The following is a 115,343-nucleotide window of genomic DNA, read 5'->3' as shown; positions in this document are numbered from 1 at the left end:
CCTTCTTTCAGAGTCGTTTGGAAACATCCGTTATCATCTGTCGTAAATCCCCATTTCAATTCCTTCAGATAGAGAGCTGCATAGGGTATCGGAATTCCATTTTCACCCGTCACCTTCCCTTTAAAAGTTTGCGCAAAGGAGACCACAGTCCAAAGACATAGTGCAATCAGCCAGAAGTATCGTTTCATCTTTCCTTATTTAGTCATTTCATTCTATTTTATTAGACGATAAAAACTTAAAAAGATTGCAAGTGTTTCTACAAAATATTATTTTTGATCCCATAAAAGTATAAATGACATGAAAAATAATGACTGGAAGGAACGTCTGAATGTGGTTTATTCCACCAATCCGAACTTTAATTACGAAATGGAAGATGACGAGGAGCAAGTCACATTAGAACCTGCACTACAAAACCTGCGAGTACAGTTGGATCGCAAAAATCGGGGTGGAAAAGTCGTAACACTTATTACCGGCTTTGTAGGCACAGATAATGACTTGAAAGAATTGGGTAAATTGCTGAAATCAAAGTGCGGAGTCGGAGGTTCAGCCAAAGATGGAGAAATCATTGTACAAGGTGATTTCAAACAAAAGGTATTGGATTTACTAAAAAAGGAAGGATATACAAAATCCAAACCTGTAGGTTGAAATCTTATTTAAACTTTATTCGGTTTTCCTCTCACTAATTCTATATAAAGATATTTTCCACCTTTATAAAGTACTGTTACCAAATGAAACGAGGCATGGAACCAAAAAAGAATCATAAGAAGTGGAATAAACAGTATTGTAATCAGACGTATAACAAGCCTTCAAAAAAGAAGATTATATTTATCACAATTTAAAAACGGTAAAAGTCATTCCACAAAAGCCATCTAAAGCCCAAAAATCACCCTTACTATATTCGAACTGTACTCCTAAGTTTTCTATCCAACTCTCGAGGTTCAGGTCAATTTTATAGTAAGGGTGATTTTGCAAAGATCAAGACATTTCAAAACCCCATGTCTTTCCTATCTCTATCTATTATTCAGCTCTTAAAGTAAAACGTTTGAAAGCTGTTACAGTCAAATCTTTATCCACTGATTTCAAGTAATCAGCAACTGTCTTCTTAGCATCCTGAATATATTCCTGATTCAGCAGACATACTTCTTTGTAGAACTTACCGATACGACCCATAGCGATTTTTTCAATCATGTTCTCAGGTTTACCTTCTTGACGAGCCTTGTCAGCAGCAATTTCTTTTTCCTTTTCCAATACGTCAGCCGGCACACCTGCTTCGTTTACAGCAATTGGATTCATAGCAGCAATCTGCATTGCAACTTCGTGGCCTACTTTCGGATCAACTTCCTTATTCAAAGCAACCATTGTACACAGGAAGTTCTTTCCTTGATGATTATAAGTGGCAATAGAAGCACCTTCCAAAGTCATGTAGCCATCCAATTCCATTTTCTCACCAGTGATACCGCTTCTGTCAGTTACGGCTTGCTCAATAGTAGCATCTCCCATTGAAAGAGCTTTCACTTCCTCCAAAGTTTTGCATTTGTTAGCCACAGCAGCATCCAAAATAGCCTGGGTCAGTTTGATGAAATCTTCATTCTTTGCAACAAAATCCGTCTCACACTTTAAAGCAATGATAGCACCAAAACCATCAGCAACTTTTACAAGAACACATCCCTCAGAAGCTTCACGATCAGAACGTTTTGCAGCAACTGCCTGTCCCTTTTCACGAATAATCTTCATTGCACCGTCGAAATCACCGTTTGCTTCAGTCAACGCATTTTTGCAATCCATCATACCAGCTCCTGTCATTTTGCGAAGCTTGGTTATATCAGCCATTGTTACAGCCATAATATCTTTATATTTTTATAGTTAATAATTCCTCATAAAGCAGTTAAGAGTTGAGATTTGAGAGAAGGGAACCACCCTAAAAGGTAATTCTCAACTTTCAACTCTCAACTCTCAACTATATAAAATTAAGCCTCTTCGTCTTCCTTGATGAACGCAGCAGCCTTAGCAGCATTTATTGCCTCTTCATCAGACTTATCGAGTCTTGCTTTTGCAGATTTTTTCTTGCCTTTAGTGGCAGATGCCTCACCGGCTGCTTCCATATCGATTTTTTCGGCTTTTCTTTCTTCCAAACCTTCCTGCACTGCTGCGCAGCAAGCATCAAGGATAACCTCTACTGACTTAGTAGCATCATCATTAGCCGGAATTACGAAGTCAATATTCGTGGGATCTGAATTAGTATCAACGATACCGAATACAGGAATTCCCAAACGGTTAGCTTCGCGAACAGCGATGTTTTCTTTCATTACGTCGATAACGAACAAAGCAGAAGGCAGGCGAGTCAGATCAGCAATAGAGCCTAAAGTCTTCTCCAACTTAGCACGTTGACGAGAAATCTGAAGAATTTCTCTCTTAGAGAGGTTAGAATATGTACCATCGTTAGTTAACTTATCGATAGTAGCCATCTTTTTCACAGCCTTACGGATAGTAGGGAAGTTTGTCAACATACCACCCGGCCAACGCTCGATTACATAAGGCATGTTTACAGATGCAGCTTTATCAGCAACAACTTGTTTTGCCTGTTTTTTAGTAGCAACAAAAAGGATTTTCTTGCCAGATTTTGCAATTTGTTTTAAAGCTTCGGCAGCTTCATCTACTTTTGCAACTGTTTTGTGGAGGTCAATGATATGAATACCATTGCGTTCCATGAAAATATAAGGAGCCATTGCAGGATTCCACTTTCTTTTAAGGTGTCCGAAGTGGCAACCGGCCTCCAATAATGTATCAAAATTTGTTCTTGACATCTTGTTTCTTCTTTAATTTGTTTACTTTCTTTTTTGTTTTTTCTAAACCAACCGCCGGGTAGCCTATCTGAGAGTCCCGGTAGTTTAGATACTAAACCTATTCCTTCAGGCAGCCCATTAACGCTTGCTGAACTGGAATCTTCTACGAGCTTTCGGCTGACCCGGTTTCTTACGTTCAACAGAACGCGGATCGCGTGTCATGAAGCCTTCTGCACGCAGGGCAGCTTTATCTTCAGCATTCATTTTAACCAGCGCACGGGCGATAGCTAAACGCAGAGCCTGAGACTGGCCAGTGAAACCACCACCACACAAATTTACTTTGATATCGTACTTTTCAGCAACGCCCAATTTGTTTAATGGCTGTTTAACTACATACTGAAGTATAGTTGATGGAAAGTACTCTGCAAGGTCTCTCTTGTTAATAGTAATCTTTCCTGTACCTTCGCTTACGAATATGCGTGCAATAGCACGTTTACGTCTGCCTAATGCATTTACTACTTCCATTCTCTCTTATTTAAGTAAGTTTATATCAATTGATTTCGGGTTCTGTGCATCCTGTTTGTGTTCGCTACCAGCGTAAACATACAAGTTCTTCAACAGTTTAGCTCCCAGTCTGTTTTTCGGGAGCATACCCTTTACTACTTTTCTCAGCAATCGGTCTTCACCGTTAGGTTTTGTAATCAAACGAGCAGGAGTCATTTCTCTCTGACCGCCCGGATAACCGGTGTATGACAAATAAACTCTGTCATTCCATTTGTTACCTGTTAATTTTACTTTGTCTGCGTTGATGATGATAACATTATCACCGCAATCTACATGAGGAGTAAAGTTTGGTTTATACTTTCCTCTCAACAGTTTCGCAACTTTCGCACCCAGACGACCCAGCGTTTGGTCTGTTGCGTCAACAATAACCCATTCTTTGGTTACAGTTGCTTCGTTTGCAGAAATGGTCTTGTAACTTAAAGTATCCACTCTTAATTTGTTTTTTAAATGTTACTACTAAAATTTGCTTCACCACTCATTAATCTTCCCCGGACAAAGGAAGATTAACTTGCTATGAATTAATCTCTTATCCTTTTATGATAATAATCGGCTTGCAAAAATACGGCTTTTCTTCGAATTGGCAAACTATTTCTTCCTTTTTTTGGATTTATCAGATTGAAATACAGGCATACAGAAGCAGGAGAAATAACAAGAAAGAAAGCGAAAAGCCCCGCACAAAGTTAGATGTATTTGTACGGAGCTTCCAATTAGTTCAGCTTTCCAAGCTTCTTAAAATTATATTCTTTCTTATAATGCTATCTTCTTTACATAAATATGATTGCCAGCCACTATCCTTACTAGATAGACACCCGAATTAAGTTGAGAATTAAGAATCTCAACACCTTCTGTGGTATATACCTGTAAGGTATCATAATCTCCGCTTACTCTAATTTCTCCAGCTTCAGCATAAACATTTATACTGGAATGTTCCTGCACCTGATCAATCCCAGTAGCCTCTACTTTTAACTCCACTTTATCCGCATTTACAATTTCTTTAGTAGTAGAGTTGATTAATAATGCAACAATCTCAAGATTGTTTTTATTTTGGATAGTAGTAGGCAATGTCAATTCATATGAATAGGCATAAGTCTCTCCCTTAACGACTGTAGTCGGCACGCTGCTTAATGTACCATTATACGATTTATAAATCCCCCGCGCTACATCATCAAAATCTATCTTAGCCGAACCTGATAAGCTTTCAAAGCCTCCCATTTCCCCGTTACGACCTCCAGCATAGTTATTTGTCTGCTTGTAACCCGTAACTCCATTTTCAAGCACGACAAATGCTATACGAAATGCTGCATTTTCCATAGAATACCCAAACACTGTTTGAGTGCTTATTTCAACAACCTTTTGATCTTCAGAAGCAAATTGAGCTGCTACAGTAATTCCCACATCGGCTCCCTTCTTTATTTCATCCAAGTATGCTTTTTCTAAATTCGCAAATGCCGGATCAAAAACAAGGTCTTTATTTCGATTAACAATGCAACCGGGATAGCCTTTTAAATTGCTTAAAAGAGCTGTATAGCTGCTGGTTTTCATGGGATCGTCAGCGTGGACGGCAATTCCGATAAATGAATCCGGATATTTCTTTTTCATTTCCCGCATTCCTACAATTCCACGAGGACACCAACCACACCAAGTACCGGTACCTTCTTCTACCACTATTTTATAAGGGAATACATATTCTTTGCACCTTACAATACACTCCTTTGTGCTATTCCCCTCATAGTCATCAGGATTTCCGTTAATTTTTGATACAGCAACATGCAATGTGTATTCCCCTATTTCAGTTATAGCCGGAACCTCTATTCGGAATGAATCCAACATATTTGCACTTAATGCTTTTTCAATTGTTTGTGAAGCATACGCTCCGTCACCTATGGCATATTTTATTTCATAATTTGTTACTGGGATGGTAGTCATACTCTTTACCACTCCTGACAAAATAAAACTTTCACCAACTTTCGATATGCAATCTTCAACGTTAATCAGATTAAAGTCATTGGGCATATTATCACCTGCCACATTCGCACGAATACACAGTGCAGGAAATTGATCGGCATTATCATCCCATTTTCCATCGAGTTCGACAAACACACTATTTTCCGATTGTGTATTCGATAAGCCGATTTGTCCATCTCCGGTACATGTATATCCGACATAAAATCCCTCACCGGTAATTGTATATGGATTATTCAATTTAACATCTTTCCATCCGAAAGAAGCATTTCCGACATTCTGTTCCGCTAATTTCGTTCCACCCAATTCTTTTACAATGAACACAGAACACTTTGTTACATTGCTCGATAATCCGATACTGATACTTTCTATTTGATCGTTTTCATATAGCTTTGCTTGCTCCGGTGTGATATAAATGGCACCGGACAACGAATACGTCCGTCCTATTCCGAGGCCACCAACAATTCCATCATCGCAATAGCCTAACTCAACCGACGATTCAGCACTACGGCTCTGTACTTGTTTCACATCCATTTGTACAGGACTTTTCATTAATCGACTCCCATTCTGCGCAAACGCCACACCTTGAAGTAGCATCAAGCAACCGACCACTAACAACGAATAAAATTTCTTCATGTTTAAAAAGTAAAAAATTAATCAATTTGGGGAACGCTAAATGCTACCTCACAATATCTTCCGGAAATACAGCCGGCATTTCAACCCGCTTCCATGTTTCGTGAAACCAACAATTCAGTTCATTCCCGTTTAAATCCTTAGCTATGTAATATTTTAAATGCAATAGGTCATCGTCTTCAAGCTCGAATTGTAGAATATTATCCTTATTGTCAAGCATGGGGAGGTGAATGTTCTTTTCTATGCTCTCCTTATAAGCATCGGCAGAAATCTGTTCATAAGTGCCATACCCGGTAATAATGGCATCTTGACCAGGGATTATGGTAAAATTCACAATCCTCCCGTCATTGCTCAACACTTTAAATGTATTACTCGGTTTTAACACGCCCGGAACATCGGGAAGCTCCGACACGTAATGACACAATTGCCAGATACCCTTCAAGTTGGCAGGTTCAAACTTTGCTTTTTTCTGAGCCATAACACCTGATACCACAAGCAGCATAGCTGCAAGCATGGTAAAGAAGTTGAGTTTTTTCATCGCCGTATTTTTTAGTTAACATTCTAATCGTCTGTCGCTCACAAATATAAATATATATTTCGAGATTATAACAATATAATACAATAAAAAAACCCGAAACTTAAAAAAAGATTCGGGCTTCTTTATATTTATTCTGTTTAACGACTACTTAGAAATCGGCATTACGCGGAGTACGCGGGAAAGGAATTACATCACGGATATTGGTCATACCTGTTACAAACAGCAATAAACGTTCAAATCCCAGACCAAAACCAGAGTGTGGACATGTACCGAATTTACGTGTATCCAGATACCACCACATATCTTTCATCGGTATGTTAAGCTCTTCAATACGGGTTATAAGCTTGCCGTAATCGGATTCGCGTTCGGAGCCGCCAATTATTTCGCCAATTTTCGGGAACAATACGTCCATGGCACGAACTGTCTTTCCATCCTCGTTCTGCTTCATGTAGAAAGCTTTAATCTCTTTCGGATAGTCAGTAAGAATAACCGGACGTTTAAAATGCTCTTCGACTAAATAACGTTCATGTTCCGAAGCCAGATCGACTCCCCAATAAACGGGGAATTCAAACTTATGCCCCTTCGCCACTGCTTCTTCCAGGATCTTAATTCCTTCGGTATAAGGCAAGCGAACAAAATCTTCTTTCAGGACACTCTGCAAGCGTTCAATCAATCCTTTATCGAACATATCGTTTAGGAACTTCACATCATCGGCACAATTGTCCAAAGCCCACTGCACACAATACTTAATGAACTCTTCAGCCAGATCCATATTGTCCGCAATATCGTTGAAAGCAACCTCCGGTTCTATCATCCAAAATTCGGCAAGATGACGAGGGGTATTTGAGTTCTCCGCACGAAACGTAGGGCCAAATGTGTAGATAGCACCTAAGGCGGTTGCAGCCAATTCACCTTCCAACTGACCGGAAACAGTCAAACTGGCTTGCTTTCCGAAAAAGTCGTCATCGTAAATAATGGAACCGTTTTCATCTTTCTTCAGATCGTACAAGTTCTTCGTAGTAACTTGGAACATCTGCCCTGCACCCTCACAGTCCGAAGCTGTGATAATCGGAGTATGGAAATAGAAAAATCCTTTTTCATGGAAAAACTTATGGATAGCTATTGCCATATTGTGACGGATACGGAAAACCGCGCCGAATGTATTTGTCCGAGGACGTAAATGTGCTATTTCACGAAGAAATTCCATAGAATGTCCTTTCTTCTGCAACGGATAAGTATTGTCACAAGCACCCAGCACTTCTATCTCACGTGCTTGAACTTCTACTTTCTGACCGGAGCCGACTGATTCGACCATCACACCGTTTACGCTCAAACAAGCACCGGTCGTGATAAGTTTCAGCATCTCTTCATCGAAGTTAGCCAGATCGACAACGATTTGCACATTATTTATTGTAGAACCATCATTCAGTGCGATAAAGTTAACTTGTTTACTACCTCTGCGGGTACGTACCCATCCTTTCACATTGACCATCGTGCCGAAATCCTCGCGCTTCATCAGGTCAACAATTTTTGTTCTACTAATCTTCTCCATAATTACTATATATAATGTGTATTATTCAAAAGACCCCATGCGGAGGAAGTTTACTTCCTGCTCCGTCAAATAACGCCATTCACCACGGCGAAGGCCTTTCTTCGTCAGACCGGCAAAGAATACTCGATCCAATTTCATGACTTTATATCCCAATGATTCAAAAATACGACGGACGATACGGTTTTTGCCGGAATGTATTTCAATTCCTACCTGATCTCGTTTGACTTCATCAGAGTAGCTGATGGCATCCGCATGGATTTCACCATCTTCAAGCTGGATACCTGCAGCAATCTGCTCCATATCCGCCTTCGTCAGGTTCTTATCCAAATATACATGATAGATCTTCTTCTTCAGGAACTTCGGATGAGTTAGCTTGGAAGCCAAATCGCCATCGTTAGTCAGCAAAAGAACACCTGTCGTGTTGCGGTCAAGACGTCCTACAGGATAGATACGTTCACTACAAGCCCCTTTTACCAAATCCATCACGGTCTTGCGCGCTTGCGGATCATCGGAAGTAGTCACGCAATCTTTGGGTTTATTCAGCAGAACATATACTTTACGTTCAATGCTCACCGGCTGGTCATGAAACTTCACAATGTCAGAACGTTTGATCTTCGTACCCAATTCTGTCACCACTTCACCGTTTACGGAAACGACTCCTGCCGTAATGAATTCATCAGCCTCGCGACGGGAGCAAACTCCGGCATTGGCAAGGAATTTATTCAAACGGATCGGTTCATTCGGATCTACGAACTGCTCTTTATACTCTATCTGTTTCTTCTTGCTATATTTAGCATTGGGGTTATAATCCGCGGTGCGACGTTGCTGTGGACGCGCAAACCCTTGCGGACGACCTTCTCCACCATTATTAAAACGCGGACGATACGGGCGATCTCCTCCTTCGCGATTATAATTAGGACGTTGCGGACGGTCGCCATAAGAGCGTTCGCCACCTTCATCGTTATTATTATAGCGTGGGCGATACGGGCGATTGCCACCTCCCTGATTATAATTAGAACGCTGCGGACGGTCACCATAAGAGCGATCACCGTAGGAGCGCTGCGGGCGGTCACCTCCTTCATTGTTAGAATTAAATCTGGGACGGTACGGACGATCCCCACCTTCACTATTTGAGTTAAATCTGGGGCGATACGGACGGTCACCTCCCTCACGATTATAATTTGGACGTTGCGGACGGTCACCATAGGAACGATCTCCATAAGGACGTTGCGGACGGTCACCCCCTTCACGATTAGGATTAAATCTCGGACGATACGGGCGATCGCCACCCTCACGATTGTAAGAAGGACGATTATATCCACCCTCCCTGTTGTAAGATCTGTTACCGTCACGGCCTCCTTCGGCGTTCTCTTCATTAAAGTTATCACGCCATTCTTCGTTTTCTGTGCTCATTGCTTTATTCGAATAAAAATTAAACTTTGGCCTCACGGCCGATTATTCAGAGATTTATCAAAGCCCCGTATAAGTATGCGGGGTAATCACTCTTAATTCTTTTTTAATATCTTCATTGACATCCAAGCCTTCAATAAACTCTTTAATAGAGCTTTCTGTTATCGCTTGGTTGGTTCTCGTCAATGCCTTCAGTGCCTCATAAGGATGCGGGTATGCTTCTCTGCGCAAAATTGTCTGAATGGCTTCGGCCACTACGCTCCAGCAATTATCCAGATCGCGGCAAATAGCCGGTTCATTCAACAGCAGTTTACGAAGTCCTTTCAACGAACTCTGGATAGCAATAACGATGTGTCCGAAAGGCATACCGACATTGCGCAGCACTGTAGAGTCTGTAAGATCCCGCTGCAGACGGGATACGGGCAGCTTCACCGCCAGATGCTCGAGAAGCGCATTAGCTACTCCAAGATTGCCTTCCGCATTTTCAAAGTCAATCGGGTTTACCTTATGGGGCATTGCGCTCGATCCCACTTCACCGGCCTTAATTTTCTGCTTAAAATATTCCATTGATATATATTGCCAGAAATCCCGGTTCATATCGATCATGATCGTATTGATGCGCTTCATCGCGTCAAAAACAGCAGAAAGATTGTCATAATTGGAAATCTGGGTGGTATATTCCTCCCGTTCCAATCCAAGCTTTTCAGCCACAAAACGATTGCCGAATTCCTTCCAGTCATATTCGGGATAAGCCACATGGTGCGCATTGTAATTACCCGTCGCCCCGCCAAACTTAGCTGTCAAAGGACAAGCTTTCAATGACGCCAACTGGCGTTCGAGGCGATAAACAAACACCATCACCTCTTTTCCCAAACGAGTCGGAGATGCAGGTTGCCCGTGAGTTTTTGCAAGCATCGGGATTGCTTCCCACTCCTTCGAGTACGCCTTCAATTGGGCGATCAGTTCTTCAATTTGCGGATAATAGACCTGTTCCAATGCATCTTTTATAGAAAGAGGAACGGATGTATTATTTATATCCTGAGAAGTGAGTCCGAAATGGATAAACTCTTTGTATGCATCCAATCCGCCCAGTTTGTCAAATTCTTCTTTAAGGAAATATTCTACAGCCTTTACATCATGGTTGGTTACGCTCTCTATCTCCTTGATACGCTGAGCGTCCGTTTCTGAAAAGTTACGATAAATAGAACGCAGCGTTTCGAAGATGCTCTTGTCCACACCCTTCAATTGCGGCAAAGGAAGTTCACATAAAGTAATAAAGTACTCCACTTCCACCTGCACACGGTATTTAATCAGCGCAAATTCAGAGAAATAAGCTGCCAAAGCTTTAGTTTTGCCTCTATAACGGCCATCAATAGGAGATATAGCCGTAAGTAAATCAAGTTCCATAAAATGTTCAGATAATTATCAGGTTGCAAAATTAGCTCTTTTTCCTGATTAATAATGCATAAAGTCGATGGAAAGTTTAGAAGAAGGGCTTAAGATTTACTTTTATTAAGTTCCTCTCATACAGAATAAGGCAGTCCGCAGCAAAGAGCAGGGGCAAAAAATGAAAAAGACTGAGCAGAAACCACTCAGTCTTCTTTAATGTGGGCGTTGACGGATTCGAACCGCCGACCCTCTGCTTGTAAGGCAGATGCTCTGAACCAGCTGAGCTAAACGCCCTTTTGCAGTGGAAGTGTATCGGTTATCTTTGTGGGCGTTGACGGATTCGAACCGCCGACCCTCTGCTTGTAAGGCAGATGCTCTGAACCAGCTGAGCTAAACGCCCGTACACTTCCGTTTCAAAAGCGATGCAAAGGTATAGCTTATTTTGAAAATACCAAAACATTCGACTATTATTTTTTCATCTTTTTATTCATACGCAGGAAAACTTTCTGATAATCAGCCATAAATTAAAATAAAAAAAATGACTACAAGGTTCTTTAAATAACACCGATTGTCTTTCAAACTTAAAATTCCCTTTCTCATTTAAATTGCCCGATGGAAATAAACGATCGAAAGAGATCCGGACATTAGGTAATTTTCAAGCAAGGTCTCACTTTATTCGACCGGTAATTATCTTATAATATTTGGCGGAAGACTACCCGAAATATCCATGAACGAAATGATTAAAACAGGATTCTTATATCCTCAAGCAGCGAGCAGAATCCAAGGAAAAGATATTACATGGGCAAACGACCGGAACTGACAATATTGCCTGCCACCGAGGTACACCTTGGAGGTCGGTGATGAAGACATCCTTCATCGGTGAGGAACGCCCCCTTCATCGGTGAGGAAGAGGGTGTTCATCACCGAGGAAAAAACGGCCTCAACAAATATTGATTATCAGACACTTAGAAGCAACCATTTCCCAAAGAAAAGAAATTATCACTTAGTAGTCAAGCGGCAACAAAGAGAAACAAGCAATAAAATAATCACACAAAGAATACCGATACAAATTGCCACGAAGCCTATCTTAACCAAGAATCTAATTCCTTTTTATAACTCGTGCCGGATTGCCCACCGCCACGGAATCATTTGGAATATCTTTTGTGACGACACTACCCGCACCAATCACGCACCGGTCTCCAATGGTCACTCCGGGACAAATAACCGCACCGCCACCAATCCAACAATCTTCACCGATAGTCACCGGATAAGCGTATTCCAAAGGTCGACGTCGCTCCACATAATCCAACGGATGGTGCGGAGTGTAAATCTGCACGCAGGGACCAATCAACGTATGCGCCCCAATAGTAATATAGCCACCATCCAGGAAAGTGCAATTCGCATTGACAAAAACATTCTCCCCCAAACGGATACCATCTCCATGATCGCAATGGAATGGAGGACAAACTACAGAACTGGCAGGTATACCTGGTATCAACTCTTCAAGCAACGGCCGGTATCCGGCATCATAAGTACTCAAACAACGCATCTTAGCCAACAGTCTTTTTGCTTTCTCAAATTTCACCTGTATCTCAGGCGCAGACATATCAGCCAGTTGGCTGCTACGCATCTTTTCTACTTCCGTCATATCTTCAACCGGTTATTCCATTCGTAAATATTAATTTCCTATCATCCGATAACTGCTCATTAAACTCGAAACCTTCCCAAGTAAATCCTTTCAAGTCTTCCGGTGCCTTAATCTGGTTTTTCAATATGTAACGCGCCATCTCCCCCCGCGACATTTTGGTGTAGACGACAACGGTAGACAGTTTCCCTCCTTTCCAAACATGGAATTCAGGAACAACCACTTTCACCTCACGTTCCACACGCTTCCAGTCAAAAAGATTCCGCATTTCATCACTCGCCAAATAACATAATATTCCGCCATTCGCTCTTATTTCTTCAATAAACAGATCGGTCAAGCGGCTTTGCCAAAAGGCAAACATTGTTTTCCCTCCTTCCTCCGGGAGCTGTACATCACCTTCAAGGCGATAAGGACGAATAACGTCTAACGGACGCAACATACCGTAGCAGAAGGAAGTGAGTCGGAGGTGATCCTGGGCGTAACGAAACTCCTCATCAGAGAAATCTTTAGGATTCAGGCGTTTAAAAACGATCCCGGTATAAGCCAGTAGCGCTGGCAATTCACGTACCTCCTCCGAATGGAATGCCTGATAACGCTTATAATTCTCAACAGCTATTTTCGGATTGACATGCAACAAACGCTCAAGCTCCTCAACCGTGAACTGCGACATTTGCAAGGCTACTTCAGCGGCTTCTTTCTGAAACCGGGGAACAGTCGTAAAAGGAACTTTCACCTTTGAAACGTCACTCATGGTTTTAGCACAAGATAAAAGTATATTCATGTGAACATTAGCAATTTGTAATTGAATTTATTTACCTACGGACAAAGTTAAACTTTTTAGTCTTATCTTTGTTCTTGACACAATAAAAATAACAATTAGTATGAAAAAGATGTTCTATTTGACCGGTACCGTACTGATGTGTACATTCTCGATCATGAGCTGCACGAACAGTAAAAAGACTAGCGTGAATGAAAACCATGAAGTTGATTCCACCCAAGTGATGGATATGCACAATGCTGAAACGTCATTGGATTACTTTGGAATATACAAAGGAACAATCCCGGCTGCCGACTGCCCGGGAATCAGGGTAACAATCGTCTTGAACAAAGACAAAACATTCACCCAGCAATATATTTATATTGATCGTAAAGATAACGAATTCAACGATTCGGGAACATTTGAGATAAGCCGGAACTTGCTGACAACCACCGATAAAGAGGGAGAAAAGTCGTACTATAAAGTAGAGGAAGGGAGAATTGTGATGCTCGATAATGACAAACAGGTCATCAAAGGAGACCTTGCGGACATGTACGTGTTGAAACAAGAGAAAGTATTTTAAAATATTAAGAATCCCAAACTCTGATATTCCTCCAAACACCTTCTTCATCTCTATAATTAAGGAGGCGTTTGAACTTCTTTTATCATCTATCATATAGAGGAACATCTTGACTAAAAAGTCAAACACTTTATTATCTTTATTCGAAGTAGTGAAGACATTTATACAAAACTCATTCCATATTATTCAGTTCTGGAAAAAACAAAGCCATCGCATGCTAACTGTTATCAACATTCTTTTTCATGTTTTTTAATTATCAAAGACAATATTATTGCCACAAACCACAAGATTAAAAGAAAAAAATGTATTTTTGTAAAAAACACATAAGATCATGAAAAACAAGATTTTGTTAGCCTCAGTATTTAATCTCTTTTTAATTCTTTTCATTGTACATGGATGCTCCTTAGAAGAAGCTTCATTTACATGCGAGATAAAAGGGACGGTTTATAAAACCGATGGCCTGCCCTTGGAAGGAGCCAAATTAGAATTAAGACTTGCAGATTCTAAACTAGAAACTCAAACGGAGAGTGACGGAAGCTTTATCTTTAAAAACGTTGAGCCAGGACTGGGCGTATTAATTTCTAAAAAAGAAGAGTATATTTCTCAAAAAACAAATTTATTTTTAAAGGGGAAACATACCGAACACTATGACATTACATTATATTCCATAGCAGAGCAATCTTTCTTAAAACTTAATGAAGGCGAACGCATTATTGAGAATCAAGATACCATAATAAACATATCTGTTGAAAGTAATGTCGATTATTACTTATCAGCAAATACCGATTGGATAACAATCCCCTCTAATTCATTTTCCGGTTCCAATATAGTGACCCTAAAAATAAAAGAAAATGATACTTACTTAGAACGTACTGCAGAAATTATTTTTAAAGGAGAATATGACGTGAACTCCAAATTCATCGTAACACAAAAAGCCGGTCCCGCGCTTAAATTAGTTTACTCTGAAAATACCGATAATCCCGTTTTAGCTCAGAAAGAAGGAGTCTTTTTTCATTTCAACCGTTCCGTGAAAATAGTAAAACTAACAAGTACGTCACAGCCTTCTTCCGAACTAACAGTAAATCTCCTAAATCAAGGAGAGACAGTCCATATCATAGGAATAAAAGTACCACCATTTAAAGAATCTTCTTTCAAACTTGTCGTTCAAGCCACAGACTGCACTCAAAGAAGTATTCCTTTAGACCTGAAAGGATATATCGCTCGAACAACATCAATCGACTGTCCAACTTATATGCTATTCACCGACAATACTCACTGTTTGGCATATAGCTCCAGTACATGGCAAATAATCGATTTACCCCAAATGACTCCTATCATAACCATTCCCAACAGCTATTTATATAGTATGCCTTCCTATAATACTAATAATAAAATGATATATGCAATACGGATGAAAGGTTATACAAATTATTATGCGGATTTATATCATGCAATATCAGGTAACTTCGTAGAAGAAGTTCCACTAAACTTTAACAGTAGCAATGGTTTAAGAGCTATGATTTTCGGGGACAACGGAATCGGACTCTGTTTAACCAATAATCGTATTTATAGCATCAATTCACATCAGAACCACCAGATAGAGTTAATTCCCGGATATGATATAACTAAAAATCCACACCAAATTGAATCTCTTTTGGTCAGTAATGTAGAAACCTGCGATAACGGAAACGGATTCATTTTATATGGTAACAATCCCATTAACATGGTAGCATATGTCGACGCAGCCACATTAGAAATCAAAAAAGTTTGTAATGCGACTTCAGAAAACTATTGCGGAGTCAGCCCACGGACTCCATTTGTAGCCATAAGCAATCCAAACTCTTTGCAATTAATAAATATAATAAGTGGAACAAAAACAAACTTTAAAACTCCTTCCACAGATTATAACACCATCAAACTATTGGACAACGGCACTGAAGTAACTCATATCCTGTTTATAGCCTATGAGAAGATATATATATTACAATGTTCTAATAATCAAACACAGGAAATTGATATGCGGGGAGGAGTATGGATGTCCTCATCTCTCGATTCTCAAAATGCTATATTCATGTTTGAAGTCGGGCAAAATTGTGAGTATTATCTAATCGACACCAATCTTTTAAAACTGGCACAATGAAGAAATTTATTATAACTTCCATCTGGTTGTGTTTAACCATATTCACAATCAAAGGACAAATTAATTTACGTCCCGGATATATAATCACAAACTTAAATGACACCATTCAGGGCATGATTGATTTCAGAACAGCCGAACGAAATGCCCGCATATGCAGTTTTCGGCCAGACTCTTCCGAAAACATCAAAAATTATTTGCCGGGAGAAATCTATGCGTACAGGTTTACTGGCGATGGGAAATTTTATGTTACACGCCAAGTTACAATTGATAAAACTCCTACATTGCTATTCCTCGAGTATATTATCAAAGGTAGCGTTAGTCTCTATTACTATAGATCAACAAAATGTGATTATTACTTTTTCGAGGATGAAGAAGGACATATGTTTAAAATGTCCAATGAGACAAAAGAGGTTGAAATTGAGGGAAGGCATAAAATCATGTACGATCCACGTTATGTTGGTATAATGACATGGTTGTTCAAAAAAAGTGAAAAGACTAAGAAAAAACTAAAGTTTCTTCGTATCAACCGAGACTTTCTTAGCAGAATCACTAAACAATATCATTATGAAACTTGTCAAACGGGAGAAGATTGCATTGAGTTTGAAACAAAGCCCGACAAACATTTCGTAAAAGTAAAATATAATATTGGAATAGGTTGGCAATTCCATAAACTTTACCTTAAAGATGCAAACATACTTTGGAATATAGATAACATGAAGTCAATGGCTCCTTCACTTACTGCCGGAATAGACTTATCCATACCGCGTCTAACTCAGATGATAGGTTTGAATTTAGAAGGTGAACTTAGTGGAGTGAAAGGAGAAAAAGACAATTTCTCTAAAATGAATATATATAATAAGTTCCATATCAATGCCTTTACAACAGATATCCGAACAGGCTTAGTGATAAAACTCAACCAAATTTCTGTTTGTCCACATATTGAAGGAGGTTTATGTAATACATTTCTATGGGGAATAAATGCTTATCATTCATACTCTTATTTCTTATTTCCAGATGGTATACAGCAAGACAAAAAAGACAATAGCAATGCCATATATCATAATTATATAGGTTATTATGTAAATGCAGGAATCCAGATACCAATTGAGAAAGGAGCATTCACCCTAAAAGCAATATACGAACAACGGAAACATATCACTGATAAAATAACCACTTGGGGAATTAATGTAGGATATATATTTTAAAACAATTATCACATGAGAAGTATACACAAAGGACTATATATACTTATTATATCAATACTTATAATAAGCTGCCAAAGAGAAAGTACATTGTACAGTTCTGACATAACCGGAAAAGTAACTGAAGAAAATGGTACACCTATCCAAGAAGCAACTGTAACAGTTGGCAAACAAGCTACTCAAACTGATTCAGAAGGTATTTTTTACCTCAAAGATATTAAGTATGACATCTTATCAATCAATAAAGAAGGATATTACTCGGAAGATATTATCTTAAACATTATACCTGGAACCATAAAAAAAATGGGGACAATAACTCTTATAGCCGACCAAAAACAAAAGAAACCTATAACAATCACTCCATCTATTTTGGAAGTCAATGTCTTTGAAGGGAGCAGTCAAGTTTACTTTGATGCCGGAAATCTACAAACAGAATTAATCTGTAAGGAGAAATGGCTACAAACTAGAATATGGGAAAATACATTGTACGTCTGGTTTGAGGAAAATCCGACGACAGAGAAAAGAATTGCACATGTTATCTTAAAAGCAATAAAAGAAGATATACAAGATACACTTACTGTTATTCAAGATGCAGGTCCTATACTTAATATTATTGATTATAGTGGCAGAAATGAAACATATACATTTCCACAGGAAATGCCATTTATCAAATTCAATCGTCCCGTCAAGTTGCTCGATTTAGAAAACGTAAAAGTTAGCTCTGTCATTTATGAAGAGGATAGTACAATTATTCGATTCCCCGACATACAGCCCTATCTCCTAAAAACTATTTCATATTATTACAGTGTCCAAAGTCAAGATGGCCAAACTTATAATGGAAATTTCACCGTTATCCCTCCATACAAATATCAAACTCAAACTAAAGATATGATATTTACAAAAGACAACCAATATTGCTGGCTTTTGGCACAAGAAAATTGGGAACCACAACTCATTCAATTAGAAACCAAGAATTACAGTACTGTTCAAAAAATACCACTTGAAGATAAAGATTCAAAGTTATGTTATAATCCTTACAATAACTGTATTTACATCTATGATGAAAATATATGTATAATTGATGCAGAAACAGGAATATTAAGAGCTACCTTATCTAAACCGATAGAGATGAACTATGATGATATTCATTCCATGGATTTTTGTTACAATGGCTTTGGACTACTTCAAGGTAACAGTAAATTGTTCACCATAAATTCCGCACAAAACCACCAAATGGAACTCTATCCAGTCGATAACGATTTGTATCAGTCCAACCAAACAAAGTTCACAACTATTAAGTCAGGAAATAATAGACGCCAGTTCATACTATTCGACTCAAATACAATAAAGGAAGTATTTTGTTTGGATGTAGACACAAAAAAACATTGGATTTGCTTTAATGATAATCCCAATTATGCTAACTACCGGAATTTTTGTCAACCACATAAAAGGGAACCTTATATAATAGTAGCTGGACAATCATCAGATAAAATATACTCCATAAACACAATCACAGGGGAAAAAATAAAATATAATAACTATTACAATGACTATTCTATACATATTGACCCATTACCTTTAGAGACTACTATACCTTGGAATCATTACGCTCTTATTCAAAACGGAACACTAATCGTCATAGAACGTAATAGCGGTAAAGAAGTACACTGGGAACAACTTAATGAAAACACACAGTGGACTAATTATTCATCTGAAGATGGCTCTATCATGGCTTTTACAAACAGAACCGATGTATATTTTATTAAAGCGGGAAGCCTATTACCTTAAAGGTCTCCTTCAAAGCAAAGGAAAAATCGGGTAGCATAAAGAGAATAAATGTTTCTCCCCATTTGCTACCCGATTATTTATCTAATTCCTGTCAACCGTTTCAGGTTGTTACTACAGCCTTATTTATATTCCTGCCAACTCTTTATCTGAATATCTTCCAGCTTCAATTCACAGAAAGCTTCAATAAACGCACCGGCCAAACGTGCATTCGTGATCAAAGGAATGTTATGGTCGATCGCCCCGCGGCGAATACGATAACCATTGGTCAACTCACGCTTACTATGATTCTTAGGAATATTGACGATCAGGTCAAACTTGTGGTCGGCAATCATTTTCATCACATTATTATCAGCACCCGGCTTTTCGTCAGGCCAATACACAGGAACTGTATCCACTCCATGAGCATTCAGGAAAGCAGCAGTCCCTGCCGTAGCATATATTTTATACCCACAAGCAAACAATGCACGGCTTGCATCCAGCAAATCCACCTTCGACTTCATTGCACCGGAAGAGAACATAACGCCTTTATCTTTTGCAGGAATCTTGAAACCGGTAGCAATCATGGCACTCATCAGAGCTTCTGAGAAATCATCACCGATACAGCCTACTTCTCCCGTAGACGACATGTCTACACCCAAAACCGGATCGGCTTTATGCAAACGCGAGAAGGAGAACTGTGAAGCTTTCACTCCGATCCAATCGATGTCGAAGGCCGACTTATCCGGACGGCTATAAGGGGCATCGAGCATAATACGAGTAGCCGTCTCAATGAAATTGCGTTTCAACACCTTGGAAACAAACGGGAAGCTACGTGATGCACGCAAATTACATTCGATAACCTTCACTTCATTGTTACGGGCAAGGAATTGAATGTTGAACGGACCGGAGATATTGAGCTCTTTTGCAATCTGGCGGCTGATCTTCTTGATACGGCGTGCCGTAGCAAAATAAATCTTTTGAGCAGGGAACACAAGAGTTGCATCACCGGAATGGACACCGGCAAACTCTACATGTTCGGAAATAGCATATTCTACCACTTCACCATTCTGGGCTACGGCATCGAATTCTATTTCTTTTGTATTTTCAAGGAACTGGGAGATAACTACCGGATACTCCTTAGAGACCTCGGCTGCCATCTTCAAGAAGTTTTCCAGCTCCTCATCATCATAGCAGACATTCATGGCAGCCCCCGAAAGCACATAAGACGGACGAACCAACACCGGATAACCTACTTTAGCCACAAAGCCTTTTACATCATCCAAACTGGTAAGTTCCTGCCATGCCGGTTGGTCGATACCCAACTGATCGAGCATCGCTGAGAATTTATTGCGATTCTCGGCACGGTCGATAGAAACCGGAGAAGTACCTAAAACCGGAACAGACTGCCGATAAAGCTTCATTGCCAAGTTATTCGGAATCTGACCACCCACGGAGACGATAACGCCACGCGGCTGCTCAAGATCGATCACATCGAGTACGCGCTCAAATGAAAGTTCATCAAAATAGAGACGGTCGCACATATCGTAATCGGTAGATACCGTTTCGGGGTTATAATTGATCATTATTGACTTGTAACCGAGTTTACGCGCTGTCTGAACTGCATTTACCGAACACCAGTCAAATTCCACCGAACTACCGATGCGGTATGCACCGGAACCGAGAACAACGACTGATTTCTCATTCTTGTAATAATTGACGTCATATCCTTCAACGGCATAAGTCATGTAAAGATAGTTTGTCAATTCCGGATGTTCCGAAGCAACAGTATTGATACGTTTCACGGCCGGAAGAATGCCTAAAGCTTTACGATGAGCGCGAACCATAAGGTTCTCTTTCTCCATATTGCCGGTCGGATTCAATATGAAACGAGCTATCTGGAAGTCTGAGAATCCAAGAATTTTCGCTTCACGCATCACATCTGCAGGAACATCTTCTACCTTATCATAAGTAGACAGTTTTGCCTTGTAATCGACAATGTTTTTCAATTTGCCCAAGAACCAGGGATCGATCTTTGTCAATTCATGGATACGTTCGATGGTATAACCCTCTTCCAATGCCTGAGCCAATGCAAAAACGCGCAAATCCGTCGGATGGGACAACTCCTTGTCAAGGTCATCAAAATGCACCCCGTCATTCCCCACAAAACCATGCATACCCTGACCGATCATGCGAAGGCCTTTCTGGATGATTTCTTCAAAAGATCGTCCGATCGACATAATCTCACCTACCGACTTCATGCTCGAACCGATTTCACGAGAAACACCGGCAAACTTTGTCAAGTCCCAACGAGGTATTTTGCAAATATAATAATCGAGTTCCGGTGCCACATATGCAGAATTCGGAGTCCCCATTTCACCAATCTGATCAAGAGTATATCCCAAGGCAACTTTTGCAGCGACAAATGCCAAAGGATATCCGGTTGCCTTGGAAGCAAGGGCGGATGAACGGCTCAGACGTGCATTTACTTCAATTACCCGATAATCATCGGTTTCTGAATTGAAAGCATATTGAATGTTACATTCACCGACAATTCCCAGATGGCGGATACATTTGGTGGAAAGTTCTTTCAATAAAGCCAACTCTTTATCATCGAGCGAACAAGTAGGAGCTACTACGATAGACTCACCCGTATGAATGCCCAGCGGATCGAAATTCTCCATGCTTGCAACAGTGAAACAATGATCATTAGCGTCACGAATCACTTCAAACTCGATCTCTTTCCAGCCTTTCAAGGATTCTTCTACCAAAATCTGCTTAGAGAAGGCAAAAGAACTTTCAGCCAATTTCAGGAATTCTTCTTCATCAGCACAAATGCCGCTACCAAGACCACCCAATGCATAAGCCGAACGTACCATAACCGGGTAACCGATCCGGCGTGCTGCTGCCAAAGCATCTTCCATGTTTTCCACAGCTTGGCTGACAGGAGTCTTCATATTTATTTCATCGAGCTTTTTCACAAATAGGTCACGGTCCTCGGTATACATAATTGCATCGACCGAAGTTCCTAAAACTTTCACACCATATTTGTCAAGAATACCCTTTGTATAAAGTTCGGCACCGCAGTTCAATGCAGTTTGTCCTCCAAATGCCAGCAATATGCCGTCGGGACGTTCTTTCTTAATGATCTCCTCTACAAAATAAGTAGTTACGGGAAGGAAATATACCTTATCAGCAATTCCCTCAGAAGTCTGGATAGTTGCTATATTAGGATTGACCAATACTGAACTGATACCTTCTTCTTTCAAAGCTTTCAGTGCTTGCGAACCAGAGTAGTCAAATTCTCCGGCTTGTCCGATCTTGAGCGCTCCTGAACCCAAGACAAGGACTTTCTTCATTTCCTTTTCCATTTCTTTTATCGTTATTATAAATTGTTGTTTCTAAAGTTGCCGCACAAAAAAAATGCGTTACCCTTAAAAAAGGACTAACGCATTACCAAAGAACTAAATATCGTTTCTGGAAAAATAGAAAGGAAGCATGTTGACTCCGGATGGAAGACATCCGAATGGAGGTAATGCTTACTTCTGATTTCCCGTTGATTCATTGCTGTTCTTAAAATTTGTGCAAAGTAACTACTTATTTCGTTAATTACAAAAAATAACGGAAAAGAATTTCACTCCCAAATAGTAGTAATCATTGCCTGCAAGGTCTATACAACAGGTTTTCTTCCAATCAGCCTACCTTCGCCATCGAATAGATATTCGTAATTAAAATTAGTATTATGTATGCGGTATAACCATCGCACCGATTCCTCAAACCGATAATTATCATCCAGCACTGTCACATGCGGTTCCTCTTTCAATGTCCGCAAAAACGCTTCACCTGGAGGAGTCTGAAAGCATGTGGTCACTATCACCAATCGTATGGCAGGGTATTTAGTTTTCAGACATTCTATCTCATTTCTGAGAGGCATTAATTCCCGGTCTTTCATCCAGAAAAGCAAAGCTACCGGATCACCTTTTCCGGCAATATCAGCAAAACAAACAAAACTTCCTTCTAAATTCTTTTGCTTAAAATCAATAAACAGATCACCCTCATTTAACAAATGAGTGGCGTCCAATTGCCTACCGAGAACTTTCAACACCGAAGTATTGTGCCGCATTTCTTCATTACTCCGATTATATAGCAATTCCAGTTCATCCGGATAAACAACTGCACGATCGTCCAGCAAGTAACAACCAATTGCATTCCGGATATTAGCAAACAACACGTTTCTGACCTGTTCCACTGAAGGATCCCCCTTATGATATAAATTCCAAAGCTGCATATTCAGTGAATTGGGATTACTGCTTTGATGGGCTACAACAGAATCTCCAGGTGCTGTATAGGTCACAGTCAAATCTCCACGTTCCGGATAAAAAAACGCACCTTCTCCTCCTATTTCTATGCGGTACATGTGAGTGGTATCCTCTGGTCCGGCAAAGCCTACTTGTCCATCTACAACCATAGATTTCCCAATAGGTCCCTTATTATAATCCGAGTCATTTACTGTCAGATCACCACTATATCTCCATAAATATGCAACAGAGCCGTTAACTATATCCAACCCTTTATATCGAACATAGAAATATGCTTCCTTTCTTTGATTGCACGAAATGCAGCAAAGGAAGCATCCCAAGACAAAAACGATGTATATAAATGATCTATGAGCCATATGAATCTGAATTTAGCAATGCCTTATTATAAACTTCCTCCAGCCACTTTTCGTATAGTTCTGATATGAAAAGTTGCTAGAGCAATCACTATAAATATAAAAAGGTTATAATGAATGAATAAACTCCAAAGCATTATAACCTTTTCTATTGACTAAAAACCAGTTGTTATTTCTTGCTACCGGAATTAGTTATTACTTAAATAATCCGGATTCTGGGTCAACTTCGGATTGGATGTCAATGCAGCTTCAGGTATAGGGAATACTGTTCTATAATCTCCTTCACCTGCAGCATCGTGAGATAACCAATTCTTCTTCGTAAAGATTCCAAAACGAATCATATCCCTTCTGCGATGCATTTCCCATACAAATTCCCAACCCAGTTCATCCAACAAACGACCAAACTGAATCGGACTTTGGTCACCATCATGCTTATTGACATAGTTCTCAACAGTTCCATATTGGTAACTACTATTCTGTTTCAATTCATCATCCGTAACAGTAGCTCTCTCAGGATTTCCTTTGAAGTTACGCTTACGTACTTCAGTTACCAAAGCACCTGCACCAGGTTGTCCGAGTCTCAAAAGGCATTCAGCTTTCATTAATAGAATTTCCGAATAACGGTGCAAAGGAAAGTCTGTGTTTGAAGAACCCGGAGTTCCCGGTTCTACTTCAAATTTATACATACGGTAACCATCGGTCTCGTTAGTATAATGACCGTCTTTTACTTCCTTAATATATGAAAGAGGTTCACCCTTTTTATCATAAGTACATAGCAAAAGCTCTCCTTCAGGAGTTATTTGATCCCCCATCAACCAGGTATCTCCTAAACGGGTATCTTTCTCATCATAAGTATCGATAAACTGAGTCAGAGCCATAGACGATCCACTACCCCAAGGAGTAGCTTCCAACTTAAACTTCTTTTGAAGTTCACCATGCCATGAGAACATATGAATGGATTGTCCGCCTGCCAAAGTTTTGTCGAACGGAATCGTAAACAGGATCTCTTTAGAGTTTTCAGTTCCGGAAGCAAGGAAAGAATCGCGATAATTATCGGATAAGTCGCAAGGGCTATCTTTAATGATTTCGTTGCAAACATTCAGACAGTCTTGCCAATGCTCTTCACCTATATATACTTTAGCATTCAGATAGACATTGGCCAATAAGGTCATACCGGCCCATTTATTCATACGGCCGTACATCTTGCCTCCTTGTTCTTCGTCCAGGTCTGGAATAATTGCGGTCAGTTCATCAACAATAAACTGGTATATTTCTCTTCTCGAACTTTTCTCCGGAAGCTCCGAAGTCCTCGTTTTAATCAATGGCGCATCACCGAAATTATCGCATATCAGCCAGTTATAATAAGCTCTGACAGCTCTAAGTTCAGCCAGGCCTGCCTTCTTTTCAGCATCTGAAGGAGCTGGCAATAGCCCTGATTCGATTTGATCGATCACCGTGTTACATAATATCACCCCTTGATAGAATTTATCCCACATTACTCTCACATGATTCTGCTCAGATGTCCATTTGTGATAATGCAACATACGATAAGTACCACCATCATCCCAACCTGATGAGTTAGGCGGATTCACGATTCCATCCGTCGTCAATTCCTGGGTTCCCCAATAATTATCGTGACCGATAAAACGGAAATAACTATATACGCTGGCTACTGTCGGATGAAAATCTTCCGTAGTAAAATTATAAGTACCTTCCGTTACAAGAGAATAAACTTTCTCGTCCAGATCATTGCTGCAGCTTATGGTTGAACCCATCAAAAATGCAGCGACAGCTATTTTAATATATGCTTTCATAAATCGTTCGTATTAAAATTTAACAGATACTCCTAATGTATACGTTCTGGCTGCCGGATAACGGCTCTTATCGTCAATACCAGGTGTCAAACCACCGATACCTACTTCAGGATCGATACCGGAATAGCCTGTAATAGTAGCCAGGTTCGAAATCGTTCCGTAAACTCGCAGACTCTTCAACCATTTGTTGAAATTGAAAGTATAACCCAATGTAAGGTTATCTATCTTCCAATAATCGCCTTTCTCTACATAATAACTAACATACTGCAAACCTTGATCGTCAGCCAAAGGTACCTTACCATATACTTTATCATAGGCAGTATTGAAGATATTACCGCGAGTCAACATGATCGGAGAACCAAACTGCAATTTTGCAGAATTCAAGATATCAAAGCCGAATGCTCCACGCATAGTGACAGTAAAATCAAAGTTTTTATAACGAACCGTATTATTCCAGTTTAAGAAATGTTTAGGCAGACCGTTACCTATTATTTTTTTATCTTCGGGCACCTGTTCTTCGATTGGTTTTGGTTTACCATCCGCGCCTTCGATAATCCAGTGACCATTCTCATCAATATCTATACTCTTATATCCATAGAAGTTACCGATAGGCTCACCGACTTGAATACGGTGGCTGGCCATCTGCATCGGCTCCGGCAACCATCCTTGATCCGAATAATCGTTTGATACGTACTGATCGCTTGACAAAGACAACAATTTGCTCTTATTGGTTGAGTAGTTCATGGAAGTGATCCACTGCCAGTCTCTTGTTTGTACAGGAACAACTGTTACAGAAACTTCAACACCGGTATTACGTATAGAGCCACCATTGGCAGTCATGCTATTATACAAGAACGGAGGTGTCGGTACGCTATAGTTCCACAGAAGATCTTCCGTTTTACGATTGTAGTAATCTACCGAACCAGTGATACGATCTTGAAGGAATCCGAAATCCAAACCAACGTTCGTCTCTTTTTTCTTCTCCCATCGTAAATCTGGATTCGGATTAGAGCCGGGACGTGTAGTCTTGATAAATCCTCCATTATAATATACATAAGTACCAAAATCCAACGTATTCAGTGACATATAAGGATCACCCGGTTCCGTACCCGTAATACCGTAACCAGCACGTACTTTCAATTGGCTAATCAACTTAGAATCCTCCAAGAAAGACTCATCCTTAATACTCCAAGCACCCGATACAGAAGGGAAGTTACCCCATTTATGATTAGCACCGAATTTGGAAGAGCCTTCGTGACGGATACTTGCCGCAAACATGTACTTTCCTTTATAGCTATAGTTAAAACGGCCGAAGTAACCAATCAACTTGTTTTCTTTCTGTTCGGAGAATTCATTGGCACGGCCATCTTTCAGTGCTTGTCCGGTGCCCATTCCATTGAAAGTATAATCATCTGACGGGAAGTTGAAATTCTGCATCCAATAAAATTGCCAGTTTGTACGCATCCAGCTATAACCAGCCAAGATATTGAATGTATGATCTTTCAATGTCTTCCTGTACGATGCCGTCAACTCAGACATATCATCGACTTTGCGTTTCGTACCTCTCGAAGCAAAACCCGTTCTACCGTTTTTATAGGAAGCGATGTGTTTGGTTGTTTCGTAATAGCCGCGAGTCTGGTAGTAATTATTAGAAGAAACCAAGTATTTAATTTCTAATCCTTCAATTGGAGTAAAAGACGCAGAAGCATGCATACGAAGATTCATGGCTTGATTTTCACCTTCTACTTCTTCTACTAATGCAACCGGATTCAAATAATCTGTTTTAGCAGGACTTTCAGACCAGTTACCTTCAGCATCTCTTACGGGCGTAGTCGGATTATAGGTAATTGCATTCCGATATACTTCTTTATTGAAACCATTATCGTCATCTGAACCGGCAAAATAAGTTTGCTTATATCCGCTCAGGTTAGCGTTCAGCTTCAATTTATCATTAAACATACGGTGAGTAATCTCTACACGTGGATAGTACATCTGATTCTTTGTACGTTTCATGATACCTTCTATTCCACGATATTCAAAGCTAGCAACATAATTAGTATTTTTGCTACCACCACGCAATGTTATATTATATATCTGGGTTAACGGTGTTTGCATTACTTCGTCCAACCAGTCTGTACTTGCACCTTCATCCTGTGCCCCAGCTTTACCTTGCTCCACCAACTGACGGTATCCAGCCGCATCAAAGAAAGGCAATTTTTTAGTGATCTGTTGTGTGGCTACATAAGCGTTTACATCTACCTCAGTCGGCATTTCACCTCTTGCGCTTTTTGTAGTAATCAAAATCACACCATTCGTACCGCGGGTACCATAAATAGCAGCGGCAGAACCATCTTTCAAAATATCGATTTGTTCGATAGCATCCGGAGAAACTGTATTCAAATCGCCAGGAACACCATCAATCAATACCAATGGAGTAGCGGAAGAGATCAATGTTCCGGCACCACGTAAAGTAATTTGTGATCCACCAACCGGATTAGCATCAGGAGTAACGACATTTAAGCCGGCCACCTGACCACGAATCAATTGTGCAGCATCTGTTGTAGGTACTTTTACGAAATTATCAGACTTAACACTGGAAATTGCACTGGCAACTTCACCTTTTTTCTGCGTACCATAACCAACAACTACTACCTCATCCAAACTTTGTGTATCTTCAATCAAATGAATTTTGATTGAATTCTGACCTTTTACAGGTATTTCCTGACTCAGATAACCAATATATGAAATCTGAATAACAGCATTGTCGGGTACTTCAAGGGTATATGCACCATTTATATCTGTAATAGTACCATTAGATGTACCTTTTACAATAATATTGGCGCCAATAATCGGTTCACCATCCTTATCAACTACCGTACCTGTGATTGTACGAGATTTCTGTTGGGTAATAGTTGTGTTTGTTGCATTTAGCCCATTGCTATCTATTGCATATGCACTTGTACCAAAAAGGAAGGGAGCAATTAAAATAAGTTTTGCTAATTGTTTCTTTTCATTATGTATCCTCCTAAGAACGGAAGAACTACTTGTACAAAATATTTCCATATATAAATGTTTTTTGTTTAATACTAGGATTTAAGGAGGAGAGTCCTGCTATGTTTTCATAGTAAAGTCACACAGACTCTTTTCCTGCACGTGTGTGTGTTAATCTAATCTTCTTAAATTTCGTCATAGGCAATTTTCTTTTTTAAAATTCATATTATATAAAGGTAAGTTCACTATCATTCCAGTATTTCTTTTGAACTATGATTAATACATGTATCGCCAATAAAAGGCAACAACTTTAAGGTCATTTCTTGTTTTTCTATATGAATTATTAAAACGCTGCAAATATAAATATAAAAAAGAAATAACTGGTACGATCTGATACGATTTTTTCAGATGTTATATAACATAGAATAATACATACCAGTTCGTACCAGTTTTTCCTTTTTTTGTTTATACATTTGCAGCGTCAATCTATAATATTATGGATATAATAACTAACATACAAGAAGGGATTATCTTCAGCATTGAAGAGTTTGCAGTCAACGACGGTCCTGGAATCCGAACTACCATATTTCTAAAAGGATGTCCCCTAAGATGTGCATGGTGTCATAATCCGGAAGGTCTTTCACCGCAACCTCAATATATGATAAAGAAGAATGAGCGGGTACTATGCGGTTATAAGATATCTGCTGATAAGCTTGCAGATCAGGTACTAAGGAATAAAGAAATATACACTTTAAATAAAGGAGGAATAACTTTAACAGGAGGAGAACCGCTATTCCAAGCCAACTTTGTAATCGATTTTCTACGCAGAATAAAACCAAGTATTCATACAGCAATTGAAACAAGCGGCTATGCTTCACCCGATACTTTTCAAAAAGTATTACCATGGCTTGACTTAGTACTTTTCGACATAAAACACATGGATTCGGAAGAACATAGAAAGTACGTTGGAGTCGACAATAAAACAATACAAAAAAATCTGAGACATCTATGCTCATCTGGAAAAGATTTTATCATCCGAATCCCGTTAATTCCAGGAGTAAACGATTCTAAAGAAAACATGTTGGCTATCCTGAACGTGATAAAAGACTCCAAATCCTTACAAAGAGTAGAAATATTACGTTACAATAAAATTGCAGGAGCAAAATATCCAATGATCGGACAGGAATACCAACCACCATTTGATCAGACGGCTATACCCAATGTATATGACGTCTTTACAGAGAATAATATTAAAACAATAGTCTTATAAAAAGAGGCGACACTGCTACGTAAATACAAATTAATATAACATAGAAAACAGAAAAAGAGTATGAAAAAGAATGGATTAATGTTACCCGTATTATTAATGGGACTAGTCTCTTGTTCGTCAACAGATCAAAAGTCTACAGATACAGGTATCCACTTTATGGAAGTGAACCAAGTAAAAATTGAAGATTCTTTTTGGAAACCTAAATTCGAACAGTGGAGAACCACAACAGCCAACGATGTATTTAATAAGTTTGAAGGCAAACATGTACAGAATCAAGATCCAAACAACATTTATGACACGTTTGAAAACTTCGACCGGGTTGCAAAAGGCGAACGTAATATTGGCAAACATGCCGGTTTCCCTTGGTTTGACGGATTGGTATACGAAACAATCAGAGGTATATCCGATTTGATGGCACAAACACCCGACCCTGCCATGGAAAAACGAATAGACAACTATATCGACCGAATTGCAGCCGCGCAAGCTTCAGAAGAAAATGGTTTCATCAACACATACACACAAATGATGGAAGACAATCATCGTTGGGGTGAAAACGGAGGTATGCTTCGTTGGCAACATGATGTATACAATGCTGGTATGTTGGTTGAAGCAGGCGTACATTATTATAAAGCTACCGGAAAGACAAAACTATTGGAAGTTGCCACCCGTTTGGCTAACTTAATGAGTACATACATGGGTCCTGAACCTAAACATAATGTAGTACCCGCCCATTCAGGCTCAGAAGAACCGTTGATTAAATTGTACCAGCTTTATAAAGAGAATCCTGAATTAAAGAACAAAGTAAATGTTCCGGTGAATGAGAAAGCTTATTTTGAACTTGCCGAGTTTTGGATTAATAACAGAGGCCATCATTGCGGATTCCCATTATGGGGGACATGGGGCAACGAAGCTGCCGAACAATGGATAAAAGACAACAAATATAGTGATCCCAAATACGGTAATCATTCAAGGCCTTCTTTCGGTAATTATGCACAAGACTCAATTCCAATGGTTGAACAGCAAACGATCGAAGGGCATGCCGTACGCGCTACTTTATTCATGACAGGTGCTACAACTGCTGCATTGGAAAACAAGAATCCCGAATACATCGCATCCGTAAAACGTCTTTGGGATAATATGGTCGGCAAACGTCTGTTCATCACAGGAGGAGTAGGAGCTGTTCATTTTGATGAGAAATTCGGACCGGATTACTTCTTACCAACAGACGCTTATCTCGAAACTTGTGCTGCCGTTGGTGCCGGTTTCTATAGTCAAAGATTAAATGAACTTACAGGAGACGGAAAATACATGGACGAATTCGAGCGTTCTCTGTATAATAACATTCTGACAGGTATCTCATTATCAGGTGATCATTATACTTACCAAAATCCGCTAAATGCCGATAAACACGCAAGATGGGAATGGCACGAATGCCCTTGCTGCCCTCCGATGTTCTTAAAACTGGTATCGGCTGTACCGGGCTATATCTATTCACATGAAGGCAATGATATTTTTGTAAATCTGTTTATCGGCAGCAATACAAAGATCGATTTAGGAAACAATTCTGTTCAACTGAAGCAAGAAACCCGTTATCCATGGGATGGAACTGTTGTTCTTACTGTTGATCCGGCAAAAGAAGGAGATTTTACACTAAAAGTCCGTATTCCGGGTTGGGCACAATCCATAGAGAATCCTTATGGATTGTACAAATCAAATGTTACGGAACCTGTTGAGTTAAAAGTAAACGGGGAGCCTGTACAAATGAATATTGTAAACGGTTATGCCGGCATTTCCAGAAAATGGGCGAAAGGCGACAAAGTGGAATTGTCTTTGCCGATGCAACCGCGTCTGATTACGGCCAATGAAGCCGTTAATGATTTAAAGGGCTTGGCCACATTAGCTTCCGGTCCACTGGTATACTGCCTGGAAGGTGCAGACAATAATGGCTTGACCGATCTGAAACTGGATGCCCAGGCTCCGATGTCCTTGCAATACCAAAGCGATCTGTTGAACGGAATAAACGTGATTGCAGGAAAGGCCGTGAACAAAGACAACAAAGAAGTTTCCTTTACAGCAATTCCATACTATGCAGTAGGCAACCGTACAACAGGTGATTCTTATAAAGTTTGGATTCCGCTGAAGAACTAGATCGCATCTCACAAGATATCATAGATGCAACAAGATAAAAGTCAATATTAAATTAAGACCTTTATAAACACAAATTCCACGGGTTGCACGGTTCTCACTTTACTAAAGCCGTGTAATCCGTGGTAAAAAGAAAAGAAATGAGCGCATGAAAATGTACTTAAAAGAATAGACTCAAACCTATAATCTAAAATGTCACTATAATGAGAAAAGTTTGGATATACCGTTTATTAGCCATCCTTTTACCTTTTCTGTTACTGGCAGGAATAGAAGGTGTACTGCGAATTGCTAATTACGGTTACGATACACACCTGTTTATTACCGATCCAGATAATCCTAATTATCTGGTAATGAACCGGGACATCTCTAAGAAATACTTTTCTCTCTCCCAAAATGCAACTATCGGAAACCAAGACCCCTTTCGCAAAGAAAAGCCATCCAACACCATTCGCTTTTTCGTATTAGGAGCATCTTCTTCCCTCGGATTTCCATACATGCACAACGGCTCCTTCAGCCGGATGCTGAAATATAAGCTGCAATTCGAATATCCTCAATACCGGATCGAACTTATCAATCTATCATTAACAGCCATAAACTCTTACACTTTATACGATTTTGCCAAACAGGTAGTCGATTATGAACCGGACGGAATAATCCTTTACGCTGGCCACAACGAATACTACGGGGCATTAGGGGCGGCTTCCTCCAGCCGTACGGGCACTCATCCGCAGATGACCGAATGGCTTATAAACGCTAAAAAATTAAAGATCATGCAAGCCGTCTCTTCAGTAAGTAGCTCGTGGGAAGTCCGTGATTCCTCACTGATTAACCCTGACCGGACATTGATGGAACGTATGGCGGCACATCAGATGGTTCCCCTTCATTCCGAACTATACGAACAAGGCATAAAACAGTTCGATGGAAACCTGAAAAAGATACTCCAACTGTTTCAGAAGAGACAAATCCCTGTCTTCATCGGTACATTAGCCTCCAACTTGAAAGACCAAGCCCCTTTGGAAAAAGAAAATAAAACAGCCGGGGATATCTACAAGAATGCCATTCAAGCCTATGAACAAGAAGATTTTGAAGCAGCCTTGCAAGGTTTCAAAAAAGCAAAAGAAACCGACGGGCTACGTTTCAGAGCCCCTGACGCTTTTAATGAACTCATCCGGAAATATGCAACGACAATGGATAACGTGCATCTAGTCGATGTATCCGAAAAACTGTCAGAGCATTCACCTCATCAACTTATCGGAAAAGAATTGCTTTTGGAGCATGTACATCCCAATCTGAACGGACACCACCGAATTGCGGAAGCTTATTACGAAGTGCTGCAAAAAAACTTCTTCCAACATAAGAGCAAAGAAGGTGGTTGCCAGATAGATCTACAGGAATATCCGACAACGGCTTTCGACACCATTTACGGTGATTTGGTAATCCGGCAGTTAAAACAGCAATGGCCTTTCAACGAAGAAGCAGAGCCTTTGTATTGCGATACCTCCCGTTTCGAGTTCAAGATAGCCCTGAAGTTTTTCTACCGCAAGCTTAATTGGGGAGAAGCCATGCAAAAGCTGAACAACTATTACATCTTGCAAAAAGATTATGCAAGCGCTCTACGCATCGTGGAGCAGATGTGCCTGGAACTCCCATACGAGAAGATATTCCTGAAGCAAGCCGGCATACTCAACCAACGGTTACAACATAAAGAAAAAGCCGACTATTACTTAAAGCAACTGAACTATGATTGACAAAAAAAGGAACATAGAATTCGGCATTGTCCTATCCCTGGCTATTCTGGTGATTGCATACATTTGCAAACAGAATTGGACACAATGGACCATAGTTACGTTAGTACTTACATTACTGGTACCAAAGACATTTACTCCTTTCGCATGGCTGTGGATGAAATTCGGAGAAGCGTTGAGCCAAATCACCACTTCCATCCTTCTGGCAATCGTCTTTTTCGGAATAGTTACCCCCATCGGCAAACTCCGGGCATTACTAAAAAAAGACTCGCTCCGCCTACGGGATTTCAAAAAGTGCAAGGAAAGTGTTTTTATTCAACCGGATAAGATATATAGTTCTGCCGATCTGGAGAAACAGTTTTAACCTGCCAACAAAAACTAAGTTCATATTACTAAAACAGAAGAAACGCCATGATAGACTTTATAAAAGAATTTGGAGAATTCCTTCTCCACCGAAAAAAATACTGGATGATCCCGCTCATCATCATCCTGCTGTTGCTTTCATTGCTCATCGTCTTATCGCAAGGCACGGCTCTCGCACCGTTCATTTATTCAATATTCTGACGACTCATGACTGCAATATTAGGAATATCGGCTTTTTACCATGACAGCGCGGCAGCATTACTGATAGACGGGACACTGGTGGCTGCTGCTCAGGAGGAACGCTTTACCCGGAAGAAAAACGATGCCTCCTTCCCTGCCCGCTCCATCGCCTATGTATTGCAGGAAGCCGGCATCAAAGGAGACGATGTTGCCTATGTCGCTTTTTACGAGAAGCCGTTCATCAAGTTCGAACGTTTATTGGAAACTTATCACACTTTCGCGCCCAAAGGTTTTTCCAGTTTTCTGAAAGCCATGCCGCTATGGATCAAAGAAAAACTTTACATGAAGCGTATCCTGAAAGATGCCCTTCAACAACAAGGCATACAGGCGGAACTATTATTCCCGGAACACCACCTGTCGCATGCTGCCAGTGCGTTTTATCCGTCTCCCTTTCCAGAAGCGGCCATCCTGACAGTGGACGGTGTAGGGGAATGGGCTACTACTACCATCGGCAAAGGCGAAAGCTCTCAAATCACCCTCTTACGGGAATTACGATTCCCTCATTCACTGGGACTGCTTTATTCGGCATTTACCTACTATTGTGGATTCAAAGTGAATAGCGGAGAATACAAATTGATGGGATTGGCTCCGTACGGGAATCCTGAAGAAGCGCAGAAATATATTCGTATCATCAAAGAACGGCTAATAGATATCCGCGACGACGGCTCGTTCCTGCTCAACATGAAGTATTTTGACTTTGCGACCGGGTTGGTAATGACGCACAACAAGCGTTGGAAACAATTATTTGGCGTGTCGCCCCGAAAACCGGAAAGCGAGTTATCTCCTGTTTATATACAAATGGCATATGCCATACAGGCCGTGACGGAAGAAATCGTACTGAAGCTGGCAACCACTGCCAAAAAGTTGACACACTCGGACTCACTTGTCATGGCCGGAGGCGTAGCTCTGAATTGCGTTGCCAACGGCAAGCTCCGCGAAAGCGGGTTGTTCAGGAATATCTGGATACAGCCTGCTGCCGGTGACGCGGGAGGAGCAGTCGGTGCCGCACTGGCGGTCTGGCATCTGACCTTGGAGAAGCCGCGCATACTCTCCGAAAAAGACAAGATGCAAGGAAGTTACCTAGGACCTTCCTTTACGGACAAAGAGGTCGAAAACATGATTCGGCATTTTGGAGCCACGGCAAGAAAACTGGAACAAGACACTTTATATAAAGAAGTCTCCGGATTGATCAGCCAAGGAAAAATAATCGGCTGGTTCCAAGGCCGCATGGAGTTCGGTCCCCGCGCATTGGGTAACCGATCGATCCTTGCCGACCCGCGCAATATAGAAATGCAACGTAAGCTGAATCTTGAAATTAAAAATAGGGAAAGTTTCCGCCCGTTTGCCCCGAGTGTATTGGCAGAAGATGCGGACAAGTATTTCACATTGGGCAACACTCCCTCTCCATACATGCTACTAGTAGCCAAAATAAAACAGGAACACCGGACAACCCTGCCGGCAGATTATCTCAAAATGAACTATATGCAAAAGTTATATACCGAACGTTCAACCTTGCAAGCCATCACACATGTCGATTTCTCGGCAAGGGTGCAAACTGTATCCCCGGACACGAATCCGAAATTCTACGAATTACTGAAACACTTCAAACAGACCACGGGATGCAGCGTGCTGGTCAACACCAGTTTCAATGTACGAGGCGAACCGATCGTATGCACGCCGGAGGACGCCTATGCTTGTTTCATCCATACGGGAATGAACCATCTGGTCATAGGCAACTGGCTCTTCTCAAAACCGGATAAGAACAATTAACCATTAATATTACTAACTTAAAAATTAACAACAATGAAACTCAACACTTTAGTCTCCGTTGCTTGCTTAGCATTATGTGGATGCAGCACCCAACAGGTTTCCGAAGAGACTCCACTTAAAATGATCGACCAGGTAGACTTCTCACATGTCCATGTGCAGGATAACTTCTGGTCACCTCGCCTGAGCAAACACATCTCAGCAACCCTTCCGGTATGCATCGACCAAATAGAAAATCAGACCGGACGTATCCGCAACTTTGAAAATGCCGCCAAAGGCGAAGGCGAACACTCCGGTATCTTCTTCGACGATTCGGATGTATACAAAGCCATGGAAGGCATCGCCTACAGCCTGATCAACAATCCGAACCCGGAATTGGAAAAGAAAGCTGATGAGTGGATCGACAAATTTGCGGCTGCCCAGCAACCCGACGGCTATATCAACACATTCTACACGCTGACCGGGCTGGACAAACGTTGGAAAAACATGGACAAGCACGAGATGTACTGTGCGGGACACATGATAGAAGCCGGAGTGGCTTACTATCAAGCAACCGGCAAGCGTAAACTTTTGGATGTCTGCATCCGCATGGCAGACCACATGATGGATCAGTTCGGCCCCGACAAGCGCCACTGGGTACCGGGACACGAAGAGATCGAGTTGGCGTTGGTCAAACTGTCGCAAATCACCAAAGAACCTAAATACCTGGATTTTGCCAATTGGCTGCTGGAAGAGCGCGGACACGGTTACGGCACTAAAGGAGATGAAGGTGAATGGGACCCTCAATATTATCAGGACGAAATGCCTGTACGCGACATGGAGAGCATCGGTGGACATGCCGTGCGCTGCATGTACCTGTATTGCGGAATGGCCGATGTCGCGGCATTGAAACAAGATTCCGGATACATCGCCGCACTCAACCGCTTGTGGGACGATGTTGTCTTGCGCAATATGTACGTTACCGGAGGTATCGGCTCTTCCCGCCACAACGAAGGATTTACCGAGGACTACGACTTGCCTAACCTGGATGCTTATTGCGAAACCTGTGCGTCCGTCGGCATGGTGTACTGGAACCAGCGTATGAACCAATTCACAGGCGACTCGAAATACGTGGATGTACTGGAACGCTCCATGTACAACGGTGCATTGGCAGGAATCTCACTCGATGGCGACCGCTTCTTCTATGTCAACCCGTTGGAATCGAAGGGAGACCATCACCGTCAGGAATGGTACGGCTGCGCTTGTTGTCCGAGTCAGCTTTCCCGTTTCCTGCCCTCCATCGGTAACTACATATATGGAACTTCCAACGATGCGATCTGGGTAAACCTCTATATCGGCAATAAAACAGATATCGAGATAGATCAAACCAACGTTACCCTGCAACAAGAGACCAGCTATCCGTGGGAAGGACAAGTCAAACTGACCGTTAACACCTCTGCACCCGTGAAGAAAGATATCCGCCTCCGCATACCCGGATGGTGCAAAAAGTACGTATTGTCAGTAAACGGCAAGTCCGTGGAAGCCCCGATGGAGAAAGGATACGCAGTAATCAAAGATTGGAAGTCTGGCGACCGGATTGAACTGAACATGGACATGCCGGTGGAAAAAGTGGAAGCCGATCCGCGCGTGAAGCAGAATATCGGCAAACGCGCCATCCAACGCGGACCACTGGTGTACTGCATGGAAGAAGTGGACAACGGAAAAGAATGCGACCAACTGTCGATTACACCGCAAACCACGTTTGAATCAACTTTCGATTCCTCCTTACTGAACGGCGTAGAAGTGATCAAAGCCACTACAGACGGCCAGTCCATCACCTTTATCCCCTATTATGCATGGGACAACCGCACAGCCGGCAAGATGAAAGTATGGGTAGATTATAAAGAATAGCCCCGTTTGGCGTTACCTTATCCATTGGAAGGTGCAACCTTGCCTATGATTAGGTGCAGCCTCATCCATTGAAAGCCGTTAGGGAACCATGTTAAACATGGGGGTGTTTAACAGTGAAACACCCCCATGTCTCACTGCGTTACATGCCCATGTTTCACTGCGAGACATGGGCATGTTTAACATGAGACCCTTTAAAGAAAAGAAGCGTTCCCTTTAACCCAACTCTATTTTCCTCCTGACCCGGAGGATTTCTCCGTGCCACTTTAAGTATCCTCTCCCACTATTCTCATCCGTACTTTCCCGATCCTTAATAGAAATAAGCATTTACACACCTCTTCCCACTTATTCCTTCCAACAAATCAAATAGTTCTTTTTTCCATCAAATGCTTGCAGCAACCGATTTGTTTCCTACATTTGCAGCGTTATTTAAAACAACATTAAAAAAACAATGACATGAAAAGACTTGCGTTAATTCTATTTGCAGCATTATGTTTCACAACTGGCGTATCTGCACAAACTCTACCAACCAAAGGTTCATTCGGTACCGAAGTTCAATTCAACCCTTTCGACCAAAACGGACAAACTTTCAAACTGGACGGCCTCAAGTTCCGCTACTTCGTGACAGACAAGGATGTCCTCCGGTTAAAACTGGGATTCAACCTCGATCACTCTTCTTTCAAGAATGAATATACGGATGAATACGATGAACAGGAATACAATGCAGCACTTTACAAATACAGCATTGGCGATTTCAAATTGGATGCCGGCTATGAACGCCACTTCAACGTTGCCAAAAGAGTGAGCATCTATGTAGGTGGAAGTGTCGGATTCACCCGCCATTTTGCTTCTACCAAATTTGAAGAAACGTCCAACAGAAGCCACAATGACTTCATGGGGGAAATTACAAACGGAGCCATTCTGCCGGGAAGCGGAGAGATCAACGTTGATATAGAAAACATGCTTCCTGCCGTCAACGACCGCGCCTATTGGGGATTCAATGCCGCCGTGTTTACCGGACTGGACTTTTACGTTTATAAAGGGCTGTACGTCGGGACAGAATTAGGTATCGGATTTCACACGAATAAGTTGAGCAAGATGACCTATGAAGGCATGAATGAAAATACCAGATACCATGAGTTCACAACGGATGATGTGACCAACACCCAACTAAAAACATATATCGAACCCGTGTTAAGACTGGGATGGACATTCTAAAAGAAACCATCGTTTCCTGTATTCGGTTTTTATTCTTATCTTTGCACCTAATACATTAAAAGATAAAGAAATGGGAAAAGAAAAAATCATATTGACAGGTGACCGCCCCACAGGCAGACTCCACATCGGCCATTACGTAGGTTCCCTGAAACGAAGAGTAGACCTCCAGAATTCAGGTGAATTCGACAAGATGTTCGTGTTTATAGCCGACTCTCAGGCTTTGACAGATAATATCGACAACCCTGAAAAGGTACGTCAGAACGTCATCGAAGTAGCCCTCGACTATCTGGCATGCGGTCTCGATCCGGAAAAGACAACCATTTTCATCCAGTCACAGATTCCGGAATTATGCGAATTGACTTTCTACTTCATGGACTTGGTTACCGTTTCGCGCCTGCAACGCAACCCGACGGTAAAAACAGAAATCCAGATGCGTAATTTCGAAACAAGCATTCCGGTAGGTTTCTTTACTTATCCCATCAGCCAAGCTGCGGACATCACAGCATTCCGTGCAACCACCGTTCCGGTAGGTGAAGACCAGGAACCGATGATCGAACAGGCAAGAGAAATCGTGCGCCGTTTCAACCACATCTATGGCGAAACGCTGGTAGAGCCCGAAATCTTATTGCCGGACAATGCAGCTTGCCTGCGCTTGCCAGGCACTGATGGCAAAGCCAAAATGAGTAAGTCACTCGGCAACTGCATCTATCTTTCGGAAGAAGCGGACGAAGTTCAGAAAAAAGTAATGAGCATGTTTACCGATCCTGATCACCTGCGGGTTCAAGACCCGGGCAAGATCGAGGGAAATACGGTATTTACATATTTGGATGCTTTCTGCCGTCCCGAACATTTCGAACGTTATCTGCCGGATTATCCCAACTTGAACGAATTGAAAGCACATTATCAACGTGGCGGGTTGGGAGACGTGAAAGTGAAACGTTTCTTGAACTCCATCATGCAGGAGACTCTCGAACCTATCCGCAACCGGCGCAAAGAGTTCGAGAAAGACATCCCTGCCATCTACGAGATGTTGAGAAAAGGATGCGACGTAGCAAGAGCAGCCGCAGCAGACACTTTGTCCGACGTACGTAAAGCGATGAAGATAAACTACTTTGACGATGCCGAGCTGATAGCCGAGCAGGTGAAGAAATTCAATGCGGAGAAATAAAAACAACGCCCCGATCTTATAATAGCAAATGCCCCGCTACCGATAGACGATAGCGGGGCATTCTCATTTATAAAAGTCCACTACTATTTGTTAGACTCTACTAACACAACACGGTTCAGGATAGGTTGTCCGAATTTATCAACACCACCATTGGCATCAACAGTCAAACGGTTGGCAGAAATGCCATATTGTTTAACCAGTACATTTACAATAGCTTGTGCGCGTTTCATACTCAACTCTTTGTTGAGACCCGGAGTACCAGTTGCAGAGTCAGCATAACCGTTTACGACATAGCTCGTATTCGGGAACTTCTTCATGTGATCTGCCAAGTAAGACAGGTTCATTGCTTCACGCGGAGTAATCTCAGCAGAACCGATATTGAAGAATACGGTACGTGGGATGATGTCGGCATCGACTACGACTGTCTGTTGTTCAACAACCTCTGTAGTAGGCTGGCTTTCCGCATCCATGAGTTGCTGTTGCAATTCTAGATTAGCAGCAGCCATCTCGTTCATCTGCTGACGCATGTTTCTCAACTCCAGTTCGGAAATCATCTGCGGATACGGACGTTGGAATCCACGTTGCGGGAAATGATAGGTCAAACCGATAGAGGCTCCGAGGATACCATCATAATCGTGTTTGCCGCCATGTTCACCGTCAAATTTACCTTCCAGACCCGTAGCACTCAATTCAAGATTGATATCAACGGCACTGGAAACACGGAAACGGTTGATCAAACCGGCATTCATAGTAAACGCTTTTACATGGGGCTTAGTAAACGAGTGAGTGAAACCAGCTCCCAAATATGGAATGATTTCATATACCCGATGGGAGTTATAACCTCCGAAGAGTGCATTCAAATTGAACATGATATCACCGTGCAAATTCATATAATCGAATTTCTGCTTGTAATATCCGTCACCCATTTCATTACCGGTAACGTAAAGGGCTCCCTTATCATAAGTAAAGCCTTTAGCTTCAAGTCCACTATATTGCAAACGCAAACCTAATCCGGGAGTAAACCATTTACCTATGGCAACATTCAACACAGGGCTTATGCGATCTTTAAACTTTCCTGCATTATCACCATTTCCATAAAGTACCTGGGCACCTCCTCCAACAGAGAAGAACCAGTTGCTCCAGAACGGATTAGTTAACACCTGGTATCTGTCTTGTACTTCAATCACTTCTGTCTGAGTGACAGTAACCTGCTGAGCCGAAGCTACAGCTGTAACGCCGGCAAATGCCAGCAACATTAGAATCTTTTTCATATACCTAAATCGTTAAAGTGGTTATTAAATTCTTTCCTATTGAAACTGTTTAAATAACACGAAGGGAACTAAAAGGTTCTGAAAACATGAAATTTTATGTATAATCATCTACGAAAAAGAAGATTATAAGATGTAAATTTCAGTTATAGGCAAGAGAGGAAGAGGGATTTTATCCTTTTGTAAATAAAGACATTATGTACTGATATTGCAGCAAAAGAAGAGGTTGTTGGAGAATAGCAGAAATTAAGGATAAGCAATAAGGTCAGATGTAAAATAAACAAAGCAGCACAGACATAAGCTCTTACCAAGCAGGACAATGATTATATCCTTTCAACCATGGCCTGCAAATGATCTTATCAAAAGTAGTATCAGGGAAATGCAGTGCCAAGTTAGTACCGATTAATTGGCACTAACCCGGTTTGCCTCATAGGAAAGATTACTTCCGGGATCCTAAATTATTTAAAAAGCTTCTCGATCTCTTCCTCTTTAATAGTGGTCAGCACGATTTTTCCATCCGGAGTATAATTGGGAGCTGCACAAGCAAAAAGACTGTCCACCAAGCTGATCATTTCTTCATTTGTCAACACCTGTCCATAAACGATGGCGGCAGCACGGGCCAATGTGAGTGCAAGAATGTTCTGAACTTCTTCTTTCACATCATTACCTTTCTCCATAGCCGTGTGAAGCATGTTTCGCACCAACTCCACCGGATCGAGCCCTTCAATACCGGAAGGAATGCCATTAATGGCATAACTCCCTCCGCCCAAATTGCTAAGATCGAATCCAACAGCCGAAAGATCTTCCATGATACTTTGCAACATCGCTGCTTCAGATGCCGGTAATTGAAGGATCTCAGGAAATAATACTCCCTGCGACATTCCCTGCTTTTGCCGGATCTGAGCCATATACCTGTCAAATAAGACACGGATATGGGCGCGGTGCTGGTCGATCAACATCAATCCCGACTTTACCGATGTGAGAATAAAACGTCCCTTGAATTGCATATGCATGTTTCCCTTTTCCACCACCGGCTCAGCGGTATAGAGGGTAGACGAAACCTCTGGCTGCACTTCAGGCTCAAAAGCGGAAGATGCCGTGAAAAGAGTTCCAGAGTCCGGTTCCGGCTCGTCCATCGGCATGTTCATCTTACTGGCTTTTTCCAAACCGCCATAAAACCCTTCCCACTCCACTTTTTTACGGGAATAATCTCCCCCACCTCCGATTGAAGAAGAACCCTTAAAGGGATTGAAATCCGAATTATAATGTACTTTCGGTGGCGCTGGCGGAAGATTCTGCTCAAATACCGGAATGTCGGGCATATCTTCCGTATCAAAATCAATAGAAGGAACGGCATTAAACTTGCCCAAAGTTTCTTTTATCGCAGCAGAAATTATCTGCCAAATGGCCTGCTCGTTCTCAAACTTAATCTCTGTCTTGGTAGGATGGATATTCACATCAATATTTGCAGGATCGACCTCAAAATACAAGAAATAAGAGACTTGCTCTCCTGAAGGAATTAACTGTTCATAAGCATCCATCACTGCTTTATGAAAATAGGGATGCCGCATGTAACGTCCATTCACGAAGAAATACTGATGCGCGCCTTTCTTACGTGCCGTCTCGGGTTTGGCAACGTATCCGGACAGTTTTATCATGGTGGTATTCACCTCGACACTCAGCAGTTGCTGATTGAGCTTCTTACCAAAAATGGCGAGGATACGCTGGCGCAAAGGGACAACCGGAAGATTGAACAATTCGGAATCATTGCTGTAAAGCGAAAATGCAACATCAGGGTGAACCAGAGCAATACGTTCAAACTCTGTAAGAATATTACTTAGCTCCGTAGAGTTCGCTTTCAAGAACTTACGCCGTGCGGGAATATTGAAGAACAGATTCTTCACTGAGAAATTGCTTCCCTTCGGACAGGATATGGCTTCCTGACTTTCCACTTTCGATCCGGAAATCACAAGTTTAGTACCTAACTCTTCTTTCTCCGGTCGGGTTTTAAGTTCTACCTGCGCAACCGCAGCAATAGAAGCAAGTGCCTCCCCACGAAATCCCATCGTCCGCAAAGCAAACAAATCGGCAGCCTCTCGGATTTTTGAGGTTGCATGGCGTTCGAAGGAAAGGCGTGCATCCGTCTCCGACATACCTTTCCCATCATCGATTACTTGTATATTTGTTTTTCCGGCATCTGTCACCAGCACGTGTATGCTGCTGGCTTCCGCATCGATCGCATTCTCCACTAACTCTTTAATAACGGATGCCGGACGTTGTATCACCTCTCCGGCTGCAATCTGATTGGCAACCGAGTCTGGTAATAAATGAATGATATCGCTCATAATGTTTAGTAGTTAGAATTAATTTCCCCACGCCCAACTGCCGGTCTGTAAGTAATGCCACAGAAAGATCAGCAGGACAATAATTACAAGTATTACTCCCAAATGCATGGGTCTACGGCCACTCTCCTTGCGACGTTTCAGGTGTGTAGTCCCTTCCACAAACTTTCCACGAATATCTTCCGGAGAAAATTCTTTCTCAGGCAACATCCCCAAATCGCGTTTGGCTTGCTCTTCCATCTTATCGAGCTTTTCCTTACGCTCGTCTACATAGATGTACTGATGATTGAAGCGGCGCGGTTTTCTCATACCGCTATTAAACATTCCCATAGTGCTATTTCATATTTATTAATTCACGCTTGGGCGAATTTAATTGTTTTCGGGTAGATTTCCGCAGTGTTTCACCGGCTTTCTTACCTCTCCATTCAAATATATCTTCTTTATTCTTCGGACGAATCGATTCGAACCAGACAAAAGTCGGCAACTTCATCTTGTCGGGCGGAATCTGATCCATAGGGTACAAAGTTCCGTTGGACTTGGGACTCATTACCATCCGCTGCATTTTTCGATCCTTCAGATGCATGGTGAGAAGGCTGGTTACGGAAGTATTCATACCGATCATGGTACTATCCTGTTCTTCCGGATAAAACACCACTAATACATTAGCTATCACATCTACTTTCCGCATTTCACCTTGATCAAAATAGGCTTTGATCTCTTTTCCGGAAACTTGGTTGTAATGCAATGAATCTTTCATTTCGACAGTCAAAGCCTGATCAATAATATGTGCCCAGTCAATGGTACTGTCATTCAGATAGATCTTGATCTCTTCACCCAGTAGCTGCTGCCCCTCATTCCAGAGAATAGGATCGCGATACATCGTGATGCAAGAGTCTTTAGAATTATAAACCAATGAGTCACAAACGCCCTGCACATCCGTACGATACATACGAACCTTGTGAAAAGCTCTCATCTCCCGGAAAAGTGAATCGGTATTCAAGTTATAACTGGTCATCATCAGCGTATCGGCATGCATGAACAGGCTATCCCCCTGTGAATAGTCAATTGCCACCGCCCTTTTAGTAGCGAATGCACTATCCGTCAGTTCGTTGTAAAAACAGTAATCACCGGTTAACATATTACGGTTGACAGTATCTTTCATCACAACATCATCAAAAGCCTCACCATAACCTGCTTTACGGTCATAAAAAAGACTGTCACCAGTCATTCTCTTGCCGCCATTGGTTATAATAGATCGATCTAATAGTTCGGCTTGCTCTGTCAAAGTATTGTAAACACCCCGTTCTGAATATATATGATTATTATCACTGACGATATCCGATGGTCCCAAAATGGTAGCAATTTTCGATTGAGTATTATACTTTAATGTATCCGAAGTCAGAATAAACTTAGGATTAACCAATTTAACGTCATGATTGAATACCGATTGTTTGGTGGCTGGACTATATTCTCCCCAATCAGAAGTAAGCACATTCTCTTCATCCATCAGAGTACCGCCTTCGAAATAATAACCCAAATCATAGATACGATCGTAATTGAGGCTGTCCGTAAGAAGAGTTGTATTCCGATTGATCATCTTCACATTCTCACGAAGTTGAGCCAACTGCGCTATGCCATCGTAATATAGGTAATCACCATAAATGAAAAGCGTATCACCCTGTTCCATGCGTACATTATTAAAGGCTTCCACGGAATTAGTCTTTTCGTAAATCAAAGCGCTGTCACAATACATATACATGCTATCATGACGCAGCTTCACCGAACCGACCAGTACCTGTACGTCCGGACGAGCCAATTTGTCGGCTTTACCCTCATCGGCATGCAAGAGGTCTACTTTCGTTTTTTTCTTCTGCGACTGTTGTGAGGTAGGTTGATTCTGCGCTCCGAGCAGGAATGCCCCAAACAAACATAGCATCCCCGTGAGGATGCTTTTAAACAAAGATCGTTTCTTTCTCATTAATCTTTAATCCAGCCCGGATATTTGAAATCACAATTCTTCCAGTTATCATCGATGCGTACATACGTATGCTTTTGTTTCTCCAGAATCCATTTGTGCAGCAACTCTTCCCGGCGTTTTTCAATAACAATGTCTTTCAGATTCTGATAGTCATCCGTAATAGTCGCCTTATGCCCATTGATACGAGTTTTCAACTTCACAATAGCACAAACCTCCTTACCATCTTTCTCATTTACCATTGTAAATGCTTTAGAGATTTCACCCACATTCAAATTATCGACTATCTTGGCAACATCTTGTGGCAATTCCTGCATCTCGAATTTAGAAGTCGCCATAGCATCTCTAGAATTCGTATTCACCATCAAGCCATGGTTGTTACGGGTATCTTTATCCTGAGACAACGCAGAAGCAGCCACATCGAAAGAAAATTTATCCAATCGTATATCGTCTGCGATAGAGTCCAAACGGGCACGAGCTTCTGCCAATTCTTTTTCCGAGACTTTAGGACGTAACAGAATGTGACGGGTATTTACACGGTCACCACGTTTCTCTATTAATTGTATGATATGATATCCATATTCAGACTCAACAATTTTAGAAATCTTCTTGGCATCTTGCAGACCGAATGCAACGGTCGCATAAGCAGGGTCCATCATACCTTTTCCCATAAAACCGGTCTCCCCCCCCTTCATAGCTGAACCTCTGTCTTCAGAATACATACGCGCTAATGTCGAGAAGCTGGTTTCACCTTTGTTGACACGATCCGTATATTCACGCAACCTGCTTTTTACATCCTCTATTTCCTCAATCGGCACCTTCGGTTGCAAAGTGATAATCTGCACTTCAACCTGTGTAGGCACATAAGGAATACTATCTTGTGGCAGGTCTTTAAAATAACGACGCACCTCAGATGGAGTGATCTTAATATCTCCTACTAATTTCTGCTGCATCTTCTGCACAGTAAGTCCCTCACGTGCATTTTCACGCAAAGTCTCACGAATCTGAGAGGGAGTTTTATTCTGATGTTCAAAAAAGTATTCTTCCATTTTTTCTCTTGATCCCAACATCTGTATCCATTGGTTCGTCATCCCATCGACTTTCTGGATTACTTCTGCTTCGGGCACTTCAATACTGTCAAGACGTGCCTGGTGCAAAAACAATTTCTGTACAGCCAATTCTTCAGGGATTACACAATAAGGATCACCGTCAATCTTTCGCCCTTCGTACAAGGCACTCAGCCGTGCCTCCTCTACTTCCGATTTCAGAATAGCCTCGTCACCTACAACCCAGACAACTTCATCGATCACATTGTCCTGTCCATTCGCCACTGTAGTGGTAAGTGCCACAAGGGCAAATAAAACAACAATTTTAAAGTTCACAAACTTCATCATTCTTTGTATCTAATAATTATATTTAATCTTCTTCCTGTCCACAGCCCTTTTATATAAATCATCTTTCACCTGACGCATAAAATCGACTTGTTTAATATTAATAAGCAGATCTTTCACTTCAGGTATTGCAAGCTCATAAGGTTTCTGTTCACCTACTGCGCGATAATCACTAACATTAAGGAAATAATAAAATGCTGTATCTTTCTGTTCGACATGCCGGTTTTTGCTTATATATTCCTCCGGTTTCTCCTCTTTCAAAGGAATCATATCTAGTATATCGGCTAATGGCACCCATTTGTCATAGAAGTATTCATACTTCACGGCATTCTGCAAACTATACTTCTCCAAATGTTCAACCGATTCTTGTGCATCGGACTTGTACCATTTGCGAACATTGGCTAATTGAGGAGCGGTTAGGGGTACTTTAATAAAGAGTCCTTTGATTAACGGACGCTCTAACTTAAAGAGTTCTTTGTTTTTCTCGTAATAGTCCGTAATCTCCTGATCCGGAATTTCGTTGGAAAGTTTTTGATCTATCAGTTCTTGCTGATAAGTATGGGTTATCAACGCTTTGCGATAGTTTTCCACCAGCCGATTTATTTCACCATTATCAGGTATATTGCTCTGTGCCTTCTCGTACAACAAAATATCCTCAGCCCAATTACGTATGTAATGTTCGGCAAAGAGTAGACTGTCGTCTTTTGATAATCCAACAGGAAGCACAGACTGAAGGTCTTCCTTGTATAAAAAGTTCCCGTCAACCTCTACCAAGGGGGTCTTTCCTCTATGATCATGCTTTTCAATGCATGAAGCACAGACAAGAAGAGAAACCAATAAGAGGCCCGATATTCGCATTGTCAACTGAAGTTATACTTAATTTAAGGTACGAAGATAATGCAATAATCGGTTATATCAGTGGTTATTAACTGTTTTTAAAACCTCTTGGTTAATTTCAACCTTACCATTGTCACGCAATTGCTTTACCCAAAGCGAGTCGAGGAAGTTCTGATAATCAGCAGCAAGCGGCCCTCGCACCTCTGTATATTCATCTGGGCCTTTTCGTTTTTCACCAAAAACAGTAGTAAACGGATAGTACTCCACCGGTTCAAATCCACCTTTTTTAAAGACAAGTTTATCTACATATTTATTATCACCCAATGCAAATATTCCGGCTTCCACCTTTACCGAATCTGTTGGAGTATTGAAGACTTTCTGTATGGTATCAGCCCAAACTTTCTCAGGCAACTTCTTAATAAATTTCTTGATCTGTTTCGCTGTTTTCTTATCGGTACAATGAACTACAATACCTTTATATCTCGGCTCTTTCCACTTATAATTGGATTTATGCGATACAAAATAAGCTTCTTGCCCTGCCTCATCCGTTACAGCCCGATCCCAAACTTCACGATTGCTTATTTCAAACAAAAGCATACCCTCTTTATATTCTTGCATTAGCAAACGGAAAGCCGGATATTTTTGCTCTAATCGACCATCTTCATAATCAAGAATCGATTTAATCACAAACATGTCATATTGATTCTTAATGCCCCGGGGATAGGATGCTGCAAATTTCTTGAACTCAACACCTGTATAATTATGTCCGTCCAATACGAAAAGAGGTTTGTCGGTCTCACCTTTAGTAAACAACTCATTCAACCCTTTCTCTTCCTGCTGAAAATGATATTCTCCTTTCAACTTTTGAATCATCGCTTCCGTTCCCTTACTGATACCGTTTTTACGTGCAAATCTACGGGTCAGTTCACCTTTTACTTCCTCAAACACCGGAAGTTCTTTCACATCGAAAACTTTGACAATATGCAGCCCGAAAGGAGTGAAAAAAGGCTTCGAGATTTCATCTTTCCCCATAGCGAAGATCACATCTTCAAATTCTTCCGGAGTCTGGAGAAAACCTACCCAAAATTTGTTCTTATCTTCGGAAAACTTCTCGACAAAAGATGCAAAATCCAGTGATGAATCGGCCGTCAAAGCATTATATATCGAGTCCATTCGAACCTGTGCAGCATTAATATCGGTTTTCAATGCATTCTGGGGAAGATATTTAAATATGTGCATCACCTGTACCTGACCGGAACGTGACTTATTTTTCATTTTATCGTAATACTCACGAACAAAAGCCTCTTCAGCCTTTTCATCGGTAAGATAGGATTTTGCTAATTGTTGGCGATATCCCTTCAGTTCATTACGAAAAGTGGCTGTGGTATCTATTCCCGCAGCTTCGGCAGCTGCGACTTTTAATTTGAAATTAACAAAAAGGTCTACGTACTCATTCAGTGTTTTTGACTCTAATTCTGTCAATGAATTATTTTTATTGTAGATATATTCAAACTCCGAACGAGTCACATCTTTTCCATTGATACGCATTAGAACCGGATCCTCCTGTGCTACAACGGAAAGTCCCAATATACAGGATACTAATAAAGCTAGATTTCTTTTCATAATAATGCATTCGTAGATTTACATACGTATTATTAAACGATGGAAAACAAGAAAAATTGTATAGGGAAAAAATAAAGTTACGAGCTATAAACCATGAATATGCACACCGTAAGTGAAACATTTACATATTGCTTATAACTCGTAACTTGATGTATATTATTTAGTAAACTTATTTCCTTATTCCGGACGACTGTAATTGGGGGATTCACTCGTAATCGTTACATCGTGGGGATGACTCTCCATTACTCCGGCATTAGTAATGCGTGTAAATTTGGCATCGTGTAGTTTTTCTATATTTTTTGCTCCGCAATAACCCATCCCAGCACGCAAGCCACCAGTCAATTGATATATTACCTCATACAAAGTTCCTTTATAAGGTACTCGCGCTGCAATTCCTTCCGGCACCAATTTCTTGACATCTGTTTCTCCACTCTGGAAATAGCGGTCTTTGGATCCATTCTCCATAGCTTCCAAAGATCCCATTCCACGGTAAGACTTAAACTTACGTCCATTGAAAATAATAGTTTCGCCCGGGCTTTCTTCTGTTCCTGCAACCAAAGATCCGATCATTACAGAATATCCTCCGGCAGCAAGGGCTTTTACCACATCACCGGAATAGCGAAGTCCTCCATCGGCAATCAAAGGAATTCCAGTACCTTTCAATGCCTTAGCAACATCGTAAACCGCTGACAATTGCGGCACTCCAACACCTGCCACGACGCGGGTAGTGCAGATTGAGCCTGGTCCAATCCCGACTTTCACCCCATCGGCACCGGCCTCAACCAATGCTTTGGCTGCTTCTCCTGTAGCAATATTACCGACAACGATATCAATATTCGGGAAACGTTTTTTCGCTTCTCGCAAAGTATCAATGACTCCTTTCGAATGACCATGAGCAGTATCTATGACAATGGCATCGGCACCGGCATCGACCAATGCCTGCATACGTGCAAATGTATCTGCTGTAACCCCGACACCGGCAGCGACACGCAAACGTCCTTTAGCATCCTTGCAAGCCATCGGCTTGTCCTTAGCCTTTGTAATATCCTTATAAGTCACTAAGCCAACCAGCCTATTGTCTTTATCTACCACAGGCAGCTTTTCTATCTTGTGCCTTTGCAAAATTTGTGCAGCTGATTCCAAATCGGTAGACTGGTTAGTTGTCACCAGATTTTCTTTTGTCATCACCTCATCGATATGTTTATCCATATCGCGCTCAAAACGAAGGTCACGGTTGGTTACAATACCGACCAAATATTTGTCATCATCCACTACCGGAATCCCACCTATTTTGTATTCCGCCATCAAAGCGAGCGCGTCACGTACAGTGGAACCTTTTTTAATAGTAACCGGATCATAAATCATGCCATTTTCAGCACGCTTAACAGTAGCAACCTGTTTTGCCTGATTCTTAATAGACATATTTTTATGAATCACACCGATTCCTCCCTCACGGGCAATGGCAATAGCCATTTTAGCCTCAGTAACCGTGTCCATAGCCGCAGTTACAAAAGGAATTTTCAGCTCAATGTTTTTTGAAAACTTTGTCGAGAGTTCGACTGTGCGTGGTAAAACTTCAGAATAAGCGGGGATTAACAAAACATCATCATACGTTAATCCATCCATTACAATCTTATCAGCAATAAATGACATAAGGCTACGCGTTTAAAATTTATTGCGTGCAAATATACAGTTTTTATTCAAAACCGCATACCTGCACGCAAGATTTTTTCGCATTTTTAATTGGCCATTTCGGAGATAAACTTGATGCGAACCAGACGAACTTCTTCTTCCGTAAATTCATCCCCCAGTTCCTCAAGCGCATCATCTATTTTATCTGTAGTGGATTCTTTAAAGTAATCATATATGTCAAGCATATGATCCTCATCCATAATTTCATCCAAGAAGTAATCGATATTCAATTTTGTGCCTGAATAAACAATCGCCTCTACTTCGTCAAGGAGTTCACCGAATTCGATGCCTTTAGACAATGCGATGTCATCCAAAGCTACTTTGCGGTCGATGGCTTGAATAATAGAAACCTTCATCTTTGACTTATTGGCAACCGTACGTACACGCAAGTCTTCCGGACGTTCTATCTCATTTTCCTCGCAGTGCCGTTTAATCAGCTTACAGAATTCTTCTCCATATCTTTTTGCTTTTCCCGCACCAACACCCGGGATATTCTGAAGTTCATCCAGAGTTACCGGATAGATAGTAGCCATCGCCTCAAGAGAAGGATCTTGGAAAATCACATAAGGAGGAACTTCCAGTTTTTTGGAAAGCTTCTTGCGCAAATCCTTCAGCATAGAGTACAATGCCGGATCGACCGCACAAGACCCTCCGCCTCTGGCCGGGGTTTCTTCTTCTACATCCTCAAAATCATTGTCTTCGGTTATCTTGAATGATTTCGGTTTTTTCAGAAATTCAAGCCCTTCCTCGGTCACTTTCAGCAGGCCGTAGTTTTCTACATCTTTACTGAGGTATCCGGCTATCAATGCCTGACGAATGACTGCATTCCAAGTCTTGTCTTCTTCTCCCATTCCGGAACCGAAAACTTCAAGGTCTTCATGCAAATGCGCTTGCACCTCGGAAGTTTCCCTTCCCTGTAAAATATCTATTATATAATCAGCTTTAAAGTTTTCTTTTACTGCTACGATCGCTTCAATCACAGCACACAATAAGTCTTGAGCCTCCACTTGTTTTTTAGGATTTAAACAGTTGTCACAATTTCCACAATTTTCTTCCATGTACTCTTCACCGAAGTAGTGCAATAATGTCTTACGGCGACACACGGAAGATTCGGCATACGCAGCAGTTTCCAGCAGAAGCTGTTTGCCTATTTCCTGTTCTGCCACAGGTTTTCCCTGCATGAACTTTTCAAGTTTCTGCAGATCCTTATTTGTATAAAAGGTAATACATTGGCCTTCCCCGCCATCTCTACCGGCACGACCTGTCTCCTGATAATAACCTTCCAGACTTTTGGGTATATCATAATGGATCACATACCTTACATCCGGCTTATCAATACCCATACCGAAAGCGATGGTTGCTACAATCACATCAATCTTTTCCATCAGGAAGTCATCCTGGTTCTGCGTTCTCGTTGCCGAATCCATACCGGCATGATACGCACGGGCATTGATGCCGTTAGCTTGAAGTATCTCGGCAAGCTCCTCGACCTTCTTCCGACTCAGACAATAGATAATGCCTGACTTTTCGGGGTTATTCTTGATAAACTTAATGATATCTCTATCGATATTTGCAGTTTTAGGACGTACTTCGTAATATAGATTCGGACGGTTGAACGATGACTTGAATACCTGAGCATCAACCATACCCAAGTTCTTCTGGATATCGTGTTGAACCTTCGGAGTTGCGGTTGCAGTAAGTGCGATAAGCGGTGCTTTTCCAATCTCATTAATAATCGGACGGATTCTTCTGTATTCGGGACGGAAATCATGTCCCCATTCAGAAATACAGTGAGCCTCATCCACCGCATAAAACGAAATCTTCACAGTTCGCAGGAATTCTACATTTTCTTCCTTCGTCAGTGACTCGGGAGCGACATACAGTAATTTTGTCTTTCCGTCAAGAATGTCAGACTTCACCTGATCTATTGCACCTTTATTCAGAGATGAGTTAATGAAATGGGCAATTCCATCTTCTTCACTGAAATTACGCATAGCATCTACCTGATTTTTCATCAAAGCGATCAGGGGGGAAATTACAATTGCCGTACCTTCCATCATAAGAGAAGGTAACTGATAGCACAAAGATTTCCCACCGCCAGTAGGCATCAACACAAAGGTATCGCCACCATTGAGCAAGTTCTGAATGATTGCTTCCTGATTCCCCTTGAATTTATCAAATCCGAAATACTTTTTCAGTTGGTCTGTCAAATTAATCTTCCCTGCCATCTTAAATAGGTTGTTTTATTCAGTTCATGATTTAATATTCAACTCTTTACTTTTAAAGAGTACTAACAAAGTTATAAACAACTTCTTAAATATCAAGCATAATCTGATTAATATTTTTCAAGAAAAAACATAGTCAAGCCATCCAGAGCATCTTACCATTTGATTTTAAGCGTTTTGCAATCTAGCAAGATTTGCTTTCTCCAATTGGTGTTTTGCATAATCCAATGTCACCTCATATGTATTTTTATTTTCAGAGGGTATTTCAAACATCACATCCATCATGATCGTTTCAACGATAGAGCGCAATCCACGTGCGCCTAACTTATATTCGACCGCTTTGTCAACGATGTATTCAAACACCTCATCCTGAAAAGTCAGTTTCACGCCATCCATTTCGAACAGCTTCACATATTGCCGGATGATGGAATTCTTCGGTTCGGTCAGTATGGCACGAAGCGCTGTGCGATCCAAAGGATTCAAATAAGTCAACACCGGCAACCGCCCGATTATCTCAGGAATCAACCCGAATGACTTTAAATCTTGGGGAGCAATGTATTGCATCATGTTGTTCTTGTCGATGGCAGCCGTCTTTTGTGAAGCGTTGTAGCCTACTACATGTGTGTTCAAACGTTGAGCTATTTTCTTCTCGATACCATCAAACGCACCGCCACAGATAAACAGGATGTTTTTTGTATTTACGGGGATCATCTTCTGGTCCGGATGTTTGCGGCCACCCTGAGGCGGGACGTTTACAACCGACCCTTCCAACAATTTCAATAATCCTTGTTGAACTCCCTCTCCGCTGACATCGCGGGTAATGGAAGGGTTGTCACCTTTGCGGGCAATCTTATCTATCTCATCGATAAATACAATCCCCTGTTCCGCTTCGGGCACATTATAATCGGCCACCTGCAACAGACGAGTCAGGATGCTTTCAATATCCTCACCCACATAACCAGCTTCTGTCAATACCGTGGCATCCACTATGGTGAAGGGCACATGCAACAATTTAGCAATTGTACGGGCTAACAGCGTTTTTCCGGTTCCTGTGCTACCTACCATGATGATATTGGACTTCTCAATTTCCACATCGTCACCACTGTCTTTTTGCAAAAGCCTTTTGTAATGATTGTAAACCGAAACGGATAGAAACCGTTTTGCGTCATCCTGCCCGATCACGTACTGATCCAGAAAATTCTTTATTTCTACAGGTTTAGGCAGTTCTTTAAGATTTAGCTTTGTAGCTCCCGCACCGTTCTTAGCAGCACCCAAGGCTTCCTGAGTAATCTCATAAGCCTGGGTTGCGCAACTATCACAAATGTAGCCGTTCATCCCTGTAATGAGGAATCCGACTTCATTCTCCGAACGGCCACAAAAGCTACACTTTTTCTTGTTAGTTCTTGATTCAGCCATTTTTATTTTTTAATCAACACTTCATCTACCATGCCATACTCTTTAGCTTCCTGAGCAGTCATCCAGTAATCACGGTCGGAATCGGCCCATACTTTGTCATAGCTCATATGGGAATGATCGGCAATAATAGTATAAAGTTCTTTCTTTAACTTCATTATCTCGCGAGCGGTAATTTCGATATCGGAAGCCTGCCCCTGCGCACCACCCATCGGTTGATGAATCATCACCCGCGAATGTTTCAAGGCAGAACGTTTCCCTTCGGCTCCGGCTACCAGCAATACAGCCGCCATCGAAGCGGCCATGCCTGTGCAGATGGTCGCTACGTCACTTGTTATGAACTGCATGGTATCATAAATCCCCAATCCTGCAGATACCGATCCACCGGGAGAGTTGATATAGATAGAAATATCTTTACCCGGATCTACAGAATCAAGATACAGCAACTGGGCTTGCAACGTATTTGCAGTATAATCATCGACTTGGGTTCCCAGAAAAATGATACGATCCATCATTAAGCGTGAGAATACATCAAGTTGTGTCACGTTCAGTTGTCTCTCTTCGAGAATATAGGGATTCAAATACCCGGCTTGTGATTTGATCACATCATCCAACACCATGCTATTTATACCTAAATGCTTGGTTGCGTATTTTCTAAAATCATCCATTTCTTATGTTCCTTTCTTATTTTATTTAATAATATAACTGCAAAGAAACAAAAAAGAACACAGAGACACAAAAAAACACAGAGTTATAATTTTATAAAAACTCTGTGTTTCTGTGACTTTATGTCCTCTTCAGACAAGAATATTATTCAAACATCTTGTTGAATTCTTCCATCGATACGGTTTTGTTGTCCAAAGCCACCTGCGATTTCAGTGCTGCGGCCAGTTTAGCTTCAACGACACGGTTTACCAGACCATCGACGTTTTCTTTCTTCTTCAGCATTTCCTGAGCATAATTCTCAAGCACGTCCTCAGGGACGGTCAACATTCCGTATTGAGCGAACTGAGCTTTTGTTGCATCTTTTGCCATCTTGATCACATCTTCCTGCTCAACTTTTATTTCATTAGCTTTCACTAATTGCTCTTTGATCAGGTGCCATGTCAGTTCTTCAATGCTTTTATCATAGTTTTCAGCAACAAACTCTTCGCCCTTTTCCTTATTATTAAGCAACATGATGCGCTTCAGTAATGCATCGGGGAATTCAAGCTTTCCAACTTTCTCCATCAACACCTTACGTGCATCGATTAAGAATTTATAATCACTATCTGAAACGAATTGTTCTGCGATACTTTCTTTTACTTTAACACGGAATTCTTCTTCTGTTTTTACTACATCCTTACCCAGCACCTGATCGAAAATTTCTTGGTTCAATTCACCCGGAACGAAACGTGTTATTTCTTCAACCTGGAAACTGAAATTAGATTTCATATCGGCTACGGCTTCTTTTTCAATCTTCAATAATGAAGCGATTTCAGCTTCATGGCCGTCATAAGCCGTATTTGGATTAAACACCAATACATCATTCACTTTTGCATTGGCAAAGATAGCTTTCTGTTCATCATTTTTCATATAAGAAGGCATCAATACTGCACCTTCTACCTGAACACCGCCTTCTTTAGTATTTCCATTTTCATCCAATTCGGCAATCAAACCTTTCAGCATATCATTATCTTGATATACATCCACTTTGTCATATTTGCCGTTACGTTGGGTGTAGGCTTTTACTTGGTTATCCACCATCTCGTCAGTCACTTCGATGGTATAATAATCAATCTTGTCCTGATTGCTTACTTCAGCTTTGAATTCAGGGGCAAGGGCAATATCGAATACAAATTCAAACTCTTCCATTGTATCGAAATCGATCTCCGGCTGCTTTTCTTCATTAGGCAGCGGTTCGCCCAAAACGTTCAAATTATTATTCTTGATATAATCGTATACCTGTTCTGAAAGAGTTTTGTTCACCTCTTCGGCGATCACTGACTTACCATACATTTTCTTCACCAAGCTCATCGGTACCATTCCTTTGCGGAACCCCGGGATTTGGGCTTTCTGACGAAATGATTTCAACTGTTTATCTACTTTTTCCTGATAGTCAGCTTTTTCCAGCTTTACCGTAAGCAATCCACTTACTTTGTCAATGTTTTGAAATGAAACGTTCATTCTGACAATTATTTATTTGATTTATACTAATCTATATTTAAGCGAGGGTGCAAAATTAATGCTAATCTTTCAATTATCAAAAAAACGTCGGGAGAATTATTCGGATATGGTAATAAAGAATGCTCGAAACCCTTCCCAATGGCAGGTGGTTGTAAATATAAAACACATAGATTGACATCTTCATATTTTTACATTAGAAAACGGTGTCAGAACACTCTAGTCTCTAACCACCCCTCTTTTAGTTACCGTATTTCCGACTTTATCTTCTGAAACTGCTTTATCTTGTTTATCAGTTATGGGTACTCAATTTATTGGGTATGGCTACCCTGTGCGTAGGCTATTAATGACCAGCGTACTGGTTATTAATAGCCAGTACGCTGAGTATTAAAGGTTATCACATGGAATATTAATGATCCGCAATGCAGATATTAGTGAAAAATGCGCCTCTTATTAACGGCTGACTTATTAATTCGTGATTCTCGCCACAGGTTGGCTTGTAAAATCAATCTTTCACCATTTGAAAATCCTTCCGACGAAGCACAAAACTGTTACTCAAATACTTCTCTCGTACGATTTTATTTTCAGCAAGTTCTTCCGGTGTTCCCTGAAAAAGAATTTTCCCTTCAAACAGCAGATAAGCACGGTCGGTAATGCTCAAAGTCTCCTGTACGTTATGGTCGGTAATAAGGATGCCAATGTTTTTATCTTTCAACTTCCAGACTATCTGCTGAATATCTTCCACTGCTATGGGGTCGACACCCGCAAAAGGTTCATCAAGCATGATAAACTTCGGATCGATAGCCAAGCAACGGGCAATCTCCGTACGACGACGCTCGCCTCCGGACAACTGATTACCTTTATTCTTGCGTACCTTTTGCAAACGGAACTCTGCTATCAGGCTCTCCAACTTATCCTTTTGATACTCTTTTGATTTGTTCGTCATCTCGAGGACGGAAGCGATATTATCTTCCACACTCATCTGACGGAACACGGAAGCTTCCTGAGCCAAATAACCGATGCCGGTCTGTGCCCGCTTGTAAACCGGATATTTCGTAATCTCCAGATCATCCAGAAAAATGCGCCCCTCGTTGGGAGTAATCAATCCCACGGTCATATAAAAAGAAGTGGTCTTACCGGCACCGTTCGGTCCCAGCAACCCCACAATCTCACCTTGTTTCACATCAATGGAAACATGGCTGACCACCGTTCGTTTACCGTACTTCTTCACCAAATCTTCCGTACGAAGCACCATTTTGCTTTCTTCCATAACATGTTATTTTGCGGCAAATGTAGTAAAAATAAGCCGAAAATAGGTACATTTGCAGACAAATATACGAAGTTATGATCAAAGCATTAAGGACTGTCGGAGCATACATGATACTTATGGGGCGTACATTTGCACGACCAGAGCGGATACGTATGTTTTTCCGTCAATATCTCAAAGAGATAGAGCAACTGGGAGTCAACTCCATCGGGATCGTATTGTTGATTTCATTTTTTATCGGTGCAGTAATTACGATTCAAATAAAACTGAACATCGAAAGTCCGTGGATGCCTCGCTGGACAGTCGGCTACGTCACCCGCGAAATCATGTTGCTGGAATTTTCTTCCTCCATCATGTGTCTGATTCTGGCAGGTAAAGTAGGTTCAAACATCGCATCCGAATTGGGGACAATGCGTGTGACGCAACAGATCGATGCGCTGGAAATCATGGGAGTGAATTCGGCCAATTATCTGATACTCCCGAAGGTGGCAGCCATGGTGACAACCATTCCGATCCTGGTAACATTCAGTATATTTGCAGGAATCATCGGTGCTTTTGCCACTTGCTGGTTTGGAGGCATCATGACTGCAACGGATTTGGAGTACGGACTACAATATATGTTCGTTGAATGGTTTGTCTGGTGCGGAATCATCAAATCGCTATTCTTTGCCTTCATCATCGCCAGTGTAGCATCTTATTTCGGCTATACGGTAGAAGGCGGCTCGATAGAAGTAGGCAAGGCTTCGACAGATGCGGTGGTTTCCAGCAGCGTGCTTATTTTGTTTTCCGATTTGATATTAACTAAACTCTTGATGGGATGATTGAAGTAAAAGGACTCTATAAATCATTTGAAGATAAAACAGTATTGAACGATATAAATGCTACCTTCGAAAACGGGAAGACAAACCTGATTATCGGTCAAAGCGGTTCCGGAAAAACTGTACTTATGAAATGTATCGTAGGCTTGCTGACACCTGAAAAAGGAGAAATACTGTATGACCACCGCAATTTGCTGGCGATGGGAAAAAAGGAGAAAAAGATGTTGCGCCGGGAGATGGGAATGATTTTCCAAAGCGCTGCCCTTTTCGACTCCATGTCCGTACTCGACAATGTGATGTTCCCATTGAACATGTTTAGTAACGACACGTTGCGGGATCGTACAAAGAGAGCCATGTTCTGTTTGGATCGTGTCAACTTGGGAGAAGCCAAAGATAAATTCCCCGGTGAAATCAGTGGAGGTATGCAGAAACGTGTGGCTATCGCACGCGCCATTGCCTTGAACCCACAATACCTCTTCTGTGACGAGCCGAACTCCGGACTGGACCCAAAAACTTCTTTAGTCATCGACGATCTGATCCATGACATTACGGTAGAGTATAATATGACTACCATCATCAATACTCACGACATGAATTCGGTATTGGGCATCGGTGATGAAATCATTTACATTTATCAAGGGCATAAAGAATGGGAAGGAACCAAAAACGATATCTTCACTTCAACAAATAAACGCTTGAACGACTTCATCTTCGCATCGGATCTACTGCGCAAGGTCAAAGAGGAGGAATTGAGAGAGAAGGCAGAAGGAAAAAGGGAGAATTAAGAAGGGATAAAAGAAAAAGGCAATTGTTATTTTTTTGACTTGGAGGATGACTAAAACTTCTAATGTAAATCGGTACGTACCAATCATTAAAAGTGTCTCCCCAATTAAGTATTTTCACTCTAAGAAGAAAACAAGATAGATATTTTTCGTGCAAAACAAATAATAATCAAATAGTATGTCGAAATGTACTGTTGTATGGGTTTACATTTTCCTGACGGTATACATATGCATGGCATGTCACTCCGGAACAGGAAAAGATTCAAATAAATGCCGACAACCGGAAGAAGAATTCAAAGCGTTGAAAACAGAAATCAGCGAGAAAAAATATCCTGAAGCGATGGCTGCAATCAAACAATTCATATCGAGGCTTCCAGCCGATGACATGGCAAATGATTCACTGCAGCACTACTGTCGTATCTATATAGATGCCTTCTTTAACATAACAGATGCAACCAAGACATATGCCAAAGGAATAGAATATATAGACAGCCTTCACGAGCAACCTTTCCTTCGTACCTACTGCCACCAGCAACTAACAGTGACCAAAGCGCATCTTTTCCAGCTTCTCGGAGACAAGCAGAATGCCGTCAGCACAGCAGAGAAGTATTTGGCGCTTCCTCCCGAAACAGACAATGGACTAAGGATTCAGAATCTTGAAATGGCAAGTTGTGTATATTATTATTGCTCGGATCAAATCGGCAAAGCGATCAGCTTGCTTGAACAAGCCGCAATCCTCCACCAGCAAGGGGCTGAGTTCAAAAATATGGGAAGGGTATTCTCAAGGCTGAGTTCTTACTATCGGCAACAAGGACAATACGAAAAAGCAGTTTCCATGAATCAAGAAGCGATAAGCAGTTTTGATGATTCCCAATCACCCATCAATGTGATGGTAGCTTACGGAGAACAAGCGGACATCTACGCGGAACTGGGACTCTATGAACAAGCACTCAGCCACAACGCACAAGCCGTAAGATACTCACTACAGATGGATAGCCTCGGGCTAGGCGACGTCTTTCGCAATCGGGCCGCCATTTTTAAGCAAATGGAAAATCGGGACTCTCTATTTTATTACCTACAACTGGCAAAAAGCATCTCTGCCTTACAAGGAAAATTCAAGGGAATATTCATAAGCAATATCGAATTATTGAATGCTTATACCGACTACCCCGACTCCATTGCCAAGGCTTTGCAATTGGCAGAAGAAGTTTGTAGAGATACGGCAGGCATCCCTCTTTGGGCCAAATCACAATTGAAATTGTATAATGGGAAAGCTTTCATTGCTGACGGAAAATTGGCGGAAGGAGTAAGATTGGTAAAGGCAGCAGCAGAAGATTTTGAGAAATCAGGGTGGAAGGAAAATGAAATCATAGCCCATACGCTGTTGATGGACGCTTATCGAAAGCAAGGGATGAACGAGCAATTTGCTTATTATTATGAAAAGACAAAACCTGTTTTGGATTCATTAGCAAGCATGGACGTAAAACGGGCGGTGATCGGAAATAATATACGGTATGAAACGGAACGAAAAGAACAAGAGAACAATTTACTGACAGCCAAGGTGGAGTTGCAGCAACAAGCATCGTTTTATCAGATTTCGTTGATTGTACTCCTCTTGTTACTTTTAGTTTCGAGTATAGCATATATGCTGATCCGCCATAAGGCCTCCCGACTCTTAGTGGAAAAGAAGGAGCGGGAAATCGAAATCCAAAAGAAGGAAATGGAACTAAACCAACACGAAATCGAACGTCTCATTAACCGTCAACAGGAGTTAAATCTGCGCAACGAACAACTATCGCAGGAGATAGAGAAGGCATTAGCCGACAATAACCTCGAACCGATACGCACGTTGACGGCACAAAGCATCATCAGCCGGGAAGACGAAGAACAGTTCAAGCACTCTTTCGCAGTACTGCATCCCAATTATATCCCGGTGCTTCGTGAAAAGTTTCCGCAACTAACCCGGAGTGAAGAGCTACTTTCAATGTTAATCAGCATGAATCATACCTCGGCAGAGATCGCCTTATTTATCGGAATCAACCCACAAAGTGTAAACATAGCCCGATCACGTCTGCGCAAAAAACTGAACCTGCAAAAAGGGGAATCACTGGAAGAGCATTTCAAAGCTCTGTTATAGGCTGGAAACATCTTCTCTGAAAGGGTAGAAGCTACTATCATCCAGCAGGACATTGCAATACCCATGCTAATTCTCGTGATTCCTGAAAAAGGGCAAGCACTATACTATGCGTAATTGTACTACCACCTAGCCTTACATATTCACTTTTTGTACATTATCATCCCATAAAGGTACAAAAGGCGAGAATATAACATATCACATAGTGGATAGTTTACATATTATATCCTCAACATGGAGGATGTCAACAAATTTCAGCCACAACCTTCCATACAACATCAGCAAAAGAGAAGAATTAAATAGCTGATAATCAATACATGAATAGAGTGTTTTTTACCTCGGTGACTAACGGCCTCTTCATCGGTGATGAAGAGGCTCCTCATCGGTGGCCAACGGGGTGTTCCTCGGTGAGGAAGGATGCCTTCAGTAGCAAGGTACTCTCATGTAATATTTTTTCTCTATGACATTCCATAAAATGGCACTCACCATCTTCGTCCGGAATATCCGGCTAATGCCGCATTGCCGGACAATGAACTCTTTCTGTCCGGACAGTAAGAATATCTTTTTGGAAGTGGAAAAAATAAAGGGACATATCCCGAAATCAGGATATGCCCCTTTTTATTGTAAAACCAGTTAATAGAATTGACATATATCATCACGATATATTCACGTCTTCTGTTTCATGTTGAAACTTAAAAGAGAGTTATTTCAATTACTGGGTCAAAGGTAAAGGATAATTTAGATATATACATCACGGAAAACCGTGACAAACGATAATTAAAACAAATTATCCGACTTTTATCCAACCTTGTGCCATAGCTTTCACAACCAGGTCGATTGCATTCTTTGCATCGAATTTCTGAATCAACCGACGACGAAATGTCTCAACAGTATTTTCCGTAATATCCAACCGCAATCCTATCTCGGCAGTTGAAAGCCCTTCAGAGACGGCTTGCAACACTTCAAGCTCTCGCCTCGTCGGTACATCTTTGGGATGTATATCACAAGAAGCATGATTCAACTTCTGACGGATACTCTCAAAACGCGGACATGTATACGCTTTACCTTGCAAGACACTTTTTATTGCCTTTTCTATTTCAATAGTATCCGAAATTTTCAATGTCACCGCATTTACTCCCTGGCGAACCAGCCTGTTGATATACCATATCTCGTCATGCATCGTATTTACAATAATGCGTGCATCTTCATTTATTTCCCGAATCATATCGATTAATTCGAATCCGGACACATCAGGAATGCTTATGTCGATAATATAGATATCATAGTCACGCTCTTCGATCAGTGCTATGGCTTCTCGCCCAGTAGTTACGGCATTTGCCACAACTACCTCCGGTATCCTACCAAGAACTTTGCACAATCCCTCAAGTATCAATGCATGATCATCTACGATTAGAATCTCCGCTTTTTCTTTCATAATGCTTATGCCTGTTAATTAGTCTTATACAAATATATACATTATCGTTGAAAAGCCTAGTTTTTTTACCGTTTATTTCCAATTACTTCTGACGAATATAAACATTGATGGGTGTTCCGGTCAAATCCCACTTCTCTCGCATCTTGTTTTCTAAGAAACGTTTGTACGGCTCTTTCACGTATTGTGGCAAATTTGCAAAAAAGACGAAAGAAGGCACCTTAGTGTTAGGCAACTGGGTGATATACTTAATCTTAATATATTTTCCTTTGATGGCAGGTGGGGGATAAGCTTCGATCAAAGGAAGCATTTCTTCGTTCAGGCGAGCTGTCGGTATCTTAACAGTACGATTTTCGTATACTTCACGTGCTGCTTCCAGCACTTTAAGAATACGTTGTTTGGTTAATGCTGAAGCGAAAATAATCGGGAAATCGACAAAAGGAGCAAAACGGGAACGTATAGCTTCGGCAAAAGTCTTCATCACTTTATCCGACTTCTCTTCTACCAAATCCCACTTATTAACAACAACTACAAGTCCCTTCTGATTCTTTTGGATCAATGAAAAGATATTAAGATCCTGGCTTTCAATCCCACGGGTAGCATCTACCATCAGTATACAAACATCCGATCCTTCTATGGCACGGATGGAGCGAACCACAGAGTAATATTCCAAATCCTCGTTTACCTTGTTTTTCTTACGGATACCTGCCGTATCGACTAAATAAAAATCAAAACCGAACTTATTATAACGAGTGTAGATTGAATCACGAGTAGTCCCGGCTATTTCAGTCACAATATTACGGTCTTCACCGATGAAGGCATTGACAATAGATGACTTCCCGGCATTAGGACGCCCTACCACAGCGAAACGAGGAATATCTTCATCCAGAATCTCATCAGATTCCTTCTTGAACTTGCTGACAATCACATCCATCAGATCCCCAGTGCCACTACCGCTTACAGCCGAAATGCAATATGGATCGCCTAAACCTAATTTATAAAACTCTGCTGAATTATACCGTAACTCATGGTTATCGGTCTTATTTGCTACTATGATCACAGGACTCTTTGATCGGCGCAATATAGTAGCAACTTGCATATCCAAATCGGTTACACCATTCATTACATCCACTACAAACAGAATAACATCGGCTTCATCCACAGCCATCAATACCTGTTTACGGATTTCTTCTTCAAATATATCGTCAGAATTGACAACCCAGCCACCTGTATCAACTACAGAGAATTCACGGCCCAGCCATTCCGACTTGCCATACTGTCTATCACGGGTAGTTCCCGCTTCATCATTCACAATAGCCTGACGAGTCTTTGTCAAGCGGTTGAATAAAGTCGACTTTCCCACATTGGGCCGACCTACAATTGCAACTAAATTTCCCATAGCTTACATATTATTATTACGACTATCACAGTCGATCCTATTACTTTCCTAATCTAACTGATAACCAAAGTTACGCAACTCCTTGTCTGAACTGCGCCAATCTTTGTCTACCTTTACATATGTTTCCAAAAAAACAGTCTTTCCGAAGAAACGTTCAAGATCACGGCGAGCCTCTGTAGCCACTTTTTTCAAAGCTTTTCCCTGCTTGCCAATGATAATTCCTTTTTGAGAGTCACGTTCCACATAAATTATGGCACGTATAAATATCTTATTTTCTTCCTCTTTGAATTCCTCCACAGCAACTTCCACAGAATAAGGAATCTCCTTATCATAATACAGCAGAATCTTCTCTCTGAGAATTTCGTTTACAAAGAAACGTGCCGGTTTGTCCGTCCATTGATCTTTACCAAAATAAGGTGGTGAATCAGGAAGCAACTCTTTAACTCTCTTCATCACATAATCCACATTGAACTTCGTAGCTGCCGAAATCGGAATAATCTCAGCCTGGGGAAGCAATTCTTTCCATTCTTCTACCAACTTGATTAGCTTTTCCTGATCAGTAAGATCTATTTTATTTATAAGTAGAAGTACCGGAACAGTCATCTTACGCACTTTCTCAATAAACTCACTGTTTTTATCAGGAGTTTCTATTACATCTGTTACATACAACAGAATATCTGCATCTGTCAGTGCTGAAGTAGAAAAATTCAGCATCGACTCCTGCAGCTTATAATTTGGCTTTAAGACACCCGGAGTATCGGAAAAAACTATTTGCATGTCATCTGTATTATAAATTCCCATAATACGATGACGGGTGGTTTGCGCTTTAAAAGTGGCAATTGATACCTTTTCACCCACCAACACATTCATCAATGTCGATTTCCCGACATTCGGATTACCTACTATATTTACAAAACCTGCTTTATGCATATCACCGTTCGTTTATTGATTTAGACAAAAAAACGCATCGAACCGAAATAAGATGCGTTTTATGTGTTATATATCAGTAATGATTGTTACTATTTCTTCTGTGAATCATAACCCCACTTCACATAAACGGCTCCCCAGGTAAACCCTGCACCAAATGCTGTAAAAATCAGGTTATCGCCTTTCTTAAGTTTATCCTCAAAATCCCAGATACACAATGGCAAAGTTCCAGCACTGGTATTACCGTATCTGTCGATATTGATTAAAACCTTATCTAACGGAAGCTCTAAACGATGAGCTACCGCATCAATAATACGCATATTTGCCTGATGTGGAACGATCCAATTAATATTATCTTTATTTAAACCATTCCGTTCTGCAATTGCAGCACAACTATCAGACATGTTGGACACAGCATATTTAAATACTGTTCTACCTTCTTGGTAGATAAAGTGCATATGATTATCAACGGTAAAATAAGAAGGAGGACAAACTGAGCCACCCGCTTTCATATGAAGGAATGGCAGACCTTTACCATCTGTTCTCAATAAAGCATCCATGATACCTACGTCTTCCGTTGTCGGCTCTAACATAAAAGCAGCTGCACCGTCACCAAAAATAGGACATGTAGCACGTTCAGTATAGTCTACCATCGATGACATTTTGTCTGCACCCACAATGATAATCTTTTTGTATCTGCCCGAACGAATGAAATTAGCAGCCGTTTCCATTAGAAATAGAAAACCACTACAAGCCGCCTGTAGATCAAAAGCGAAGGCGTTTTTTAGTCCGAGTTTGTCACAAAGGATAGAAGCAGTGGAGGGGAAGTGATAATCAGGAGTAGTAGTTGCAACAACGACCAGATCAATGTCGTCAGGATTAGAACCGGTTTTCTGCATTAATTGCTTGCAGGCTTTACGAGCCATATACGAAGTACCCAATCCTTCTTCATTCAGAATTCTTCTTTCTCTTACCCCGATACGAGTCATAATCCATTCATCATTCGTATCTACCATCTTTGATATCTCGTCATTAGTCAAGACATAATTAGGTACATATCCACCGACTCCTGTGATTACTGCATTTATTTTTTCCATCAATTCAATTTTAAATAAGCAATACCATAATACTTAAAGCAGCCGGAGAGCAATGCCCCCTGGCTGTCTGATTAAGTATAAGTCTATCCAGACTGTACAAATATTATACAGCTGCCTCTTTTACGATAGCGAGTTTACCTCTGTAATAACCGCAAGCACCGCATACAGTATGATAAACATGCCATTCGCCACAGTTAGGACATATAGCCAAAGTAGGTGCTACTGCCTTATCATGAGTTCTTCTCTTTGCAGTTCTTGTTTTCGATTGTCTTCTCTTAGGATGTGCCATTTTCTTTTAAACTTTAATTATTATCTAATATTTTTTTTAATTCATTCCAGCGGGGATCGATCTGTTCCTCGGCTTCTTCTACAACGATATCATCGCCACCACCTACAGATTCGAATGCATCATCACTTTCTTCATCCGCATTGTTTCTAAGGTGCTTGCTCAATTTACCGGTCATAGTTTTATTACACTTACCGGGTGCGTGGACATGCTTCATCGGAATAGCCAAAGCTATAAATTCATACATAAACCATGCGACATTGATCTCTCCTTCTTCTTCAGGGATCACAATTAAGTTATCCCCTTCCTCTGCATATTCATGACCAAACTTAACCATCAACTTATCAGAAGAAGTAACAGGCAACTCCATCTCATCCAGACAACGGTCGCATGGAACCCATACGACACCATCGGTCTGAAAACTTAATTCAAAAGCACGCGATGTCTTTTTGACAGTCAACTCCACATTAACCTTACCCTTCTGAACCTCAGGACCATCAATGTGAGAGAAATAAAGGTTATCAAGAACAAATTCATACTTAGTAGAATCTGCCTGCATGCCTTTCAAATCAATTTTATATTTATCAAACTTTCCCAAAGCTCTACTTTTTTAATCGTTGCAAAGGTATAAAAAAAGCCTAATCATCCTGTTCTTCATCCTCTCAAATTCCAATAAGAAACAATCGGATGGACAGAATTCGGGCGACAAAGATACAAATAATAATCCTCATAACACACAAATTATCAGTAAATATTTACTTTTTAAGTTCTATTCTAAATACTGTACCTTTATTTAATTCTGATTGTTTCACATATATGCGTCCTGAATGATACTCCTCAACAATTCTGCGCGCCAATGAAAGCCCAAGTCCCCAACCTCTTTTCTTAGTCGTATAGCCAGGAGTGAAAATTGTTTGGTGTTTACTCTTTATTATTCCTTTTCCTGTATCCTCTACATCAATATACCAACGATTAGTAGAGTCTGTGACAGTAATAATAATCTGTCCTACTCCATTCATTGCATCGATAGCGTTTTTACATAAATTCTCTATCACCCATCCAAAGAGTGAAGAGTTTAAAAGAATAATCACTGAATCACTAGGCAATTTAGTTTGTATCTTTACCTTATCCGATGTTCGGCGGGCCATGTACTCAGTCACTTCTTTTAATAATATTCTTAAATCGACTTTTTCCATCTCGGGAGCAGACCCAATTTTTGAAAATCGGTTAGCAATCATTTGCAAACGCGCCACATCCTCTGCCATACACGGAATTAAATTATCCGACGGATATTCATCTCTCAATAATTCCGTCCATGCCATGAGCGAAGATATAGGAGTACCTAACTGATGGGCAGTTTCTTTAGACAAACCGACCCATACTTTATTTTGTTCCGCTTTCTTCGAACTAAGTAAGGCAAATATTGCAACCAAAACAAAAATCAAAACAACTCCCAACTGTACATAAGGATAAACCGAAAGCCGCATCAACATTAAGGAATCTTTATAATAAACATCAATATAGTCAGCTCCGGAAGAAAGGTCCATTCGTATCACACTACCCCCTTCTTTAAAAGACTCCAATTCGGCATTTAGATATGCTACCGAATCTTTAGCAGGAATATCAATATTACGATAAGTCTGAATATTTCCCGCTGTATCCGCTACAATTACTGGAATAGTGTTATTGGCATTCAAAACTTTCAACACAAGATTTAAATCCATATTCTCGTCTGCAGTACTAAAAGCTCGCATTGCTTCCGCCCAGACTTCCATTCTTAATCTTTCTTCCATAGAAAGATCCTTCACTAAACGATGAGAAACATATAAAGAAGCTACAGCTATGATTACAGCTGTTATAACTAATATAACTTTAATACGCCGGATATCAATAATTTGCATAAAAATAAAATTTACTAATATATAACGTAGTAGTACTCTAAAAAGTGTGCAAATTCTATTATGAGTAAAGTTTTAGTGCAGCATGAACATTCCGTCGCGCCTTCCGGGCGTCTCCGGCCTCCCGCGGGGGGGGGCGACGGCGGCCCGCGGCAAAAAGAAAAGCCCCCCCGCGTCCCTTCAGGGGCGCGGGGGGGCGGCAAGACGGCGGCTACCTACTCTCCCACTGTTACGCAGTACCATCGGCGTGGCCGGGCTTAACTTCTCTGTTCGGGATGGGAAGAGGTGGAACCCCGGCGCTGTAGCCACCTGAATGAGGCGGACATGACGGAAAAGCAAACGAAGGGCGAACCCGCAGGGCGGGGCGGAAAGCGCCGGGCGGACGGAAGTGGACGGGCAATTAGTAGGGCTCGGCTGTGGTATTGCTACCTGTACACCTGCCCCCTATCGACGTCATCGTCTATGACGACCCTAAGAAATCTAATCTTGTGGCTGGCTTCGTACTTAGATGCTTTCAGCACTTATCCAGTCCCGACTTAGATACCCAGCGATGCACCTGGCGGCACAACTGGCAGACCAGAGGTCGGTCCAACACGGTCCTCTCGTACTAGTGTCAGAGCCACGCAAATTTCATGCGCCCACGATAGATAGAGACCGAACTGTCTCACGACGTTCTGAACCCAGCTCGCGTGCCACTTTAATGGGCGAACAGCCCAACCCTTGGGACCTTCTCCAGCCCCAGGATGTGACGAGCCGACATCGAGGTGCCAAACCCCTCCGTCGATATGAGCTCTTGGGAGGGATCAGCCTGTTATCCCCGGAGTACCTTTTATCCTTTGAGCGATGTCCCTTCCATGCGGAAACACCGGATCACTATGCTCTAGTTTCCTACCTGATCGACTTGTGAGTCTCCCAGTCGAGCGCCCTTATGCCATTACACTCTGCGGACGGTTACCAATCGTCCTGAGGGCACCTTTAGAAGCCTCCGTTACACTTTTGGAGGCGACCACCCCAGTCAAACTACCCGCCAAACAGTGTCCTCGCAGCGCGAGTTAGAACTCAAATAACCGAAGGGCCGTATTTCAACAGCGACTCCGCGGATACTGGCGTACCCGCTTCAATGTCTCCGGCCTATCCTACACATCAATTACCCAAATTCAATGTTAAGCTATAGTAAAGGTTCACGGGGTCTTTTCGTCCCATCGCGGGTAATCGGCATCTTCACCGATACTACAATTTCACTGAGCTCACGGTTGAGACAGCGTCCAGATCATTACACCATTCGTGCAGGTCGGAACTTACCCGACAAGGAATTTCGCTACCTTAGGACCGTTATAGTTACGGCCGCCGTTTACTGGGGCTTCAATTCAATGCTTCCCTTGCGGTGACATCTCCTCTTAACCTTCCAGCACCGGGCAGGTGTCAGGCTGTATACGTGATCTTTCGATTTTGCACAGCCCTGTGTTTTTGTTAAACAGTTGCCTGGACCTATTCTCTGCGCCCCGCCTCGACGGCGGGGACCCTTTATCCCGAAGTTACAGGGTCAATTTGCCTAGTTCCTTAACCGTGATTCACTCAAGCGCCTCAGTATATTCAACCCGACTACGTGTGTCCGTTTGCGGTACGGGTACCTCGAAGATTAAGTTTAGCGGATTTTCTTGGGAGTATGCTTACGCGCACTATTGGATTGTCCGTAAGGACGCTCCATACTATCAGGTTCGACTCAGACCCCGGATTTGCCTGGGATCATCGGCATCTACACCCTTCAACCAGCTATTCCGTCAGCTGGCGGCGCTGTCACTCCTCCGTCTCCACGTCACTCTTCAAGGTAGTACAGGAATATTAACCTGTTCTGCCATCGGCCTCACCCTTCGGCTGAGCCTTAGGACCCGACTGACCCTGATCCGATTAGCGTTGATCAGGAAACCTTAGTCTTTCGGCGAGGGGGTTTCCCACCCCCTTTATCGTTACTTATACCTACATTTGCTTTTCCACACGCTCCAGCATGGCTCGCGCCAAGCCTTCGACGCCGAGTGGAATGCTCCCCTACCGATACTTGCGTATCCCACGGCTTCGGTAAAACGCTTGATGCCCGATTATTATCCACGCCAAACTCCTCGACTAGTGAGCTGTTACGCACTCTTTAAATGAATGGCTGCTTCCAAGCCAACATCCTAGCTGTCTTAGCAATCTGACTTCGTTAGTTCAACTTAGCGTTTATTTGGGGACCTTAGCCGGTGGTCTGGATTCTTCTCCTTTAGGACACGGACCTTAGCACCCATGCCCTCACTCCCGGGGTAAAACTAATGCGCATTCGGAGTTTATCAAGACTTGATAGGCGGTGAAGCCCTCGCATCTTATCAGTCGCTCTACCTCACATTAGTAACCCCCGAGGCTGCACCTAAATGCATTTCGGGGAGTACGAGCTATCTCCAAGTTTGATTAGCCTTTCACCCCCACCCTCAGCTCATCCGGAAGCTTTTCAACGCTTATCGGTTCGGTCCTCCAGTTAGTGTTACCTAACCTTCAACCTGGCCAAGGGTAGATCACTTGGTTTCGCGTCTACTCCTTCCGACTTGACGCCCTGTTCAGACTCGCTTTCGCTTCGGCTGCGCGTCTCGAGACGCTTAACCTTGCCGGAAAAAGTAACTCGTAGGTTCATTATGCAAAAGGCACGCCGTCACGGCCAAAGGCCGCTCCGACCGCTTGTAGGCGCATGGTTTCAGGGACTATTTCACTCTTCTGTTCGAAGTGCTTTTCACCTTTCCTTCACAGTACTGGTTCGCTATCGGTCTCTCGGGAGTATTTAGCCTTGCCGGATGGTCCCGGCAGATTCACGCAGGATTCCTCGTGTCCCGCGCTACTCAGGATGCCACTAGGGTTCAGTTGGGGTCGTGTACCGGATTATCACCGTCTATGATCTCACTTTCCAGAGAGTTCCACTCGCCAACTTTCGTCCCACAACGTGGTCCTACAACCCCATGCATGCCGTGACATGCATGGTTTGGGCTCTTCCCCGTTCGCTCGCCACTACTAGGGGAATCATTGTTTATTTTCTTTTCCTGCGGGTACTAAGATGTTTCAGTTCCCCGCGTTAGCCTCCATCGCAGGATGGATAGTATCCCTTCAGGATACTGGGTTGTCCCATTCGGAAATCCGCGGATCAGGGGTCATTTGCACCTACCCGCGGCTTATCGCAGCTTATCACGTCCTTCGTCGCCTCCGAGAGCCAAGGCATCCGCCATGCGCCCTTTATTACTTCTGTCCGCCGCCGCGGGAGCGAGGACGCGTTCGCACACGTCAGCGCCACCCCGGACGGCTAATACTTTCAGCTTTTCGCTTTTCGTTTACTTTTGTACATCATGTCAAAGATCGTGTCCCCTCAGGGAATGTGGAGAATAACGGATTCGAACCGTTGACCCTCTGCGTGCAAGGCAGATGCTCTAGCCAGCTGAGCTAATCCCCCTTCTCAGAAGACGGCCGGGCGGGGTTCCGGACGGGGCCGGAGAGGACCCGAGGGGAAGGGCGTCGGCCTTCTGGAAGTAGTCCCAGGCAGAGTTGAACTGCCGACCTCTACATTATCAGTGTAGCGCTCTAACCAACTGAGCTATAGGACTAGTTCAACCCGGTCTGCGTAGACCCGGCTTCTGTTTTCTCTTGTTCATCTATGCCCGCAAAGAACACGGGCGGTCGATCATATCTATAAATAAACAAGTACAAGCAGGACAGGTAAAGAACCGGAAAGAGATAAAACGCGGCACCGCTCCAGAAAGGAGGTGTTCCAGCCGCACCTTCCGGTACGGCTACCTTGTTACGACTTAGCCCCAGTCACCAGTTTTACCCTAGGGCGCTCCTCGCGGTTACGCACTTCAGGTACCCCCGGCTCCCATGGCTTGACGGGCGGTGTGTACAAGGCCCGGGAACGTATTCACCGCGCCGTGGCTGATGCGCGATTACTAGCGAATCCAGCTTCACGAAGTCGGGTTGCAGACTTCGATCCGAACTGAGAGGGGCTTTGGAGATTGGCATCCCGTCACCGGGTAGCGACCTGCTGTACCCCCCATTGTAACACGTGTGTGGCCCCGGACGTAAGGGCCGTGCTGATTTGACGTCATCCCCACCTTCCTCGCATCTTACGACGGCAGTCCCCCCAGAGTCCTCGGCGTGACCCGTTAGTAACTGGGGATGAGGGTTGCGCTCGTTATGGCACTTAAGCCGACACCTCACGGCACGAGCTGACGACAACCATGCAGCACCTTCGCAGACGCCTTGCGGCCGTCCCGTTTCCGGGACGCTCGTCTGCAATTCAAGCCCGGGTAAGGTTCCTCGCGTATCATCGAATTAAACCACATGTTCCTCCGCTTGTGCGGGCCCCCGTCAATTCCTTTGAGTTTCACCGTTGCCGGCGTACTCCCCAGGTGGAATACTTAACGCTTTCGCTTGGCCGCTTGCAGTGTATCGCAAACAGCGAGTATTCATCGTTTACTGTGTGGACTACCAGGGTATCTAATCCTGTTTGATACCCACACTTTCGAGCATCAGTGTCAGTAACAGTCCAGCGAGCTGCCTTCGCAATCGGAGTTCCTCGTGATATCTAAGCATTTCACCGCTACACCACGAATTCCGCCCACCTCTGCTGCACTCAAGGCCCGCAGTATCAACTGCAATTCCGCGGTTGAGCCGCGAACTTTCACAACTGACTTACGAGCCCACCTACGCTCCCTTTAAACCCAATAAATCCGGATAACGCTCGGATCCTCCGTATTACCGCGGCTGCTGGCACGGAGTTAGCCGATCCTTATTCGTGCGGTACATGCAAAACGCCACACGTGGCGAACTTTATTCCCGCAAAAAAGGAGTTTACGACCCATAGAGCCTTCGTCCTCCACGCTACTTGGCTGGTTCAGGCTCCCGCCCATTGACCAATATTCCTCACTGCTGCCTCCCGTAGGAGTTTGGACCGTGTCTCAGTTCCAATGTGGGGGACCTTCCTCTCAGAACCCCTATCCATCGAAGGCTTGGTGGGCCGTGACCCCGCCAACAACCTAATGGAACGCATCCCCATCGGCGGCCGAAATTCTTTAGCCCGGGGGCCATGCGGCCCCCGGGCGCCATCGGGTATTAATCTTTCTTTCGAAAGGCTATCCCCGGGCCGCCGGCAGGTTGGATACGTGTTACTCACCCGTGCGCCGGTCGCCATCTTCCCATTGCTGGGAAATGCTGCCCCTCGACTTGCATGTGTTAAGCCTGTAGCTAGCGTTCATCCTGAGCCAGGATCAAACTCTTCATTGTAAAAGTATTGTCGAGACCCGGGGCATAAGCCCCGGGCCGTTCTTGCTCTGTCATGGATGCCGCGATTTATCAAGAAAACCACCGGAACCGGGCCGAAAAAAAACGGCCCGGGCCGGAAATGACGGTTCTTTATCTTGGACCCGGCCCACCGCCCAAAAGGGCGGGGGCCGGGATGTACTACTTGTATTGTTTATCAATATTTCAAAGAACTAACTGTCTCCTGACGGCCCGGAGGCCTCGTTTCAGAAAGCGGATGCAAAGGTAGGGGTTTTGTTCGAAACCACCAAATCCTTTAAGGTTTTTTTGCTTTCCCCTTCCCCAACCGCCTCTCTCTGCGAAAGGGAGGAAAAAGAAAGAAGGAAAAAACCGGGGGCCGCCCACTGCAAGGATGTCAAGAAACGAACGCTTTACCTCTCGAAAGCGGGTGCAAAGATAGGGAAAGGGAGGACAACTCCAAAACATAAAGGGAACTTTTTTACACAAAATGAAAAACTTTTTCGCAAGGGGCTGGGAAACAGGGCGATGAAAGGAAGGGGGAAGAAAGCGAAAGGAAAGGGGGACACATTATTATATTACAAGGGGGGATTATATCATAAGGGGGGGGGCAAGAGGACGCGCGGGAACCGCGACGGAGGAGGACCGAGAAAAAAAGGAAGGGAAAGGAAGAAAGAAGGGGGAAAGGCACGACAACATAAAAAAAACAGGGGAAAGACACAAGAACCAGCCCCATAAAAAAGGGGCGACGCACGCCGGGCCACGGGAGTTTCCGACCGCGGGAAAGGGAGGGGAAGGAGGCGGAAGCCACCGGAACAGCGGGAAGGAGAGAAGGCCGGAACGGGAACGCCACAACACGGGAACAAGGCAAGACGACACACGCTGTTCAACGAAAAAAAACAAAAAAGGAAGGATAAAGAACGGGGACTAAATCAGGATGAATAATATCATCGATCTAGGAATTCAATAAAGTATTTACAGGCAGTTTAGAGTATTAAAAAGACTTTTTCTTATCTTTGCCCATATTGCTAATTATAATCAATTTATATTATGAAAAGACTTAATCACGCAGCGTTGGTATTAATCATCCTTTTAGCCACTTCTTGCCATAAGGATACAGCCAACTTCCAAGTAATCCCTCTCCCCCAAGAGGTAGTTACACACCAAGAGGAAACTTTCAATTTATCCTCTGCAACCATGATACTTTACCCGGAAGGGAATGATTTACTGAAACGAAATGCCGAATTTCTTACTGACTATGTGAAAGATGCTCTTGGAAAAGAATTAACCATCAATCCTTTCAATCCACAGGACACGCCAAAGAATGCAATTCTTCTTGGAATAAATGATGCAATCGAGCAAGAAGAAGGTTATGAACTCAAAGTCACTCCACAATTAGTCACTATTCAAGGAAAAACACCTAACGGAGTCTTCCATGGTATACAAACATTAAGAAAAGCAATCCCGGTGACAACAAACTCATTGGGAAGCGCTACATTGCCTGGAGTAGAAATTAAAGATTATCCTCGTTTTGGTTATCGAGGAATGCATCTTGACATTTGCCGACACTTCTTCCCAGTAGAGTTCGTAAAAAAATATATCGATTTACTTGCATTACATAATATGAATACTTTCCATTGGCATTTGACTGATGATCAAGGATGGAGAATCGAAATCAAGAAATATCCGAAACTAACCGAAATCGGATCAATCCGTGCGGGAACGGTAATAGGTCACAATTCAGACAAATTTGATGGACAACCTCATAGTGGTTTTTACTCCCAAGATGAAATAAAGGATGTGATCGCTTACGCAAAGGAACGTTATATTACAATTATACCGGAAATCGACTTACCCGGGCACATGGTTGCTGCTCTTACCTCTTACCCGGAATTGGGCTGCACGGGAGGCCCTTATGAAGTGGAAAAGAGTTGGGGTGTATTCGACGATGTAATTTGCATCGGCAATGAAAAGTCTATGCAATTTCTAGAAGATGTACTATCGGAAGTAATAGAACTATTCCCATCGGAATATATACATATAGGAGGCGATGAAGCTCCCCGTACCCGCTGGGAAAAATGTCCCAAATGCCAAGCCTGCATCCAGTCCGAAGGATTGAAAGCCGACGAAAGGCATACGGCTGAAGACCGTTTGCAGAGCTACTGCATGGCACGCATCGAAAAGTACCTGAATAATAAAGGACATCGCATCATTGGCTGGGATGAGATTCTAGAAGGAGATGTAGCTCCTAACGCGACTGTAATGTCATGGCGAGGAACTCAAGGGGGTATCGAAGCCGCCAAACTGGGACATGATGTCATCATGACCCCGAATACTTATCTATATTTCGATTACTATCAGACAGCAGATACCGAGGGAGAACCAGACGCCATTGGAGGATGCCTACCTATAGAACATGTATACAGCTTGGAACCTGTACCTACCGAGCTGAATGAAATTGAAAAAAAACATATCATCGGTGTGCAAGCTAATCTATGGACAGAATATATAGCAACCACTCAGCAAGTGGAATACATGGTTCTGCCCCGTATGGCAGCCTTGGCTGAAATACAATGGACAATGCCGGAAAAGAAAGATTTCAATAACTTCGCCCAGCGCCTTCCCCGTCTCATGGAAATTTATCAAGGCATGGGTTATAATTATGGAAAACACATCTATGACATCAAATCGAATTTCACTTACGATTCTGATAAAAAAGCGGTTATAGCCGAACTAAAAACAGTAGATAATGCACCGATCTATTATACATTGGATGGATCAGAACCCACTACTTCATCCACTTTATACAAAGCACCTATAAACATTACAAGCTCTACTGAATTCAAAGCCAGTGCCGTCCGTCCTTCAGGAAATAGTAAGGTAATTTCTGAAAACATCAATTTTAATAAAGCAACCTGTTGCCCTATCGAACTGAAAAGCCAACCTACTCCCAAATATGCTTATAATGGAGCAATCACTTTGGTAGACGGTCTGAAAGGTAATGGAAATTACGCCGGAGGAAGATGGTTAGGCTTTCAGGGAGACAACGTAGAAGCAACCATAAATCTGGGTCAGCCTACTGAAATAAGCCATGTGTCAACAGAAGCCTGCGTTGATGTCAACGCTTGGATTATGGGAGCAACAGGAATGTCCGTTGCAGTTTCTGAAGACGGCAAGCTATTCAGTGAGGTTGCCAACCGAGAATATCCAGCCTGTACGGATATGAATAAAAAAGAAATCGTCCCTTATGCAATAAATTTTAATCCCATAAAAGCCACTTTTGTAAAAATTACGATAAAGCCTACCTCTGCTTTGCCGAAAGGACATACCGGTGAAGGCAAACCGGCATTTATATTTATAGATGAAATCTTTATAAACTAAGATATCTCTTAGAACTGGAAATAAATGAATGGTTGAATTTCACTACTTTTCATTTGAATAACCACATAAATCATAGTGATCATCAGTATCGCCTTCCCTAGAAAGGGAAGGCGAATTACTCCGTTACATACAGAATTCTCCCAGCGATCTGGTGCCCAATGAAGCAGAAATCCCAACCCCATCAAAGCAAAAACGCGCCAGTATCCTTCTAGTAATTGTGGGAACAGTTGAGGACGAAAAGTGGTAAATATTTGTCTCAGCATATCCATTGAATTATGAATATCGGCATTACGAAAGAAAATCCAACAGAAACAAACGAAGTGGAAAGTGATGATCACGCCTAAAAAACGGCGGATACCATGACTTTCTTCTCCTTTTTTACGTCCTGTTATGCTCCTCCATGCTTTGTGCAGTGCCAATGCTATCCCATGGAACATTCCCCAAAGAACGAAATTCCATGATGCACCATGCCATAAGCCGCCCAAGAACATAGTAATAATCAGATTAAGATACTGCCGAAATTTACCATGCCGGTTTCCTCCGAGAGAGATATAAAGATAATCGCGCAGCCAACTGGACAAAGAGATATGCCAACGGTGCCAAAATTCGGTTATCGATGCCGACTTATAGGGAGAATTAAAATTCATATTAAAATGAAAACCTAAAAGGAGAGCAATTCCTATTGCCATATCACTATAACCGGAGAAATCACAATAGATTTGGAGGGCGTACCCATAAAGTCCCATCAAATTCTCAACACCGGAATAAAGCGTAGGATTGTCAAAAATGCGTTCAACAAAGTTGATACTGATGTAATCTGAGATCACCGCTTTTTTAAATAACCCCACAACAAGCAGAAATATGCCACGTCCAAACATCTCCTGCGACACAAAAAGTGGCTTACGTATCTGTGGAATAAAATCACGTGCCCTAACAATAGGTCCAGCTACCAATTGTGGAAAGAATGAAACATAAAAAGCATAATCAAGCAAATTGGCAAGTGGCTTGATTTCGCATCGATAAACATCGATCGTATAGCTCAATGACTGAAAAGTAAAGAAGGAAATACCTACCGGCAAAAATATATCGAGGGCAGTAAACTCTCCGCCCATCAACGACGCGATGACACCACCGAGAAAATTGGTATATTTAAAATAGGCAAGAAGACCGAGATTCAGGCAAAGGCTTAACACCACCCATGCCCTCCTTCCATATTTATTGGAGGTACAGTCCATGAAACGGGCTATTATGAAATCTCCTAAAGTGACAAATACCAATAAAAAGAAGTAGGTACCACTACTCTTGTAATAGAAATAATAAGAGAACAGTGCCACGAATAAAATACGTGCCGTATTTCTGTGTTGCAACAAAACATATATTACCATGAATGCAGCAAAGAGCCACAAGAACATTCCGCTACTGAATATCAACGGAGCCTGTGGATCGTAAATAAATATATCGCGAAGTCGGCCAAAATCTATATCATTGAGAGACATAATCATTGTATGCTTTTATTATTGCTTCATATAACAAATTACCTTGCAGAACATAACCATCGGGCATATAGTGAACATGATCAGGACGCATCAAACCGGCCTCCTGCCAATTCTTACAAGCACGGAGGCTACCACCAGCCACATTGTACAAGTCCCATATAGCCAAAAAATTATCACCGGCATATTTTTTTATATTTTCAACAGCCTGTACCGTACGAGGATTAATAGAATAGGTACGTTTCCTCCGACGTTGCCTGAAACTTTCATAAGAACCAGGAGGAGTAGTCAACAAAATAGGCACGTCTGGCAAACTGTCCCGAATCATTCTTATAAGCTCGTCCATTTGTTGGTAATGCAAATTGGCATTATAACGCCGGTTATGACTTTCATTGGTACCAAAAGAAAGAATCAACAATTCAGGCCGAACGGCAGCAATAGCAGCTATGCGATCGGGATGCGTAAACGTCAGACAAGTTGCCCCGTTCACACCCATATCCGTGTATGAAACAGCACCGAATGTTTCAATCAAATTCCGACCTATAGTTTGCGGATAAATATGCCCCCGGATATGGCTGTCACCTATATGCAAGATACGCACAGTGTCTTCACTTATCCCTCCTTTCACCAAACGCAAATGTTCTAAAACTGGTGACAATGATCCAAGACTGTCGATTATTTCATTATTTCCTATCCCTTTGAATGCAATCGGAAACTTCACATGTACCGATAGCGTGTCATAAAGAAGCTTCATTTCTTTCATCGGTTTGGGACTTTTCACAAGAAACATCTTAGCAGGACAACCAGGCAAAATATCTTGTGCCAAAAGCCTCAGCACCATAAACAAGTTATATAGAATAAATAATAGGAATTTATTCGGTCTCATAGGCACGTCTCCTCTCGTATTGTTCCTTTCCGTAAAGGAGTGTTTCGTAAAGCAAGCCAGCCAAATGCCGACCTCCCCGGAAATTAATGTGTGTATAATCGTAGTTAGCCATCGAAGGTTTTGCATGTACCAACTTTGCCATGCTACCGTCACCTCCCATCGCTTCAAACATATTCCAAAAAGCGATTCCACTTTCAGCAGCAACGTTTTGCTGATAACGGATCAAGTTCTTAATGCCCGGCATTGTACGTAGGTCGCCATTTTCTGTCTTATAGTCGCGGTCACCCACACTAAGCAACAACAGCCCGGCCTGGGGAAAACATTTTTTCAGATGACCGATTGCCGTCAGTAAACCTTTCTGATAATTATCATAATTATATCCTCGTTCGGTAGCCACATTCAACCCGTATTGCAATATAATCAAATCATACGGCCGCTGCATATTGAACTCTTTCAACATCTCTGAAGGTATAGTCCGTAAAGAAAGCCCCGAACTGCCGCGTAACGAAAAGTTATCAAGTATGACACCTTCCGTACCATCCATCGCCAAGCCGTAAAAGAGTGCGGAATCGGCCTGATTTACAGTCCAACGTACCGAACCGATCCGACCTTTGACCTGCATCTCTTGCAAGCGACCGTTAGGTTCGAACTGACGTGTCTGCATTTCTCCACGGTTCACTCGAACTGAAAGATCGACAATGCCTTTATTATAAAAGAAGATAGATGCCTCCTGGCAAGTATCAAGTAAAGAAGCATATTTATTTTGTCCGCGGAGTTCAACATAAGCTCCTTCTCCCGGAACAAAATAGTGGCCGGAAACCCCTTGCTTTTTACGGTCGAAATAAACACTGTCTGTCACCGCATGGCTCGACCATCCGCCAAAAGTATGACGAACGGTCGGACGATATCCACTCGTCATAGAGGTGATGGTAACAAAACCAACTCCACAACCTCCGAAACGTTTCTGGAGCATCTCGCGAAGATCAGCTGTAAATATATCGGCCTCAATAAATGAATCACCGAACACAGCAATCCGAACTAAACGTTTCTTAGAAGAAAGTTCATTCAAAGCATGATAAAAGGGTGTCATTCCACGGAGTGTAGAGTCACTATAATCCTCTATACAAGTCATTCCCGCACGACAAGTATCAACAAAAGCCGGTTTCACTTTCGGAACCGGAGGTAAGCTATCTGTCCCAACCTCTTTTCCTACAGGTTCGAGTCGTCGGATATCACTTAACAAATCCACCCTTCTCATCGTATGTCCGTCTATCGTCAGAACCGGAAGCCAATGCATAGCAAGCAATACAAACAGAACAACCAAAGTCAGCCCTAACGAATATTTCAGATAATTCTTCATCAACTATATACCATTTGTAAAGAACTGCAAAGATAGATAAAACGCCTAAAAAGAGAGGAGAATCCACATTATTTAAATGTGATTCTCCTCTCCTTCATTCATTGATAGAAAAATATCCTATATAGTACGCTCTATATTCCACACAAAAGCTCGCAAACCTAATTGTTCCGTTTGCAAATCCATTTTATGAAGTGTATCCAATAGAGGGTCTACTTTATCATCATCAACCACTGTAATGATAGCTGAACACAAACTAGGCCATGCATGACTGCCAAAATGAGGTTCACCTGTTTTAGAACCACGCCCCTGCACGCGGTCCAAATAGGTAAATCCACGACAGTTCAGACGGTCAAGCAATGCTATAATACGCTCATAATATGCCTGGTCAAAAGTTATTAATACTGATTTCATATTTTATTTAATTAATTACAAGCTACAAACTAATTTATTTCCTAATCATTTCATCTTTATGCGCATCGAAGTATGTATCCAACTCACGTTGCTTTTTCAACTTTTTACGTTGGCGGCGTATACCTACCCCTCCAAAGATGCAGTACATAGTGGGCACATAAATCAAAGTCAAGATAGTAGAGACTGTTAAACCTCCAATTACAGCAATTGCCATAGGGCTCCACATCTCGGCTCCCTGTCCTGTACTGACAGCCATCGGAATCATACCCAAAATTGTAGTTGCAGTTGTCATCAATACCGGACGGAGACGGCTCTTACCGGCAGTTACCACTGAATTCAGCACAGATTGCCCTCGTTCACGACACAAAATAGTATAGTCGATGAGTACAATACCATTTTTCACAACAATACCGATCAACATGATACCTCCCAACAAACTCATTACGCTTAGCGTAGTATTTGTAATGAATAAAGCCATCAATATACCACTCAATGCAAAAAGCACCGAAAGGATCAGAATAAACGGATAAGTCAATGACTCGAACTGGGCAGCCATTACAATAAATACCAGAATGACAATCAAAACACCCAATGTTCCCAAATCCCTAAACGAATCCTGTTGATCTTCGTAGGAACCTGCCACCTGTACGGTAATATCCGAAGGCATATCCATCTTGTCGATAATAGCATTACCAGCATTTACCACATCACCCAACGGAGCGCCAGAAATAACAGCGGATACCGTCACAATACGTTCACGGTCTTTACGTTCGATGGTAGGAGGTGCAAAACGTTCCACCACTTTACCGAGATCTTTGATTCGTACAGCTTCCCCCTTGTTATTATAAACAAGAATATTTTCGATACTTTCAAGGCTGGTGCGATATTCAGGTGCATAACGCACTTTTATATCATATTCGTCACCGTCTTCACGATACTTTGAAGCCGTGGCACCATTTATTCGGTTACGCAGATAAGTAGCGGCAGTAGCCAAATTCAATCCATGTAAAGCCAATTTCTCACGGTCAAAGTCAACTTGATATTCCGGTTGATAGTCGCTACGGCTAATATTTACTTCAGATACACCCTTGACGTTCAGCAATTCGCGTTTTAATTTGGCAGCAACACTATCGGTCTCTGTCATATCATAGCCATAGACTTCGAAGTCCGCACTTGCCTGAGCCGACATACCCGTATTGCTACCTCCGAGTATTACCTGTGCTTTTGCGAATTCAGGATATTTCTTTAAGTCTTCACGCATTTCATCACAGACTTGTTCCAAAGATATATCACGATCACCCGGATCGACCAAACTGATATTGAACGATATGATATGTGAGCCGTTATCCTGCATTGATGCCCAGGTATTATCCGAATCGGCCTGCCCCACTGTATAGTTACATACCTTCATTATGCTTTTATATTTGGACATCCAATACTCTTCCAATTTCTGTGAAATCTGCTGCGCCACTTCTTTTCGCGATCCAATAGGCAACTCCAATTGCACAGCAATACGGGCATTATCTTGTGCCGGGAAGAATTCCGTTCCAATATATTTCGCACATAGCAAACTGAGGAAGAAGAAGACAATGCAACCGACAATCACACTCCAACGGTGACGAACGGCCCAGTTCAACATACGCGCATACCAGTTATCCAAAGCATCCAATGAACGTTCAATCGGAGTAAAGAATATCTTAAACAATTTGGATTGCTTTTTTTGCAGGCGCAATAGCTGCGAACAAAGCATCGGTGTCAATGTCAAGGCAGATAAAGTAGATATGAACATGATGGCACACATCATCCAACCCAACTGTTTAAACAATACTCCGGACATACCGCTCACCATGGTCAACGGGAAGAACACAGCAATCATAGTCAACGTAGATGCCACAACCGAAATAGCTACTTCATTCGTACCGTGTACAGCTGCTTGTTTGGGATCGGAACCTCGCTCGATATGTGTCGTCACATTCTCCAACACCACAATAGCATCATCCACTACCATACCGATCGCAATAGACAATGACGAAAGCGAGATAATATTAATCGTATTTCCCGAAATAGCCAGATAAATAAACGAAGCAATCAACGAGAGGGGAATGGTGATGCAAATAATCAATGTGGCACGCCAACGCCCCAAGAATAAAAATACTACTAACACAACGAAAAGCAGCGCATACATAACGGTTTCCGTCAAACTGTCGATCGTATTCAATATATTGTCGGATGTATCGACGATAACACCTATCTTGACATCACTTGGCAAATTCTTCTGCAACTTAGGCAATGCTTCCTGAACTTTCCGTGAAATCTCTACAGAATTGGCACCGGACTGTTTCTGCACAACAATCATTGCGCCCTGTATACCATTGTTATATGTTTCCTGAGCGCGTTCTTCCACGGTATCTATCACACGGGCTACATCGCGCAAATATACACTCGCACCGTTATAAGTACCTACGACTACATCTTCCAATTGACGCGAATCATCAAATTCACCTTCCACACGCAAAGAATAGGTCTCATTACCTATATCGAAATTTCCACCGGGAATATTCCGGTTCTCAGCGCCAATAATAGAGCTGATCGTTTCTATTGTCAGATTGTATGCCTCCAGTTTATTAGGGTCGCAATACACCTGAATCTCCCGTTGTGGCGCACCACTGATAGACACTGTTCCTACCCCAGGTATACGGGCTAACGGGTTCACAACGCGATCGTCCAGAATCTTATACAATGCCGATTGACTTTCTTTTGCCTGTACGGATAACAGCACAATAGGAATCATATCGGTACTGAACTTGAAGATAATCGGGGTTTCGGCATCATCCGGCATTTGCGAACTTACCATATCCAACTTGTCTCGGACATCATTGGTCAAGACATCAATATCATTACCGAATTCAAATTCCAACGTAATCAAGGACATATTTTCTGACGACCGGGATGTGATATGTTTCAGGTTGCTGACAGCATTCAACGTATTCTCCAACGGTCGGGTCACATTATTTTCTATATCCGAAGCACTGGCTCCGGGATAGGCGGTCATTACCATGATCGTATTCGTATCGATATCCGGATACAAGTCGATAGGTAATTTCGACAAAGAGAAGAGACCAAAGATCACCACTGCCAAAAAACAGAGGGAGGTCATAATCGGTTTCTTAACCGCACCTTCGTATAAACTCATGTTATTTAGTTATTAGTTATTTAATGATGAGCGATGAGTGAAAAATGATGACTCTGTTATCTTTGCACTCTCCACTAATCAATAATATTTTATTTTTCTACTTCTACTTCCGCTCCGTTAATCAAGCGTGCCTGTCCAGCTATAACCACCTGAGAATTATCAGGAACTCCCGATATCAGCTCATATTCAGCCCCCATACGGCGACCAAGTTCTACCTTATTATATGTTACTTTTCCATTATCGTACACATACACATAACGGTCTCCGGAACCTGCCTGTTTTACAATAGCCAGATCGGGGACAACCACGTGATCTGCCGTTCCGAAATTCAATGTTGCGCGTGCAAACATTCCCGGACGAACCCTCTGGTCTCTGTTTTCCAACTTAATCTCAACTGGGAACGTACGCGTTGCAGCGTCAATGGTCGGATAAACCAGACTTATCTTTCCAGTAAATTCTTCGTCACCGTATACATCTAGTTTTATACTGACAGGAGCCCCTTTCTTGACTTTAGTAAAATAAGTCTCGGATACGTTGATCAACAGTTTCACCGGAGTGATCTGCTCAACCACTAATACCGGACTGCCTCCGCTGTACATATCACCATTATCATAATTGCGGGCAGTAACTACTCCGTTAACCGGACTTAAAAGTGTAGTATTTTCCATCAAATTCTTATAAGCAGTTTCCTGCACATCCAACGCCATCTTCAAAGCGTCCCATTCTGATTTGGATGTTCCTCCCACTTTATAAAGCTCATCTGCACGCTTAAATTCAAGACGTTTATTTTCCAACTGCAATTTCATTTGCTTCAAGTTTGCTGCATCCATCAATACCAACTTCTGGCCTTTGGAAACCCGGTCACCAACTTCCACAAATATCTGATCGATACGCACCGGAGAAGCCGGAGCAATATTATTCTTTACTTCTGCTTCGACAGTTGCCGTGTATTCCTGAATCTGATCAACGGGCCGTGCTGATACAGCCGCTAATTTTACTCTCGGCTTTTCTTCTACTTTCTCAGCAGTTTTCTGTTCTTTTCCTCCACTACATGAACCCAGTAATGCGATAGCAATCAAGGCTATTAATTGGAAACTCTTCTTCATATCGTTTTCTATATTATTTTATTTTTTCCTTATTTTACTACTATATCTTTTCCCAACACTTGATCAAGATCAGCCTTAGCTACCAAATAGTCATAAATAGACTGATTGTATGTCAATTCTGCCTGAGTTAACGAAACTTGAGAGCTATTCAGCTCGAGTACTGTGCCCTTACCTACTTCATAACGTTTCCCGGCAATCTGTACTGCTTTCTCGGCCTGTGACACATTTTCTTTATTACTTAACACCTGCTCTGAACTGGATGCCATGTTATTGCGATAACTCTCTATCTGCATATTCAGCTTCCGTTCGGTATCAATGCGGTTCCATTCAAGCTGTTTCACCTGTATACGGGCTGTCTTCATCTTTGTGAAATTGCTCGCTTTATACAACGGGATACTCAAATTGAACATCAATGAAGAACTGTTGCTCCAAGTATAATTAAAAATGTTCACATTGGGATTGTACAGTGATTGATACTGATAAGAGAACGACATCGACAGTGTCGGAATAAAATTCGTACGCAATGACTTAATGTTCTGTAAAAGCATCTTATGATTGAGATCGAACTGCTTCATCGTCGTATTGTTTGTCAAATCCTCGTTACCGGAATTCAATTCTTCGGCAAACAAAGAAGTCTCATATTTAGCCAAGTTATCATCAATCTTAATATCGATATCAGCCGTAATCCCCAAAAGTACTTTCAACTGAAGCTTTGAAAGCGTTACCGCATTAGCTGCAGAAACGACACTTGGCTTTACACTTCGCATCTGCACTTCCGCACTGATCTTGTCAAACTCGCTAACTGTTCCCTGCTGGTATTTCGCATTGACCACATTGAAATTATCTTCAGCAAGTTGATAGCTTTTCTGCATCACATCATATGTATCCTGCGTCAACAGCAACTGATAGTAAGCTTTCGTCACTTGGTTGACCAAATCCTGCCGGGATGCACGCGATTTTTCCAAAGCCAGTTTAATATCAGTTTTGGTCATCGACATAGCTTTATATACCGCTGGGGCAAACAGGGGCAAACTAATAGATAAACCGGTATTAGCAGTGTTTGTTCCATCCTGTCCCATCTTAAAAGACATGTCATTCAATTTCATTTCAGCAGCTTTAATGGTGTGATCCAAAGAGCCCGAAATACTGGCCTGAGGTAACAAGTTTTGCCAGGTCTCTTTGTTAGCAACCTTTTTTAAAGCGATCTCTTCATCGGCTACCTTAATGGTCGGATTCTCACTCATAGCAATTTCAAGCGCCCTATCCAAAGTCAAGGTCAAAGTGTCTTTCGCCCCTTGTGCTTGTGCAAAGCCTCCTGCAAGAAGCACTGCCACCGCCAAAAGAGTTTTCTTACACATTAGTTTTTTCATTTTGTTCATAAGTCAATCTTCTTCTATTTGAATACATTAGTTGTTTGTAACCCCGGAAGAGTGATGCTCTGTCCGTTCTATCCTGTTTTTTCTATACTCCTGTATGAATTTCTCTAAAACCTGCGCTCCTTTTTCTGTTGCAATGCCGCGAATAAAAGTAAACATGATGGATTCATACACCTCAATGAAAGGATATTCATTGCAAATATCCGTATTCAGTAATAAATCAAACTGTTCGTGCAACAACAGGTTTATAATTGCAAAATTCACATCATCCCGAAAAATACCCTGTTCTACCCCAGTCTTGAAAAAAGCAATCGTACTTTCTGAGTCTTTTTCACGGTTATTCTTCATCATATTGTAAACCTTAGGATATTTCTTCAAATCTTCAAAAAAGCGCTTGTTAGTATTATGAAATACTTCTATGCTTTTCTGAAAGCAAATCAATATTACTTCCAATACATTACTTGATTCAGAAATAAGAGTTGTCAAAAACTCATTCTGCTCTCTTTCATTCCGCAAAACAACTTCTTTCAACAATGTTTCTTTGTCCTCAAACACTTCATAAAGTGTACGTTTAGATATACCCAACGAAGTAGCTATATCATCCATCGTTATACTTTTGATTCCATTCAAAGTAAATGCCTCAGTAGCTTTTACTATAATTCTATCTCTCAATTCTGCTCTGTTAGAGGTTTCTTTTGCACTGTCACTCATCATCCGTTCCTTTAATAATTAGATTTTCGATCTTCAACATTCTCCCTTTATCGGAAGAAAAACGGAACAAAGATAAGCAGAAAACTCAGAACACTGATTTGGTTTCCATATATTTCATGCCTATTTGATAATTATTATAGGTTAGAAGATACTTCTGAAAACAAGTGTTAATAATAAGGATGGAGACAAAAGTAGGGAATCTATTATATACAAGAAAAGTTTTATCGCTGACATAAGGGTAAGAATCGATAAACAGCGGATCTATTTCGATGAATCATCCGAATATATGCCTATCATTTTATTAGTCACAAGTAATGTTTCTCTACAAAAAAGAAATTCTTAGGACTAAATGCAAAATAGCCTCTTTACCTCGGTGATCAAGGCCCTCTTCCTCGGTGACTAACGACCCATTCATCGGTGATCAACGACCTATTCATCGGTGATCTCCAAGGTGTACCTCGGTGGTATATAAACATCAACACTTTCGGGTAGTAGAACCATTACTTCAATCGGCAATTTAACACCTGACAACCAATCGATTAGAGCAACACAGCAATCTCTTTTGCATACAAGGCGGTAAAAAGACAGCAGTCATTTAAAAGCGGATATATCCAGATGAATCACCCGGACACATCCGCTTCTGTCATGTTATTTCAAGTAATATTTACTTATATAAAAACATAGGCTTAATTAATAGTCAAACTGAGTACGATTTAGGAAGGCCACCGTTTTATGTATCTCTTTATACATCACAATATCGTCTTTTACAAACGGTACTTCTTTGCGATACTCTGCAAGGAAACGTTCTAGTCTTGGCGAAGTTTTATCCGGCCGACGGAATTCGACTCCTTGCGCAGCATTCATTAACTCAATTGCAAGAATGTGTTCAAGATTATCCATTATTTTATAAAGCTTGGTAGCAGCATTCGCTCCCATACTTACATGATCTTCTTGACCATTTGAAGAAACAATTGAATCACTGGAAGCAGCATAGCAATACATTTTATTCTGACTTACCATAGAAGCGGCAGCATATTGCGGTATCATAAAACCGGAATTCAAACCAGGATTGGCAACCAGGAATTCAGGTAGCCCACGAAGTCCCATGATAAGCTGTGCTACACGACGTTCGGAGATGTTTCCAAGTTCGGCAAGAGCAATGGCAAGAAAATCATAAGAGATAGCAAGTGGCTGACCGTGAAAGTTTCCACCAGAGATAATCCGGTCTTCGTCGGGGAAAATGGTAGGATTGTCAGTTACTGAGTTAATCTCGGTCAACAATACGGAAGCTACATAACGAATGGCATCTTTCGTTGCTCCATGAACTTGTGGAATGCAACGGAAAGAGTATGGATCCTGCACATGCGTCTTAGGACGAGCAATCAGTTCACTACCTTCAAGTAAATTGCGGAAAGCTTCACCTGTTTCGATCTGACCTTTGTGGGGACGAATCTGCTGGATACAGTCCATGAAAGGTTCGATACGTCCGTCAAAAGCTTCAAGAGAAAGAGCAGCAATCAAATCGGCTCTCTTTGAAAGGCGGAAAGCTTTAAGAATGGCAAACACACCGTTGGCACTCATGAATTGGGTTCCATTCAGTAAAGCAAGTCCTTCTTTACTTTGCAACTTAACCGGTTCCCAGCCAAATTCATCAAGTACACTGATAGCTTCGCGTTTCTTTCCTTTGTAATAAACATCGCCAACTCCGATAAGCGGCAAGAAAAGATTCGCTAATGGAGCCAAATCACCTGAAGCACCGAGTGAACCACGATCGTAAACGATCGGCATCACATCGTTGTTGAAGAAATCGAGAATACGTTGCACGGTAATGACCTGTACTCCACTATGCCCTAAAGATAATGCATGTGCTTTGAAAAGCATCATCAACTTAATGACAACCGGACGAATTTCCTCACCGACACTACAAGCATGGCTCTTGATGAGATTTTCCTGTAAAGTTCCCAACTCGTCAGTAGAGATATTCTTATTACACAGAGATCCGAAGCCGGTGGTAATGCCATAAAGTGGAACATCCGAGGTAGCTGTTTTCTGATCTAGGTAATCACGGCAACGCTGAATGCGAAGTTTAGCTTCGGGAGCAAGTTCCAGTTTCAGGTTCTCATTGATAATGCGCTCGATGATTTCGAAAGTAAGTTCTCCGGAACCTACATAATATACATTCTTCATACTCTTAAATCTTTGTTGACAGCATCCAATAATTCTTTCTCCTTTGCACAAGCATTACGTTCCAACTCATCAGCCTCGGATTGAAGTTGTTCAACAAATACTTTGTCTTTCAATGAACCAAGATTGATACGGACATTCATCAAAGCGCCTAGTACAGCAGAACGGGCAGCCATCATGGCAACACAAGCATCGGTAACCGCATTGCGATTCCCTTTACCGGCCACTTCAGCAATGATAGTCATCAATTCATAAGCATTGCGAGCTACCTGCATGGGAACCAGAGCAGCAAACCTGGTTGCCTCCTGAATAGCAGCACTACGGGCAGCCTTTTCTTCATCGGTAGCTTTCGGCATTTTGAAACATCCGAATACTTTATTGTAAGCTTCCGAATCACGATCAACATCAGCTATAAATCCATCTTTCTGACAGATAGCAAGAGACTGGATGCGTTGCATGGCCTCTTCGTGTTCTTCATATCCTTTTTTACCAATGGTCAAACCGGCTACCATAGCCGCCAACGCTGATGCAATAGCGCCATTCAGTGCAGCAATACTACCTCCACCGGGAACAGGATCACTTCCGGCAACTTTATCCAAGAAGTCTTTAACGGTTAATTCTACTAACATAGTAATCTATCTTATTTATTTGTTTTTTATTATTAAGCCACCGGATAGAGAGTACCTCTCTTCACCGTTGTATTTACACAATTCATACCTATATAATAAGGTAAGATATTGTAATCGTTTGAGTCAAGGATGACAAAATCTCCTTGCTTGCCGACTTCAATACTCCCGATACGGTCTGCACGGTTAAGCGCGGCTGCACCGTTCAGGGTCAATGCGGTAATAGCTTCCTCGATGCTGAGTTTCATATAGATGCAAGCCAATGCAAAAGTCAGTGGAATGGAACCGGAAAAACAGCTACCGGGATTCAAATCGGTGGCCAATGCCACAGCGCAACCGGCATCTATCATTTCACGCCCGCGAGCGTAAGGTTCTTTTAGTGCAAATGCCGTCAAGGGAAGCAATGTAGCAACCACTCCGGCATCAGCCATAGCTCGAATACCGACATCTGAAGCATGGAGCAAATGATCGGCAGACAAAGCTTTCAGCTCGGCTGACAGTTCAGCACCACCCAAAGAGACAATTTCATCGGCATGTAGTTTCAATAGGAAACCTTGTTCTTTAGCAGCAGTCAATAGACGGCGGGATTGTTCGATAGAAAAAACTCCTTGTTCACAAAATACATCGCAACATTCAGCAAGATCATTTTCACGAACGGCAGGAAGCATTTCTTTAATGATAAAATCAACATATTCGTCACCACGCCCGGCATATTCGGGAGGAATTGCGTGCGCTCCCAAAAAAGTAGACACGACATCTACCCGCTTGTGTTCATCATTGTTCAGACTGCGCATCACTTTCAATTGCAGAAGTTCCGTATCGCGATCAAGTCCGTAGCCGCTTTTACCCTCTACGGTAGTAACGCCCATAGCACTCATCTTTTTCAAGAAGCCTTCTGCCTTCGAACGCATCTTAATAAAATTCAACTCCCGGGTAGCGTTCATTGTACTGGCTATGCCACCGCCACGTTCCATGATGGACATGTAACTTTCACCTTTTAAGCGCCAAGAAAACTCTTCAGCACGTTCTCCTCCGAATACAAAATGAGTATGTGAATCAACAAAACCCGGCAACAAGCATTTACCGCGGGCATTGTAATGCCAGAAATGGTGATGAAAGCCGTCACAATCTTCACCACGGTTTTCACCGACATAGGTAATCACACCATCCGTCACTTCTACCGTACCGTTTTCTATGATGTGCAACTGTGCCATCTCCTTACCCTTCCTAGATGAGAAACCAAGTGGAGTTACAATCTTTGCATTAAATATAATCAGATTTTCTCCCATTATCTTTTATTCCATGATTCGTGCTTCCAGCACCTGTTGCATTGAGAAATTTTCCAAGCCAAGATAATAGGAAGCAGTATCTATCAATGCTTCCATCGGAACTAATCCAATAATCTCACTCCCCACAATGCTTACGCCATACCTGCGGGCTTCGATACGTACCAATTCAAAAGCACGATATAGAGCAGTTTTGGTATAATCGGTCATATTGATGGAAACTTGCGTGATGCCTCGATCAGTCAACTCTACCCCCATTGCTTTGCAATACCGGAGTCCACCTCCGATAAAACGAATTTTCTTAGCAATGTCATGAGCTATTTCCAAGCTAGGTGTATTGAGGTTAATATTATAGGCAACCAACGGCATACGTGCCCCTATTGCTACTGTACCAGCTGTCGGATGACGTTCAGCGGGTCCAAAGTCAGGTGCCCATTCGGGAAGTTTGATCTTTTCTGCCATACCTTCGAACTCGCCTTTACGAACAACAGCTAAATTTTCCCGATGTGGAGCCGAAGCAGATTTTTCATAAAGAAAAACGGGAAGATTGTATAATGTGGCAACCTTCTCCGCCACTTCTTTTGAAAGAGCAATCGCTTCTTCCATGGTAGTGTTTTTAATCGGAATGAAAGGTACCACGTCTACAGCTCCCATACGGGGGTGTTGTCCTTTATGGTGGTTTAGGTCTATCAATTTGACAGCCACTCCGATAGCCTCAATTACAGCATCCCGAAGTGCTTCGGGTTCGCCGACAAGTGTTACCACCAAACGGTTGTGATCTTCATCATTACTATAATCTAACAATTTCACTCCCGCACGCGCACGGAAAGGGGCTACGATTTTATCTATCTTTTTCAGGTCGCGACCTTCGCTAAAGTTGGGGACGCACTCAATAATTTTATTCCAGCTCATAATTATTCGGTAATATATTTGTTAATAAGTTTTTCATCTGCAACATAAGGCATCGTTATGTGATAATTATCACCATGTGATTCATTGAAAGCCGCACTGGTCTCAATGGCATGTTCATTACGCGCCCAAGAACGACGGGCTACACCACCCATTACATCCCAAAGCATAGCAGAACGGAGAATTTCATCCACACGTTCACTACCATCGCAAACCATGCCGAAACCACCATTGATAGCTTTACCGATACCTACGCCACCACCGTTGTGTAAAGCAACGAGGCTCATACCACGCGCACAATTACCTGCAAAGCATTGTACGGCCATATCAGCCATCACATTACTACCGTCTTTGATATTAGAAGTTTCACGGAAAGGCGAATCAGTTCCACTTACATCATGATGATCCCGTCCTAACATGATAGGCCCTACTTCTCCTCGACGCACCATTTCATTGAAACGTAAAGCAATCGTCATGCGACCCACAGCATCCTGATAGAGAATACGGGCCTGAGTACCTACCACAAGGCGATTTTTCTCAGCATCGCGTATCCAATTATAGTTATCCAGATCTTGGGCACGGCGATTTACGTCTATACATTCCATAGCCGCATGATCGGTTTTTATCAAATCTTCATGCTTACCGCTCAGGCATACCCAACGGAAGGGTCCATAGCCATAGTCAAAAAGCTGGGGACCCATAATATCTTCAACATAGCTTGGCCATATAAACCCATCTTTTTCATCAATACCATTACGTGAAATCTCATGGACACCAGCATCATAAATGGCTTTCATAAAGGCGTTACCATAATCAAAGAAATAGGTTCCGCGTGCAACTAGTTTCTTGATCACTTCAAAATGGCGTCGTAAAGATGTGTCTACCAAACGATGAAACTCCTCCGGAGATTCATGCAATAAACGGGTACGTTCTTCAAAAGTCAGTCCAACAGGACAATAACCGCCATCATAAACGGCATGGCAGGAAGTTTGATCTGAAAGTAGTTCTATATGAATATCTTCCTTTTCTGCGTATTCCAAAAGGTCGACTACATTACCGTGATAGGCAATGGAGCAAGGTTCGCGACGTTCCATCGCTTTCTTAGCCATATGATAAGCTTCACGGATATTATCGGTAACATGTCCCACCCATCCTTGCTTATAACGAGTTTCAATACGGGAAGCATCCACCTCCGCTATAACACAGGCGGCACCGGCTATTTCGGCAGCTTTAGGTTGGGCACCACTCATTCCTCCCAAACCGGAAGATACGAAAAGATGTCCGCGCAAATCTCCATCCTGAGGAATACCAAGCTTCATTCTTCCAGCATTGAGTAGAGTGTTGAACGTGCCATGTACGATGCCCTGTGGTCCAATATACATCCAACCGCCCGCAGTCATTTGGCCGTAATTGGCAACTCCCATCTGCATAGCTACATGCCAATCGTGCTGGTTATCAAATTGCCCCACCATCATAGCGTTAGTTATAATGACACGGGGAGCATCGGGACGAGACCGGAATAGGCCTAACGGATGACCAGATTCGATGACAAGCGTCTGATCTTGTGTAAGTTCTTCAAGATATTGCTTAATGAGGCGATACTGCATCCAGTTTTGACAAACTTGTCCTGTCTCACCATAGGTAACCAATTCGTAAGGATAAAGTGCAATGTCAAAACATAGATTATTGTCGATCATCACCTGAAAAGCTTTTCCTTCAATGCACTTTCCCCGGTATTCATCGATAGGTTTTGCTTTAAGATCGCCTTCGGGACGAAAACGATAACCATAAATTCGTCCGCGAGTACGAAGTTCTTCCATAAATTCGGGAGCCAGTTGCTCATGCAATTCAGTGGGGATGTAACGCAAAGCGTTCTTCAAAGCCGTAGCTGTTTGCGCCGGAGTAAGAGTATACCCACGGTCGGGTGCCCGCCGAATGCCTTCTACAAAAGGCGGATAAGGGGGCAAGGTGTTGCTGAGAGTTATTTTCATAATACAATAAAGTTAATATTACAAACTGTAAGTTTTTACAGCTCGATAACCCTCGCAAGTTAGGTAAAAGGGGTGAAACCACAAAGGATTCCATAAAATAATTACCAAAAAGATTATTTCTCTACACTTTTAAGCAGCAAGAGATACTTTTTGGTAATGCGAGCTGATTCGGTATTCTCCTCTAAATAAGATTTCTGCCACTCCGGATAAGGTGCCAATAAGACAGACATACGCTCCTTTCCTACAAAGTTAATCTTTCCGGTTGAAGAATCTATTTCGTAACATACACGTTTCGAAACCAGCCCGGAAGCGGCAATAGCATCCCCAAGCGTTCCTCCTAAAGTGACATCCATTGTGACCGAAGAACTGGCAGCAACCGATCCGAGAGGAATAGCATAGAAAAAGATATTCCCGTTCAACCACATAGCTGGAGCATACCAAGCTCCAAAACGTAAACGTTTATAACGCAATTTTTTGCAATTCACATAAAGCAAAGTATCTACTTGTACTGCAAAACAACGGTTTTTCAAGTATTTACACATAGACTTATTATTGGCAGTAATCCTGTAATCGGCACCACCATATAAGACTATATTATTTTTAGTCCTTTTCTCTACTTTCAATCCTTCGACCAGATTACCATCATTGGCAAGTAAATCTTTCAAATTGGAATAAACCAAGTCTTGCGCGACCAGATGCAATCCGGCAAAACATAATAAGCATACCATCCAAAGTTTTTTCATTAGCATCTCCTTTCTTTTGTCATAAATCGTTTGGAAAGTTACACTATTTGATGAACTGAAGCAAATTTTCTAGTTGAAAGTTTTAAAAAAACAACGAAAAGCTTGGTCTAGGCATCAGAATATGTTATCTTTGTCAAACTTATTATCAAGTATCATGAAATTATTATTGAGAAAAAGAGGGAAGTTTGAACTTTCCTCTTTCTTATTATATATACTCTCCAAACAAGGATGAGAGGAAGATATAGTTAATCATTTTATTCCTTTCATTTGCAATTTTAGAAGAGATGTTACGACAAATGAAGTGAGATGTTGCAGAAGATTACAATATATGTCAAGATGCATTATAATACATGTCGCATTGAAAAGGATGTTTACCTAGAATAAAAGACCAATATCGTTAATAAAGTGTAATTATGCTCTTGACAAAAATGGTGCTTAAAATACAATTTGTTTAATATATTATTTCATAATAATCTAATTTGGTATTATAATGGAACCACTTGAAAATATAATCAAAACCTATCTTGGAATCATTCGTGAAACAGAAATCAAACTAGGAAAAGTAAAACAACATATTTATCGCATAAGCACCTTTCGGGTTATTTTATTTCTTGCCGGCATAGCAGGAATTATATATTATTGGAATTCTGGTTGGCTGATAGTTGCCGGAATATCCGCAATCACGTTCTTGCCATTATTGATATTGGTGAAATATCACAATCGCCTGTATTACAAAAAGGAATATCTGGAAAAGAAAATAGAAATCAATCATCAAGAACTAAAAGCATTAGATTACGATATTTCAGCTTTTGATTGTGGGAAAGAGTTTATAGATCCTACTCACTTTTATACATATGACCTAGATGTATTTGGCGAGTATTCTCTTTTTCAATACATCAACAGAACTTCGACAGTATTGGGGAAAAAACGCTTAGCAGCATGGTTCAATGAACATCTTGAAAAAAAAGATGAAATTCTGCAACGTCAAGAGGCAATACGTGAATTAACTTCAGAATTAAGTTTTCGACAACGTTTTCGTACCTTAGGTTTGTTACATAAAGGAAAGGCAGCTGACGAAACAGAACTAGAGACATGGGCAAAAAGTCCGAGCCTGTTCCGAAAGAAGAGATTATTACGTATGCTACCTTATTTGGTTGGTGGCACAAATTTTATTTGTCTTGGTCTAATGATTGCAGGAATCATATCCAGTAGCCTTTGGGGAGTAATTTGGACGTGCTTTGTCATCGGCAGTTTTATTTTTACGGGAAAGATTACCAAAATACAAACAATATATGGCAAAAAACTTCAAATCCTTTCAACCTATGCAGGGCTACTTCAACTTACGGAAGAATTGCCGGTACAATGCAATGTCCTAAAAAGTATAAAAGAAGAAATCAGTGGAAGCAAACGAAAAGCATCTCAATCCATTCAGCAACTAAGCAAACTCATGGATGACCTAGATCAACGCAATAATATCTTTATATATGTCATTCTTAATGGACTTTTCTTTTGGGAACTCCGACAGATTATGCGCATTGAAGCATGGAAAGAAAAGAATGCCTCAGATTTACCTTGTTGGTTAAACGCAATAAGAGAAGTGGATGCACTCAATTCATTAGCTAATTTTGCATATAATCATCCGGACTATACATATCCGAACTTCACCGACCACCCTTTTATTCTCACTGCCGAATCACTAGGCCATCCTCTAATGCATCGTGATCGCTGTATACAAAATGATATCTATATGGAAAAACGTCCTTTCTTTATTATCATTACCGGAGCAAATATGGCAGGAAAAAGCACCTATCTTCGGACTGTCGGCATAAACTATCTGCTGGCATGTGTCGGCACTCCTGTGTGGGCAAGAAGCATGACACTATATCCAGCACGCCTTGTCACCAGCTTGCGTACCAGTGATTCTTTAACTGATAACGAATCTTACTTCTTTGCTGAACTGAAAAGGCTTAAACTCATTATCGATAAGCTCAATGCAGGTGAAGAACTTTTTATAATTCTTGATGAAATATTAAAAGGTACAAACTCTGCTGATAAGCAAAAAGGCTCATTAGCACTCATCAAGCAATTCATGCTATTGCATGCCAATGGAATCATTGCTACACATGATTTAATGCTTGGAACATTAGTTAATCTTTTCCCAAAAGACATTCGCAATCATTGCTTTGAAGCCGAGATAGCAAACAACGAACTAACGTTCTCCTATCAAATAAAAGATGGAGTAGCACAAAACATGAATGCCTGTTTCCTTATGAAAAAAATGGGGATAGCCATCATTGACGACTAATCCCCCAAGCCAAAAACAAAAAATTAAGTTTTAGCGAATTTTACTTTTCGCAAGAAAGGCAGCGACAGATGCAGCTTCACCATTGGTGAAATATTGTACAGAAGTCACAGGATTATATGTATATGGAACAAACTGGAATAACTGTACGGCTGCAAATTTTTTATCTTCAGAAAGAATAATATCTAATCGGATATTTCCACTATTCTCACTTTTCATAGTAGCATCAGGTGAAAATGTTCCCGATTTAACCATAGCTCGCAGTACATCCATGTGTTTCAGATCAAAATAAAGACTTTGCTCTCTAGTTATACTCCCGGTAGGAACGTAAACTACTTCTTTTGACTTCCAGAAAATGCGAAAAATGCCAACCAAAAACAATCCTGATCCCAAAACCATCAATCCCATACTTAAAGTTGAAGAATGATCTTCCATTTCAAAAGTCGCAGCAAAAGCCAAAATACCCGCAAGTAACATTAAACATGAAATAATTAAGCTTGAAATACTTGTACGCTTAGCAATATCTGGATGTGAAGATGCAAAAATAGTTGCATCAATAGCTTGAGTTGTCATATTATTATAAGTTTATATAATTAGTAAAATAAGTTTTATATCCATGAGAGCATATACTAAAGATTTATACACTATAACTCATGTAGGAACAGTACTAAATAAACTTCTAAATAATAATACGTTTTAAAGCAAATACATAGTATTCACTTGCCGGTTGGCAACAATAAGCAGTTGTGGTATCATAAACCTTTCCGAAATGTTGGGTCAATGATGCGTCACGTAACAATAGACTTTGAAATATTCCTCTTAAAGCTGATGAATATTCAAGCATATTATACCGTTGGATACGTGTATTGACTATTTGATGAGACTGCATAGCGGTCAACTCGCCCTCTGGTAAATATGGCAATTGAGTATTACTAAATTCGTGGGAATGACTTTCAATATATTCAAGTTTATGGTTCTGAGTTTCTATTGACTTATCAATAGAAATATTACTTGCTGCGGTATTTAATACCCATACAAATAACGTAAACAATATTATTTTTACAAACTTAGCCATATCTAATTGCAAATATAACAGATTATTCAGTTGAAAAGTTTACTAGATATCAAAATTAATGTATCTTTAGAAAAGACAACAAAAAAAGGTCATCTTTTTCAAGATGACCTTTTTCATATCTATATAAATAATTGTCGAATTATTCTGCTGATTCAGCTTTAGGTTCTTCTGTTGCAGAAACCTCAGCAGCAGGAGCAGCGGCTTTTTTTGAGCGACGAGTACGAGTAGCCTTCTTAGCAACTTTCTCTTTAGCCATATTTTCATCGTAATCCACGAGTTCTATAAAGCACATTTCTGCATTATCACCCAAACGATGCCCTGTCTTGATTATACGTGTGTAACCACCTGGACGATCTGCAATCTTAACAGAAATTTCTTTGAACAATTCTGTAACTGCCACTTTATCCTGCAAATTACTAAATACAACACGACGAGAGTTTGTAGTGTCTTCTTTAGATTTTGTGATCAAAGGCTCAACGAATTTTTTCAAAGCTTTAGCCTTCGCTACAGTCGTAGTGATTCTTTTGTGCTTGATCAAAGAACAAGCCATGTTAGATAACATAGCATTTCTATGAGAAGCAGTACGACCTAAATGATTGAATTTCTTATTATGTCTCATTTTTTATTCTTTATCTAATTTATATTTAGAAATATCGGTTCCAAACGACAGATTCAGACTTTCCAGCAAATCATCAAGCTCGGTAAGCGATTTCTTTCCGAAGTTTCTGAATTTCAGCAAATCCGTTTTGTTGAACTGTACCAAGTCGCCAAGTGTTTCCACATCTGCAGCTTTCAAACAGTTTAGCGCACGTACTGACAAATCCATATCAACGAGCTTCGTCTTCAACAACTGGCGCATATGCAAAACTTCTTCATCAAACTCTTCATTGCCATCAACATCATTACTTTCAAGAGTAATCTTCTCATCAGAGAACAACATAAAGTGATAAATCAAAATCTTTGCAGCTTCTTTCAGCGCTTCCTTCGGGTGAATGGAACCATCCGTCGTAATTTCAATGATCAGTTTCTCATAGTCAGTCTTCTGCTCAACACGGAAGTTTTCTACAGTATACTTTACATTACGAATCGGGGTATAAATAGAATCGATTGAAATTACATTCACATCGGTACAATATTCGCGGTTTTCATCAGCGGGGACATAACCACGACCCTTATTGATTGTAATATCAATCTGCATAGTTGCCTTAGAATCTAAATGACAAATAACTAATTCCGGATTTAACACTTCAAATCCAGTCAAATACTTACCTATGTCACCTGCTTTAAATTCACTTGAATTCTCGACTGTAATACTTACTTTTTCACTCTCGAATTCCTCAACTACTTGCTTGAATCTTACTTGTTTCAGATTCAAGATAATGTTGGTAACATCCTCTTTTACTCCAGGTACACTAGAAAATTCGTGTTCAACACCATCTATACGAATAGTGGTGATGGCAAAACCCTCTAATGAAGAAAGGAGGATACGGCGTAACGCATTACCTACAGTAATACCGAAACCGGGTTCCAACGGACGAAATTCGAATCTACCGAATCTTGAGTCCGCTTCCAACATTAATACTTTATCAGGTTTTTGAAATGCTAATATCGCCATGAAATTAATTATTATTTAGAATACAATTCAACGATCAAATGCTCTTTAATGTTCTCAGGAATGTCAGCTCTATCAGGAATATGCAATAATTTTCCCACTTTTGAAGCTTCATCCCATTCTAACCAAGCATATTTACTATGATTGAAACCAGCGAGAGAATTAGCAATTACCTCCAAAGATTTTGATCTTTCGCGAACACCGATCAATTGTCCAGGTTTTACTGCATATGAAGGGATATTAACAACCTTACCATCTACAGTAATATGTTTGTGACCCACCAACTGACGAGCTGCAGCACGAGTCGGTGCAATTCCCAAACGGAAAACAACATTATCCAGACGGCACTCCAACAACTGAAGAAGTACCTCACCGGTAATACCTTTAGCTGTAGCCGCTTTCTCAAACAAGTTACGGAATTGTTTCTCTAATACTCCGTAAGTGTATTTAGCTTTCTGTTTCTCACGAAGCTGAACACCATATTCAGAAGTTTTTCTTTTTCTAGAATTACCGTGCTGTCCAGGAGGATAGTTCTTCTTTGACAAAACTTTATCAGCTCCAAAGATACCTTCACCGAATTTACGGGCTATTCTTGATTTTGGTCCAGTATATCTAGCCATTTCTTTTTAAATATTTAATTGTTTATTCATGAACTTAATTTGTTGCAGCCGCGATTACAGAGAGAAAAAATGTAATCCAAAAACAAAATCAAGTATCATTTGTATTAAAGGTAAATCTTAAACTCTACGTCTTTTCGGAGGACGACATCCATTATGCGGAAGTGGAGTTACATCAACTATTTCAGTAACCTCAATACCTGCACCATGAATTGTTCTTATAGCAGACTCACGTCCGTTACCTGGTCCTTTAACGTATGCTTTTACCTTTCTCAGGCCAAGATCGAACGCAACTTTTGCACAATCTTGGGCAGCCATCTGAGCTGCATAAGGAGTATTCTTCTTAGAACCTCTAAATCCCATTTTTCCGGCAGATGACCAAGAAATAATCTGCCCTTCACTATTTGCGAGAGAAACAATAATATTGTTGAAAGATGAATGAACATGCAACTGTCCATTAGCATCTACCTTTACATTTCTCTTCTTAGCTGCGACTGTTTTTTTTGCCATATCAACAATTATTATTTAGTAGCTTTTTTCTTATTAGCAACGGTTTTCTTTCTACCCTTACGAGTACGTGCGTTATTCTTTGTACTCTGACCTCTAACGGGTAATCCAATACGATGACGTACACCACGGTAACAACCTATGTCCATTAATCGCTTAATGTTTAACTGCACTTCAGAACGTAGATCTCCTTCAACTTTAAATTCTGCACCGATGATCTCACGAATCTTTGCAGCCTGATCATCTGTCCAGTCTTTCACCTTCAAATCTTTGTCTACACCAGCCTTATCTAAAATTTTTGCTGAACTACTACGACCTATACCATATATATAGGTCAACGCAACCTCACCTCTCTTATTCTGAGGCAAATCTACACCAACTATTCTTATAGCCATATACTAAATTATTTTTTTTGCAAAAATAATAAATTATCCTTGACGTTGTTTATACTTAGGATTTTTCTTGTTAATAACATACAAACGGCCATTACGTCTAACGATCTTACATTCTGGCGTACGTTTCTTTAATGATGCTCTTACTTTCATATCTAATTTTTATTTATATCTAAATACAATTCTTCCTTTCGATAAGTCGTAAGGTGACATTTCAACTCTTACTTTATCTCCTGGTAAAATCTTAATATAATGCATTCTCATTTTACCAGAGATATGAGCAGTAATCTCATGTCCGTTTTCTAATTCAACACGAAACATTGCATTGGACAATGCTTCAACTATAACTCCATCTTGTTCTATTGCAGATTGCTTTGCCATACTATATTGCTTTATCTCCTAAAACTTCTTCAATGAATTTAAATGATGAAAGAATATCCGCTTCACCTGCACCCACTGCAATCGTATGCTCAAAGTGTGCAGCAAATTTCCGATCTCTTGTTCTCACTGTCCACCCGTCACCTTCCATTATCACTTGTCGGTCACCCAAAGTTATCATTGGTTCAATCGCAATACAAAGTCCTTTTTTTAAAAGCGTACCATATCCCCGTTTACCGTAATTAGGCACTTGAGGATCTTCGTGCATTTCTTTACCAATGCCATGGCCAACAAATTCACGTACTACACCATAAGAATGTGACTCACAATATTGCTGAATAGCATATCCAATATCACCAATTCTTTTTCCTTGTATTGCATTTTGGATTCCGATATATAATGCCTCCTTTGTAACTCTCAACAAATCACGAACTTCTTTGTCCACTTCACCCACGCAAAAAGTGTAAGCTGAGTCACCACAGAAACCATTCATATAAGTACCACAATCAACTGAAACAATGTCACCTTCTTTTAGGACAATATCTCCTGGAATACCATGCACTACTTGTTCGTTAACGGAAGTGCATATAGAAGCTGGAAATGGATCCCCATATTGATTAGGAAAGCCCTTAAAAGTTGGAATAGCACCATTATCTCTAATAAACTCTTCTGCAACTTTATCCAGTTCACATGTAGTAACTCCCGGCTTTACTATCTTAGCTATTTCAGCTAATGTTTTCCCTACAAGTAGATTACTCTGACGGAGCAACTCTATTTCATCTTCTGTCTTAAGAAATATCATTTCTCCACAATATTAATATGCAGCTACACCAGCACGACCTTTAATACGACCTGATTTCAACAAACCGTCATAATGTCTCATCAACAAATGACTTTCAATCTGTTGCAGCGTATCAAGAACAACACCTACAAGAATCAACAAGGATGTACCACCGAAGAATTGAGCAAATTCAGCTTTCACACCAAATACACCCGCAAAAGCAGGCATAATAGCAATCAAAGCCAGGAAGAACGAACCAGGTAAAGTGATACGCGACATAATTGTATCAATATACTCAGCTGTCTGCTTTCCAGGTTTAATACCAGGAATGAAACCATTATTTCTCTTCATATCTTCTGCCATCTGGGTCGGATTTATTGTAATAGCCGTATAGAAATACGTAAACAATATAATCATAATGGCAAAAATCAGATTATACCAAAAACCAGTATGATCAACTAATGCATGCGCTATACCACTTGTTGCATTATTAGAATAACCAATAAAAGCAATAGGTATGAACATAATTGCTTGAGCAAAAATGATAGGCATTACGTTAGCAGCATTAACCTTCAAAGGAATATACTGTCTTGCGCCACCATACTGTTTATTTCCTACAATCCTCTTAGCATACTGCACTGGTATTTTACGCGCTCCCTGTACTAGCATAATAGCAGCAGCAATAACCAACAAAAGGAAAACAGCTTCAAACAAGAACATAATCAAACCTCCTGCACCTGGCGAGGAAAGTCTTGACACAACTTCCTGAAATAAAGCTTGCGGTAAACGCGCAATAATACCAATCATAATGATCAATGAAATACCGTTACCTATACCTTTATCTGTGATTCTTTCACCAAGCCACAAAATGAACATACTTCCTGCAGCAAGTATAATAGTAGAAGTAACCATGAACAGAGTCCAATCTAATGAAGCATTTAAAGAAGATCCAGCCTGCATTTTAAGATTGAGCAAATAAGAAGGAGCCTGAACCAGCAAAATCAGAATCGTCAAATAACGAGTATACTGATTCATCTTTCTTCTGCCGCTCTCACCTTCTCGTTGTAATTTCTGAAAATAAGGAACCGCAATTCCTAGCAACTGGATAACGATAGATGCAGAGATATAAGGCATGATTCCTAATGCAAATATAGATGCATTAGAAAAAGCTCCTCCTGAGAACATGTTTAACAAGGCTAAAAGGCCTTCGCTTGTTTGCTTATGTAGTTGTGCGAGCATAGCCGGATTAATACCCGGTAACACAACATACGAACCAAAACGGTAAATCGCCACAAACAATATGGTAATGAGGATCCGTTGTCTCAGATCCTCAATTTTCCATATATTCTTTAATGTTTCAATAGCTTTTCTCATTGAATCAGAGTTTTACTACAGTTCCACCTACAGCTTCGATAGCAGCTGTTGCAGTCTTAGAGAATGCATGAGCTTCCACGTTAAGCTTAGTAGTCAAAGTTCCGTTTCCTAATACTTTTACCAACTGGGTTGAAGAAATAAATCCAGCTTCGATAAATTCATTAACACCAACTTTATCCAAATTCTTAGCTTCTGCCAATTTTTGGATAGTGTCAAGATTAATAGCTTTATACTCTACGCGATTGATATTCTTAAAACCAAATTTTGGTACACGACGTTGAAGGGGCATCTGTCCACCTTCAAAACCGATTTTCTTAGAGTATCCGGATCTTGATTTAGCTCCTTTATGACCTCTTGTAGAAGTTCCTCCTAAACCAGAACCCGGTCCACGACCGATTCTTTTTCTTGTTTTAGTAGAACCCTCTGCAGGTTTTAAATTACTTAAGTTCATATTGTAATTCGTTTTATATTCAACAAATAATTACTTAACAATGGCAACCAAGTGTTTAACCTTATCTACCATTCCAAGAATCGAAGGAGTTTCTTCGTGTTCAACAATGCGGTTCAATTTACGAAGTCCCAGTGCATCAAGAGTTCTTTTTTGATCAGCTGGAGCACCAATTCTACTTTTAACTTGTTTGATCTTTATAGTTGACATATCTCCTCCTTATCCTCTAAATACTTTTTCAACACTAATACCTCTATTTTGAGCAACCATTCTTGCATCTCGCATTTCACTTAAAGCCAAAATTGTAGCTTTTACTAAGTTATGCGGATTTGAAGAGCCCTTCGACTTAGCCAAAACATCAGTAACACCAACGCTTTCCAATACAGCACGCATAGCACCACCAGCCACAACGCCAGTACCATGAGATGCGGGTTTAATAAATACCTCAGCACCACCATATCTTGCTGATTGTTCATGAGGCACTGTACCTTTCAATACCGGAACTCTAACCAAATTTTTCTTGGCAGATTCAACACCTTTAGCGATAGCAGCTGTTACTTCCCCTGCTTTACCAAGTCCCCAACCGATGATTCCTTCTTCGTTACCTACAACAACAATTGCAGAGAAACTAAAAGTTCTACCACCTTTGGTTACCTTCGTAACACGATTGATAGCAACCAGTCTATCTTTTAATTCTATATCGTTAGAAATCTTAACTCTATTATTAACTCCTGCCATAATGATTAAAATTTAAGTCCACCGTTACGAGCAGCATCAGCCACTTCTTTTACTCTCCCATGATACAAGTAACCATTACGGTCGAAAACAACAGTAGTTATACCTGCTTCCTGAGCCTTCTTAGCGATCATCTCTCCCACTTTAGCAGCCATCTCTTTTTTAGGTAACTTCTCAGTTAAACCTAAAGACGATGCAGCAGCTAAGGTTTTGCCTGACAAATCGTCGATAACTTGAACATAGATTTGCTTATTACTTCTAAATACACTCATACGCGGACATGCAGCAGTACCTGACACTTTATTGCGTACTCTATATTTGATTTTAATTCGTCTTTCTATTTTTGTTGTCATGATAATATAAATTTATTTAATTTACTTAGCGCCGGCTGATTTACCAGACTTTCTGCGAATTTCCTCGCCAACAAACTTAATACCTTTACCCTTATATGGTTCAGGTTTACGGAAAGAACGTATTTTAGAGCAAACTTGACCAAGTAATTGTTTATCGCAAGACTCTAATATAATAAGAGGATTCTTATTTCTTTCAGATTTTGTCTCTACTTTAATTTCAGAAGGCAACTGTAAAAAGATATTATGAGTATATCCTAAGGCCAATTCTATAATATTTCCTTGGTTAGATGCACGATAACCAACGCCAACAAGCTCAAGTTCCTTTTTATATCCTTCTGATACACCCACAACCATATTATGAACTAAAGAACGATACAAGCCGTGGAAAGCGTGCTTTTGTTTTGGATTATCAATCATTGCACTTTCGTTTTCTGTCAAAACGATATGTCCGTCCTCAATGACAACATTGATAGCAGGATTCACATATTGACTCATCTCACCTTTTGGTCCCTTAACGGTAACCACATCATCTTTCAGAGTAACTGTTACTCCAGCGGGGATACTAATGGGTAATTTTCCTATTCTTGACATTGCTTTTCCTCCTATTAATATACATAACACAAAACTTCACCACCAATTTTCAGATCGGCAGCTTCTTTGTTTGTCATTACACCCTTGGAAGTAGATATTATAGCAATACCCAAACCATTAATAACACGCGGCATATCTTTATAACCAGTGTACCTACGTAAACCCGGAGAAGATACTCTTTCAAGTTTTTTGATTGCGTTAACCTTGTTAACCGAATCATACTTCAAGGCAACTTTAATAGTTCCCTGAGGACCATCTTCTACAAACTTGTAATTAAGAATGTAGCCTTTCTCAAAAAGAATCTTAGTGATTTCTTTTTTCAAATTTGAAGCAGGAACTTCAACCACTCTGTGTTTTGCTTGAATAGCGTTCCTCAACCTCGTTAAATAATCTGCTATTGGATCAGTCATATAAAAAATAATTAAATTAATCAGGACTTCCCTGACAATATTTAAAAAACAATTACCAGCTTGCTTTCTTTACACCTGGAATAAGGCCATTTGATGCCATTTCACGGAACTGAATTCTTGAAATTCCGAATTGACGGATGTATCCTTTCGGACGACCAGTCAGTTTGCAACGGTTGTGCATACGAATCGGATTTGCATTTTTCGGCAGTTCCTGCAATTTTTGTGCTGCCTCATAAGCATCTACAGGATCACCCGTTCTTACTATTTGCTTTAAAGCAGCTCTCTTGGCGGCATATTTGGCTACTAATTTAGCACGCTTTACTTCGCGTGCTTTCATTGATTCCTTTGCCATATTTATCAGTCTTTTTTAACGTTTTTAAACGGTAAACCGAATTCTTTCAACAAGGCATAACCTTCTTCATCTGTGTTCGCAGAGGTTACAAAGGTAATATTCATTCCGAGAATTCTTGTAATACTATCGATATTTATTTCAGGGAAAATGATTTGTTCCTGAATACCAAGGGTATAATTCCCCATTCCATCGAATTTACTTTCAATACCTTTAAAGTCACGGATACGAGGCAACGCCACACGAACCAACTTTTCAAGGAATTCATACATTCTTTCGCGACGCAGAGTAACCATAACTCCGATCGGCATTTTCTTACGCAGCTTAAAGTTAGCGATATCTTTACGAGAGATAGTTGCTACAGCTTTCTGACCGGTAATAGCAGTCAACTCGTTAATTGCTACTTCAATAATTTTCTTATCGGCCACAGCCATACCTAACCCCTGATTGATAACAATCTTCTTAAGTACGGGTACCTGCATCGATGAAGAGTACTGGAATTGTGACTTCAGCGCAGGCGCAATACGCTCTGCATATTCTTTCTTAAGGCTTGCAGTATTACTCATTACTTAATCTCCTCTCCTGATTTTTTAGAAATACGCACTATAGTTCTTTTACCATCCAAAGAACTTACTTTTCTACCAACACGCGTTGCTTTACCAGTTTTTGGATCAACCGGGTTCAAGTTTGAAATATGGATAGCAGCTTCTTGCTTTACTATACCACCCTGCGGGTTCTTAGCATTTGGTTTTGTGCTTTTTGATACCATATTGATACCTTCAACCAATGCACGTCCTTCTTTAACAAGAACCTTCAATACGCGACCAGTCTTACCTTTGTCTTCACCAGCATTTACGTAAACTGTATCGCCTTTTTTTATATGTAATTTACTCATTACTTAAATCTTTTACAAAATTAAAGTACCTCAGGCGCAAGTGACACAACTTTCATGTTAGTAGCACGAAGTTCACGAGCTACCGGACCGAAAATACGACTACCTCTAATTTCACCTGCATTATTTAACAAAACACAAGCGTTATCATCAAAACGTATATAAGAACCATCGGGACGACGGATTTCTTTCTTAGTACGTACGATCAAAGCTTTAGACACTGCACCTTTTTTAATATCACCCGAAGGAATGACGCTCTTTACAGAAACGACTATAACATCCCCTACTGAAGCATAGCGACGTCCTGTACCGCCTAAAACGCGAATACAGAGTGCCTCTTTAGCGCCACTGTTGTCACATACTGTAAGTCTGGATTCTACTTGTATCATAATTACTTAGCTCTTTCAATTATTTCTACTAATCTCCATCTCTTAGTCTTGCTCAAAGGACGAGTTTCCATAATGCGTACTGTATCACCTACATTGCATTCATTCTTTTCATCGTGAGCATGGTATTTTTTCGTTTTACTAACGAATTTACCATATATAGGGTGTTTTTCCTTGAATTTGGCAGCAACAGTAATGGTTTTATCCATTTTATTGCTCAATACAACACCTGTTCTTTCTTTTCTTAAATTTCTTGCTTCCATCGAGCTGATCATTTATTGTTAAGTTCTCTTTCGCGCATCACAGTTTTCATACGCGCAATAGTCCTGCGTAACTGTTTAATTTGCGCAGGGTTTTCCAAAGGAGAAATAGAATGATTGATAACCATTTGGTTATAATTCACCACTTCTGCTTCTATTCTCTCTGCTAAGTCAGCAGTAGACATCTCTTTAATTTCTGCAATTTTCATAAACGTTACGCATTTTGATTTTGAATATCATAATCACGTCTCACTACAAATTTTGTAGTGATAGGAAGTTTTTGAGCAGCTAAGCGAAGAGCCTCTTTCGCAACATCGAAAGGTACGCCTTCAGCCTCAATAATAATTCTACCCGGAGTAACAGGAGCTACGAATCCTTCGGGGCTACCTTTACCTTTACCCATACGCACATCAGCAGGTTTTCTAGTGATTGGTTTATCCGGGAATATACGAATCCAAATTTGTCCCTGACGTTGCATATATCTTGTAACTGCAATACGAGCAGCTTCAATCTGGCGGCCTGTGATCCATTTTGTTTCCAAAGCCTTAATTCCAAAAGAGCCGAAAGCCAACTGGTTACCTCTCTGAGCAACACCTTTCTGACGGCCTTTCTGTTGTCTTCTGAATTTTGTCTTTTTCGGTTGTAACATAGTTTCCTAAAATTCAAATTCGTTTAGCGATTATTTTTCTTTCTTTTGAAGTTCTTTCCGCCGCCGTTGTTGTTTCCACCATTGTTTCCACGACCACTTTCTTTGCTTTGTGTAAAGTTCGGAGCCAATTCTTTCTTGCCAAACACTTCACCTCTACAAATCCAAACTTTAATACCGAGAAGACCAACTTTTGTCAATGCTTCTGCATGACAGTAGTCAATGTCTGCTCTAAAAGTGTGTAACGGAGTCCTTCCTTCCTTATACATTTCAGAACGTGCCATTTCAGCTCCATTCAAGCGTCCTGAAATCTGAATTTTGATACCTTCAGCCCCCATACGCATTGTATTTGCGATAGCCATCTTGATGGCACGGCGGTAGGCAATCTTTCCCTCGACCTGACGAGCAATGTTGTTAGCAACAATTACAGCATCCAGTTCCGGTCTTTTCACTTCAAAGATATTGATCTGAATATCTTTATCGGTAACCTTCTTCAACTCCTCTTTCAATTTATCAACTTCTTGGCCACCTTTACCGATAATAATTCCCGGACGAGCAGTGCAAACAGTAATAGTAATGAGTTTCAACGTACGTTCAATTACGATTCTTGAAACACTTGCTTTTGCAAGTCTTGCATTAAGATATTTACGGATTTTGCTATCTTCCAGCAAAGAATCACCGTAATCATTTCCACCGTACCAGTTAGAATCCCATCCTCTGATAATTCCTAAACGGTTGCTTATTGGATTAACTTTTTGTCCCATCTACCTTAATTTAATCTTCGTTATTACTTTTAGAATCAACGAACAACGTCACGTGATTTGAACGTTTACGGATTCTGTAACCTCTACCCTGCGGAGCCGGTCTCATTCTTTTGAGCGTAGCACCACCATCAACAAAAATCTTAGTTACATATAATTCACCGCTTTCAGCTTTACGTTCGTTTTTCTGCTCCCAATTAGCTATCGCAGAGCGTAGTAATTTCTCCACTCTTGCTGCAGCTTCTTTTGAAGAAAACTTCAAAACGCCAAGTGCTCTGTTCACTTCCATCCCGCGAATCATGTCAGCCACGAGACGCATTTTGCGAGGAGAAGTAGGAACATTTTGCAATTTAGCAAAATACATGGTCTTAAGGGCTTCTTTTCTTTTATCAGCCGATATTTTTTTTCTTGCTCCCATTATATTTATTACTTTATTATTTCAGATAAATCCTGTTATTTTTTCTTATTACCAGCGTGTCCTCTGAAAGTACGAGTTGGGGCAAATTCACCCAACTTGTGACCTACCATATTTTCGGTAACGTATACAGGAATAAATTTATTTCCGTTATGAACTGCAACTGTATGGCCTACAAAATCAGGCGAAATCATTGAAGCTCTGGCCCAAGTCTTAACAACAACCTTCTTGCCTGATTCATTCATAGCAAGAATCTTCTTCTCAAGCTTAACGTTAATATACGGACCTTTTTTTAATGAACGACTCATAGTTTACTCAATTAATCAGATTACTTCTTTCTTCTCTCTATAATATACTTAGATGATTGTTTCTTAGGAGCTCTAGTCTTAAGTCCCTTAGCATACAATCCCTTACGAGATCTTGGGTGTCCTCCGGAAGCACGTCCTTCACCACCACCCATAGGATGATCAACCGGGTTCATCACAACACCACGGTTACGAGGACGACGTCCTAACCAACGAGAACGTCCTGCTTTACCTGAACTTTCCAATCCATGATCCGAATTACCTACACTACCGATAGTAGCTTTACAAGTGCTAAGTATCTGTCTAACTTCACCTGAAGGCAATTTAATAACACAGTATTTACCCTCTCTTGAAGTTAACTGAGCAAAATTACCAGCCGAACGAACCAAAGCAGCACCCTGCCCCGGACGTAATTCAATATTATGAATCACAGTACCGACAGGAATATTCTGAAGAGGAAGTGCATTACCAATCTCTGGCGCTGCATTTTCACCTGACATCAAAGTCGCACCAACTTGCAATCCATTGGGAGCAATAATATATCTTTTTTCTCCATCAGCATAAAACAACAAAGCGATACGAGCCGAACGATTCGGATCGTATTCTATAGTTTTCACAACTGCTGGAACACCGTCTTTATTTCTCTTGAAATCGACAATTCTGATCACCTTTCTATGGCCGCCACCTATGTAGCGCATGGTCATCTTACCTTCGTTGTTACGACCTCCTGATGATTTCTTACCATATACAAGAGACTTTTCTGGTACTGATGCAGTAATTTCTTCGAAAGTACCAATAATTTTATGTCTTTGCCCCGGTGTTGTGGGCTTAAATTTACGTACTGCCATTTTTATTAAATATTGCTATAAAAATCAATAGTATCTCCTTCTTTCAATGTTACAATCGCTTTTTTGAAAGCGTTTGTACGGCCATTGATGATACCTGCCTTCGTATAACGGCTCTTATTCTTGCCGGCATATCTAGCCGTATTCACATCAACCACTGTAACATTATAAAGGGCTTCAACTTCATTCTTAATTTCCAGTTTGTTAGCTTCAGGACGCACAACAAAGCCAAAACGATTCAGCTTATCAGTTATTGCAGTCATTTTTTCTGTCACCAACGGTTTAATAATAATTCCCATTATTTAAGCCTCCTTTTTAAATTAAGATATTGTCAATAGCTTTCAAAGAGTTTTCAGTAAGCACAACAACCCCAGCATTCAATACTCTGTAAGTATTTAATCCTGAGATAGTCTGCACATTAGCACCCTCAATGTTACGAGCTGACAAATATACGTTTTTATTTGCTTCTGGTAAAATTACAAGCAGTTTTTTATCAGAAACTTTAAGATTTTTTGTCATTGCAACGAAATCCTTTGTCTTCGGAGCCTCAAAAGTGAAGTCCTCAACTACAACAATCCCATTGTTTTGAGCTTTATAAGACAAAGCAGACTTACGAGCCAATGTCTTAACTTTTTTATTCAACTTGAAGTAGTAGTCTCTCGGCTTCGGACCGAATACACGTCCACCACCAACAAGTACTGGAGAATTCATGTCTCCACGACGCGCACCACCGCCACCTTTCTGACGACCGATTTTACGAGTAGATCCACTGATTTCACTTCTTTCTTTTGATTTATGAGTACCCTGACGCTGATTAGCCATAAATTGCTTTACGTCCAAATAGATAGCATGGTCGTTGGGCTCAATTCCGAAGATAGATTCGTTTAACGTAACCTTTCTCCCAGTGTCTTCACCTTTAATGTTATATACGTTAACTTCCATTATTTCTCAATTAATACGATTGAACCTTTGCAACCAGGGATAGAACCTTTAATCAAAAGAAGGTTATGTTCCGCGATTACTTTTAATACCTGTAAGTTTTGAACAGTGACTCTTTCACCACCCATTTGTCCACCCATACGCATTCCTTTGAATACTTTTGCAGGATAAGAACAAGCACCGATAGAACCCGGCTTACGAGCACGGTTGTGCTGACCATGTGTAGACTGGCCTACACCGCCAAAGCCATGCCTTTTAACAACACCCTGGAAACCTTTACCCTTGGAAGTCCCGACAACATCAACATAATCTGTACCATCAAACAACTCCACGGTAACCGTATCACCCAGATTTAACTCATTTTCAAATTCTTTGAACTCGGCCAAGTGTCTCTTCGGTGTTACTCCAGCTCTTTTAAAATGTCCCATCAACGGCTTAGTTGTATGTTTTTCCTTTTTGTCCTGGAAACCCAACTGAACAGCAGCATAGCCATCTTTCTCTACAGTCTTAACCTGAGTAACAACACAAGGACCTGCTTCGATAACAGTGCATGGTACATTCTTACCATCGGCACTGAAAACGGATGTCATTCCGATTTTTTTTCCTAATAATCCTGGCATTTCACTAATTTTTAATTATCAAACTTTAATTTCCACTTCTACACCACTCGGTAACTCCAACTTCATCAGAGCATCTACCGTCTTAGCTGTTGAACTATAGATATCGATCAATCTTTTATAAGATGAGAGTTCAAACTGCTCACGAGACTTTTTATTTACGAAAGTCGAGCGATTGACAGTAAAAATACGTTTGTGCGTTGGAAGGGGTATCGGACCACTAACAATAGCACCGGTAGCCTTCACAGTTCTCACAATCTTCTCAGCTGACTTGTCAACCAAGTTGTGGTCATAAGATTTCAGTTTAATTCTAATTTTCTGACTCATTGTTTTTTGTTATTAATAAGTATATAAATAGGATAAAGCGGCAGGCTAAGAGTCATTCGCTAGCCTGCAGCTTCAGATATTTTCGTTAAATCAAATCAGCACGTCCCTTAACTTCTTCTAATACAGCCTTAGCAATAGAATTAGAGACCTGAGCATGATGAGAGTAAACCATTGAAGAAGTTGCACGTCCTGAAGTAATAGTACGTAAAGCAGTCACATATCCGAACATTTCTGCCAACGGTACCATTGCCTTAACAATACGAGCACCTGAACGACTCGACTCCATTCCTTCAACTTGCCCACGGCGCTTATTCAAGTCACCAATAACATCACCCATGTTTTCTTCCGGAGTTACAACTTCCAGTTTCATGATAGGCTCCATTAAAACAGGACCCGCCTTAGCACAAGCATTTCTATAAGCCTGAATAGCACAAATTTCAAAAGACAACTGGTCAGAATCCACCGGGTGGAACGAGCCATCAACCAAAGTCACCTTCAGTGAATCAAGAGGATAACCGGCCAAAACGCCATTTTTCATTGCTGTTGTAAAACCTTTCTGTACAGCAGGGATAAATTCTTTGGGAATATTACCTCCCTTTACTTCATCAACAAACTGTAATCCGCCTTCTTTAAAATCCTCATCAACCGGACCGATGTTCACAATGATGTCAGCAAATTTACCACGACCACCAGATTGTTTTTTGTAAACTTCACGCAAGTTAACTGTCTTAGTGATAGCCTCTTTGTAGTTAACCTGAGGTTTACCTTGATTACACTCTACTTTGAACTCACGTTTAAGACGGTCAATAATAATATCTAAGTGAAGCTCGCCCATACCCGAAATAACCGTCTGGCCTGTTTGCTCGTCAGTTTTAACAGTAAACGTCGGATCTTCTTCAGCCAATTTAGCCAAACC

The 115,343-nt window shown here is 41.3% G+C and carries 104 protein-coding genes, 4 tRNA genes and 3 rRNA genes (2 of these 111 cut by a window edge); 21 read left to right on the top strand and 90 right to left on the bottom strand.

What is annotated here, in order from left to right:
- On the bottom strand, window positions 1-188 hold the 5' end (the start) of the coding sequence (locus H8744_RS08125) for a DUF5686 and carboxypeptidase regulatory-like domain-containing protein (protein WP_262434357.1). The gene continues 2,425 nt to the left of window position 1, outside the view; the window shows 188 of its 2,613 coding nt (coding positions 1-188); it begins with the start codon at window positions 186-188; its stop codon lies off the left edge, out of view.
- 109 nt (window positions 189-297) lie between these two features.
- Between H8744_RS08125 and H8744_RS08120 the strand changes: the two genes are divergently transcribed.
- On the top strand, window positions 298-645 hold the full coding sequence (locus H8744_RS08120) for a translation initiation factor (protein WP_262434356.1): 348 nt from the start codon (window positions 298-300) through the stop codon (window positions 643-645).
- A 372-nt stretch (window positions 646-1,017) separates the two neighbouring features.
- On the opposite strand, the gene tsf is transcribed toward H8744_RS08120, so the two are convergent.
- From tsf to yaaA, 13 genes are all read right to left on the bottom strand, one after another.
- The gene (gene tsf, locus H8744_RS08115; protein WP_262434355.1) at window positions 1,018-1,842 is read right to left on the bottom strand and encodes a translation elongation factor Ts; all 825 of its coding nucleotides are present in this window, start codon (window positions 1,840-1,842) and stop codon (window positions 1,018-1,020) included.
- Between the two features lie 125 nt (window positions 1,843-1,967).
- On the bottom strand, window positions 1,968-2,804 hold the full coding sequence (gene rpsB / locus H8744_RS08110) for a 30S ribosomal protein S2 (protein WP_262434354.1): 837 nt from the start codon (window positions 2,802-2,804) through the stop codon (window positions 1,968-1,970).
- 117 nt (window positions 2,805-2,921) lie between these two features.
- Entirely contained in the window at window positions 2,922-3,308 is a 387-nt protein-coding gene (gene rpsI / locus H8744_RS08105) for a 30S ribosomal protein S9 (RefSeq protein WP_195358294.1), read from the bottom strand.
- 6 nt (window positions 3,309-3,314) lie between these two features.
- On the bottom strand, window positions 3,315-3,776 hold the full coding sequence (gene rplM / locus H8744_RS08100; protein WP_369411002.1) for a 50S ribosomal protein L13: 462 nt from the start codon (window positions 3,774-3,776) through the stop codon (window positions 3,315-3,317).
- 318 nt (window positions 3,777-4,094) lie between these two features.
- Entirely contained in the window at window positions 4,095-5,945 is a 1,851-nt protein-coding gene (locus tag H8744_RS08095) for an Omp28-related outer membrane protein (protein ID WP_262434353.1), read from the bottom strand.
- Between the two features lie 43 nt (window positions 5,946-5,988).
- Entirely contained in the window at window positions 5,989-6,480 is a 492-nt protein-coding gene (locus tag H8744_RS08090) for a DUF4488 domain-containing protein (protein ID WP_262434352.1), read from the bottom strand.
- A 148-nt stretch (window positions 6,481-6,628) separates the two neighbouring features.
- Window positions 6,629-8,032 carry an asparagine--tRNA ligase gene (asnS, locus tag H8744_RS08085; RefSeq protein WP_262434351.1) on the bottom strand — a complete coding sequence of 468 codons (1,404 nt, stop codon included), beginning with the start codon at window positions 8,030-8,032 and terminating at the stop codon, window positions 6,629-6,631.
- 21 nt (window positions 8,033-8,053) lie between these two features.
- Window positions 8,054-9,445 (bottom strand): pseudouridine synthase, encoded by a 1,392-nt coding sequence (locus H8744_RS08080; protein ID WP_262434350.1) that lies wholly within the window; start codon window positions 9,443-9,445, stop codon window positions 8,054-8,056.
- A gap of 57 nt (window positions 9,446-9,502) precedes the next feature.
- Entirely contained in the window at window positions 9,503-10,849 is a 1,347-nt protein-coding gene (gene purB, locus H8744_RS08075) for an adenylosuccinate lyase (protein ID WP_262434349.1), read from the bottom strand.
- Between the two features lie 201 nt (window positions 10,850-11,050).
- Window positions 11,051-11,125 (bottom strand) — tRNA-Val (locus H8744_RS08070).
- A 31-nt stretch (window positions 11,126-11,156) separates the two neighbouring features.
- Window positions 11,157-11,231 (bottom strand) — tRNA-Val (locus tag H8744_RS08065).
- A 699-nt stretch (window positions 11,232-11,930) separates the two neighbouring features.
- Window positions 11,931-12,479, bottom strand: a complete 549-nt coding sequence (locus tag H8744_RS18855) for a sugar O-acetyltransferase (RefSeq protein WP_305067357.1) — start codon at window positions 12,477-12,479, stop codon at window positions 11,931-11,933.
- A 4-nt stretch (window positions 12,480-12,483) separates the two neighbouring features.
- Window positions 12,484-13,257 carry a peroxide stress protein YaaA gene (gene yaaA / locus H8744_RS08055; RefSeq protein ID WP_262434348.1) on the bottom strand — a complete coding sequence of 258 codons (774 nt, stop codon included), beginning with the start codon at window positions 13,255-13,257 and terminating at the stop codon, window positions 12,484-12,486.
- 100 nt (window positions 13,258-13,357) lie between these two features.
- Here yaaA and H8744_RS08050 point away from each other — a divergent pair, with 100 nt between their 5' ends.
- From H8744_RS08050 to H8744_RS08035, 4 genes are all read left to right on the top strand, one after another.
- Window positions 13,358-13,816 (top strand): copper resistance protein NlpE, encoded by a 459-nt coding sequence (locus tag H8744_RS08050; protein ID WP_262434347.1) that lies wholly within the window; start codon window positions 13,358-13,360, stop codon window positions 13,814-13,816.
- A 328-nt stretch (window positions 13,817-14,144) separates the two neighbouring features.
- The gene (locus H8744_RS08045) at window positions 14,145-15,953 is read left to right on the top strand and encodes a BACON domain-containing protein (protein ID WP_262434346.1); all 1,809 of its coding nucleotides are present in this window, start codon (window positions 14,145-14,147) and stop codon (window positions 15,951-15,953) included.
- Entirely contained in the window at window positions 15,950-17,158 is a 1,209-nt protein-coding gene (locus H8744_RS08040; protein ID WP_262434345.1) for a hypothetical protein, read from the top strand. Before H8744_RS08045 ends, H8744_RS08040 begins: the two co-directional genes overlap by 4 nt.
- 12 nt (window positions 17,159-17,170) lie before the next feature.
- A complete protein-coding gene (locus H8744_RS08035; RefSeq protein WP_262434344.1) occupies window positions 17,171-18,943 on the top strand; it encodes a carboxypeptidase-like regulatory domain-containing protein in 1,773 nt (590 codons plus the stop codon).
- Window positions 18,944-19,062: 119 nt separating this feature from the next.
- On the opposite strand, the gene carB is transcribed toward H8744_RS08035, so the two are convergent.
- From carB to H8744_RS08015, 4 genes are all read right to left on the bottom strand, one after another.
- Window positions 19,063-22,290, bottom strand: coding sequence for a carbamoyl-phosphate synthase (glutamine-hydrolyzing) large subunit (gene carB / locus H8744_RS08030; protein WP_262434343.1), 3,228 nt, complete (start codon window positions 22,288-22,290; stop codon window positions 19,063-19,065).
- A gap of 299 nt (window positions 22,291-22,589) precedes the next feature.
- Window positions 22,590-23,594 carry a hypothetical protein gene (locus H8744_RS08025; RefSeq protein WP_262434342.1) on the bottom strand — a complete coding sequence of 335 codons (1,005 nt, stop codon included), beginning with the start codon at window positions 23,592-23,594 and terminating at the stop codon, window positions 22,590-22,592.
- A gap of 185 nt (window positions 23,595-23,779) precedes the next feature.
- Window positions 23,780-25,405 (bottom strand): RagB/SusD family nutrient uptake outer membrane protein, encoded by a 1,626-nt coding sequence (locus H8744_RS08020; protein WP_262434341.1) that lies wholly within the window; start codon window positions 25,403-25,405, stop codon window positions 23,780-23,782.
- 12 nt (window positions 25,406-25,417) lie between these two features.
- The gene (locus H8744_RS08015; protein WP_262434340.1) at window positions 25,418-28,468 is read right to left on the bottom strand and encodes a SusC/RagA family TonB-linked outer membrane protein; all 3,051 of its coding nucleotides are present in this window, start codon (window positions 28,466-28,468) and stop codon (window positions 25,418-25,420) included.
- A gap of 424 nt (window positions 28,469-28,892) precedes the next feature.
- On the opposite strand from H8744_RS08015, the gene H8744_RS08010 reads away from it, so the two are divergent.
- The 9 genes from H8744_RS08010 (at window position 28,893) to trpS (ending at window position 40,199) form a co-directional block, all read left to right on the top strand.
- Window positions 28,893-29,666, top strand: coding sequence for a radical SAM protein (locus H8744_RS08010; RefSeq protein ID WP_262434339.1), 774 nt, complete (start codon window positions 28,893-28,895; stop codon window positions 29,664-29,666).
- 60 nt (window positions 29,667-29,726) lie between these two features.
- The gene (locus H8744_RS08005; RefSeq protein ID WP_262434338.1) at window positions 29,727-31,814 is read left to right on the top strand and encodes a glycoside hydrolase family 127 protein; all 2,088 of its coding nucleotides are present in this window, start codon (window positions 29,727-29,729) and stop codon (window positions 31,812-31,814) included.
- Between the two features lie 200 nt (window positions 31,815-32,014).
- Window positions 32,015-33,559, top strand: a complete 1,545-nt coding sequence (locus tag H8744_RS08000; RefSeq protein ID WP_262434337.1) for an SGNH/GDSL hydrolase family protein — start codon at window positions 32,015-32,017, stop codon at window positions 33,557-33,559.
- On the top strand, window positions 33,552-33,920 hold the full coding sequence (locus tag H8744_RS07995) for an SxtJ family membrane protein (RefSeq protein ID WP_262434336.1): 369 nt from the start codon (window positions 33,552-33,554) through the stop codon (window positions 33,918-33,920). The genes H8744_RS08000 and H8744_RS07995 overlap by 8 nt, the downstream gene beginning before the upstream one ends.
- A 47-nt stretch (window positions 33,921-33,967) precedes the next feature.
- Window positions 33,968-34,120, top strand: coding sequence for a DUF5989 family protein (locus H8744_RS07990; protein WP_262434335.1), 153 nt, complete (start codon window positions 33,968-33,970; stop codon window positions 34,118-34,120).
- A 6-nt stretch (window positions 34,121-34,126) separates the two neighbouring features.
- A complete protein-coding gene (locus tag H8744_RS07985) occupies window positions 34,127-35,929 on the top strand; it encodes a carbamoyltransferase family protein (RefSeq protein WP_262434334.1) in 1,803 nt (600 codons plus the stop codon).
- Window positions 35,930-35,962: 33 nt separating this feature from the next.
- Window positions 35,963-37,816, top strand: a complete 1,854-nt coding sequence (locus tag H8744_RS07980) for a glycoside hydrolase family 127 protein (protein ID WP_262434333.1) — start codon at window positions 35,963-35,965, stop codon at window positions 37,814-37,816.
- A gap of 453 nt (window positions 37,817-38,269) precedes the next feature.
- Window positions 38,270-39,031, top strand: a complete 762-nt coding sequence (locus tag H8744_RS07975) for a BT1926 family outer membrane beta-barrel protein (protein WP_262434332.1) — start codon at window positions 38,270-38,272, stop codon at window positions 39,029-39,031.
- Between the two features lie 70 nt (window positions 39,032-39,101).
- Entirely contained in the window at window positions 39,102-40,199 is a 1,098-nt protein-coding gene (gene trpS, locus H8744_RS07970; protein ID WP_262434331.1) for a tryptophan--tRNA ligase, read from the top strand.
- An 83-nt stretch (window positions 40,200-40,282) separates the two neighbouring features.
- Here the strand turns inward: trpS and H8744_RS07965 are convergent, their stop codons facing one another.
- The 13 genes from H8744_RS07965 to lptB all read right to left on the bottom strand — a co-directional run bounded on the left by H8744_RS07965 (window position 40,283) and on the right by lptB (window position 58,398).
- Window positions 40,283-41,470: an OmpA family protein gene (locus tag H8744_RS07965; protein WP_262434330.1), complete on the bottom strand. Its 1,188-nt coding sequence runs from the start codon at window positions 41,468-41,470 to the stop codon at window positions 40,283-40,285.
- 455 nt (window positions 41,471-41,925) lie between these two features.
- Window positions 41,926-43,812, bottom strand: coding sequence for a DNA mismatch repair endonuclease MutL (gene mutL / locus H8744_RS07960; RefSeq protein WP_262434329.1), 1,887 nt, complete (start codon window positions 43,810-43,812; stop codon window positions 41,926-41,928).
- Between the two features lie 18 nt (window positions 43,813-43,830).
- A complete protein-coding gene (locus tag H8744_RS07955) occupies window positions 43,831-44,139 on the bottom strand; it encodes a hypothetical protein (protein WP_262434328.1) in 309 nt (102 codons plus the stop codon).
- A gap of 4 nt (window positions 44,140-44,143) precedes the next feature.
- On the bottom strand, window positions 44,144-45,787 hold the full coding sequence (locus H8744_RS07950) for an OstA-like protein (protein ID WP_262434327.1): 1,644 nt from the start codon (window positions 45,785-45,787) through the stop codon (window positions 44,144-44,146).
- A complete protein-coding gene (locus H8744_RS07945) occupies window positions 45,787-47,178 on the bottom strand; it encodes a peptidylprolyl isomerase (RefSeq protein WP_262434326.1) in 1,392 nt (463 codons plus the stop codon). Before H8744_RS07945 ends, H8744_RS07950 begins: the two co-directional genes overlap by 1 nt.
- A gap of 9 nt (window positions 47,179-47,187) precedes the next feature.
- Window positions 47,188-48,033 (bottom strand): peptidylprolyl isomerase, encoded by an 846-nt coding sequence (locus H8744_RS07940; RefSeq protein ID WP_262434325.1) that lies wholly within the window; start codon window positions 48,031-48,033, stop codon window positions 47,188-47,190.
- Between the two features lie 57 nt (window positions 48,034-48,090).
- A complete protein-coding gene (locus H8744_RS07935; RefSeq protein ID WP_262434324.1) occupies window positions 48,091-49,635 on the bottom strand; it encodes a peptidylprolyl isomerase in 1,545 nt (514 codons plus the stop codon).
- Window positions 49,636-49,812: 177 nt separating this feature from the next.
- A complete protein-coding gene (gene guaB, locus H8744_RS07930) occupies window positions 49,813-51,288 on the bottom strand; it encodes an IMP dehydrogenase (RefSeq protein ID WP_305067356.1) in 1,476 nt (491 codons plus the stop codon).
- A gap of 86 nt (window positions 51,289-51,374) precedes the next feature.
- On the bottom strand, window positions 51,375-53,555 hold the full coding sequence (recQ, locus tag H8744_RS07925) for a DNA helicase RecQ (protein WP_262434323.1): 2,181 nt from the start codon (window positions 53,553-53,555) through the stop codon (window positions 51,375-51,377).
- Window positions 53,556-53,720: 165 nt separating this feature from the next.
- Entirely contained in the window at window positions 53,721-54,968 is a 1,248-nt protein-coding gene (gene clpX / locus H8744_RS07920; RefSeq protein WP_262434322.1) for an ATP-dependent Clp protease ATP-binding subunit ClpX, read from the bottom strand.
- A 2-nt stretch (window positions 54,969-54,970) separates the two neighbouring features.
- Window positions 54,971-55,633, bottom strand: a complete 663-nt coding sequence (gene clpP, locus H8744_RS07915; RefSeq protein WP_262434321.1) for an ATP-dependent Clp endopeptidase proteolytic subunit ClpP — start codon at window positions 55,631-55,633, stop codon at window positions 54,971-54,973.
- 142 nt (window positions 55,634-55,775) lie between these two features.
- Complete coding sequence (gene tig / locus H8744_RS07910; RefSeq protein WP_262434320.1) at window positions 55,776-57,131, bottom strand: trigger factor; 1,356 nt, start codon at window positions 57,129-57,131, stop codon at window positions 55,776-55,778.
- A 502-nt stretch (window positions 57,132-57,633) separates the two neighbouring features.
- Window positions 57,634-58,398, bottom strand: a complete 765-nt coding sequence (lptB, locus tag H8744_RS07905; protein ID WP_305067355.1) for an LPS export ABC transporter ATP-binding protein — start codon at window positions 58,396-58,398, stop codon at window positions 57,634-57,636.
- A 74-nt stretch (window positions 58,399-58,472) separates the two neighbouring features.
- Here lptB and H8744_RS07900 point away from each other — a divergent pair, with 74 nt between their 5' ends.
- The 4 genes from H8744_RS07900 to H8744_RS07885 all read left to right on the top strand — a co-directional run bounded on the left by H8744_RS07900 (window position 58,473) and on the right by H8744_RS07885 (window position 62,766).
- A complete protein-coding gene (locus tag H8744_RS07900) occupies window positions 58,473-59,216 on the top strand; it encodes an MlaE family ABC transporter permease (protein ID WP_262434319.1) in 744 nt (247 codons plus the stop codon).
- Entirely contained in the window at window positions 59,213-59,998 is a 786-nt protein-coding gene (locus H8744_RS07895) for an ABC transporter ATP-binding protein (protein WP_262434318.1), read from the top strand. Before H8744_RS07900 ends, H8744_RS07895 begins: the two co-directional genes overlap by 4 nt.
- Window positions 59,999-60,173: 175 nt before the next feature.
- Window positions 60,174-62,132, top strand: coding sequence for a tetratricopeptide repeat protein (locus tag H8744_RS07890; RefSeq protein WP_262434317.1), 1,959 nt, complete (start codon window positions 60,174-60,176; stop codon window positions 62,130-62,132).
- Between the two features lie 457 nt (window positions 62,133-62,589).
- Entirely contained in the window at window positions 62,590-62,766 is a 177-nt protein-coding gene (locus H8744_RS07885; protein ID WP_262434316.1) for a hypothetical protein, read from the top strand.
- Between the two features lie 150 nt (window positions 62,767-62,916).
- Here the strand turns inward: H8744_RS07885 and H8744_RS07880 are convergent, their stop codons facing one another.
- The 12 genes from H8744_RS07880 to H8744_RS07825 all read right to left on the bottom strand — a co-directional run bounded on the left by H8744_RS07880 (window position 62,917) and on the right by H8744_RS07825 (window position 74,460).
- Window positions 62,917-63,564 carry a response regulator gene (locus H8744_RS07880; RefSeq protein WP_262434315.1) on the bottom strand — a complete coding sequence of 216 codons (648 nt, stop codon included), beginning with the start codon at window positions 63,562-63,564 and terminating at the stop codon, window positions 62,917-62,919.
- An 82-nt stretch (window positions 63,565-63,646) separates the two neighbouring features.
- Entirely contained in the window at window positions 63,647-64,960 is a 1,314-nt protein-coding gene (der, locus tag H8744_RS07875; protein ID WP_305067354.1) for a ribosome biogenesis GTPase Der, read from the bottom strand.
- A 48-nt stretch (window positions 64,961-65,008) separates the two neighbouring features.
- A complete protein-coding gene (gene era / locus H8744_RS07870; protein ID WP_262434314.1) occupies window positions 65,009-65,890 on the bottom strand; it encodes a GTPase Era in 882 nt (293 codons plus the stop codon).
- 89 nt (window positions 65,891-65,979) lie between these two features.
- Window positions 65,980-66,984 (bottom strand): beta-ketoacyl-ACP synthase III, encoded by a 1,005-nt coding sequence (locus H8744_RS07865; protein ID WP_262434313.1) that lies wholly within the window; start codon window positions 66,982-66,984, stop codon window positions 65,980-65,982.
- A gap of 103 nt (window positions 66,985-67,087) precedes the next feature.
- Complete coding sequence (gene rpmF / locus H8744_RS07860; RefSeq protein WP_077155371.1) at window positions 67,088-67,273, bottom strand: 50S ribosomal protein L32; 186 nt, start codon at window positions 67,271-67,273, stop codon at window positions 67,088-67,090.
- Between the two features lie 13 nt (window positions 67,274-67,286).
- Complete coding sequence (locus H8744_RS07855; RefSeq protein WP_262434312.1) at window positions 67,287-67,868, bottom strand: YceD family protein; 582 nt, start codon at window positions 67,866-67,868, stop codon at window positions 67,287-67,289.
- A 157-nt stretch (window positions 67,869-68,025) separates the two neighbouring features.
- Entirely contained in the window at window positions 68,026-69,171 is a 1,146-nt protein-coding gene (locus H8744_RS07850; protein WP_262434311.1) for a sensor histidine kinase, read from the bottom strand.
- A gap of 199 nt (window positions 69,172-69,370) precedes the next feature.
- A 5S ribosomal RNA gene (rrf, locus tag H8744_RS07845) occupies window positions 69,371-69,481 on the bottom strand.
- A gap of 67 nt (window positions 69,482-69,548) precedes the next feature.
- Window positions 69,549-72,433, bottom strand: a 23S ribosomal RNA gene (locus H8744_RS07840).
- A 127-nt stretch (window positions 72,434-72,560) separates the two neighbouring features.
- Window positions 72,561-72,634, bottom strand: a tRNA-Ala gene (locus H8744_RS07835).
- 77 nt (window positions 72,635-72,711) lie between these two features.
- Window positions 72,712-72,785 (bottom strand) — tRNA-Ile (locus tag H8744_RS07830).
- Between the two features lie 152 nt (window positions 72,786-72,937).
- A 16S ribosomal RNA gene (locus tag H8744_RS07825) occupies window positions 72,938-74,460 on the bottom strand.
- The 16S, 23S and 5S rRNA genes sit together here with 2 tRNA genes alongside, the layout of an rRNA operon.
- Before the next feature lie 270 nt (window positions 74,461-74,730).
- Here H8744_RS07825 and H8744_RS07820 point away from each other — a divergent pair.
- The gene (locus H8744_RS07820; protein WP_262434310.1) at window positions 74,731-75,192 is read left to right on the top strand and encodes a hypothetical protein; all 462 of its coding nucleotides are present in this window, start codon (window positions 74,731-74,733) and stop codon (window positions 75,190-75,192) included.
- 312 nt (window positions 75,193-75,504) lie between these two features.
- Entirely contained in the window at window positions 75,505-77,835 is a 2,331-nt protein-coding gene (locus tag H8744_RS07815) for a glycoside hydrolase family 20 protein (RefSeq protein WP_262434309.1), read from the top strand.
- A gap of 8 nt (window positions 77,836-77,843) precedes the next feature.
- Here H8744_RS07815 and H8744_RS07810 read toward each other — a convergent pair whose 3' ends face one another.
- The 14 genes from H8744_RS07810 to H8744_RS07745 form a co-directional block, all read right to left on the bottom strand.
- Window positions 77,844-79,337: an MBOAT family O-acyltransferase gene (locus H8744_RS07810; protein WP_262434308.1), complete on the bottom strand. Its 1,494-nt coding sequence runs from the start codon at window positions 79,335-79,337 to the stop codon at window positions 77,844-77,846.
- Complete coding sequence (locus H8744_RS07805) at window positions 79,318-80,214, bottom strand: GDSL-type esterase/lipase family protein (protein WP_305067353.1); 897 nt, start codon at window positions 80,212-80,214, stop codon at window positions 79,318-79,320. Before H8744_RS07805 ends, H8744_RS07810 begins: the two co-directional genes overlap by 20 nt.
- Entirely contained in the window at window positions 80,201-81,574 is a 1,374-nt protein-coding gene (locus H8744_RS07800; RefSeq protein ID WP_262434306.1) for an SGNH/GDSL hydrolase family protein, read from the bottom strand. The genes H8744_RS07805 and H8744_RS07800 overlap by 14 nt, the downstream gene beginning before the upstream one ends.
- Before the next feature lie 117 nt (window positions 81,575-81,691).
- Window positions 81,692-81,985: a PG0541 family transporter-associated protein gene (locus tag H8744_RS07795; protein WP_262434305.1), complete on the bottom strand. Its 294-nt coding sequence runs from the start codon at window positions 81,983-81,985 to the stop codon at window positions 81,692-81,694.
- Window positions 81,986-82,019: 34 nt separating this feature from the next.
- Window positions 82,020-85,178, bottom strand: a complete 3,159-nt coding sequence (locus H8744_RS07790; RefSeq protein ID WP_262434304.1) for an efflux RND transporter permease subunit — start codon at window positions 85,176-85,178, stop codon at window positions 82,020-82,022.
- Between the two features lie 89 nt (window positions 85,179-85,267).
- The gene (locus H8744_RS07785; RefSeq protein ID WP_262434303.1) at window positions 85,268-86,284 is read right to left on the bottom strand and encodes an efflux RND transporter periplasmic adaptor subunit; all 1,017 of its coding nucleotides are present in this window, start codon (window positions 86,282-86,284) and stop codon (window positions 85,268-85,270) included.
- Window positions 86,285-86,313: 29 nt separating this feature from the next.
- Window positions 86,314-87,663, bottom strand: a complete 1,350-nt coding sequence (locus tag H8744_RS07780) for a TolC family protein (RefSeq protein WP_305067352.1) — start codon at window positions 87,661-87,663, stop codon at window positions 86,314-86,316.
- 27 nt (window positions 87,664-87,690) lie between these two features.
- The gene (locus H8744_RS07775; RefSeq protein WP_262434301.1) at window positions 87,691-88,374 is read right to left on the bottom strand and encodes a TetR/AcrR family transcriptional regulator; all 684 of its coding nucleotides are present in this window, start codon (window positions 88,372-88,374) and stop codon (window positions 87,691-87,693) included.
- A gap of 687 nt (window positions 88,375-89,061) precedes the next feature.
- Entirely contained in the window at window positions 89,062-90,558 is a 1,497-nt protein-coding gene (hutH, locus tag H8744_RS07770; RefSeq protein WP_262434300.1) for a histidine ammonia-lyase, read from the bottom strand.
- Window positions 90,555-91,184 carry a cyclodeaminase/cyclohydrolase family protein gene (locus H8744_RS07765; protein ID WP_262434299.1) on the bottom strand — a complete coding sequence of 210 codons (630 nt, stop codon included), beginning with the start codon at window positions 91,182-91,184 and terminating at the stop codon, window positions 90,555-90,557. The genes hutH and H8744_RS07765 overlap by 4 nt, the downstream gene beginning before the upstream one ends.
- A 32-nt stretch (window positions 91,185-91,216) precedes the next feature.
- Window positions 91,217-92,470 carry an imidazolonepropionase gene (hutI, locus tag H8744_RS07760; protein ID WP_262434298.1) on the bottom strand — a complete coding sequence of 418 codons (1,254 nt, stop codon included), beginning with the start codon at window positions 92,468-92,470 and terminating at the stop codon, window positions 91,217-91,219.
- Window positions 92,471-92,476: 6 nt separating this feature from the next.
- A complete protein-coding gene (gene ftcD, locus H8744_RS07755) occupies window positions 92,477-93,379 on the bottom strand; it encodes a glutamate formimidoyltransferase (RefSeq protein ID WP_262434297.1) in 903 nt (300 codons plus the stop codon).
- A gap of 2 nt (window positions 93,380-93,381) precedes the next feature.
- Window positions 93,382-95,367, bottom strand: a complete 1,986-nt coding sequence (hutU, locus tag H8744_RS07750; RefSeq protein WP_262434296.1) for a urocanate hydratase — start codon at window positions 95,365-95,367, stop codon at window positions 93,382-93,384.
- 113 nt (window positions 95,368-95,480) lie between these two features.
- A complete protein-coding gene (locus tag H8744_RS07745; RefSeq protein WP_262434295.1) occupies window positions 95,481-96,110 on the bottom strand; it encodes a DUF6563 family protein in 630 nt (209 codons plus the stop codon).
- 490 nt (window positions 96,111-96,600) lie between these two features.
- Here H8744_RS07745 and H8744_RS07740 point away from each other — a divergent pair, with 490 nt between their 5' ends.
- Window positions 96,601-98,415, top strand: coding sequence for a MutS family DNA mismatch repair protein (locus H8744_RS07740; protein WP_262434294.1), 1,815 nt, complete (start codon window positions 96,601-96,603; stop codon window positions 98,413-98,415).
- A gap of 30 nt (window positions 98,416-98,445) precedes the next feature.
- On the opposite strand, the gene H8744_RS07735 is transcribed toward H8744_RS07740, so the two are convergent.
- From H8744_RS07735 to fusA, 33 genes are all read right to left on the bottom strand, one after another.
- Entirely contained in the window at window positions 98,446-98,985 is a 540-nt protein-coding gene (locus H8744_RS07735) for a DUF8460 domain-containing protein (RefSeq protein ID WP_262434293.1), read from the bottom strand.
- Between the two features lie 106 nt (window positions 98,986-99,091).
- Window positions 99,092-99,487, bottom strand: a complete 396-nt coding sequence (locus H8744_RS07730) for a DUF8440 family protein (RefSeq protein WP_262434292.1) — start codon at window positions 99,485-99,487, stop codon at window positions 99,092-99,094.
- Between the two features lie 139 nt (window positions 99,488-99,626).
- On the bottom strand, window positions 99,627-100,106 hold the full coding sequence (gene rplQ, locus H8744_RS07725) for a 50S ribosomal protein L17 (protein WP_262434291.1): 480 nt from the start codon (window positions 100,104-100,106) through the stop codon (window positions 99,627-99,629).
- A gap of 3 nt (window positions 100,107-100,109) precedes the next feature.
- Window positions 100,110-101,102, bottom strand: a complete 993-nt coding sequence (locus H8744_RS07720) for a DNA-directed RNA polymerase subunit alpha (protein WP_262434290.1) — start codon at window positions 101,100-101,102, stop codon at window positions 100,110-100,112.
- Window positions 101,103-101,113: 11 nt separating this feature from the next.
- A complete protein-coding gene (gene rpsD, locus H8744_RS07715; protein WP_262434289.1) occupies window positions 101,114-101,719 on the bottom strand; it encodes a 30S ribosomal protein S4 in 606 nt (201 codons plus the stop codon).
- A 117-nt stretch (window positions 101,720-101,836) separates the two neighbouring features.
- Entirely contained in the window at window positions 101,837-102,226 is a 390-nt protein-coding gene (gene rpsK / locus H8744_RS07710; protein ID WP_262434288.1) for a 30S ribosomal protein S11, read from the bottom strand.
- Window positions 102,227-102,237: 11 nt separating this feature from the next.
- Complete coding sequence (gene rpsM / locus H8744_RS07705; RefSeq protein WP_007212087.1) at window positions 102,238-102,618, bottom strand: 30S ribosomal protein S13; 381 nt, start codon at window positions 102,616-102,618, stop codon at window positions 102,238-102,240.
- Between the two features lie 33 nt (window positions 102,619-102,651).
- Entirely contained in the window at window positions 102,652-102,768 is a 117-nt protein-coding gene (gene ykgO / locus H8744_RS07700) for a type B 50S ribosomal protein L36 (protein WP_002558051.1), read from the bottom strand.
- Window positions 102,769-102,777: 9 nt separating this feature from the next.
- Window positions 102,778-102,996 carry a translation initiation factor IF-1 gene (gene infA / locus H8744_RS07695; RefSeq protein WP_002558052.1) on the bottom strand — a complete coding sequence of 73 codons (219 nt, stop codon included), beginning with the start codon at window positions 102,994-102,996 and terminating at the stop codon, window positions 102,778-102,780.
- Between the two features lies 1 nt (window position 102,997).
- On the bottom strand, window positions 102,998-103,795 hold the full coding sequence (gene map, locus H8744_RS07690) for a type I methionyl aminopeptidase (RefSeq protein WP_262434287.1): 798 nt from the start codon (window positions 103,793-103,795) through the stop codon (window positions 102,998-103,000).
- Window positions 103,796-103,807: 12 nt separating this feature from the next.
- Complete coding sequence (gene secY, locus H8744_RS07685; RefSeq protein ID WP_262434286.1) at window positions 103,808-105,148, bottom strand: preprotein translocase subunit SecY; 1,341 nt, start codon at window positions 105,146-105,148, stop codon at window positions 103,808-103,810.
- A 4-nt stretch (window positions 105,149-105,152) separates the two neighbouring features.
- On the bottom strand, window positions 105,153-105,599 hold the full coding sequence (gene rplO / locus H8744_RS07680; RefSeq protein ID WP_262434285.1) for a 50S ribosomal protein L15: 447 nt from the start codon (window positions 105,597-105,599) through the stop codon (window positions 105,153-105,155).
- Between the two features lie 30 nt (window positions 105,600-105,629).
- The gene (gene rpmD / locus H8744_RS07675; RefSeq protein WP_262434284.1) at window positions 105,630-105,806 is read right to left on the bottom strand and encodes a 50S ribosomal protein L30; all 177 of its coding nucleotides are present in this window, start codon (window positions 105,804-105,806) and stop codon (window positions 105,630-105,632) included.
- 9 nt (window positions 105,807-105,815) lie between these two features.
- Window positions 105,816-106,334 (bottom strand): 30S ribosomal protein S5, encoded by a 519-nt coding sequence (rpsE, locus tag H8744_RS07670; RefSeq protein ID WP_262434283.1) that lies wholly within the window; start codon window positions 106,332-106,334, stop codon window positions 105,816-105,818.
- 5 nt (window positions 106,335-106,339) lie between these two features.
- Window positions 106,340-106,684, bottom strand: coding sequence for a 50S ribosomal protein L18 (gene rplR / locus H8744_RS07665; protein ID WP_262434282.1), 345 nt, complete (start codon window positions 106,682-106,684; stop codon window positions 106,340-106,342).
- A 21-nt stretch (window positions 106,685-106,705) separates the two neighbouring features.
- Window positions 106,706-107,275: a 50S ribosomal protein L6 gene (gene rplF, locus H8744_RS07660; protein WP_262434281.1), complete on the bottom strand. Its 570-nt coding sequence runs from the start codon at window positions 107,273-107,275 to the stop codon at window positions 106,706-106,708.
- Window positions 107,276-107,289: 14 nt separating this feature from the next.
- The gene (rpsH, locus tag H8744_RS07655; RefSeq protein WP_262434280.1) at window positions 107,290-107,685 is read right to left on the bottom strand and encodes a 30S ribosomal protein S8; all 396 of its coding nucleotides are present in this window, start codon (window positions 107,683-107,685) and stop codon (window positions 107,290-107,292) included.
- 52 nt (window positions 107,686-107,737) lie between these two features.
- Window positions 107,738-108,037 (bottom strand): 30S ribosomal protein S14, encoded by a 300-nt coding sequence (rpsN, locus tag H8744_RS07650; RefSeq protein ID WP_262434279.1) that lies wholly within the window; start codon window positions 108,035-108,037, stop codon window positions 107,738-107,740.
- A gap of 5 nt (window positions 108,038-108,042) precedes the next feature.
- Window positions 108,043-108,600: a 50S ribosomal protein L5 gene (gene rplE, locus H8744_RS07645; RefSeq protein ID WP_262434278.1), complete on the bottom strand. Its 558-nt coding sequence runs from the start codon at window positions 108,598-108,600 to the stop codon at window positions 108,043-108,045.
- Window positions 108,600-108,929, bottom strand: coding sequence for a 50S ribosomal protein L24 (rplX, locus tag H8744_RS07640; RefSeq protein ID WP_262434277.1), 330 nt, complete (start codon window positions 108,927-108,929; stop codon window positions 108,600-108,602). Before rplX ends, rplE begins: the two co-directional genes overlap by 1 nt.
- 20 nt (window positions 108,930-108,949) lie before the next feature.
- On the bottom strand, window positions 108,950-109,315 hold the full coding sequence (rplN, locus tag H8744_RS07635; protein WP_262434276.1) for a 50S ribosomal protein L14: 366 nt from the start codon (window positions 109,313-109,315) through the stop codon (window positions 108,950-108,952).
- Window positions 109,316-109,317: 2 nt separating this feature from the next.
- Window positions 109,318-109,587, bottom strand: a complete 270-nt coding sequence (gene rpsQ / locus H8744_RS07630; RefSeq protein WP_305067351.1) for a 30S ribosomal protein S17 — start codon at window positions 109,585-109,587, stop codon at window positions 109,318-109,320.
- Window positions 109,584-109,781 (bottom strand): 50S ribosomal protein L29, encoded by a 198-nt coding sequence (rpmC, locus tag H8744_RS07625; protein ID WP_262434274.1) that lies wholly within the window; start codon window positions 109,779-109,781, stop codon window positions 109,584-109,586. The genes rpsQ and rpmC overlap by 4 nt, the downstream gene beginning before the upstream one ends.
- 5 nt (window positions 109,782-109,786) lie before the next feature.
- Entirely contained in the window at window positions 109,787-110,221 is a 435-nt protein-coding gene (rplP, locus tag H8744_RS07620; protein ID WP_262434273.1) for a 50S ribosomal protein L16, read from the bottom strand.
- Between the two features lie 23 nt (window positions 110,222-110,244).
- Complete coding sequence (gene rpsC, locus H8744_RS07615) at window positions 110,245-110,982, bottom strand: 30S ribosomal protein S3 (RefSeq protein ID WP_305067350.1); 738 nt, start codon at window positions 110,980-110,982, stop codon at window positions 110,245-110,247.
- A 10-nt stretch (window positions 110,983-110,992) separates the two neighbouring features.
- Entirely contained in the window at window positions 110,993-111,397 is a 405-nt protein-coding gene (gene rplV, locus H8744_RS07610; RefSeq protein WP_262434272.1) for a 50S ribosomal protein L22, read from the bottom strand.
- 35 nt (window positions 111,398-111,432) lie between these two features.
- Window positions 111,433-111,702, bottom strand: a complete 270-nt coding sequence (gene rpsS / locus H8744_RS07605; RefSeq protein ID WP_249053856.1) for a 30S ribosomal protein S19 — start codon at window positions 111,700-111,702, stop codon at window positions 111,433-111,435.
- A 20-nt stretch (window positions 111,703-111,722) separates the two neighbouring features.
- A complete protein-coding gene (gene rplB, locus H8744_RS07600; RefSeq protein WP_262434271.1) occupies window positions 111,723-112,547 on the bottom strand; it encodes a 50S ribosomal protein L2 in 825 nt (274 codons plus the stop codon).
- 5 nt (window positions 112,548-112,552) lie between these two features.
- The gene (gene rplW, locus H8744_RS07595) at window positions 112,553-112,843 is read right to left on the bottom strand and encodes a 50S ribosomal protein L23 (RefSeq protein WP_262434270.1); all 291 of its coding nucleotides are present in this window, start codon (window positions 112,841-112,843) and stop codon (window positions 112,553-112,555) included.
- Between the two features lie 16 nt (window positions 112,844-112,859).
- Entirely contained in the window at window positions 112,860-113,486 is a 627-nt protein-coding gene (rplD, locus tag H8744_RS07590; RefSeq protein WP_262434269.1) for a 50S ribosomal protein L4, read from the bottom strand.
- On the bottom strand, window positions 113,486-114,103 hold the full coding sequence (rplC, locus tag H8744_RS07585; RefSeq protein WP_262434268.1) for a 50S ribosomal protein L3: 618 nt from the start codon (window positions 114,101-114,103) through the stop codon (window positions 113,486-113,488). The genes rplD and rplC overlap by 1 nt, the downstream gene beginning before the upstream one ends.
- An 18-nt stretch (window positions 114,104-114,121) precedes the next feature.
- On the bottom strand, window positions 114,122-114,427 hold the full coding sequence (rpsJ, locus tag H8744_RS07580; protein ID WP_002558075.1) for a 30S ribosomal protein S10: 306 nt from the start codon (window positions 114,425-114,427) through the stop codon (window positions 114,122-114,124).
- 85 nt (window positions 114,428-114,512) lie between these two features.
- On the bottom strand, window positions 114,513-115,343 hold the 3' end of the coding sequence (gene fusA / locus H8744_RS07575) for an elongation factor G (protein WP_262434267.1). It continues 1,287 nt past the right edge of the window; the window shows 831 of its 2,118 coding nt (coding positions 1,288-2,118); the start codon falls outside the window, past its right edge; its stop codon occupies window positions 114,513-114,515.

This window comes from Jilunia laotingensis (assembly GCF_014385165.1).
Taxonomy (GTDB): Bacteria; Bacteroidota; Bacteroidia; order Bacteroidales; family Bacteroidaceae; genus Bacteroides; species Bacteroides laotingensis.
This window is presented reverse-complemented; position numbering and strand designations above follow the sequence as displayed.

What these genes read in the sequence shown, in the direction of transcription:
- H8744_RS08025 (WP_262434342.1), bottom strand. Translation starts at nt 23,594, where the DNA reads ATGGCTCATAGATCATTTATATACATCGTTTTTGTCTTGGGATGCTTC.
- H8744_RS07965 (WP_262434330.1), bottom strand. Translation starts at nt 41,470, where the DNA reads ATGAAAAAGATTCTAATGTTGCTGGCATTTGCCGGCGTTACAGCTGTA.
- H8744_RS08095 (WP_262434353.1), bottom strand. Translation starts at nt 5,945, where the DNA reads ATGAAGAAATTTTATTCGTTGTTAGTGGTCGGTTGCTTGATGCTACTT.
- H8744_RS07805 (WP_305067353.1), bottom strand. Translation starts at nt 80,214, where the DNA reads ATGAGACCGAATAAATTCCTATTATTTATTCTATATAACTTGTTTATG.
- clpX (WP_262434322.1), bottom strand. Translation starts at nt 54,968, where the DNA reads ATGGCTGAATCAAGAACTAACAAGAAAAAGTGTAGCTTTTGTGGCCGT.
- lptB (WP_305067355.1), bottom strand. Translation starts at nt 58,398, where the DNA reads ATGGAAGAAAGCAAAATGGTGCTTCGTACGGAAGATTTGGTGAAGAAG.
- H8744_RS07955 (WP_262434328.1), bottom strand. Translation starts at nt 44,139, where the DNA reads ATGGGAATGTTTAATAGCGGTATGAGAAAACCGCGCCGCTTCAATCAT.
- tig (WP_262434320.1), bottom strand. Translation starts at nt 57,131, where the DNA reads ATGAACGTTTCATTTCAAAACATTGACAAAGTAAGTGGATTGCTTACG.
- H8744_RS07795 (WP_262434305.1), bottom strand. Translation starts at nt 81,985, where the DNA reads ATGAAATCAGTATTAATAACTTTTGACCAGGCATATTATGAGCGTATT.
- H8744_RS07780 (WP_305067352.1), bottom strand. Translation starts at nt 87,663, where the DNA reads ATGAACAAAATGAAAAAACTAATGTGTAAGAAAACTCTTTTGGCGGTG.
- H8744_RS08010 (WP_262434339.1), top strand. Translation starts at nt 28,893, where the DNA reads ATGGATATAATAACTAACATACAAGAAGGGATTATCTTCAGCATTGAA.
- H8744_RS07950 (WP_262434327.1), bottom strand. Translation starts at nt 45,787, where the DNA reads ATGAGAAAGAAACGATCTTTGTTTAAAAGCATCCTCACGGGGATGCTA.
- H8744_RS07935 (WP_262434324.1), bottom strand. Translation starts at nt 49,635, where the DNA reads ATGAAAAGAAATCTAGCTTTATTAGTATCCTGTATATTGGGACTTTCC.
- trpS (WP_262434331.1), top strand. Translation starts at nt 39,102, where the DNA reads ATGGGAAAAGAAAAAATCATATTGACAGGTGACCGCCCCACAGGCAGA.
- H8744_RS07850 (WP_262434311.1), bottom strand. Translation starts at nt 69,171, where the DNA reads ATGCAAATTATTGATATCCGGCGTATTAAAGTTATATTAGTTATAACA.
- H8744_RS18855 (WP_305067357.1), bottom strand. Translation starts at nt 12,479, where the DNA reads ATGACGGAAGTAGAAAAGATGCGTAGCAGCCAACTGGCTGATATGTCT.
- H8744_RS08090 (WP_262434352.1), bottom strand. Translation starts at nt 6,480, where the DNA reads ATGAAAAAACTCAACTTCTTTACCATGCTTGCAGCTATGCTGCTTGTG.
- rpmD (WP_262434284.1), bottom strand. Translation starts at nt 105,806, where the DNA reads ATGTCAACTATAAAGATCAAACAAGTTAAAAGTAGAATTGGTGCTCCA.
- recQ (WP_262434323.1), bottom strand. Translation starts at nt 53,555, where the DNA reads ATGGCAGGGAAGATTAATTTGACAGACCAACTGAAAAAGTATTTCGGA.
- H8744_RS07730 (WP_262434292.1), bottom strand. Translation starts at nt 99,487, where the DNA reads ATGGCTAAGTTTGTAAAAATAATATTGTTTACGTTATTTGTATGGGTA.
- hutH (WP_262434300.1), bottom strand. Translation starts at nt 90,558, where the DNA reads ATGAAGAATGTATATTATGTAGGTTCCGGAGAACTTACTTTCGAAATC.
- H8744_RS07995 (WP_262434336.1), top strand. Translation starts at nt 33,552, where the DNA reads ATGATTGACAAAAAAAGGAACATAGAATTCGGCATTGTCCTATCCCTG.
- rplB (WP_262434271.1), bottom strand. Translation starts at nt 112,547, where the DNA reads ATGGCAGTACGTAAATTTAAGCCCACAACACCGGGGCAAAGACATAAA.
- H8744_RS07740 (WP_262434294.1), top strand. Translation starts at nt 96,601, where the DNA reads ATGGAACCACTTGAAAATATAATCAAAACCTATCTTGGAATCATTCGT.
- H8744_RS07900 (WP_262434319.1), top strand. Translation starts at nt 58,473, where the DNA reads ATGATCAAAGCATTAAGGACTGTCGGAGCATACATGATACTTATGGGG.
- rpsC (WP_305067350.1), bottom strand. Translation starts at nt 110,982, where the DNA reads ATGGGACAAAAAGTTAATCCAATAAGCAACCGTTTAGGAATTATCAGA.
- H8744_RS08035 (WP_262434344.1), top strand. Translation starts at nt 17,171, where the DNA reads ATGAGAAGTATACACAAAGGACTATATATACTTATTATATCAATACTT.
- H8744_RS07990 (WP_262434335.1), top strand. Translation starts at nt 33,968, where the DNA reads ATGATAGACTTTATAAAAGAATTTGGAGAATTCCTTCTCCACCGAAAA.
- rpsM (WP_007212087.1), bottom strand. Translation starts at nt 102,618, where the DNA reads ATGGCTATAAGAATAGTTGGTGTAGATTTGCCTCAGAATAAGAGAGGT.
- mutL (WP_262434329.1), bottom strand. Translation starts at nt 43,812, where the DNA reads ATGAGCGATATCATTCATTTATTACCAGACTCGGTTGCCAATCAGATT.
- rplR (WP_262434282.1), bottom strand. Translation starts at nt 106,684, where the DNA reads ATGACAACAAAAATAGAAAGACGAATTAAAATCAAATATAGAGTACGC.
- rplV (WP_262434272.1), bottom strand. Translation starts at nt 111,397, where the DNA reads ATGGGAGCAAGAAAAAAAATATCGGCTGATAAAAGAAAAGAAGCCCTT.
- H8744_RS07985 (WP_262434334.1), top strand. Translation starts at nt 34,127, where the DNA reads ATGACTGCAATATTAGGAATATCGGCTTTTTACCATGACAGCGCGGCA.
- H8744_RS07945 (WP_262434326.1), bottom strand. Translation starts at nt 47,178, where the DNA reads ATGATGAAGTTTGTGAACTTTAAAATTGTTGTTTTATTTGCCCTTGTG.
- guaB (WP_305067356.1), bottom strand. Translation starts at nt 51,288, where the DNA reads ATGTCATTTATTGCTGATAAGATTGTAATGGATGGATTAACGTATGAT.
- rplQ (WP_262434291.1), bottom strand. Translation starts at nt 100,106, where the DNA reads ATGAGACATAATAAGAAATTCAATCATTTAGGTCGTACTGCTTCTCAT.
- rplC (WP_262434268.1), bottom strand. Translation starts at nt 114,103, where the DNA reads ATGCCAGGATTATTAGGAAAAAAAATCGGAATGACATCCGTTTTCAGT.
- rplD (WP_262434269.1), bottom strand. Translation starts at nt 113,486, where the DNA reads ATGGAAGTTAACGTATATAACATTAAAGGTGAAGACACTGGGAGAAAG.
- ftcD (WP_262434297.1), bottom strand. Translation starts at nt 93,379, where the DNA reads ATGAGCTGGAATAAAATTATTGAGTGCGTCCCCAACTTTAGCGAAGGT.
- H8744_RS07735 (WP_262434293.1), bottom strand. Translation starts at nt 98,985, where the DNA reads ATGACAACTCAAGCTATTGATGCAACTATTTTTGCATCTTCACATCCA.
- rpsB (WP_262434354.1), bottom strand. Translation starts at nt 2,804, where the DNA reads ATGTCAAGAACAAATTTTGATACATTATTGGAGGCCGGTTGCCACTTC.
- era (WP_262434314.1), bottom strand. Translation starts at nt 65,890, where the DNA reads ATGCATAAAGCAGGTTTTGTAAATATAGTAGGTAATCCGAATGTCGGG.
- rplO (WP_262434285.1), bottom strand. Translation starts at nt 105,599, where the DNA reads ATGAACTTAAGTAATTTAAAACCTGCAGAGGGTTCTACTAAAACAAGA.
- H8744_RS07720 (WP_262434290.1), bottom strand. Translation starts at nt 101,102, where the DNA reads ATGGCGATATTAGCATTTCAAAAACCTGATAAAGTATTAATGTTGGAA.
- H8744_RS07980 (WP_262434333.1), top strand. Translation starts at nt 35,963, where the DNA reads ATGAAACTCAACACTTTAGTCTCCGTTGCTTGCTTAGCATTATGTGGA.
- H8744_RS07745 (WP_262434295.1), bottom strand. Translation starts at nt 96,110, where the DNA reads ATGAAAAAACTTTGGATGGTATGCTTATTATGTTTTGCCGGATTGCAT.
- rpsI (WP_195358294.1), bottom strand. Translation starts at nt 3,308, where the DNA reads ATGGAAGTAGTAAATGCATTAGGCAGACGTAAACGTGCTATTGCACGC.
- H8744_RS07790 (WP_262434304.1), bottom strand. Translation starts at nt 85,178, where the DNA reads ATGAGTTTATACGAAGGTGCGGTTAAGAAACCGATTATGACCTCCCTC.
- rpmC (WP_262434274.1), bottom strand. Translation starts at nt 109,781, where the DNA reads ATGAAAATTGCAGAAATTAAAGAGATGTCTACTGCTGACTTAGCAGAG.
- purB (WP_262434349.1), bottom strand. Translation starts at nt 10,849, where the DNA reads ATGGAACTTGATTTACTTACGGCTATATCTCCTATTGATGGCCGTTAT.
- rplP (WP_262434273.1), bottom strand. Translation starts at nt 110,221, where the DNA reads ATGTTACAACCGAAAAAGACAAAATTCAGAAGACAACAGAAAGGCCGT.
- H8744_RS08020 (WP_262434341.1), bottom strand. Translation starts at nt 25,405, where the DNA reads ATGAAAGCATATATTAAAATAGCTGTCGCTGCATTTTTGATGGGTTCA.
- rplF (WP_262434281.1), bottom strand. Translation starts at nt 107,275, where the DNA reads ATGTCAAGAATAGGAAAATTACCCATTAGTATCCCCGCTGGAGTAACA.
- H8744_RS07975 (WP_262434332.1), top strand. Translation starts at nt 38,270, where the DNA reads ATGAAAAGACTTGCGTTAATTCTATTTGCAGCATTATGTTTCACAACT.
- rplN (WP_262434276.1), bottom strand. Translation starts at nt 109,315, where the DNA reads ATGATACAAGTAGAATCCAGACTTACAGTATGTGACAACAGTGGCGCT.
- secY (WP_262434286.1), bottom strand. Translation starts at nt 105,148, where the DNA reads ATGAGAAAAGCTATTGAAACATTAAAGAATATATGGAAAATTGAGGAT.
- H8744_RS07800 (WP_262434306.1), bottom strand. Translation starts at nt 81,574, where the DNA reads ATGAAGAATTATCTGAAATATTCGTTAGGGCTGACTTTGGTTGTTCTG.
- map (WP_262434287.1), bottom strand. Translation starts at nt 103,795, where the DNA reads ATGATATTTCTTAAGACAGAAGATGAAATAGAGTTGCTCCGTCAGAGT.
- yaaA (WP_262434348.1), bottom strand. Translation starts at nt 13,257, where the DNA reads ATGAATATACTTTTATCTTGTGCTAAAACCATGAGTGACGTTTCAAAG.
- H8744_RS08005 (WP_262434338.1), top strand. Translation starts at nt 29,727, where the DNA reads ATGAAAAAGAATGGATTAATGTTACCCGTATTATTAATGGGACTAGTC.
- rpsK (WP_262434288.1), bottom strand. Translation starts at nt 102,226, where the DNA reads ATGGCAAAAAAAACAGTCGCAGCTAAGAAGAGAAATGTAAAGGTAGAT.
- H8744_RS07765 (WP_262434299.1), bottom strand. Translation starts at nt 91,184, where the DNA reads ATGTTAGTAGAATTAACCGTTAAAGACTTCTTGGATAAAGTTGCCGGA.
- rpsJ (WP_002558075.1), bottom strand. Translation starts at nt 114,427, where the DNA reads ATGAGTCAGAAAATTAGAATTAAACTGAAATCTTATGACCACAACTTG.
- clpP (WP_262434321.1), bottom strand. Translation starts at nt 55,633, where the DNA reads ATGGATGATTTTAGAAAATACGCAACCAAGCATTTAGGTATAAATAGC.
- H8744_RS07815 (WP_262434309.1), top strand. Translation starts at nt 75,505, where the DNA reads ATGAAAAGACTTAATCACGCAGCGTTGGTATTAATCATCCTTTTAGCC.
- infA (WP_002558052.1), bottom strand. Translation starts at nt 102,996, where the DNA reads ATGGCAAAGCAATCTGCAATAGAACAAGATGGAGTTATAGTTGAAGCA.
- H8744_RS08080 (WP_262434350.1), bottom strand. Translation starts at nt 9,445, where the DNA reads ATGAGCACAGAAAACGAAGAATGGCGTGATAACTTTAATGAAGAGAAC.
- H8744_RS07895 (WP_262434318.1), top strand. Translation starts at nt 59,213, where the DNA reads ATGATTGAAGTAAAAGGACTCTATAAATCATTTGAAGATAAAACAGTA.
- H8744_RS07810 (WP_262434308.1), bottom strand. Translation starts at nt 79,337, where the DNA reads ATGATTATGTCTCTCAATGATATAGATTTTGGCCGACTTCGCGATATA.
- H8744_RS07880 (WP_262434315.1), bottom strand. Translation starts at nt 63,564, where the DNA reads ATGAAAGAAAAAGCGGAGATTCTAATCGTAGATGATCATGCATTGATA.
- H8744_RS07885 (WP_262434316.1), top strand. Translation starts at nt 62,590, where the DNA reads ATGACATTCCATAAAATGGCACTCACCATCTTCGTCCGGAATATCCGG.
- H8744_RS07785 (WP_262434303.1), bottom strand. Translation starts at nt 86,284, where the DNA reads ATGAAGAAGAGTTTCCAATTAATAGCCTTGATTGCTATCGCATTACTG.
- H8744_RS08120 (WP_262434356.1), top strand. Translation starts at nt 298, where the DNA reads ATGAAAAATAATGACTGGAAGGAACGTCTGAATGTGGTTTATTCCACC.
- rpmF (WP_077155371.1), bottom strand. Translation starts at nt 67,273, where the DNA reads ATGGCACATCCTAAGAGAAGACAATCGAAAACAAGAACTGCAAAGAGA.
- hutU (WP_262434296.1), bottom strand. Translation starts at nt 95,367, where the DNA reads ATGAAAATAACTCTCAGCAACACCTTGCCCCCTTATCCGCCTTTTGTA.
- rpsQ (WP_305067351.1), bottom strand. Translation starts at nt 109,587, where the DNA reads ATGATCAGCTCGATGGAAGCAAGAAATTTAAGAAAAGAAAGAACAGGT.
- hutI (WP_262434298.1), bottom strand. Translation starts at nt 92,470, where the DNA reads ATGGGAGAAAATCTGATTATATTTAATGCAAAGATTGTAACTCCACTT.
- H8744_RS07940 (WP_262434325.1), bottom strand. Translation starts at nt 48,033, where the DNA reads ATGCGAATATCGGGCCTCTTATTGGTTTCTCTTCTTGTCTGTGCTTCA.
- rpsS (WP_249053856.1), bottom strand. Translation starts at nt 111,702, where the DNA reads ATGAGTCGTTCATTAAAAAAAGGTCCGTATATTAACGTTAAGCTTGAG.
- H8744_RS08045 (WP_262434346.1), top strand. Translation starts at nt 14,145, where the DNA reads ATGAAAAACAAGATTTTGTTAGCCTCAGTATTTAATCTCTTTTTAATT.
- rpsE (WP_262434283.1), bottom strand. Translation starts at nt 106,334, where the DNA reads ATGGCAGGAGTTAATAATAGAGTTAAGATTTCTAACGATATAGAATTA.
- asnS (WP_262434351.1), bottom strand. Translation starts at nt 8,032, where the DNA reads ATGGAGAAGATTAGTAGAACAAAAATTGTTGACCTGATGAAGCGCGAG.
- rpsH (WP_262434280.1), bottom strand. Translation starts at nt 107,685, where the DNA reads ATGACTGATCCAATAGCAGATTATTTAACGAGGTTGAGGAACGCTATT.
- ykgO (WP_002558051.1), bottom strand. Translation starts at nt 102,768, where the DNA reads ATGAAAGTAAGAGCATCATTAAAGAAACGTACGCCAGAATGTAAGATC.
- carB (WP_262434343.1), bottom strand. Translation starts at nt 22,290, where the DNA reads ATGGAAAAGGAAATGAAGAAAGTCCTTGTCTTGGGTTCAGGAGCGCTC.
- H8744_RS07890 (WP_262434317.1), top strand. Translation starts at nt 60,174, where the DNA reads ATGTCGAAATGTACTGTTGTATGGGTTTACATTTTCCTGACGGTATAC.
- tsf (WP_262434355.1), bottom strand. Translation starts at nt 1,842, where the DNA reads ATGGCTGTAACAATGGCTGATATAACCAAGCTTCGCAAAATGACAGGA.
- H8744_RS08040 (WP_262434345.1), top strand. Translation starts at nt 15,950, where the DNA reads ATGAAGAAATTTATTATAACTTCCATCTGGTTGTGTTTAACCATATTC.
- H8744_RS07865 (WP_262434313.1), bottom strand. Translation starts at nt 66,984, where the DNA reads ATGGAAAAAATAAATGCAGTAATCACAGGAGTCGGTGGATATGTACCT.
- H8744_RS07775 (WP_262434301.1), bottom strand. Translation starts at nt 88,374, where the DNA reads ATGATGAGTGACAGTGCAAAAGAAACCTCTAACAGAGCAGAATTGAGA.
- rpsN (WP_262434279.1), bottom strand. Translation starts at nt 108,037, where the DNA reads ATGGCAAAGGAATCAATGAAAGCACGCGAAGTAAAGCGTGCTAAATTA.
- rplE (WP_262434278.1), bottom strand. Translation starts at nt 108,600, where the DNA reads ATGAGTAATACTGCAAGCCTTAAGAAAGAATATGCAGAGCGTATTGCG.
- rplW (WP_262434270.1), bottom strand. Translation starts at nt 112,843, where the DNA reads ATGGGAATTATTATTAAACCGTTGGTGACAGAAAAAATGACTGCAATA.
- rplX (WP_262434277.1), bottom strand. Translation starts at nt 108,929, where the DNA reads ATGAGTAAATTACATATAAAAAAAGGCGATACAGTTTACGTAAATGCT.
- H8744_RS08050 (WP_262434347.1), top strand. Translation starts at nt 13,358, where the DNA reads ATGAAAAAGATGTTCTATTTGACCGGTACCGTACTGATGTGTACATTC.
- rpsD (WP_262434289.1), bottom strand. Translation starts at nt 101,719, where the DNA reads ATGGCTAGATATACTGGACCAAAATCAAGAATAGCCCGTAAATTCGGT.
- der (WP_305067354.1), bottom strand. Translation starts at nt 64,960, where the DNA reads ATGGGAAATTTAGTTGCAATTGTAGGTCGGCCCAATGTGGGAAAGTCG.
- H8744_RS08015 (WP_262434340.1), bottom strand. Translation starts at nt 28,468, where the DNA reads ATGGAAATATTTTGTACAAGTAGTTCTTCCGTTCTTAGGAGGATACAT.
- H8744_RS08000 (WP_262434337.1), top strand. Translation starts at nt 32,015, where the DNA reads ATGAGAAAAGTTTGGATATACCGTTTATTAGCCATCCTTTTACCTTTT.